This is a genomic window from uncultured Tateyamaria sp. (assembly GCF_947503045.1).
GTDB lineage: Bacteria > Pseudomonadota > Alphaproteobacteria > Rhodobacterales > Rhodobacteraceae > Tateyamaria.
In genome coordinates this window covers 920,111-1,032,591 of sequence record NZ_CANNCF010000002.1, presented here as the reverse complement: position 1 = coordinate 1,032,591, position 112,481 = coordinate 920,111, and the positions used below count along the sequence as shown (strand labels likewise).

General features: G+C 59.8%; 112 protein-coding genes and 1 pseudogene (2 of these 113 running past the window's edge). 50 read left to right on the top strand and 63 right to left on the bottom strand.

The features are described 5' to 3' along the window. The 4 genes in view from polA to Q1A89_RS13460 are tightly spaced (at most 22 nt apart) and all read left to right on the top strand, a layout consistent with a single transcriptional unit that may run on beyond the window. A protein-coding gene (polA, locus tag Q1A89_RS13475; protein ID WP_299728936.1) for a DNA polymerase I crosses the window boundary here: on the top strand, window positions 1–856 show its end. Its footprint begins 1,940 nt before the window's first position; only the last 856 of its 2,796 coding nucleotides appear in the window; its start codon lies off the left edge, out of view; its stop codon occupies window positions 854–856. A gap of 22 nt (window positions 857–878) precedes the next feature. Next, window positions 879–1,301, top strand: coding sequence for a hypothetical protein (locus Q1A89_RS13470; RefSeq protein WP_299728934.1), 423 nt, complete (start codon window positions 879–881; stop codon window positions 1,299–1,301). Continuing rightward, window positions 1,298–1,657 carry an MmcQ/YjbR family DNA-binding protein gene (locus Q1A89_RS13465; RefSeq protein ID WP_299728932.1) on the top strand — a complete coding sequence of 120 codons (360 nt, stop codon included), beginning with the start codon at window positions 1,298–1,300 and terminating at the stop codon, window positions 1,655–1,657. The genes Q1A89_RS13470 and Q1A89_RS13465 overlap by 4 nt, the downstream gene beginning before the upstream one ends. Next, window positions 1,647–2,216, top strand: coding sequence for a YdeI/OmpD-associated family protein (locus Q1A89_RS13460; protein WP_299728930.1), 570 nt, complete (start codon window positions 1,647–1,649; stop codon window positions 2,214–2,216). Before Q1A89_RS13465 ends, Q1A89_RS13460 begins: the two co-directional genes overlap by 11 nt. Here Q1A89_RS13460 and Q1A89_RS13455 read toward each other — a convergent pair. The 4 genes from Q1A89_RS13455 to Q1A89_RS13440 all read right to left on the bottom strand — a co-directional run bounded on the left by Q1A89_RS13455 (window position 2,213) and on the right by Q1A89_RS13440 (window position 4,730). Next, window positions 2,213–2,440 carry a DUF2798 domain-containing protein gene (locus Q1A89_RS13455; protein ID WP_299728928.1) on the bottom strand — a complete coding sequence of 76 codons (228 nt, stop codon included), beginning with the start codon at window positions 2,438–2,440 and terminating at the stop codon, window positions 2,213–2,215. The genes Q1A89_RS13460 and Q1A89_RS13455 overlap by 4 nt on opposite strands. Before the next feature lie 72 nt (window positions 2,441–2,512). After that, window positions 2,513–3,268 carry a TIM barrel protein gene (locus Q1A89_RS13450; protein WP_299728926.1) on the bottom strand — a complete coding sequence of 252 codons (756 nt, stop codon included), beginning with the start codon at window positions 3,266–3,268 and terminating at the stop codon, window positions 2,513–2,515. A gap of 36 nt (window positions 3,269–3,304) precedes the next feature. Next, window positions 3,305–4,006, bottom strand: a complete 702-nt coding sequence (locus tag Q1A89_RS13445) for an SDR family NAD(P)-dependent oxidoreductase (RefSeq protein ID WP_299728924.1) — start codon at window positions 4,004–4,006, stop codon at window positions 3,305–3,307. Window positions 4,007–4,154: 148 nt separating this feature from the next. Beyond that, the gene (locus tag Q1A89_RS13440; RefSeq protein WP_299728922.1) at window positions 4,155–4,730 is read right to left on the bottom strand and encodes a DUF1285 domain-containing protein; all 576 of its coding nucleotides are present in this window, start codon (window positions 4,728–4,730) and stop codon (window positions 4,155–4,157) included. 68 nt (window positions 4,731–4,798) lie between these two features. Here Q1A89_RS13440 and Q1A89_RS13435 point away from each other — a divergent pair, with 68 nt between their 5' ends. From Q1A89_RS13435 to Q1A89_RS13420, 4 genes are read left to right on the top strand one after another with little or no spacing between them, the layout of a single operon-like run. Further along, the gene (locus tag Q1A89_RS13435) at window positions 4,799–5,806 is read left to right on the top strand and encodes a MoxR family ATPase (protein WP_299728919.1); all 1,008 of its coding nucleotides are present in this window, start codon (window positions 4,799–4,801) and stop codon (window positions 5,804–5,806) included. Then, window positions 5,803–6,684, top strand: a complete 882-nt coding sequence (locus Q1A89_RS13430) for a DUF58 domain-containing protein (protein WP_299728916.1) — start codon at window positions 5,803–5,805, stop codon at window positions 6,682–6,684. The genes Q1A89_RS13435 and Q1A89_RS13430 overlap by 4 nt, the downstream gene beginning before the upstream one ends. Further along, on the top strand, window positions 6,681–9,446 hold the full coding sequence (locus Q1A89_RS13425; RefSeq protein WP_299728914.1) for a DUF4159 domain-containing protein: 2,766 nt from the start codon (window positions 6,681–6,683) through the stop codon (window positions 9,444–9,446). Before Q1A89_RS13430 ends, Q1A89_RS13425 begins: the two co-directional genes overlap by 4 nt. Continuing rightward, window positions 9,443–11,488 carry a hypothetical protein gene (locus tag Q1A89_RS13420; protein ID WP_299728911.1) on the top strand — a complete coding sequence of 682 codons (2,046 nt, stop codon included), beginning with the start codon at window positions 9,443–9,445 and terminating at the stop codon, window positions 11,486–11,488. The genes Q1A89_RS13425 and Q1A89_RS13420 overlap by 4 nt, the downstream gene beginning before the upstream one ends. Here the strand turns inward: Q1A89_RS13420 and pbpC are convergent. Both pbpC and Q1A89_RS13410 read right to left on the bottom strand, forming a co-directional pair. Further along, entirely contained in the window at window positions 11,485–13,482 is a 1,998-nt protein-coding gene (gene pbpC / locus Q1A89_RS13415) for a penicillin-binding protein 1C (protein ID WP_299728908.1), read from the bottom strand. The genes Q1A89_RS13420 and pbpC overlap by 4 nt on opposite strands. Continuing rightward, a complete protein-coding gene (locus Q1A89_RS13410) occupies window positions 13,479–18,860 on the bottom strand; it encodes an alpha-2-macroglobulin family protein (protein ID WP_299728905.1) in 5,382 nt (1,793 codons plus the stop codon). The genes pbpC and Q1A89_RS13410 overlap by 4 nt, the downstream gene beginning before the upstream one ends. A gap of 148 nt (window positions 18,861–19,008) precedes the next feature. Between Q1A89_RS13410 and Q1A89_RS13405 the strand changes: the two genes are divergently transcribed. Further along, window positions 19,009–21,192: a response regulator gene (locus tag Q1A89_RS13405; RefSeq protein ID WP_299728902.1), complete on the top strand. Its 2,184-nt coding sequence runs from the start codon at window positions 19,009–19,011 to the stop codon at window positions 21,190–21,192. Here Q1A89_RS13405 and yaaA read toward each other — a convergent pair. From yaaA to Q1A89_RS13390, 3 genes are all read right to left on the bottom strand, one after another. Further along, the gene (gene yaaA, locus Q1A89_RS13400) at window positions 21,180–21,950 is read right to left on the bottom strand and encodes a peroxide stress protein YaaA (RefSeq protein ID WP_299728899.1); all 771 of its coding nucleotides are present in this window, start codon (window positions 21,948–21,950) and stop codon (window positions 21,180–21,182) included. The genes Q1A89_RS13405 and yaaA overlap by 13 nt on opposite strands. 28 nt (window positions 21,951–21,978) lie before the next feature. Next, the gene (recQ, locus tag Q1A89_RS13395; protein ID WP_299728896.1) at window positions 21,979–24,021 is read right to left on the bottom strand and encodes a DNA helicase RecQ; all 2,043 of its coding nucleotides are present in this window, start codon (window positions 24,019–24,021) and stop codon (window positions 21,979–21,981) included. Between the two features lie 83 nt (window positions 24,022–24,104). Next, complete coding sequence (locus Q1A89_RS13390) at window positions 24,105–24,392, bottom strand: YggT family protein (protein WP_299728893.1); 288 nt, start codon at window positions 24,390–24,392, stop codon at window positions 24,105–24,107. Window positions 24,393–24,516: 124 nt separating this feature from the next. Between Q1A89_RS13390 and Q1A89_RS13385 the strand changes: the two genes are divergently transcribed. The 8 genes from Q1A89_RS13385 to arfB all read left to right on the top strand — a co-directional run bounded on the left by Q1A89_RS13385 (window position 24,517) and on the right by arfB (window position 30,525). After that, entirely contained in the window at window positions 24,517–25,086 is a 570-nt protein-coding gene (locus Q1A89_RS13385; RefSeq protein WP_299729187.1) for an acyl-CoA thioesterase, read from the top strand. A 9-nt stretch (window positions 25,087–25,095) separates the two neighbouring features. Then, window positions 25,096–25,608 (top strand): AAA family ATPase, encoded by a 513-nt coding sequence (locus Q1A89_RS13380; RefSeq protein WP_299728890.1) that lies wholly within the window; start codon window positions 25,096–25,098, stop codon window positions 25,606–25,608. A gap of 75 nt (window positions 25,609–25,683) precedes the next feature. Further along, complete coding sequence (locus Q1A89_RS13375; RefSeq protein WP_299728887.1) at window positions 25,684–27,054, top strand: MFS transporter; 1,371 nt, start codon at window positions 25,684–25,686, stop codon at window positions 27,052–27,054. Further along, window positions 27,051–27,992 carry a penicillin-insensitive murein endopeptidase gene (gene mepA / locus Q1A89_RS13370; RefSeq protein WP_299728884.1) on the top strand — a complete coding sequence of 314 codons (942 nt, stop codon included), beginning with the start codon at window positions 27,051–27,053 and terminating at the stop codon, window positions 27,990–27,992. Before Q1A89_RS13375 ends, mepA begins: the two co-directional genes overlap by 4 nt. Then, a complete protein-coding gene (locus Q1A89_RS13365; RefSeq protein WP_299728881.1) occupies window positions 27,965–28,798 on the top strand; it encodes an esterase-like activity of phytase family protein in 834 nt (277 codons plus the stop codon). Before mepA ends, Q1A89_RS13365 begins: the two co-directional genes overlap by 28 nt. A gap of 59 nt (window positions 28,799–28,857) precedes the next feature. Beyond that, window positions 28,858–29,487 carry a queuosine precursor transporter gene (locus Q1A89_RS13360; protein ID WP_299728878.1) on the top strand — a complete coding sequence of 210 codons (630 nt, stop codon included), beginning with the start codon at window positions 28,858–28,860 and terminating at the stop codon, window positions 29,485–29,487. A gap of 199 nt (window positions 29,488–29,686) precedes the next feature. Beyond that, window positions 29,687–30,082 carry a VOC family protein gene (locus Q1A89_RS13355; RefSeq protein WP_366524491.1) on the top strand — a complete coding sequence of 132 codons (396 nt, stop codon included), beginning with the start codon at window positions 29,687–29,689 and terminating at the stop codon, window positions 30,080–30,082. A gap of 20 nt (window positions 30,083–30,102) precedes the next feature. Beyond that, entirely contained in the window at window positions 30,103–30,525 is a 423-nt protein-coding gene (arfB, locus tag Q1A89_RS13350; protein WP_299728875.1) for an alternative ribosome rescue aminoacyl-tRNA hydrolase ArfB, read from the top strand. Here the strand turns inward: arfB and Q1A89_RS13345 are convergent. Then, window positions 30,522–30,701, bottom strand: coding sequence for a hypothetical protein (locus Q1A89_RS13345; protein ID WP_299728872.1), 180 nt, complete (start codon window positions 30,699–30,701; stop codon window positions 30,522–30,524). The genes arfB and Q1A89_RS13345 overlap by 4 nt on opposite strands. A gap of 195 nt (window positions 30,702–30,896) precedes the next feature. Between Q1A89_RS13345 and Q1A89_RS13340 the strand changes: the two genes are divergently transcribed. Further along, window positions 30,897–31,817: a DMT family transporter gene (locus Q1A89_RS13340; protein ID WP_299728869.1), complete on the top strand. Its 921-nt coding sequence runs from the start codon at window positions 30,897–30,899 to the stop codon at window positions 31,815–31,817. Here the strand turns inward: Q1A89_RS13340 and Q1A89_RS13335 are convergent. Together Q1A89_RS13335 and pncB are read right to left on the bottom strand one after the other, a co-directional pair. Then, a complete protein-coding gene (locus Q1A89_RS13335; RefSeq protein ID WP_299728866.1) occupies window positions 31,783–32,541 on the bottom strand; it encodes a hypothetical protein in 759 nt (252 codons plus the stop codon). The two genes, Q1A89_RS13340 and Q1A89_RS13335, sit on opposite strands and share 35 nt — an antisense overlap. Window positions 32,542–32,660: 119 nt before the next feature. Continuing rightward, entirely contained in the window at window positions 32,661–33,953 is a 1,293-nt protein-coding gene (pncB, locus tag Q1A89_RS13330) for a nicotinate phosphoribosyltransferase (RefSeq protein ID WP_299729182.1), read from the bottom strand. A 170-nt stretch (window positions 33,954–34,123) separates the two neighbouring features. Between pncB and Q1A89_RS13325 the strand changes: the two genes are divergently transcribed. Continuing rightward, window positions 34,124–34,747, top strand: coding sequence for a hypothetical protein (locus tag Q1A89_RS13325; RefSeq protein WP_299728863.1), 624 nt, complete (start codon window positions 34,124–34,126; stop codon window positions 34,745–34,747). On the opposite strand, the gene pncA is transcribed toward Q1A89_RS13325, so the two are convergent. Then, on the bottom strand, window positions 34,748–35,344 hold the full coding sequence (gene pncA, locus Q1A89_RS13320; protein ID WP_299728861.1) for a bifunctional nicotinamidase/pyrazinamidase: 597 nt from the start codon (window positions 35,342–35,344) through the stop codon (window positions 34,748–34,750). Between the two features lie 93 nt (window positions 35,345–35,437). Beyond that, entirely contained in the window at window positions 35,438–35,695 is a 258-nt protein-coding gene (locus tag Q1A89_RS13315; RefSeq protein ID WP_299728859.1) for a hypothetical protein, read from the bottom strand. 187 nt (window positions 35,696–35,882) lie between these two features. Between Q1A89_RS13315 and Q1A89_RS13310 the strand changes: the two genes are divergently transcribed. Then, the gene (locus Q1A89_RS13310; RefSeq protein ID WP_299728857.1) at window positions 35,883–36,806 is read left to right on the top strand and encodes a rhodanese-related sulfurtransferase; all 924 of its coding nucleotides are present in this window, start codon (window positions 35,883–35,885) and stop codon (window positions 36,804–36,806) included. A 417-nt stretch (window positions 36,807–37,223) separates the two neighbouring features. On the opposite strand, the gene Q1A89_RS13305 is transcribed toward Q1A89_RS13310, so the two are convergent. Next, window positions 37,224–38,438, bottom strand: a complete 1,215-nt coding sequence (locus tag Q1A89_RS13305; protein ID WP_299728854.1) for an MFS transporter — start codon at window positions 38,436–38,438, stop codon at window positions 37,224–37,226. A 128-nt stretch (window positions 38,439–38,566) separates the two neighbouring features. Here Q1A89_RS13305 and Q1A89_RS13300 point away from each other — a divergent pair, with 128 nt between their 5' ends. The 5 genes from Q1A89_RS13300 to Q1A89_RS13280 all read left to right on the top strand — a co-directional run bounded on the left by Q1A89_RS13300 (window position 38,567) and on the right by Q1A89_RS13280 (window position 44,419). Then, entirely contained in the window at window positions 38,567–39,403 is an 837-nt protein-coding gene (locus Q1A89_RS13300; protein WP_299728851.1) for a flagellar motor protein MotB, read from the top strand. A 107-nt stretch (window positions 39,404–39,510) separates the two neighbouring features. Further along, window positions 39,511–40,812, top strand: coding sequence for a flagellar hook-basal body complex protein (locus tag Q1A89_RS13295; RefSeq protein ID WP_299728848.1), 1,302 nt, complete (start codon window positions 39,511–39,513; stop codon window positions 40,810–40,812). 45 nt (window positions 40,813–40,857) lie between these two features. Further along, on the top strand, window positions 40,858–42,312 hold the full coding sequence (gene flgK / locus Q1A89_RS13290; RefSeq protein ID WP_299728845.1) for a flagellar hook-associated protein FlgK: 1,455 nt from the start codon (window positions 40,858–40,860) through the stop codon (window positions 42,310–42,312). 2 nt (window positions 42,313–42,314) lie between these two features. Further along, window positions 42,315–43,322 carry a flagellin gene (locus Q1A89_RS13285; RefSeq protein ID WP_299728842.1) on the top strand — a complete coding sequence of 336 codons (1,008 nt, stop codon included), beginning with the start codon at window positions 42,315–42,317 and terminating at the stop codon, window positions 43,320–43,322. Next, window positions 43,319–44,419, top strand: a complete 1,101-nt coding sequence (locus Q1A89_RS13280) for a flagellar basal body P-ring protein FlgI (RefSeq protein WP_299728839.1) — start codon at window positions 43,319–43,321, stop codon at window positions 44,417–44,419. Before Q1A89_RS13285 ends, Q1A89_RS13280 begins: the two co-directional genes overlap by 4 nt. A gap of 318 nt (window positions 44,420–44,737) precedes the next feature. Here Q1A89_RS13280 and iolG read toward each other — a convergent pair whose 3' ends face one another. From iolG to iolD, 5 genes are read right to left on the bottom strand one after another with little or no spacing between them, the layout of a single operon-like run. Then, entirely contained in the window at window positions 44,738–45,730 is a 993-nt protein-coding gene (iolG, locus tag Q1A89_RS13275; protein WP_299728836.1) for an inositol 2-dehydrogenase, read from the bottom strand. A 3-nt stretch (window positions 45,731–45,733) separates the two neighbouring features. Beyond that, window positions 45,734–46,561 (bottom strand): class II fructose-bisphosphate aldolase, encoded by an 828-nt coding sequence (locus Q1A89_RS13270; protein ID WP_299728833.1) that lies wholly within the window; start codon window positions 46,559–46,561, stop codon window positions 45,734–45,736. Next, a complete protein-coding gene (locus Q1A89_RS13265; protein ID WP_299728830.1) occupies window positions 46,558–47,400 on the bottom strand; it encodes a 5-deoxy-glucuronate isomerase in 843 nt (280 codons plus the stop codon). The genes Q1A89_RS13270 and Q1A89_RS13265 overlap by 4 nt, the downstream gene beginning before the upstream one ends. Window positions 47,401–47,412: 12 nt before the next feature. Beyond that, window positions 47,413–48,390, bottom strand: coding sequence for a 5-dehydro-2-deoxygluconokinase (gene iolC / locus Q1A89_RS13260; protein ID WP_299728827.1), 978 nt, complete (start codon window positions 48,388–48,390; stop codon window positions 47,413–47,415). A gap of 1 nt (window position 48,391) precedes the next feature. Beyond that, the gene (iolD, locus tag Q1A89_RS13255) at window positions 48,392–50,260 is read right to left on the bottom strand and encodes a 3D-(3,5/4)-trihydroxycyclohexane-1,2-dione acylhydrolase (decyclizing) (RefSeq protein ID WP_299728824.1); all 1,869 of its coding nucleotides are present in this window, start codon (window positions 50,258–50,260) and stop codon (window positions 48,392–48,394) included. A gap of 120 nt (window positions 50,261–50,380) precedes the next feature. On the opposite strand from iolD, the gene Q1A89_RS13250 reads away from it, so the two are divergent. The 3 genes from Q1A89_RS13250 to Q1A89_RS13240 are packed head-to-tail and all read left to right on the top strand — an operon-like array spanning window position 50,381 to window position 53,549. Continuing rightward, window positions 50,381–51,484: a Gfo/Idh/MocA family oxidoreductase gene (locus Q1A89_RS13250; protein WP_299728821.1), complete on the top strand. Its 1,104-nt coding sequence runs from the start codon at window positions 50,381–50,383 to the stop codon at window positions 51,482–51,484. A 12-nt stretch (window positions 51,485–51,496) separates the two neighbouring features. Further along, entirely contained in the window at window positions 51,497–52,393 is an 897-nt protein-coding gene (locus Q1A89_RS13245) for a TIM barrel protein (protein WP_299728819.1), read from the top strand. Between the two features lies 1 nt (window position 52,394). Further along, window positions 52,395–53,549 carry a Gfo/Idh/MocA family oxidoreductase gene (locus tag Q1A89_RS13240; RefSeq protein WP_299728816.1) on the top strand — a complete coding sequence of 385 codons (1,155 nt, stop codon included), beginning with the start codon at window positions 52,395–52,397 and terminating at the stop codon, window positions 53,547–53,549. Here the strand turns inward: Q1A89_RS13240 and Q1A89_RS13235 are convergent. The 14 genes from Q1A89_RS13235 to fliF all read right to left on the bottom strand — a co-directional run bounded on the left by Q1A89_RS13235 (window position 53,546) and on the right by fliF (window position 65,243). Beyond that, window positions 53,546–54,544 carry a LacI family DNA-binding transcriptional regulator gene (locus Q1A89_RS13235; protein WP_299728813.1) on the bottom strand — a complete coding sequence of 333 codons (999 nt, stop codon included), beginning with the start codon at window positions 54,542–54,544 and terminating at the stop codon, window positions 53,546–53,548. The genes Q1A89_RS13240 and Q1A89_RS13235 overlap by 4 nt on opposite strands. An 8-nt stretch (window positions 54,545–54,552) precedes the next feature. Then, window positions 54,553–54,750: a hypothetical protein gene (locus Q1A89_RS13230; protein ID WP_299728810.1), complete on the bottom strand. Its 198-nt coding sequence runs from the start codon at window positions 54,748–54,750 to the stop codon at window positions 54,553–54,555. Further along, on the bottom strand, window positions 54,747–55,520 hold the full coding sequence (locus Q1A89_RS13225; RefSeq protein ID WP_299728807.1) for an ATP-binding cassette domain-containing protein: 774 nt from the start codon (window positions 55,518–55,520) through the stop codon (window positions 54,747–54,749). The genes Q1A89_RS13230 and Q1A89_RS13225 overlap by 4 nt, the downstream gene beginning before the upstream one ends. Window positions 55,521–55,530: 10 nt before the next feature. Beyond that, complete coding sequence (locus tag Q1A89_RS13220; RefSeq protein WP_299728804.1) at window positions 55,531–56,613, bottom strand: ABC transporter permease; 1,083 nt, start codon at window positions 56,611–56,613, stop codon at window positions 55,531–55,533. Between the two features lie 88 nt (window positions 56,614–56,701). Beyond that, window positions 56,702–57,637 carry a sugar ABC transporter substrate-binding protein gene (locus Q1A89_RS13215; protein ID WP_299728802.1) on the bottom strand — a complete coding sequence of 312 codons (936 nt, stop codon included), beginning with the start codon at window positions 57,635–57,637 and terminating at the stop codon, window positions 56,702–56,704. Between the two features lie 58 nt (window positions 57,638–57,695). Next, window positions 57,696–58,511 (bottom strand): TIM barrel protein, encoded by an 816-nt coding sequence (locus tag Q1A89_RS13210; protein WP_299728800.1) that lies wholly within the window; start codon window positions 58,509–58,511, stop codon window positions 57,696–57,698. Between the two features lie 225 nt (window positions 58,512–58,736). Next, window positions 58,737–59,351 carry a protocatechuate 3,4-dioxygenase subunit alpha gene (gene pcaG / locus Q1A89_RS13205; protein ID WP_299728798.1) on the bottom strand — a complete coding sequence of 205 codons (615 nt, stop codon included), beginning with the start codon at window positions 59,349–59,351 and terminating at the stop codon, window positions 58,737–58,739. A 2-nt stretch (window positions 59,352–59,353) separates the two neighbouring features. Continuing rightward, window positions 59,354–60,100, bottom strand: a complete 747-nt coding sequence (gene pcaH / locus Q1A89_RS13200) for a protocatechuate 3,4-dioxygenase subunit beta (protein WP_299728797.1) — start codon at window positions 60,098–60,100, stop codon at window positions 59,354–59,356. Continuing rightward, a complete protein-coding gene (pcaC, locus tag Q1A89_RS13195; protein ID WP_299728794.1) occupies window positions 60,097–60,477 on the bottom strand; it encodes a 4-carboxymuconolactone decarboxylase in 381 nt (126 codons plus the stop codon). Before pcaC ends, pcaH begins: the two co-directional genes overlap by 4 nt. A gap of 75 nt (window positions 60,478–60,552) precedes the next feature. Then, window positions 60,553–61,722, bottom strand: coding sequence for a 4-hydroxybenzoate 3-monooxygenase (gene pobA, locus Q1A89_RS13190; RefSeq protein WP_299728792.1), 1,170 nt, complete (start codon window positions 61,720–61,722; stop codon window positions 60,553–60,555). 262 nt (window positions 61,723–61,984) lie between these two features. Continuing rightward, complete coding sequence (gene fliP, locus Q1A89_RS13185; RefSeq protein WP_299728790.1) at window positions 61,985–62,710, bottom strand: flagellar type III secretion system pore protein FliP; 726 nt, start codon at window positions 62,708–62,710, stop codon at window positions 61,985–61,987. A gap of 4 nt (window positions 62,711–62,714) precedes the next feature. Next, window positions 62,715–63,008 carry a FliM/FliN family flagellar motor C-terminal domain-containing protein gene (locus tag Q1A89_RS13180; RefSeq protein WP_299728787.1) on the bottom strand — a complete coding sequence of 98 codons (294 nt, stop codon included), beginning with the start codon at window positions 63,006–63,008 and terminating at the stop codon, window positions 62,715–62,717. Further along, a complete protein-coding gene (locus Q1A89_RS13175; protein WP_299728784.1) occupies window positions 63,001–63,600 on the bottom strand; it encodes a hypothetical protein in 600 nt (199 codons plus the stop codon). Before Q1A89_RS13175 ends, Q1A89_RS13180 begins: the two co-directional genes overlap by 8 nt. Beyond that, window positions 63,600–65,243, bottom strand: coding sequence for a flagellar basal-body MS-ring/collar protein FliF (gene fliF / locus Q1A89_RS13170; RefSeq protein ID WP_299728781.1), 1,644 nt, complete (start codon window positions 65,241–65,243; stop codon window positions 63,600–63,602). The genes Q1A89_RS13175 and fliF overlap by 1 nt, the downstream gene beginning before the upstream one ends. Before the next feature lie 119 nt (window positions 65,244–65,362). On the opposite strand from fliF, the gene Q1A89_RS13165 reads away from it, so the two are divergent. The 9 genes from Q1A89_RS13165 to Q1A89_RS13125 all read left to right on the top strand — a co-directional run bounded on the left by Q1A89_RS13165 (window position 65,363) and on the right by Q1A89_RS13125 (window position 74,935). Continuing rightward, on the top strand, window positions 65,363–65,851 hold the full coding sequence (locus Q1A89_RS13165; RefSeq protein ID WP_299729179.1) for a flagellar basal body-associated FliL family protein: 489 nt from the start codon (window positions 65,363–65,365) through the stop codon (window positions 65,849–65,851). Between the two features lie 9 nt (window positions 65,852–65,860). Then, on the top strand, window positions 65,861–66,235 hold the full coding sequence (locus Q1A89_RS13160; RefSeq protein ID WP_299728778.1) for a hypothetical protein: 375 nt from the start codon (window positions 65,861–65,863) through the stop codon (window positions 66,233–66,235). Further along, on the top strand, window positions 66,232–66,843 hold the full coding sequence (locus Q1A89_RS13155; RefSeq protein ID WP_299728775.1) for a hypothetical protein: 612 nt from the start codon (window positions 66,232–66,234) through the stop codon (window positions 66,841–66,843). The genes Q1A89_RS13160 and Q1A89_RS13155 overlap by 4 nt, the downstream gene beginning before the upstream one ends. A 68-nt stretch (window positions 66,844–66,911) precedes the next feature. Then, window positions 66,912–67,781 (top strand): flagellar motor stator protein MotA, encoded by an 870-nt coding sequence (gene motA, locus Q1A89_RS13150; protein ID WP_299728772.1) that lies wholly within the window; start codon window positions 66,912–66,914, stop codon window positions 67,779–67,781. Next, window positions 67,778–70,072, top strand: coding sequence for a hypothetical protein (locus tag Q1A89_RS13145; RefSeq protein ID WP_299728769.1), 2,295 nt, complete (start codon window positions 67,778–67,780; stop codon window positions 70,070–70,072). Before motA ends, Q1A89_RS13145 begins: the two co-directional genes overlap by 4 nt. A gap of 558 nt (window positions 70,073–70,630) precedes the next feature. Further along, window positions 70,631–72,673 carry a flagellar biosynthesis protein FlhA gene (gene flhA, locus Q1A89_RS13140; protein ID WP_299729176.1) on the top strand — a complete coding sequence of 681 codons (2,043 nt, stop codon included), beginning with the start codon at window positions 70,631–70,633 and terminating at the stop codon, window positions 72,671–72,673. Beyond that, complete coding sequence (locus tag Q1A89_RS13135) at window positions 72,670–73,440, top strand: flagellar biosynthetic protein FliR (protein ID WP_299728766.1); 771 nt, start codon at window positions 72,670–72,672, stop codon at window positions 73,438–73,440. The genes flhA and Q1A89_RS13135 overlap by 4 nt, the downstream gene beginning before the upstream one ends. Next, window positions 73,437–74,522, top strand: a complete 1,086-nt coding sequence (locus Q1A89_RS13130) for a flagellar type III secretion system protein FlhB (RefSeq protein ID WP_299728763.1) — start codon at window positions 73,437–73,439, stop codon at window positions 74,520–74,522. The genes Q1A89_RS13135 and Q1A89_RS13130 overlap by 4 nt, the downstream gene beginning before the upstream one ends. A gap of 2 nt (window positions 74,523–74,524) precedes the next feature. Then, entirely contained in the window at window positions 74,525–74,935 is a 411-nt protein-coding gene (locus Q1A89_RS13125) for a hypothetical protein (protein ID WP_299728761.1), read from the top strand. Here Q1A89_RS13125 and Q1A89_RS13120 read toward each other — a convergent pair. Genes Q1A89_RS13120 through Q1A89_RS13080 form a run of 9 tightly spaced genes read right to left on the bottom strand, consistent with a single transcriptional unit; the run spans window position 74,932 to window position 79,486 of the window. After that, window positions 74,932–75,417 carry a flagellar basal body-associated FliL family protein gene (locus Q1A89_RS13120; RefSeq protein ID WP_299728758.1) on the bottom strand — a complete coding sequence of 162 codons (486 nt, stop codon included), beginning with the start codon at window positions 75,415–75,417 and terminating at the stop codon, window positions 74,932–74,934. The genes Q1A89_RS13125 and Q1A89_RS13120 overlap by 4 nt on opposite strands. A gap of 8 nt (window positions 75,418–75,425) precedes the next feature. Continuing rightward, window positions 75,426–76,175, bottom strand: coding sequence for a flagellar basal body L-ring protein FlgH (gene flgH, locus Q1A89_RS13115; protein ID WP_299729173.1), 750 nt, complete (start codon window positions 76,173–76,175; stop codon window positions 75,426–75,428). Further along, window positions 76,175–76,579, bottom strand: coding sequence for a flagellar basal body P-ring formation chaperone FlgA (gene flgA / locus Q1A89_RS13110; protein ID WP_299728755.1), 405 nt, complete (start codon window positions 76,577–76,579; stop codon window positions 76,175–76,177). The genes flgH and flgA overlap by 1 nt, the downstream gene beginning before the upstream one ends. Window positions 76,580–76,587: 8 nt before the next feature. Next, window positions 76,588–77,373, bottom strand: coding sequence for a flagellar basal-body rod protein FlgG (gene flgG, locus Q1A89_RS13105; RefSeq protein ID WP_299728751.1), 786 nt, complete (start codon window positions 77,371–77,373; stop codon window positions 76,588–76,590). A gap of 10 nt (window positions 77,374–77,383) precedes the next feature. After that, a complete protein-coding gene (locus Q1A89_RS13100; protein WP_299728748.1) occupies window positions 77,384–78,103 on the bottom strand; it encodes a flagellar hook-basal body complex protein in 720 nt (239 codons plus the stop codon). Window position 78,104: 1 nt separating this feature from the next. After that, window positions 78,105–78,374 carry a flagellar biosynthetic protein FliQ gene (locus tag Q1A89_RS13095; RefSeq protein ID WP_299728745.1) on the bottom strand — a complete coding sequence of 90 codons (270 nt, stop codon included), beginning with the start codon at window positions 78,372–78,374 and terminating at the stop codon, window positions 78,105–78,107. A 1-nt stretch (window position 78,375) separates the two neighbouring features. Then, window positions 78,376–78,660, bottom strand: coding sequence for a flagellar hook-basal body complex protein FliE (gene fliE / locus Q1A89_RS13090; protein ID WP_299728742.1), 285 nt, complete (start codon window positions 78,658–78,660; stop codon window positions 78,376–78,378). 28 nt (window positions 78,661–78,688) lie between these two features. After that, window positions 78,689–79,081 carry a flagellar basal body rod protein FlgC gene (gene flgC, locus Q1A89_RS13085; RefSeq protein ID WP_299728739.1) on the bottom strand — a complete coding sequence of 131 codons (393 nt, stop codon included), beginning with the start codon at window positions 79,079–79,081 and terminating at the stop codon, window positions 78,689–78,691. A 12-nt stretch (window positions 79,082–79,093) separates the two neighbouring features. Next, complete coding sequence (locus Q1A89_RS13080) at window positions 79,094–79,486, bottom strand: FlgB family protein (RefSeq protein ID WP_299728736.1); 393 nt, start codon at window positions 79,484–79,486, stop codon at window positions 79,094–79,096. Between the two features lie 82 nt (window positions 79,487–79,568). Here Q1A89_RS13080 and Q1A89_RS13075 point away from each other — a divergent pair, with 82 nt between their 5' ends. Further along, on the top strand, window positions 79,569–80,897 hold the full coding sequence (locus Q1A89_RS13075) for a FliI/YscN family ATPase (protein WP_299728733.1): 1,329 nt from the start codon (window positions 79,569–79,571) through the stop codon (window positions 80,895–80,897). 231 nt (window positions 80,898–81,128) lie between these two features. Here Q1A89_RS13075 and Q1A89_RS13070 read toward each other — a convergent pair whose 3' ends face one another. The 6 genes from Q1A89_RS13070 to Q1A89_RS13045 all read right to left on the bottom strand — a co-directional run bounded on the left by Q1A89_RS13070 (window position 81,129) and on the right by Q1A89_RS13045 (window position 84,917). Continuing rightward, a complete protein-coding gene (locus Q1A89_RS13070) occupies window positions 81,129–81,917 on the bottom strand; it encodes a DUF1217 domain-containing protein (protein WP_299728730.1) in 789 nt (262 codons plus the stop codon). A 5-nt stretch (window positions 81,918–81,922) separates the two neighbouring features. After that, entirely contained in the window at window positions 81,923–82,324 is a 402-nt protein-coding gene (flbT, locus tag Q1A89_RS13065; RefSeq protein ID WP_299728727.1) for a flagellar biosynthesis repressor FlbT, read from the bottom strand. Continuing rightward, entirely contained in the window at window positions 82,321–82,698 is a 378-nt protein-coding gene (flaF, locus tag Q1A89_RS13060; protein WP_299728724.1) for a flagellar biosynthesis regulator FlaF, read from the bottom strand. The genes flbT and flaF overlap by 4 nt, the downstream gene beginning before the upstream one ends. A gap of 69 nt (window positions 82,699–82,767) precedes the next feature. After that, window positions 82,768–84,081, bottom strand: a complete 1,314-nt coding sequence (locus tag Q1A89_RS13055; RefSeq protein WP_299728721.1) for a flagellin — start codon at window positions 84,079–84,081, stop codon at window positions 82,768–82,770. A gap of 205 nt (window positions 84,082–84,286) precedes the next feature. Beyond that, window positions 84,287–84,643 carry a hypothetical protein gene (locus Q1A89_RS13050; protein WP_299728718.1) on the bottom strand — a complete coding sequence of 119 codons (357 nt, stop codon included), beginning with the start codon at window positions 84,641–84,643 and terminating at the stop codon, window positions 84,287–84,289. Further along, on the bottom strand, window positions 84,636–84,917 hold the full coding sequence (locus Q1A89_RS13045; RefSeq protein ID WP_299728715.1) for a rod-binding protein: 282 nt from the start codon (window positions 84,915–84,917) through the stop codon (window positions 84,636–84,638). Before Q1A89_RS13045 ends, Q1A89_RS13050 begins: the two co-directional genes overlap by 8 nt. Here Q1A89_RS13045 and Q1A89_RS13040 point away from each other — a divergent pair. Together Q1A89_RS13040 and Q1A89_RS13035 are read left to right on the top strand one after the other, a co-directional pair. After that, window positions 84,916–86,700, top strand: a complete 1,785-nt coding sequence (locus Q1A89_RS13040; protein ID WP_299728658.1) for a flagellar hook-length control protein FliK — start codon at window positions 84,916–84,918, stop codon at window positions 86,698–86,700. The two genes, Q1A89_RS13045 and Q1A89_RS13040, sit on opposite strands and share 2 nt — an antisense overlap. Before the next feature lie 5 nt (window positions 86,701–86,705). Beyond that, on the top strand, window positions 86,706–87,365 hold the full coding sequence (locus tag Q1A89_RS13035; protein ID WP_299728655.1) for a flagellar hook capping FlgD N-terminal domain-containing protein: 660 nt from the start codon (window positions 86,706–86,708) through the stop codon (window positions 87,363–87,365). Here Q1A89_RS13035 and Q1A89_RS13030 read toward each other — a convergent pair. The 5 genes from Q1A89_RS13030 to Q1A89_RS13010 all read right to left on the bottom strand — a co-directional run bounded on the left by Q1A89_RS13030 (window position 87,362) and on the right by Q1A89_RS13010 (window position 92,636). Next, complete coding sequence (locus Q1A89_RS13030; RefSeq protein WP_299728652.1) at window positions 87,362–88,681, bottom strand: FAD-binding oxidoreductase; 1,320 nt, start codon at window positions 88,679–88,681, stop codon at window positions 87,362–87,364. The genes Q1A89_RS13035 and Q1A89_RS13030 overlap by 4 nt on opposite strands. Continuing rightward, window positions 88,678–89,496 (bottom strand): ABC transporter permease subunit, encoded by an 819-nt coding sequence (locus Q1A89_RS13025; protein ID WP_299728649.1) that lies wholly within the window; start codon window positions 89,494–89,496, stop codon window positions 88,678–88,680. Before Q1A89_RS13025 ends, Q1A89_RS13030 begins: the two co-directional genes overlap by 4 nt. Then, entirely contained in the window at window positions 89,493–90,368 is an 876-nt protein-coding gene (locus Q1A89_RS13020; protein WP_299728646.1) for an ABC transporter permease subunit, read from the bottom strand. The genes Q1A89_RS13025 and Q1A89_RS13020 overlap by 4 nt, the downstream gene beginning before the upstream one ends. Beyond that, window positions 90,365–91,492 carry an ABC transporter ATP-binding protein gene (locus tag Q1A89_RS13015; protein WP_299728643.1) on the bottom strand — a complete coding sequence of 376 codons (1,128 nt, stop codon included), beginning with the start codon at window positions 91,490–91,492 and terminating at the stop codon, window positions 90,365–90,367. The genes Q1A89_RS13020 and Q1A89_RS13015 overlap by 4 nt, the downstream gene beginning before the upstream one ends. Window positions 91,493–91,553: 61 nt before the next feature. Then, the gene (locus tag Q1A89_RS13010; RefSeq protein ID WP_299728640.1) at window positions 91,554–92,636 is read right to left on the bottom strand and encodes a polyamine ABC transporter substrate-binding protein; all 1,083 of its coding nucleotides are present in this window, start codon (window positions 92,634–92,636) and stop codon (window positions 91,554–91,556) included. Between the two features lie 146 nt (window positions 92,637–92,782). Here Q1A89_RS13010 and Q1A89_RS13005 point away from each other — a divergent pair, with 146 nt between their 5' ends. Further along, window positions 92,783–94,180: an aspartate aminotransferase family protein gene (locus Q1A89_RS13005; protein WP_299729170.1), complete on the top strand. Its 1,398-nt coding sequence runs from the start codon at window positions 92,783–92,785 to the stop codon at window positions 94,178–94,180. Between the two features lie 12 nt (window positions 94,181–94,192). Here Q1A89_RS13005 and Q1A89_RS13000 read toward each other — a convergent pair whose 3' ends face one another. Then, complete coding sequence (locus tag Q1A89_RS13000) at window positions 94,193–95,353, bottom strand: M24 family metallopeptidase (RefSeq protein ID WP_299728637.1); 1,161 nt, start codon at window positions 95,351–95,353, stop codon at window positions 94,193–94,195. A gap of 178 nt (window positions 95,354–95,531) precedes the next feature. Here Q1A89_RS13000 and Q1A89_RS12995 point away from each other — a divergent pair, with 178 nt between their 5' ends. From Q1A89_RS12995 to Q1A89_RS12975, 5 genes and pseudogenes are all read left to right on the top strand, one after another. After that, the gene (locus tag Q1A89_RS12995; RefSeq protein WP_299728634.1) at window positions 95,532–96,632 is read left to right on the top strand and encodes an ABC transporter ATP-binding protein; all 1,101 of its coding nucleotides are present in this window, start codon (window positions 95,532–95,534) and stop codon (window positions 96,630–96,632) included. 81 nt (window positions 96,633–96,713) lie between these two features. Beyond that, window positions 96,714–97,823, top strand: a complete 1,110-nt coding sequence (locus Q1A89_RS12990; protein ID WP_299728631.1) for an extracellular solute-binding protein — start codon at window positions 96,714–96,716, stop codon at window positions 97,821–97,823. A gap of 95 nt (window positions 97,824–97,918) precedes the next feature. Next, window positions 97,919–98,206 carry a DUF1330 domain-containing protein gene (locus Q1A89_RS12985; RefSeq protein ID WP_299728628.1) on the top strand — a complete coding sequence of 96 codons (288 nt, stop codon included), beginning with the start codon at window positions 97,919–97,921 and terminating at the stop codon, window positions 98,204–98,206. Window positions 98,207–98,209: 3 nt separating this feature from the next. Continuing rightward, complete coding sequence (locus Q1A89_RS12980) at window positions 98,210–99,847, top strand: ABC transporter permease (protein WP_299728625.1); 1,638 nt, start codon at window positions 98,210–98,212, stop codon at window positions 99,845–99,847. 11 nt (window positions 99,848–99,858) lie between these two features. Next, window positions 99,859–100,737 (top strand): annotated as a pseudogene (locus tag Q1A89_RS12975) (ABC transporter permease); the annotation flags it as partial. 92 nt (window positions 100,738–100,829) lie between these two features. On the opposite strand, the gene Q1A89_RS12970 reads toward Q1A89_RS12975, so the two are convergent. Continuing rightward, on the bottom strand, window positions 100,830–102,185 hold the full coding sequence (locus Q1A89_RS12970) for a lytic murein transglycosylase (RefSeq protein ID WP_299728622.1): 1,356 nt from the start codon (window positions 102,183–102,185) through the stop codon (window positions 100,830–100,832). Between the two features lie 57 nt (window positions 102,186–102,242). Further along, window positions 102,243–102,974 carry a YafY family protein gene (locus Q1A89_RS12965; RefSeq protein ID WP_299728619.1) on the bottom strand — a complete coding sequence of 244 codons (732 nt, stop codon included), beginning with the start codon at window positions 102,972–102,974 and terminating at the stop codon, window positions 102,243–102,245. Window positions 102,975–103,058: 84 nt separating this feature from the next. On the opposite strand from Q1A89_RS12965, the gene Q1A89_RS12960 reads away from it, so the two are divergent. Then, the gene (locus Q1A89_RS12960) at window positions 103,059–103,751 is read left to right on the top strand and encodes a glutathione S-transferase family protein (RefSeq protein WP_299728616.1); all 693 of its coding nucleotides are present in this window, start codon (window positions 103,059–103,061) and stop codon (window positions 103,749–103,751) included. Here Q1A89_RS12960 and rnr read toward each other — a convergent pair. The 4 genes from rnr to dapE are packed head-to-tail and all read right to left on the bottom strand — an operon-like array spanning window position 103,748 to window position 108,163. Further along, entirely contained in the window at window positions 103,748–106,000 is a 2,253-nt protein-coding gene (gene rnr / locus Q1A89_RS12955) for a ribonuclease R (protein WP_299728613.1), read from the bottom strand. The genes Q1A89_RS12960 and rnr overlap by 4 nt on opposite strands. Window positions 106,001–106,032: 32 nt before the next feature. Further along, window positions 106,033–106,581 (bottom strand): DUF2064 domain-containing protein, encoded by a 549-nt coding sequence (locus Q1A89_RS12950; protein ID WP_366524490.1) that lies wholly within the window; start codon window positions 106,579–106,581, stop codon window positions 106,033–106,035. A gap of 17 nt (window positions 106,582–106,598) precedes the next feature. Beyond that, window positions 106,599–107,021 carry a GNAT family N-acetyltransferase gene (locus tag Q1A89_RS12945; protein WP_299728607.1) on the bottom strand — a complete coding sequence of 141 codons (423 nt, stop codon included), beginning with the start codon at window positions 107,019–107,021 and terminating at the stop codon, window positions 106,599–106,601. Further along, window positions 107,018–108,163 (bottom strand): succinyl-diaminopimelate desuccinylase, encoded by a 1,146-nt coding sequence (dapE, locus tag Q1A89_RS12940; protein ID WP_299728605.1) that lies wholly within the window; start codon window positions 108,161–108,163, stop codon window positions 107,018–107,020. The genes Q1A89_RS12945 and dapE overlap by 4 nt, the downstream gene beginning before the upstream one ends. A 244-nt stretch (window positions 108,164–108,407) precedes the next feature. Here dapE and Q1A89_RS12935 point away from each other — a divergent pair, with 244 nt between their 5' ends. Further along, window positions 108,408–109,991 (top strand): Hint domain-containing protein, encoded by a 1,584-nt coding sequence (locus Q1A89_RS12935; RefSeq protein ID WP_299728602.1) that lies wholly within the window; start codon window positions 108,408–108,410, stop codon window positions 109,989–109,991. Then, on the top strand, window positions 109,988–111,067 hold the full coding sequence (locus Q1A89_RS12930; RefSeq protein WP_299728599.1) for a Hint domain-containing protein: 1,080 nt from the start codon (window positions 109,988–109,990) through the stop codon (window positions 111,065–111,067). The genes Q1A89_RS12935 and Q1A89_RS12930 overlap by 4 nt, the downstream gene beginning before the upstream one ends. Here the strand turns inward: Q1A89_RS12930 and Q1A89_RS12925 are convergent. Together Q1A89_RS12925 and dapD are read right to left on the bottom strand one after the other, a co-directional pair. After that, the gene (locus Q1A89_RS12925; RefSeq protein ID WP_299728597.1) at window positions 111,064–111,429 is read right to left on the bottom strand and encodes a hypothetical protein; all 366 of its coding nucleotides are present in this window, start codon (window positions 111,427–111,429) and stop codon (window positions 111,064–111,066) included. The genes Q1A89_RS12930 and Q1A89_RS12925 overlap by 4 nt on opposite strands. Beyond that, complete coding sequence (gene dapD, locus Q1A89_RS12920) at window positions 111,422–112,249, bottom strand: 2,3,4,5-tetrahydropyridine-2,6-dicarboxylate N-succinyltransferase (protein ID WP_299728594.1); 828 nt, start codon at window positions 112,247–112,249, stop codon at window positions 111,422–111,424. Before dapD ends, Q1A89_RS12925 begins: the two co-directional genes overlap by 8 nt. A gap of 119 nt (window positions 112,250–112,368) precedes the next feature. On the opposite strand from dapD, the gene Q1A89_RS12915 reads away from it, so the two are divergent. Beyond that, a protein-coding gene (locus Q1A89_RS12915; protein ID WP_299728591.1) for an LOG family protein crosses the window boundary here: on the top strand, window positions 112,369–112,481 show its 5' portion. It continues 730 nt past the right edge of the window; the window shows 113 of its 843 coding nt (coding positions 1–113); it begins with the start codon at window positions 112,369–112,371; its stop codon lies beyond the right edge, outside the window.

Sequence of the window (112,481 nt, the reverse complement as noted above, 5' to 3'; positions counted from 1 at the left end):
GGATCACATCAACGCCGATACGGGGCGGGTGCATACCTCCTATTCCATTGCCGGCGCTTCGACAGGCCGCCTCGCCTCGACCGATCCGAACCTGCAGAACATCCCGATCCGCACCGAGGAAGGGCGGCGCATCCGCGAGGCCTTTGTCGCGGAGGAGGGCAAGACGCTGGTGGCGCTCGACTATTCACAGATCGAACTGCGCATTCTGGCCCATATCGCCAAGATTCCAGAGCTCAAGCAGGCCTTTGATGATGGCATCGACATCCACGCGCTGACCGCGTCGGAAATGTTTGACGTCCCGCTGGAAGACATGACGCCCGACATCCGCCGTCAGGCCAAGGCGATCAACTTTGGCGTCATCTACGGCATTTCCGGCTTTGGCCTTGCACGCAACCTGCGCATTCCGCGGGCGGAGGCGCAGGGATTTATCGACCGCTATTTCGAACGCTTCCCCGGCATCCGCACCTATATGGACGACACCAAGGCGTTTGCGAAGGAACATGGCTATGTGCAGACGCTGTTTGGCCGTCGCATCCACACGCCCAATATCGGGGCCAAGGGGCCGCATGCTGGCTTTGCCGCACGGGCCGCGATCAACGCGCCCATTCAGGGCACTGCGGCCGACGTGATCCGCCGCGCCATGATCCGCATGCCGGATGCGATCAGGGACATTCCTGCTGCCATGTTGTTGCAGGTGCATGATGAATTACTGTTTGAAGTGGAGGACGGCGCTGTGGACGATCTGATCGCTGCTGCCCGCGCCGTGATGGAAGGTGCCGCCGACCCGGTGGTGCATCTGGACGTCAATCTGACGGTGGATGCAGGACAAGGGCAGAACTGGGCGGAGGCGCATTAGGACCAAGCCAAGGAGGCCGACGATGACAATGATGCCATCACCTGACGATCTGGATTTCCGAGCCCGTTTTGAGGCCGGAGAGGTTGCCCCGGAGGAGTTCAACCACCGTGCGCACCTGCGCCTTGCCTATGTCTATCTGAGCGAGGCCAGCGTGGATATCGCGATGGACCGGATGCGAACCGCGTTGATGGGGTTCCTGAAACGCAACGGCGTGCCCCCGGGCAAGTATCACGAAACGCTTACCCGGTCGTGGCTGTTGGCCGTGCGCTACTTCATGGACAAGGCGGTGCATGCACAGTCCTTTGACAGTTTTCTGCGCCGGGACGACCGGTTGCTTGATACCCGGATCATGCTGACGCACTACCGCAAGGACACGCTCTTTTCCGACGCGGCGCGCGCCGCCTTTGTCGCGCCGGATTTGCAAGCGATTCCGCCAGTAACATGATTGCCAACTGGCCCGAATTGCGCGCCTTTGCCCTGTCGCTGGGCTTGCCCCGTGTCGAGATCGCCGAAAGCTGGGGCAACGAAATCCTCAAGGCCCATGGCAAGATGTGGACATGGTGGTCGCCTTATGTCGATGCGGCCATCTTCAAAGGCTCCATCGACGAACGCGAGATGCTGATGGCTGCGGACCCGGACACGTTCATCCTGCATCCGCACTATGCCAAATTTGGCAACATTCTTGTTGCCGCCGGGCGGATCGACCCCGGTTGGGCCGAGGCCCGCCTGTGCAACTCATGGCGCAGCATGGCGCCCAAGCGGTTCCTGAAGGAATGGGACGCATCCCAAAATGACGGATGAACAGGTCGAAGTGAAATCCCGCTCCGCATTGCGCGCGTGGCTGGCGGACAATCACGCCACCGCCACCTCGGTCTGGCTGGTGGTCTACAAAAAGTCCTCGCCGCATTACCTGCCCTGGGGCGACGCGATCGAAGAGTTGCTGTGCTGGGGCTGGATCGACAGCGTCACCCGCCGCGTCGATGACGTCCGTTCGTCCTATCGTATTTCGCCGCGCAACCCGAATTCTGCATGGTCCGCCGTCAACAAGGCCAAAGTCAAAGCAGCCCGCGCCTCCGGGGCGATGACCCCGGCAGGCGAGGCGCTGATCGCCGCGGCCAAGGCCAACGGCATGTGGCAGTTTCTCGACGATGTCGAACGGCTTGAGGCACCGCCTGACCTGACGGACGCGCTGGCGGACGCGCAGGTGCAGACGGTCTGGGTCGATTATCCGCGTTCGGTCAAGCGCGGCACACTCGAATGGATCAAGACGGCCAAGACCGCTCCCACACGTGCCAAACGGATCGCCGATGTCGTGAAATCTGCGCAAGACGGCCAGCGCCCGTCGCCCTTCCGCCGCTAATCCTTGATCGTGATCGCGGCCACCATGCGCCGGGCAATCGGGGCGGCAAGTGTCGCCACGGGAAAGGCCACGCACCAACTGGGCAACCAGGCCCCTATCCAGCGAAAGAAGAACCCATCGACCATGCCAACGGCCAGAAAGGTCGACAGCCCCGACACCATAAAGGACATCATCCCGCTCAGAAAAAGGCTGTAAGCGATATGGGCGTAACGTGTCGGGATCATCTGGGCGACCTTGTGCTGAACTGCGGCAGACCTAGCAATAGTGCCAAAATCTGAAAAGTGCGTCACCGCACACTATATTCTCATCCAGTCCAGACCAGTCTCAGTCCGGCCCTGCGGCGTGTATTCCGCGCTGACCCATCCGTCATAACCGCTGGCATCTATGGCCGCGAACAATGCCTTGAAATCGATCTGCCCGGTGCCGGGTGGTGACCGGTCCGGCGCGTCCCCGATCTGGATATGGCGGATCAGAGGGCGCATGGCCTCAAACGTGCCCAGCGCATCGCCGGTGATGACCTGCGCATGATAGCTGTCATATTGCAGCGCTACATTGGGGGCATCCACGGCCGCGATGATCTCGGCGGCGAGGTCAAAACTGGACAGAAAGTACCCGGGTTGCGCCAGTGCGTTCAAAGGTTCGAGTGTCAGGCATAACCCGTCAGGCAGGTTGTCTGCGGCCCGTTTCAGGTTGGCGATCATCGTCTCCTTGGCCATTGGCCCGTCGGCCACGCCGCTCATCGTGTGGATGAACCGGGCCCCCAGCGCCTGTGCATAGCGCACAGCGCGGCGCATGTCGTAATCAAACCGCGCCTCGCCACCGGGGATTGCCGCAAAACCACGCGCCCCGCCCGTATAATTCGGCCCCGGCGCGTTCAGCAGCACCATCTCCAGTCCGTTGCGCTGCAGCGCTTTTTGCGTTTCGGGCGCGGGTGCGTCGTAGGGAAACAGCACTTCGACCGCCTCAAAGCCCGCTTCGGCGGCCGCGTCAAAGCGGTCGAGATAGGGCAGTTCGGCCCAGAGATGGGTCAGGTTGGCGGCGAATTTGGGCATCCGCGTCAGGCTAGCGTGCGCAGCACCGGAGTTCTATCAAAAGGTCTCGACCCACGGGCGCAGCGTCAACTCGTTCGACCAGGCCGACCGGTGCTGGTCGATTAGTTGCACATAGGCCGCCGCGATGGCGTCCGGGTCGAGCATTCTGTCGCTGCCATCATCGGTGCGCTCGGCGCGGGCCGCGTTCGAAATCCCGCCGTCGATATTGACCCAGGCCACATGGATACCCTTGGGATGCAATTCGCGCGCCATGGATTGGGCAAGGCCCCGCTGCGCAAATTTGCCCATGGCAAAGGAGGCCGATTGCGCAAATCCTTTGACCCCCGCAGAAGCGCCGGTGAACAGGATCGTGCCGCGTTTGCCGTCCTGTTCGGTCTGCGCCTGCATCACCCGCGTCGCCGCACGGCCCATCAGGAAGGCCCCGAAGGCCGTGATTTCGATGGCGCGGCGGACCTCTTCGGGGTCCAGCTCGGCCACCGGCCCACGGCTGCGGGCCGAGGGGTTGTAGATCGCCACATCCAACCGACCGTCCAACGTGTCAAACAAGGCATCCATCGCATCCGGATTGCTGCCGTCCAGTGCGACGGTGCGCGCCTCTGTCTCGGCGGCAAGCGCTGCCAGCTTGTCCGTGTTGCGCGCGCCTAAAACGACGCGGTTGCCGCGCGCATGCAGTTGCCGCGCGAGGGATGCGGACAGGCCAGACCCCGCGCCAATGATCAATGCTGTTCCCTTGTCCACCTCATGCCCTCCGGTTCAATGCGTTGTAGGGCGGAGGACACCTCCGCCTCACGGTCAGACTGTGCGCCTCTATGCGGGTTTGCCAAGCTGTGTTCCCGCACAGCCCCCTGTGCGATGGCCCGTAAGGCGGACGTGTCGTGCGCCCGGTTCAGGGCAGTTCGGCTGACGGGATCACGCCAAAGAACCGGCCACCCGACCACACCCCAAACCAGTCGCCCTCATGCACGCACAGATCCACCAGCCGGAAAAAGCTCTTGCGGTCGATCAACGCCTCGAGATCGGCGCGGATCAGGATGTAAGGAGACGGCTCGCCGGTTTCGGGGTCCCGCTCGACCCGTATGGGGTGGTCTGCGCCGGCAACAGCTGTGTCGCCCACATGGGTGGTAAAGGTCAGCACCTGATCCTTGCCCGTCCCATCAGGTTCGAAATCAATCGCCACAAATGGGGCGTCATCCACGGTGATCCCCACCTTCTCGACCGGGGTCACGAGGAAGTATTTCCCGTCTTCCCGCTTGAGAATCGATGAGAATAATTTGACCAAACCGGGCCGCCCGATGGGGGTGCCCTGGTAAAACCACGTCCCGTCCCGCGCGATCCGCATGTCCAGATCACCGCAAAATGGCGGATTCCACAGGTGAACGGGCGGCAAACCGCGTGTTTTTACGGCGGAGATCGACGCAACCAGCCCTTCGGCGTCAGGTGTCACAGTTTTTTGTCCACTCATATCTTTTGCCATTCCATCCCGAGGCAATAGGTTATCTGATAGAGTATATCCCGAATGAAAGAGAAGTCATGACCGCACCCGAAGACCTTGTTGCCGAAATCGAAGCTTTGGGGGGCAAGCTGGCCGCTGCCAAGGCCTCGATCACCAAGCGGTTCATCGGGCAGGAACGGGTTGTCGATCTGACCCTCACGGCCCTGCTGTGTGGTGGGCATGGTCTGCTGATCGGTCTGCCGGGTCTGGGCAAGACGCGGCTTGTGGAGACACTCAGCACGGTCATGGGTCTGGATGGCAGCCGCATCCAGTTCACACCCGACCTGATGCCCGCCGACATTCTGGGCTCCGAAGTGCTCGACACCGATGATGACGGCACGCGCTCGTTCCGCTTTGTGCCGGGGCCGGTGTTTTGCCAGTTGCTGATGGCGGATGAGATCAACCGCGCCTCGCCCCGTACCCAATCCGCCCTGCTGCAGGCGATGCAGGAAAAGACGGTGACCGTCGCCGGGCAGGACCGCCCGCTTGGCGTGCCTTTCCACGTGCTGGCGACACAAAACCCGATCGAACAAGAGGGCACCTACCCGCTGCCCGAGGCGCAGCTGGACCGTTTCCTTGTGCAGATCGACGTCCTCTATCCCGACCGCGCGACCGAGCGGGACATTCTGCTTGCCACCACCGGCACCGAGGATGCGCAATCCGAGCCGGTCTTTTCCGATGGTGAATTGCTGGCCGCCCAGACATTGCTGCGCAGGATGCCCGTAGGCGACAGCGTGGTCGAGATGATCCTCGATCTGGTCCGCGCCTTCCGCCCGGACGAGGCAGACGCCTCGGCCCAGGTTCGCGAAACGGTTGCCTGGGGTCCCGGCCCGCGCGCCGCGCAGGCGCTGATGCTGGCCGTCCGTGCGCGCGCCTTGCTGCAAGGGCGCCTTGCCCCCTCGGCTGAGGATGTGATCGACATGGCCCGGCCCGTGTTGTCCCACCGCATGGCGCTGAATTTTGCCGCCCGCGCGCGCGGCGACAGCCTGTCTGACCTGATCGAGGAAACTGCCGCGACCCTGTCGGCCCGTGAGGCTGCGGCGTGACAATCCCCCTCGCCCTGCGCGAAAAGGCGGAAACGCAAGCCGCCCGCCTGCCTGCCCTTCTGGCGCGGGCAGAACATCTGGCAGGCGCCGTCCTGCTGGGTGATCACGGGCGCCGCCGCGCAGGCATGGGGGATGATTTCTGGCAATACCGCCCCGCTCAGATCGGGGACAGCCGCCGCTTGATCGATCACCGCCGCAGCGCGATGGGCGATGTGCAGTTCGTGCGTGAACGCGAATGGCAAATCGCGCAATCCGTGATGCTCTGGATCGATCAGGGGGCGTCGATGCGCTTTGCCTCGACCAAAGACCTGACCACCAAGGCCGAACGCGCCCGCGTGCTGGGTCTGGCCTGCGCCATTCTGCTGGTGCGCGGCGGCGAACGGGTTGGTCTGACCGGCACGCGACTGCCCCCACGCCGGGGCAACATGCAGATCCTGCGGCTCGCCGAGATGTTTTCCGAGGACGCTGAGGACGACTATGCCCCGCCCGAACACCGGGCCATGGTGCCCCATGCGCGCGCGCTGTTCGTCTCTGACTTTATGGGCGACATCGAGGCGGTGCGCACTGCTTTGACCAAGGCCGCCGACCGCGGCGTGCGGGGCGTGTTGCTGCATGTGCTCGACCCGGCAGAAGAGGCGTTTCCCTTTCGCGGACGCACCGTGTTCGAAAGCATGGGCGGCACGCTTGAACACGAAACCCTCAAGGCCTCGGACCTCAAGGACCGCTATCTGGACCGCCTTGCCGCGCGCAAGGCCGAACTGCAGCACCTCTGTTCCGTTGCGGGCTGGCAATATGGCCTGCACCACACAGACACGTCTGCCCAATCCGGGCTGTTGTGGATTTGGCGAGCGCTGGATGGGGGGCGGGCCCGCACATGACCGTCTTTGGCCCCATCGGATTTCTGGCCCCATGGCTGCTGGTTGCGCTGATCGCCCTGCCGATCCTGTGGCTGATCCTGCGTGCCGTCCCGCCTGCGCCGATCCGCCAACGCTTTCCCGGCGTGGCGCTGTTGCTTGGGTTGCAGGACGACGAATCCGTGTCGGACCGGACCCCGTGGTGGCTGCTCTTGCTGCGCATGCTGGCTGTGGCGGCGATGATCATTGGCCTCGCCGGGCCGGTGCTGAACCCCGAAAATGACGGTCAGGCAGGCGATGGCCCGTTGCTGATTGTCATGGACGGCAGTTGGGCCGGGGCCGCTCAATGGCCCCGCCAGATCGAAGCGGTCGCCAGCGAGTTGCGCCGCGCCGGAGCCGCAGACCGTCAGGTCGCGCTGCTGCACCTGTCCGACCCCGAACCGGCCGTGTTTCAAGCGGCCAACACCGTCACGACGCGCCTGCCCGGCATCGTGCCCGCACCCTGGCAACCGGGTGATATGGCGGGACTGGCCACGCGCCTGCCCGAAGGTGACTTTGAAACCGTCTGGTTCAGCGATGGCGTGACCTATTCCGGGCATGCCGATCTGCTGGAACTGCTCGAGGCCCGTGGCCCGGTCCGCGTGACCCAAGCGGTCACCGTTGTGATCGCGCTGACGCCTGCCACCTACAAGGATGGGTTGATCGAATTGCAGGCCCTGCGCGTCTCTCCGGGCTCTGAACGGGGCGTGACCGTGCTGGCCCAAGGGCGCGATCCGGCGGGCAATGCAGCGACTCTCGCCTCGGCCAACGCCGTCTTCGCCCCCGGTGACACAGTTGCGGAAACGGCGCTGTCCCTGCCTGCCGAGTTGCGCGCACGCGTAACCCGTTTCGAAGTGCAGGGCGCGAAATCCTCCGGCGCGGTCACGCTGGTCGATGACAGCCTGCGCCGCCGAGAAATCGCGCTGATTGCAGGGCGTGAGGGGCGCGAGGGCCTCGAACTGCTTTCGCCGCTGCATTACCTCGAACGTGCGCTTGAACCGACAGCGGACCTGTTGCGCGGCGCGCTCAGCGATGTGTTGCCCGCCAATCCGGATGTGATCGTGCTGGCCGACGTGGCCACCCTGTCTGAGGGCGAGGCCGAGGCGATCTCGGACTGGGTCGAAGCCGGGGGTCTGCTGCTGCGCTTTGCCGGGCCGCGCGTTGCGGCCAGCGACGTTTCCCGCATCGATGAGGACCCGCTGATGCCTGTGCGCCTGCGCTCGGGTGGACGCAGCGTCGGTGGCGCGATGAGCTGGGGTTCCCCCAAGACACTTGCGCCATTCAAAGAGGGCTCGCCCTTCTTTGGCCTGCCGGTGCCCGAAGACGTGGCCATCACCGCGCAGGTCATGGCTCAACCCGATCCCACGCTGGCAGAACGGGTGATTGCAGAACTGTCGGATGGCACGCCACTGGTCACCCGCAAGCGGGCCGGTCAGGGGCAGATCGTGCTGTTCCACGTCACTGCAAATGCCGAATGGTCGTCGCTGCCTTTGTCGGGCCTGTTTGTCGAGATGCTCGAACGATTGGCCGTGTCCTCGACCAGCACCGCCCCAAGTGCCGACGATCTTGAGGGTACAATCTGGACACCGCAGGTGGTCATGGACGGTTTCGGCGCCTTGCGCGATGCGGGCGCGATGCCCGGTGTACCGGGGCCCAAGCTGGTCACCGATCCGGCCGGTCCGAACCTGTTGCCGGGGGTCTATATCTCGGGTGAACGCAGCCTTGCGCGCAATGTGCTGACCGCCGATGCGACGCTGGAACCCACGGAATGGCCCGCGCGGATTGAAGTGTCGGGCCTTGCCATCATCCCCGAACAACCACTTGGCGGCATCCTTCTGGCCGCGGCCATCGGATTGCTACTGGCCGATATCATCGCCTCGCTGGCCCTGTCAGGTCGCCTGACCGGCGGCGTGCGCGCCAGCAGTGCTGCCCTTGTCGGGGCCGTGATGCTTGTCGGCCTATCAGGCAGCCCATCCGACGCCCAGCAAAGCCCCGAAGATGCAATCGCCGCCGCCTCCGAAGTGGTGCTGGCCCATGTCATCACCGGCAACCCGCAGGTGGACGAAGTGGCCGAGGCGGGCCTGCGCGGCCTGTCCGACACGCTGTTCTTCCGCACCTCGGTGGAACCCGCGCCGCCCATCGGCGTGAACCTCGAAACGGACGAGCTGGCGTTCTTCCCCGTCCTTTACTGGCCGGTGACGCCAGATCAGCCCCGCCCCTCACGCGAGGCCTATGCCAAGCTGAACGACTACCTGCGCTCGGGCGGTCTGATCCTGTTTGATACGCGCGACGGCGATATCGCGGGCTTTGGCACCGCCAGCCCGAACGGGCGCAAGCTGCAGGATCTGGCAGCCCCACTCGACATTCCCGCGCTTGAACCCATCCCGCGCGACCACGTGCTGACCCGCACCTTTTACCTGTTGCAGGACTTCCCGGGCCGTCACCTCAACGGTGAGGTCTGGGTCGAGGCCGCCCCACCGGGCGCCGAGCAAGTCGAGGGGATGCCGTTCCGCAACCTCAATGACGGCGTGACGCCGGTGGTGATCGGCGGCAACGACTGGGCTGCCGCCTGGGCCGTGACACCGAATGGTCAGGCCATGCTGCCCGTGGGACGCGGATTTGGCGGGGAGCGGCAGCGCGAGCTTGCCTACCGCTTTGGCGTGAACCTCGTGATGCATGTGCTGACCGGCAACTACAAAAGCGATCAGGTCCATGTACCTGCCCTGTTGGATCGGCTTGGCCAATGACCGGAACTGTTCTGTTTGACCCGCTTCTGCCGTGGCCCGTTCTGGCCATTCTTGGCGCCCTTGTTCTGGGTGGAGTCATCCTCGCCGCGATGCGCGGACTTGGTGGCTGGGCCCTGCGCGGGGCGGCTGGCCTTGTGATCGTCGCCGCCCTGTCCGGCCCCTCGCTGCAGGAAGAAGACCGCGCGCCGCTGAGCGATATCGTCATCCTCGCCGAAGACCAAAGCGCCAGCCAACGCCTGCGCGACCGCCCCGACCAGACGGACAGCGTCGCCGACGCCATCGAGGCGACGCTGAATGCCCGCGAAGGCACCGAAGTCCGCCGCATCACCGTCCCTGATGGCGACGAAGACACCGGCACGCGGCTGATGACCGCCCTGTCCGATGCGCTGGCCGAAGAACCGCGTGCACGCATCGCCGGACTGATCGCCATCAGCGACGGGCAAGTGCATGACGCCGATCTCCCCTTTGATCTGCCAGCACCCCTGCACCTGTTGCTGACGGGCAAGGAAGCCGATTGGGACCGCCGCCTGCTGGTCAAGAATGCGCCTGCCTTCGCCATCATCGGCGAGCCTGTGACACTGACCCTGCGCATCGAGGACAGCGGCGCGGCCCCGCTGGATGCAGGCACAGCGCCGCTCGACATCTCGGTGGACGGGTCCGAGCCGCAGCGCTTTAACGTGCGCATCGGCGAGGATATCGACCTGCCCGTGACCCTGCCTCATGGCGGGCGCAACGTGATCCAGTTTTCGGTTCCCGAAGCGGATGGCGAGTTGACCGACCGCAACAACACCGCCCTGATCCAGATGAACGGCGTGCGGGACCGGCTGCGCGTGCTGCTGGTATCCGGCGAACCGCATGCAGGCGGGCGCACATGGCGCAACCTGCTGAAATCGGACAGTTCGGTTGATCTGGTTCACTTCACTATCCTGCGCCCCCCGGAAAAACAGGACGGCGTGCCCGTGGGCGAACTCAGCCTCATCGCGTTTCCGACGCGCGAGCTGTTTCTGGAAAAGATCGACGATTTCGACCTGATTATCTTTGACCGCTACAAGCGGCGCGGCATCCTGCCCGCGCTCTATCTCGACAACGTGGCGCGTTATATCCGTGATGGTGGCGCGGTGCTGGTCGCGGCTGGCCCGGACTTTGCCGGGGCGGACAGCCTTTATCGCTCGCCCCTTGGCACCGTGATGCCTGCCGAGCCCTCGGCGCGGGTGATCGAAGATTCCTATCGCCCGGTCGTGTCCGACATCGGCAATCGCCATCCAGTCACAACCGCCCTGCCCGGCGCAGGCGACTGGGGCCGCTGGCTGCGCCAGATCGACGTGGCCGCGCGCGAAAACAGCGTTGTGGTGATGGAGGGCGTCGACGAACGCCCACTGCTGGTGCTCGAACGGGTCGAGGAAGGGCGCGTCGCCCTGCTCGCCTCGGATCACGCATGGTTGTGGAATCGCGGCTATGAAGGGGGCGGGCCGCAACTCGAATTGCTGCGCCGTCTTGCGCACTGGATGATGAAAGAACCCGAACTGGAAGAAGAGGCCCTGACCGCCTTTGCCACCGGCCAATCCATGCGCATCCAGCGCCGCACCCTGTCCGACAGCGTGCCCCCTGTGACGATCACCGACCCCAGCGGCACAACCACGGAACTGACGCTTGAAGAAGTCGCGCCGGGCCAATTCGAAACCCGTTTTGATGGCCCCGAGATCGGGCTTTACCGTCTTGAAAATGGTGAGCAGAGCGCGGTGATCGGCCTTGGCCCCGCCGCCCCCAAGGAATTCGAGGCCACCATCGCGACCGCAGATATTCTGGGCGACCGAGTGGCCGCAACGCGTGGCGGTGTGCTGCGGATCGAAGACGGCACACCCCGTATCCGCACGGTGCGCGAGGGGCGTCCCGCCGCCGGTCGCGGCTGGATCGGGATCACCCCACGTGGCGCTTACGAGACGCAGGACGTGCGCCAGATGGCGCTGCTGCCGCCGTGGGTGGTGCTGCTGATGGCCGCGGGTCTGATCACCGGTGCGTGGCTGCGCGAGGGGCGTCGCTAGGGGCGCAACTCAACCGCCACCCGCGCCGAACGGCCCGCGCCGTCGATAACCGTGATGTCGGAAAACCCGACCGAAGGCAGCCCAACGGTGACATGCCGCGCCCGCAGACCCGAGGCAACGGGGGCTCCGTTCAGCAACACGGTCAGGGGCAGCACGCCATCCTCCACCTTGATCATCGTATCCGCAGTTTCCAGAACAGCACCGTCCGGTGGGAAGGCCACCGTTGGTCCGGAAGCCTTGGGCGTGGCAGGCCCAAAACGGCGCAAGGGGGCGGGCAATTCCGCTGTGGTCAGGATCAGGGTATCCGGCGGTGGCGCCGGGGCCGGATCAAAGGCAGGTTTCAGTCGACCAAACGCCTCGAACAGCAAAGGTGCCGCGTGATCGCCGCCAAAGGCCCCGGGCACAGGCGTCCCGTCGGGCCGCCCGATCCACACGCCAATCACATGCCGCCCGTCATAGCCAAAGGCCCACGCATCGCGGTGCCCGTAGGACGTGCCGGTCTTGTAGGCCAAGCCTGAGGGCGCCCCTGCAGGCGGGGCAATGCCGCGCAGGATATCGCCAACCTGCCACGCCGCGCGAGGCGCTATCACGTGGCTGCCCGGCACGGAGTTCATCCTCTGATCGCTGACCGGCACCACACTGCCAAGCTGTGCCAGCCCCGCATAGACACGCGCAAGGTCCTCAAGGCTCAGACCTACTCCACCCAGCGCGACGGCCAGCCCGGCCTGCCCGCCCGGCAGCACAGGATCGGCTCCGAAGGACCGCAAAGCGGCCATCAAGCGCTGCGGCCCAAGGGCGTCGGTCAAAGCGACCGGGGGGATGTTCAGCGACAGCGACAGCGCCGAGCGCGCGGTGACATCGCCGCGAAACTGGCCGTCAAAGTTCTGTGGTGCATAGCGCCCAAACCGGGTGGGCCGGTCGGCAAACACAGTCTCGGGATGGGCAAGGCCACGGTCAAAGGCAAGCGCATAAATCAAAGGCTTGAGCGTCGAACCGGGCGAGCGTTTCGCCCGTGTCATATCGACAAAGCCAAGGCTCCCATCCGCATCCGTATACTCCGGCGCGCCAACCCGTGCGACAACTGCTCCGCTGTGATGGTCCACCGCGATGAGTGCGATGGAAACACCTGCCGCCTGCCCTGCCGCATGGGTTCTGACAAGCGTCTCCATCTTCCTCTGAACCGGCGCGCGCAGGGTCGTGACAAACCGCGTGGCTGACGGGTCTTGCCCCATGAGCGCATCCGCCAAATGCGGCGCGAGCCGGGGCATGGCGCGCATGGTGAGGGGTACATCCGCTGCAGAAGGTGGTGCACCCACGCGCGCAAGAACCATGTCGCGGGCTGCGCGCGCAGCCTCAGGATGGCGATCCGGACGGCGTGTTTCGGGCGATTGCGGCAAGGCAACAAGCAACGCAGCCTCGGACGGGGACAAGCGCGTGGGTTCCTTGCCGAACCAGACATAAGTCGCGCTGCGTACCCCTTCGATGCGCCCGCCATAGGGGGCGTGTTGCAGGTACAGATGCAGGATCTCGTCCTTGGTCAATGTCCGCTCAAGCGCCCAGGCCAGCCGCATCTGGCGCAGCTTGCCCTGCACCGACCCGGTGCCCGAGTTTTCCAGCAACCGCGCCACCTGCATGGTCAGGGTCGACCCACCCGACACAATCCGCCCCGAGGCCACCGCCTGCGCCACAGCGCGCAACATCGCGCGCGCATCCACGCCGTTATGGCGGAAAAACCGCTTGTCTTCATAACGGATCAGCATGTCGGTCAGCGACGGATCGACGGACCCCGGCGCGAGGGCCAGACGGACCCGCCCGTCCTCGACCGCAAAGGCCCGCATCAGCGCGCCGTCCCTGTCCTGCATTTCGACCGAAGTCACGCTGAGGACCGATGGCACATCCGTACGCGCGACCCAGCCGTCCCACATATCGTGCATCAGCCCCACCGCGCTCAGCACACCGGCCAGCAGAAACAGAGGGCGGTGTACGGCTTTCATTCGGTCACCACCGTGCGCCGGGTGTCAGTCACAGCGCGATATTCGGCACGGTACATGTCCTCGACCAAGGCTGCGGGGTGGTGAAATTCTCCCGGGCTCACGGCCCGTGCGATATAGGCAAGCTCAAACGCCTCGCCCCCGCGATGATCAACGGCGGCAAGGAAGCGGTCACTGCGGAATTCGGCATGTTCCGGATTGGCAGGGGTCAGCCAGTCAAGACCACGCACATCTCCTGAACGGAGCAGGTTCGGATTGTCGATCTCGATCCCCGCAGGCAGCGGGTCGTCGATCATGAGGCGCGCACCAACCTCTTCGAACGGCACTACGCGCAGCACAACCACGCGCCGCTCGCCAACGCGCCACGGGCCATCAACCAGCGTGCCCTCCAGATCATAGGTGCTGCGGGTGATGCTGTAGCCATAGCCACCCGCCGCAACCGGGGTTAGCGGCACGCCATAGGTGGTCAGCGTCACGTCCTGCGCCACGCCCGAGATATTGCGGATGGTCGATGGGGCCTCACCCGACGCACGCGTCTGGACAAGCGGACCGGACACGGGGACATCATTTACACTCATCACCGCGGGGCCTGCTTCACTGCGCAAGGCCTGTGCCGCCATCAACAGTTGCGCGGCCTCTTGCGTCGAATAACGCCCTCCTTGCGAGGTGATGCCTGCGGCCAGTTGCGCCTGATCGACCGCCCGGCTGCCTGCCTCAACGGCCAGATGCAGCAGACCCGCCGCGTCGCGCAATGGCGTGCCGTAGTCATCGCGCCAGCCGGAGGTCGCACCCGCACTGCGCAATATCAAATCCTGTGCCAGCCCGAACATCCGGTCTGCGCGCGTCTGCTCTCCGTAACTCGCCAGGGCCGCTCCCAATTGCGCGCGCGCCAGGGGCGTCGCAAAGGCGTCGGCCTTGGTGTCGGCGTAGTATCGCAGATCGCCAATCGAAGCCGCACCGTTTCGGGCCAGCACCATCAGCGCATAGGCGATATCCTCGCCCCCGCTGTCGAAATCGGGCGCATAGTTGATCCGGTTGCGCAGGTTGTCCAAGGCCGAGCGGATTGCCGCCTCCGGAATGTCATAGCCTTCGGTCCGCGCCCGCGTGAGGAAGTCTGTGACATAGGCGTCCAGCCAGAAATCACCCGATTGCGCCCGCCAAAGACCAAATGCGCCGTTGCTGGTTTGCCGTGTCAGAACCTGCGTGATCGCCGCCTCGATCCGCGTCTTGACGCTGTCGATGCCAGCAGCGGACGCAGTTTGCGGCACATAGAGCAGGGGCAGCGCGGCAGAGGTGATCTGCTCGGTACAGCCATAGGGATATCGATCAAGCTGGCGCAACAGGCCCGGCATATCAAAACGCGCCAGTGGCCCGGCGGCCAGCGTTGCGCGGGCGGTGTCCGGGCGCAGATCGGCAAAGACATTGTCATCAAAGGTCAGCACCTCACCTGCGCCCAGTTCAAAGCGGCGTGTGGTGGCGGTGACCGGATCGTTCGCGCGTACCCCAAGGGTCAGCGTCTTGCGCAGCGCGGTCCCGTCTGGCGTGGTCAGCGCCACGTCGATGCGATGATCCCCGACGGTGTTGGCGCGGATCGGAAGGGAGACGCGAACGGTTGCCCCATCGCCGATATCGAGTTGTGCAGGAGCCGCATCGACATCCACGCCATTCGCACTGACGGACAGGTCCATCGACCCGGCAGACCCGGCGGCATGGACGAATTCCAGCATCACGCGGCTATTGTCACCGGGGGCGAGAAATCGCGGCACTGCGGCTGAGATCACCACCGGATCGCGCGCCAGCATGTCTTGTGTGGCTTGCCCAACGCCCCTGTCGGACCACGCCACTGCCATCAACCGGATCGACCCGTTGAAGTTTGGACGTGGAATAGTCAATGTCGCCGCCCCGTCGGGACCGACCTCAACCGGGCCGGAAAAGGCGGCCATCACCGCTTCGGTCGGCGGCGGGCCTGCCCGCTCCATCCCGCGCGCGGCGTCCCCGCCCGAACGCACGATGCCCATCGCCCCATTGCTGACATCGATCAGTCGCCCGTACATGTCACGCATTTCCACGCCAAGACGGCGCTGGCCAAAGTAGTGCACTTGCGGGTCAGGGGCCGCGAACCGGGTCAGGTTCAGGATGCCGACATCGACTGCGGCAAGTGTCACAAAGCCCGGGCTATCACCCAGACCGTCCACGCGCACGGTGACGTCCGTGCTACCGGCTTGCCCGTCTACGGCCCCGGGCGCGTCGATGCTGACCTGCAGGGCTTTGTTGCCGGGATCGACACTGGCATGAGCCAGACCCAGAACGCGCGAGGGCCCTCTGTCCGCTTCACCGCTACGCAGAACGGAAGCGACAACATACGCATCCGTACCCCACGCCTCATCAACCCGCAAAGGCACAACGTTTTCACCTTCGACAACGGGCACGACCTGCCGGGCAATCACACCGCTCGACAGCACCGACACGAGGGCAACGCCATCATGAGGCGAGACAAGGCGCAATTGCGCGGCATCGCCTATGTTGTAGCTTTCTGCATCCAGCGACACGGCCAGACGGTCCGGCGTCGCACTGCTGTCCACGCCGCCATACCAACCGGCAGAAAAGCCAACCGAGCTCGCCGTGTAGGCCCCGCTCTGCGTCTCAACCACCAACTCGTAATCTCCCCATTCGGTCGCGACCTCCAGCGGTTGCGGGGCCTCGCCGAGCACCACCTCGCCGCGGGCAATGCGGATGCGCCGCGTCACCGGCTCCCAATTCCAGTTGCCCTGCAACTGATACCATTGATAGCGGGTCTCGACCCGGTTCACGGTCCACTGCGCAGGCAAAGAGGCAGCCCCCACAGCCACCAGATCGAAGGTTGCGGTGCCGCCTTCGGGCAGCACTTCGTCAAAACCTGCCTTGATCCCGATGACAGCACCTTCGGGGGCCACGGGCCTCGTAACAGACCGCTCCACCGGGCGACCGCCGCTGTCGGACACGCGCAGGGTGGCCACCGCCTCCAGCAGCACACCCTCGGCGTCGACTTCGGGCAGGGTGAGTGGCACGCGCATCTTGCCATCCGCATCCGTACGTCCACCATCGAAATAGCGTCGCTGCGCAGAAAACAACGCGTCATGGCGACCAAAGCGATAGCCATCCCAGCCCGCGACACTGTTGCGGCGCTGCAGGCGCACGTCGCCCTCAACCACCAGATCAGCGCCAGGCGCGCCAAAGAGATATTGCGCATCCACCTCCACAAAGGCGGTTGCATTGGGTGACAGTGGGGCCTCATCCATCTCCAGAGTGACCGCAATCCGGTCCGGGATGAAATCCTCGACCAGCACGGTGGTTGTGGCAAGCGGTGGCGCCTCCAGATCGCCCATCACGGCGATCCGCCAGGTGCCGCGCGGAGCGCTGCTGGCAAGGGGCATTGCCAGAACGTGACCGCCGGCTTTGTCCTGCGTGCTGATGATGCGGCTGTACTCGACGCCGTCCGGGCGGCTCAGGATCGCTGTGAGGGGCAGGCCCTCCACCGCGCGGGTGCGCGCATCGCGGGCCAGCGCGGTGGCATAGATGGTTGCACCGGGGCGGTAGGCGCCGCGATCCGTGGTCAGAAAGACGTCAATCGGTGGGGCCGCAGGCCGTCCCTCGACCCCGCGATCGGACAGATCAAAGGCCGGGTCAGTCAGCGGCAGGAACACGAAATCATCGCCCGCCGCCACCTGCACCAATGCCGGGGCGGCGGCGCCACGCCCACGTGTCAGACCGGCATCGAAACGGACAAACCCCTCGGCGTCGGTCAGTGCAGTGCCGAGCACCGCATTGGCGTTCGAAATCAGGCGCACCTCGGCACCCGCTACGGCACCCGCATCGCTTAACGCCCGCACGGCTGCGGTCAGCCCGTCGGTGCCCTGCCACGTGCTGACACCCAGATCGGACAGCACAAACCATTGCGAAGCGGTCAGCACCTGATATCGGTCACTGCCCGGCTCCCGCGCGCTGAGGACATAGATGCCGGTGGGTTGATCCTTCAGCACATCACCCAGCGGCAGGCGCGTGACCACTTCGGCATTCAGCGTCGACTGCACATCACCCGTGCCCCGCCACACCTCTTGCGCGATCTCTTCGTTGAACTGATCCTGTTGCCAGCTCGACAATGGCCGACCAAAGAAACCGCCCTTGAGCGATTGCACCAGATTGCGATCACTCACCCGGCTCAGCACCAGATCGACGGTGTCTAGGTTCACCGTCTCGACCGGGATGCTCGCGCCGGCATTGCGTGGCAACACATAGGCGCGGCCCGGAAAGCGGACCAGCGGCGCGCGGTCGCGCACATATAGGGTCAGCGCTACGTCCTTGTGCAGCACTTCTCCGCTCGCCCCCGGCAGGCCAGAGCGCAGGGTCAGGCGGTATCGCGCACCGTGCTCGACACCATCCAGACACAGATCACGGTCACTGACCTGCACCACCAAACCCTCTGCCTCGCTGCGCACAAAGGGGTCGTAATCGACCCCGGCCTGTACCAATGGCTCAGAGAAGGTGGCGCAGATGCGCGGCTGGGCCGAGTCGCTGTCAACGCGGGTGTCGACCACGCGAAACCCGTATTTGGCCACCGCATCTTCGAGGGCAGCCGCAATGTCGTCGCGGGGTTGCAGTGATTGGGCCAGGCGCAGCGCAGGCACCATGTCGCGGCCCCGCCTGTTGGCCTCGAGCGCTTCGGCGAGGCCCTGAAGGGCGCTGGCCTGCGCGCCGGAGCTGGCGCTGCGCAGATAAGCGTTGAGGGCAGCAGGCACCGCGTCCCGGCGCGCGCGATTGCGCAGGTTTGATCCGACATTGTCCCCCAGACGCAGCGCGATATAGGCATAACGCGACCACAGGTCAGGTGCATCGCTGAGGGCCACCGCAGCCCCGGTCCAATTGAGCGCCGCCGCCCGGTCACCGCGATCCCAGGCCGCGCGCGATGCGGCCAAAAGGGCATCGACCGGCTGGCCATTTACCGCATGGCGCGATCCGACGACCTGGGCCAACGCGCGCGCCGCCGCGGCGTCCGCCTCAGCCACATCAAGGGCAGCCGCCCGGTCAGCGGCACGGCGCTGCACCGCGGGATCAACCGCCAGCCGCTGCGCCGAAATCGCACCGACATAGGATTGCTGATCGGTGATCGCCGATTTCGGAAAACACGCGTTCGAGCGGCTGTTATAGGTAAAGGCAACACATTGCCCATCCGCACTGCACGCCCGCTGGCAGGCCTCGAAACTGGTGTCAAACAACGCCGTGCGATCCGCCCCAAAGAAATCGACATCCTGCGTCAGAACATAGCGATGATCGGGCACAATCTCTTGTGCAGAGGCCACGCCAGCCCAAAAAAGGGCAAGGAAAATGACGAAAAATCGACGCATGGCGGCACTCCGGACAACATGAACAGCTATGGTGGCAGCCTGCCATGCGCGGCGGGGGCCTGCAAATGTTTCGACAGGCGCGGTTAAGTCGATCTTCACCATCATGGTGACATAAGCGCAGGCACAAAGATGTTGGCGGAGCACTGAGATGAGCCTGGCGAATAAGCTGGCGCTAGAACGGCGCGGGCGGCTGGCAGCCGAACGGCTGTTGGAGCTCAAGCAGGCCGAATTGTCGGCCGCCAATCGCAAGCTTGGGCGCCATGCCGCGGCACTTCAGGGCGAAATCGTGGAAACACGCGCCGAAGTGGCCAACGTCAAAACCGAAAACGAACGGGTCAAGACCGAACTGGGGCAAGCCAACCAGAAGGTCGAAATCGCAGAGCGACGGCTGTGGCACTCGGTCCAGACAATCACCGACGGCTTTGCCTTTTTCAACTCGGACAACCGGATGATTGCCGCAAACAGCAGTTATCTGGCCATTTTCGACAAACTCGAAATCATCCGCCCCGGTGTGCATTACGTCACCATTCTGCAGGTGCTGACCGACGAGGGGATCGTCAACACCGGCAAACTCGCGGCACAAGACTGGCGCGAGATGATGACGGACCGCTGGATGCAGCCCCAGCCCGAACCGATCACGATCCGGCTTTGGAATGGTCAGTACATCAAGCTGGTCGACCGGCGGGGTCAGGGCGGAGACATCGTCTCGCTCGGGCTGAACATCACTGAATCCGTCGAGTATGAAAAACAACTCAAAACCGCCCGCGCCGAGGCCGAGGCCGCCAGCCGCGCCAAATCCGCCTTTCTCGCCAACATGAGCCACGAGATCAGGACCCCGATGAATGGCGTTGTGGGCATGGCCGAACTGCTGGGCGACACCGCCCTGACCGAAGAACAGCGGCTTTATGTCGACACCATCAAGAACTCGGGCGAGGCGCTGCTGGTCATCATCAACGACGTGCTCGACTATTCCAAGATCGAGGCGAAAAAGCTGCAGTTGCACCCCGAACCGTTCGATCTGGAACGCTGCATTCACGAGGTGATCATGCTGTTGCAGCCCTCCGCACGGGACAAGGGCCTGACCTTGCTGGTGGATTACGACCTGTTCCTGCCCACCGTCTATGTCGGCGACCCCGGGCGCGTGCGGCAGGTCCTGACCAACCTGATGGGCAACGCGGTCAAATTCACCTCTGAGGGGCACGTGCTGGTGCGTGTCACCGGTGTGCCGGATATTGAAAGCGGGCAGGCCACCGTCAATATCGCCATCGAGGACACCGGCATCGGCATCCCCGAGGACAAGATCCAACACATCTTTGGCGAGTTCAATCAGGTTGAAAACGAACGCAACCGCCAATTCGACGGCACCGGGCTGGGGCTGGCGATTTCGCAGCGTCTGGTCGAACTGATGCAGGGCGAGATGTGGGTCACAAGCGAGGATGGCGTGGGCTCGTGCTTTGGCTTCAAGATTCCGCTGGAACTGGGCAATGCCGAATTGCCGGCCCATCCGCCCGTGCCCGCCGGGTTGCGCCGCGTTCTGGTGGTCGATGATGTCGAAGCCAACCGCACCATCCTGCGCCGCCAGCTGGAGCAGATCGGCATGGGCGTCGTGACTTGCGCCAGCGGGGCTGAGGCGTTGAAAAAGCTCGACAATATCGACCTCGTCCTCACCGATCACAACATGCCGGGCATGGATGGTCTTGAATTGGCCGAAGCCATTCGAAACGAGGGCTGCGAGACCCCCATCATCCTGCTGAGCTCAAACACCAGCTTTGCGGCCAACGATCCCGGCGCGTCACACCTGCACGCGATCCTGCAAAAGCCCTTGCCGCGCGCCGATCTGTTCAAACAGTTGCAGTCTGTTGGTCCCCTGATCACCCGCAAGGAAGAGCCTGAGCCGCCAAAGGTGCGCAAAATGCGCGTGCTGGCGGCAGAGGACAACAAGACCAATCAACTGGTCTTTCGCAAGATGGTGAAGGACGCCGATATCGACCTCAAATTCGCCGCCAACGGGATTGAGGCGGTCGAGTTGTTCCAAAGCTTTGTACCCGACATGATCTTTATGGATATTTCGATGCCCAAGATGGACGGCAAAGAGGCGACCATGAAAATTCGCGAGATCGAAGAAGGCAGCGGCGGCCACATTCCCATCGTCGCCCTCACCGCGCACGCGATGGATGGTGACGATCAGGGCATTCTGGCCAGCGGCATCGATCACTACCTCACCAAACCCCTGCGCAAACCCGAAATTCACGGCATGCTGCGCGATCTGTGTCCACCCGACGCGCCGCCACCGCTTCCTGACGACGATGACGCTGCCCTTCAGGCCGGATAGGGCCGGACAAAGACCAGCTTCTGATCATCCGAGGCGTCGGGCTGATACCGGTAACCGTCGCTGTCAAAGGCGCGCAGCCCATCCAGATCACGCACCCGGTTCTGCACCATATGCCGCGCCATCGCCCCCCGCGCCCGCTTGGCGAAAAAGCTGACGATCTTGGGTCCGGTCCCTTTTTCTTCCATAAAGACCGGAGTGATCACGCGTGGTTTCAGCGGCTTCAGCGGCACTGCGCCGAAGTATTCCTGGCTGGCGCAGTTCACCACCATGTCCGCGCCCACCGCCTCGGCCTGCGCGTTCAGCGCCTTGGCAATGTCATTGCGCCAATACTCATACAGCGTCGCGCCCCGCCGTGTTTTCAACCGGCTGCCCATCTCCAGCCGGTAGGGCTGGATCGCGTCCAAAGGGCGCAACAGACCATACAGGCCGGACAAAATGCGCAGGTGATCTTGGGCATAAGCCGTCTCTTCGCTCGTGAGGCTTGCCGCCTCCAGCCCCTGATAGGTGTCCCCGGCAAAGGCCAGCATCGCAGGGCGCGTCACCTCGGCCTTCGGCGCATCCTCGAACGCCTGAAACCGGTCGCGGTTCAGGCGCGCCAGATCGTCGCTCAGGTCCATCAGCCCCTTGAGCTTGCCCAATGTGAGGTTGCGCGCCGTCCGCGCCAGCCGCATCGCATCCGCCTGCATCGCAGGCGCGGTCGTCGCCACATCCCGTTCCGCCCAGTCCAGCCGTTTGGCCGGAGAAATCACCACCAACATCCGCTCACCCCATCTGATTGAGCCTGATCTAGCCCGCGTCGCGCAGCACGTCCAGAAAGGCCGGGCCAAATCGTTCCGCCTTGCGATCCCCAAGCAGCCGTTCCAGCGCGGCATCATCCCCGCCGCGCAGTTGCGCCACCTTGGCCAATTGCGTGGCCGAACAGCTCAGCGGCTTGTCCGTGCCGTCCGATCCGCGCGCCAATTCCGCCTGCACCGCCAACAACTGGTCATAGATCGCGCCCGCATCCTTGCCTGCCAGCCTGCGCCGGGTCGGGTGCAGGGCGGCGGCCTCGCCATTGATCACCTCAAGGAACGCATCCCCGAACTTGTCCAGTTTCTTGGCACCGACGCCGCTGATCTGCGCCATCTGATCCAGGTTGTTGGGCCGTTTCTCGGCCATTTCGATCAGCGTCCGGTCCGGGAAAATCACATAGGCCGGCACCCGCGCCGCCTCGGCCAGCCCGCGCCGCTTGGCCTTGAGCGCAGAGAGCAGCGGCGCGTTTTCCTCCGACACCATTTCCTTGACCGCCGGGCGACGCTCAACAGCGGCAGCGATGGTGTCCCGGCGCAGCGTGATCCGCGCCTCGTCCCGCAGGATCGGCAGGGCCGCGTCCGTCATGCGCAGCGCGCCATGCCGGTCCGGGTCCGGGCGCACCAGATCATGCCCCATCATCTGACGAAACACCGCCTGCCACTGACCCTTGGAATACTCCTTGCCCACCCCATAGGTCGGCAATCGGTCATGCCCGCGCTGTTTGATCTTGTCGGTTTTGGCCCCCAGCAGAATGTCGATCAGGTGGCCTGCGCCAAACCACTCATCCGTGCGCAGCATCGCCGACAGCGCCTTGCGCACCGCCGTTGTGCCGTCAAACACCTCGGCGGGCGCATCACACAGATCGCAGGTGCCGCAACTCACTTCGGTCTCACCGAAATAGCCCAGCAGCGTCTTGCGCCGACATTCCAGCGCCTCGGCCAGACCAAGCAGCGCGTTCAGACGCGCGTGATCGGCCATGCGCCGTTCGGGCGGTGCCAGCCCTTCGTCGATCTGGCTACGCCGTAGCTTGATGTCTTCGGGGCCGAACAGGGTCAGCGTTTCGGCAGGGGCCCCGTCGCGGCCCGCACGCCCGATCTCCTGGTAATAGGCCTCAATGCTTTTGGGCAGGTCCGCATGGGCCACCCAGCGGATGTCGGGCTTGTCCACGCCCATACCAAAGGCGACGGTGGCGGCGACGATCAGCCCGTCTTCCTGCTGGAACCGGCGCTCTGCGATGCGCCGGTCCTCGGCCTCCATGCCACCGTGATAGTGGATCGCGCTGTGCCCCGCCTCGCGCAGCGCATGGGCCAGCGTTTCGGTCTTGGCCCGCGTGCCGCAATAGACGATGCCCGACTGTCCCTTGCGCGCGGCGGCAAAGTTCAAAACCTGCGCCCGTGGCCCGTTCTTGGCGGCAAAGGCAAGGTGGATGTTGGGCCGGTCAAAGCCACGCAGAAAGCTGCGCGGCGCCACCCCATCAAACAGCTTTTGGATGATCTCGACTTGCGTTTCCGCATCTGCCGTCGCGGTAAAGGCGGCCAGCGGCACATCCAACGCGCGGCGCAATTCGCCGATCCGCAGGTAGTCGGGGCGGAAATCATGGCCCCATTGGCTCACGCAATGGGCCTCGTCCACGGCAATCAGATTCACGCCGATGCGGCGCAGCATGCCAATGGCCGACCCCGCGCCAAGGCGTTCGGGCGCCATGTAGAGCAGTTTCAACTCGCCCCGTTCCAGCGCCGTCCAGACTGCATCCGTCTCTTCAGGCGTGTTGCCGGAGGTCAGTGCGCCTGCGTTCACGCCCGCCTCCTGCAGCGCGCGCACCTGGTCGCGCATCAGGGCGATCAGCGGCGAAATCACCACCGTCACCCCATCGCGCATCAGCGCAGGCAATTGAAAACAAAGGGACTTACCGCCACCCGTCGGCATGATGGCCAGGGTGTTTTCACCCGCCACCACGGCGTCCACGATCTCTTCCTGACCGGGGCGGAAATCGTCAAACCCGAATACGTCCCGCAACAGCGTGGCAGCGCTGATCATGTCTCAAAACCCTGTCAATTTTTATGCAGTCTGCTCTTTGGGTACAGACTCACATTTTAACAGGCGGTGAACAAGACCTCAGATCAGCGTAAACCAAACACGGCGGGCAGAATGATCGAGCGCACTGCGATCAGCCCGACAAAGGCCACCAGCGGTGCCAGATCAAGCGGATGGGTGTCGGGCAGGATACGTCGGATCGGGCGATAGATCGGCTCCAGAAGCTTGTTCAGGCCCATCCAGATCTGCCCGACAATCGGCTGATGCAGGTTCAGCACCTGAAAGCTGATCAGCCAGCTCATGATGATGTGGACGATCATGATCATGTAGACCACGCCCAGGATCAGTTGAAGCAATTCGTATATGGCGAACATCGCGGCGTCCCTTTTCGATTTCACCAGACCTAGGGCGCAGCGCGATGCGGCGCAAGGTCACATCACCCCACCCATTGAAGTTTCGCCGCCCAAACGCATGTATGAAACAAAGGAGTTGGACGCGATGTTTCCTTTCATTCGACTTGTCAAAGACATGCTGATCGCCAGCCGCCAGCCAGCGCTGGGGTTGACGGATATGCACGTGTCCCGGCACCGGGTGTGGCCATGGGATCTGGATGGTATTCTCGAGCTGAACAATGGCCGCGCGCTGACACTCTATGATCTCGGCCGTCTCGGCATGGGCCTGCGCGCCGGGTTGATGGGGACGCTCAGGGCGCAGCGTTGGGGGCTGACCATGGCGGGTTCGTCGGTGCGCTATCGCCGTCGTCTGCATGCCTTTGAACGCTTCGAGATGCGCAGCCGCGCGGTGTGCTGGGATGACAAGTTCGTCTACATTGAACAGTCGATGTGGCAGACGAACGGGGAATGCGCCAGTCACGTTCTCTATCGCGCCGCCGTGACCGATCAGAACGGCATCGTGCCACCCGACCGTGTCCTGCGCGAGATGGGGCAGACGGCGACCTCGCCGGAAACACCCGACTGGATTGCCGCATGGATCAAGGCCGAGGCCCAGCGCCCATGGCCACCCATGCAGGACGAGGCCCCAGCGCCAATCCTGAAATCCGTCGCGTAACCCAACGGCATGACAGGCCGCTACCTCATCACCGGATGTTCGGGCGGCGGCAAATCCACGCTGCTCGATGCACTTGCTGCGCGCGGCTATGCTACCGTGTCCGAACCCGGTCGTCGTATCGTCGCCGAGGGGCGTGCGCTGCCCTGGGTCGATCCCGCTGGTTTTGCACGGCGCGCGGTCGAACTGTCCCGCGCCGATCTGGCAGCGACCAGAACTTCCCCCACCTTTTTCGACCGCGGGCTGATCGACGCCGCCGTGGCCCTCGCCCATCATGGCGGCCCAGCGCTGGACCAGACGCTCGGCGACACGCGGCACTATGACAAAGCGGTTTTCCTCGCCCCGCCCTGGCCCGAAATCTATCAACAGGACGCAGGCCGCCGCCACGACCTGAGCGCCGCGACCGAGGAATACACCCGCCTCGCCCACGCCCTCGACACCCTTGGCTATGACGCCATCCCACTGCCCAAAGCACCGGTGGCAGAGCGCGTTGCCTTTGTCCTCGCCCACCTGCCCCAAGGCTGAGCCGTCAAAGCTTTTCTTGCCACGCCGCCTGCAGCCTGCTTTTGTCCCTGCAACAAAAAGAATGTGGGGACGGGCATGGCCGAAATCAGTCTGAAAAAGCGTATCTGGGGCTGGTTCTTTTTCGACTGGGCCAGCCAGCCGTACCATACTGTCCTGCTGACCTTCATCTTTGGTCCGTTCTTTGTCTCGCTGGCCAGCGAGAACTTTCTGTCCCAGGGGGTGGAAACCGAACTGGCCAAGGCCAATGCGCAGGCGATGTGGTCGTTCACGCTGACCATCACCGGACTGATCATCGGCTTTGGCGCGCCGCTGCTCGGGGCGATGGCCGACACGGGCGGGCGGCGCATTCCGTGGATCATCGGGTTTTCCCTGATGCTGGTCGCGGGGGCCGGTGGGCTGTGGTTCACCGCACCGGATGGCGGCAACCTGATGTGGATGCTCATGGCCTTTGCCTTTGGCTTCATCGGGGCCGAATACGCGCTGATTTTCATCAATGCGCAGCTCCCCTCGCTTGGGACCGAAGAAGAGATCGGGCAAATCTCCGGCTCCGCCTTCAGCTTTGGCTATGCGGGCGGGGTGCTGTCGCTGTTCCTGATCCTGCTGCTCTTTGCCGAACAGCCCAACGGCAAAACGCTACTTGGGCTTGATCCGGGGTTTGGCCTGCTCGACGCGGAAACACGGCAGGGCACGCGGTTCACGGGGCCATTTGTGGCACTGTGGTTCATGATCTTCATGATCCCCTACTTCCTCTGGGTGCGCGAGGTGCGCCCGACCGGAACACGCACTTCTGTCGGGGCTGCACTCTCGCGCCTGTGGTCCACGGTGCGCGCGCTGCCAGCCAAACGCAGCCTGTTCGCCTATCTCGGATCGTCCATGCTCTATCGCGACGCGCTGAACGGGCTTTACAGCTTTGGCGGCACATTCGCGCTGCTGGTGCTGGATTTCAGCGTCGTGCAGGTGGGCGTATTCGGGATCATCGCGGCCATCGGGGCGTCAGTGTTCAGCTATCTCGGCGGGCACGCGGACAAACGCTTTGGCCCCAAACCGGTGGTCATCACCACCATCCTCGTCCTGATGGGGGTCTGCTTCATGCTGGTGAACCTGTCGCGCGACGCCATGTTCGGCATTCCACTGGCCGAGGGGTCAATGGCGCCGGACATCATCTTTTACATCTGTGGCGTGTTGATCGGTGGCATGGGCGGCGTCATGCAATCGGCCAGCCGCACGTTGATGGTGCGCCACTGCGATCCCGCCGCCCCAACCGAAAGCTTTGGGCTCTATGGGCTGACCGGGCGGGCCACCGCCTTTATCGCGCCGTTCCTGATCGGGGTGGCGACGGCGGTGACGGGCAGCACGCAATTGGGCGTTTCTCCGCTATTGGGTCTCTTCCTTTTGGGGCTGATCATGTTACGCTGGGTGCATCCTAAAGGTGAGCTTGCCCCATGATGCAAATCCGTAGGTCCACAGCCCTGATCGCTGGCTTTGTTGCCGCCCTCTTCATTGTCGCCTGCGCCAGCACCGCCGAGGTCGACATCGACGGCACAGTGCGGCCAGACGTTGACCCCGCCACCCTGCAAAACATCGCCAAGGGGCAATTCGGCGGCAAACGCCGCGCCTCCGTGCAGAACCCGGCACCCTTTGGCGGCTATGCCCGCGGATGTCTGGCCGGGGCGCAGCAACTGGCCGAAACAGGGCCGACATGGCAGGCCATGCGGCTCAGCCGCAACCGCAACTGGGGCCATCCCGAGCTTGTGGACTTTGTACAGAAACTCTCTCGCACCGCCGCACAGCAACCCGGCTGGAACGGCCTTTATGTGGGCGACATGAGCCAGCCGCGCGGCGGGCCAATGCTGACCGGGCATCGCAGCCACCAGATCGGGCTTGATGCCGACATCTGGATGCTGCCCGCCAGCAACCTCAACCTTTCGGTGACGGATCGCGAGAACATCAGCTCGATCTCGACCCGTCGGGCCAAGGGTGCCTTTACCAACTCAAGCTGGACCCGCGCTCATCACGAGATCATCAAGGCCGCTGCCAGCGACAAGCGCACGGCGCGGATTTTCGTCTTTCCCGGCGCCAAGGTGCAGATGTGCAAGGACGAAAAAGGCGACCGAGCGTGGCTGAACAAGGTGCGCCCCTGGTACGGGCATCACTATCATTTCCACGTGCGGCTAACCTGCCCCAAGGGCGCGAGGGGTTGCACAAATCAGGCCCCGCCCCCACCCGGAGACGGATGCGCGGATGCGCAGCAATGGGTGAACGACATCCTCAATCCGCCCCCGCCCAAGCCGCGCGATCCCAATGCACCGGCCGCCAAGCCACGCCGCGAATTGCGCGTCGGTGACCTGCCCCAACAATGCGCTGGCGTCTTAGCCTCGCGCTGATCGCCTCCGCCACTGCCTCACCGGCTGACCCCCTGACCCACCTGCGGAACATTCCGCTGACGGGTCTGGGCGGCATTTCGGCGATCGAGGTTGAGGCGGATGGCGCAGCGGCCCTCGTCCTGTCGGATCGGGGCACGGGGCACCGCTTTGCCATTTCGCGCAACGAGTCGTCAGGGCGGATCAGCGATATCCGTGCTATCCGCCTGCCTTTCCCCGACCGCGACACCGAAGGGCTGGCGATCAGCGGCGCGGATGTATTCATCAGCTACGAAGATCCCGGCAATATCTCGACGCTGAACGGTGACATCCTGCCCAGCCCGCGTGAATTCAACGCCCTGCCCCGAAACGGCGCGCTTGAGGCACTGGCCGCGACGCCAGATGGGGTGATCTACACGATCCCAGAAAACCCCCGCACCAGGGGCGGGCCTATCCCGATCTACCGCTTTGCTGGTGACAGGTGGAGCGTCGCCGCCGCCCTGCCCCGCGCGGAGGGGTTCCGACCCACAGGCGCGGATTTCGGGCCCGACGGCCTGCTCTATGTGCTGGAGCGCAGCTTTTCTCCGCTCGGCTTTCGTACCCGCATCCGGCGCATCGATCTGCAGGCAGACCCGCCGGTCGCAGAGACGTTGCTCAAAACCTCCCTCGGCACCCACGACAACCTCGAGGGGATCTCCGTCTGGCGCTCGAATAGCGGTGCGACCTGCCTGAGCATGGTGTCGGACAACAACTTTCTCTCCGTGCAGGCCAGCGAACTGATAGAATACGCCCTGACGGAAACGCTTGCGGGCGGGGCACGCTGCGACTAAGAGGCCCGAGTTCACCTTCGAACCAAGTCGCCGCTACCTTGCAAAAACGGGCATATATTATGACACGCGCACATCTTCCCGGCATCATCGCCATGGCCGCCATCGTGGTGGCCTCCAACATTCTCGTCCAATACCTGTTCGGCAACTGGCTGACATGGGGGGCGTTCACCTATCCGCTCGCCTTTCTGGTGACGGATATCATGAACCGGGTCTATGGCGCAGGTCCGGCGCGCACGGTGGTCTTTGCAGGCTTTGTCGTGGGGGTCATCTGCTCGCTCATCGGCACGCAGATCATGGGCGAATTTGGCCCGCTGGTCACGCTGCGCATCGCCATCGGCTCGGGCCTCGCGTTCCTCACCGCACAGCTGCTAGACGTTGGGATCTTTGCCGCCCTGCGCAAAGGGGTGTGGTGGAAGGCGCCGCTGGTCTCGACCCTGATCGGCAGCACCGTGGACACCGCCCTGTTCTTTACCATCGCCTTCTCGGCCAGCCTGACTTTTATCGAGCCTGCCAATGACGTGGCCTGGGCCGGTGAAATCCTGCCGATCCTCGGGGTTGGCCCGCTGGCTCCGCTCTGGGTGTCGCTGGCCATCGCCGACTGGGCGGTCAAACTGACGCTTGCGCTCATTGCTTTGGCACCATTTCGCGCGATCACGGCACGCATGGCCACACCTGCCGAAATTCGTTGACTTTTGACTCGGCTGTGCAAAGCTGGGGATGAGTTCAACAAATGTAAAGGAGGTGATCCAGTGTCAAGAAAGGTATTGGAGAGAGGTGTCGGAACAACTTGGGAGGTCGCCTGCTAGGGCAGCCCCGCGCGGTGAGGACCGCCAAGTTGGTCGGTTGACCTAACCGACACAACCTCCGAAACATTTCGAGAAGGGCCGCCTGAATGGGTGGCCCTTTTTCGATCAAGGAGACCACGAGATTTCTCCGCCACTCAGCAGCCTCGTTCTTTACACATCACGCATCGACGAGATGGCCGCGTTCTACACCCACCATTTCGGCTACGCAGTGCACATTGAAGAAGGGGACCGGATCGTCGAATTGCGTCCACCCGGCCCGGGCGTGACCCTGCTGTTGCGCCAGATGGGCAAGGGGCGCAAACAGGGCCAGACGCTGGTCAAACTGGTGTTCGCCATTCAGCATGTCGCCGCGTTTTGCGATATGGCACGTGCCAAAGGGCTTGAGTTCGGCCCCCTGCACACGGCAGATGGCTATGTGTTTGCCAACGCCAAGGATCCCGCCGGCAATTCGGTCAGCGTGTCCGGCAGACTAGCCTGAACTGAAGAACCCCGATTGCCATGCTGCGGATCAACGACACCATCACAATCGAAGACTGGGAATTGAGCGAGCAATTCGTGCGCGCCTCAGGCCCGGGTGGTCAGAACGTGAACAAGGTCGCCACGGCGGTCGAGTTGCGCTTTGAGGCGGCGCGCTCCCCGAACCTGCCCGGTCCGGTCAAGACCCGTCTCAAGCGGCTGGCAGGACGCCGCTGGACACAAGAGGGCGCGCTGATCATCCAATGTGATGAAACCCGCAGTCAGGCGCGCAATCGCGACATCGCACGCAAACGTCTGGCGGAACTGATCGAAAAAGCGTTGGTGGCGCCCAAGCGGCGCATTGCGACCCGGCCCACGCTGGGGTCCAAGAAACGCAGGCTCAAGGCCAAAAAGGTGCGCGGAGAGGTCAAGGCTATGCGCGGTCGCGTGAATCCGACGGATTAGGTCAGGGACAACAGATCGATCGAGGATCGGGTCGACGTGGCACCGCTGTGATCGGGTTTGATCCCGAAGATACCGAGGGGGGCCGCCTCGGATCGGGTGACCTCATCTGTCGTTGTGCCGCAACCGGCAACGCCCATCAGCGCAGCAAGCGTGGCGAAAGCAATGATACGTTTCACTTTTCTGTCCAATATGTCTGCTTCTTCATTATTGGTTCCAGTTTACCCCCCAAATGTGGCACAGATTGGGCAAATACACGCTATGCGGGTATCTTATTTCCTGACACCCCAAAAAGTTCCGATTTCCTGACGTGACATGGCGCGCAAAGCGCGTAACGTCGCCCTCAACCACCCTCAATCAGACCGAGTTCTCCCTTGCGCCCCACCGACCGCACTGGCCTGGCCATTTTTCTCAGCCTTGTGGCCCTGACCCTGTTTGACGCGATGGGGCTGGTGATCAAGCATTTGTCGGGGACCTACACGGCCGCCGAACTCTCCGCATGGCGCAATCTGTTCGGGATCATTCCGGGCGTTGTCGCGCTTGGCCTGTCGCGGCAATGGCACAAGGACGGGCGGCGATTGCGCATCCGCCAGTGGAAACTGGCGCTGGCGCGCGGCGGGATTGTCACCTTTGCCCAGCTTTTCTTCTATATCGCGCTGGGGCAGATGGCCTTTGCCACCGCTTCGACCATCACCTACGCCAATGCGCTGTTCATGACCGCACTCGCCGTGCCCCTGCTGGGGGAAAAGGTTGGATGGGTGCGCTGGGGCGCGGTTCTGATCGGCTTTGTCGGCGTTGTGCTGGTGATGCAACCGGGCTCCGACACGTTCACGCCCATTGCGCTGCTGCCGCTGGGCGCGGCGGCGTTTTACGCGCTGGTCGGGGTCACCGCGCGGATGATGGATGACGATGTGCCCAGCCCGCTGGTCAATCTCTATTCCTCCGTGGCCGCACTGGTCGGCGCCTTTCTGATCGCGATGTCCTTTGGCGGCTTCACTCCGATCCAAAGCGCCACCGATCTGGCATGGATCGTCGCAATGGGGGGCTTTGGCGGCACGGCGGTCCTCTTCCTCGTGGTCAGCTACCGCATGACCGAACAAAGCAACCTCGCCCCGTTCAGCTATTTCGGCATCCCGCTCGCCTTTGTGATGGGCTGGCTGTTCTTTGACGAAGCACCATGGGACGCGCTGTTTCCCGGCGCGCTGCTGATTGCCGCCGGGGGGCTGTTGATCATCTGGCGCGAAAGACAGCGGGGTAGGGTCAGCGCAACTCGCCCGACCGGGGCCGATGTGTGATCGGGCTTGCGGCGGCGAACACCGGCACGTTTGAGGCCACATAATCGCCCGAGACCGGCACAGGCGCATCCAGCAGCCCCAGTTGGGCGCGGGCGCCGTTGACGTCGCGGGCCAGTTGCGCCGTGGCGTTCAGGTGCCAACCCAACCCGACCTGACCGCGCGCACTGGCCGTCTGCATGTTGGACTGGGCGCGTTCAGCCTGCGCGGCGGTCAATGCCAGCGACTCGGCGATGCGGGTGCGGGTGCGATTGATGGCGGCCACTTCTTCGTCGTACTGGGCCTCGGACACGGCCCCGGCGATGCGACGCGCCTCAAGGTCGGCAAGGCGGGCATCCTGGGCTGCGATCATGTCCGGCAGGCCAACCTCAAGCGTGTCCATCTGGCCGTGCATGTCCTGAATGTTGTCGACAAGGGCAACCGCAGGGACCAGTTCGACCGAGCCGCTGTTGCGACCGCAAACGGGGCGCTTGCCCGGCGTCAGGATGGCAAGGCCGCAATCGACAAGCGCGCTGTTGAACGATCCGCGCACCTTGGAATCCAGCACCAGCTGATCGGCCATGTGGTTCAGCGCATCCGCCTGCACTTCGACCACGCTCATCGATGGCCCTTGGCGAAAGCTCAGCGGATCCTGCGCGGCACGGGTTGTAATCTCGTTGGCCGGACCGCACGCGCCCACCACAGCAACGACGGATAGCGACGAAAGGAGTATGGAAATTCGCTTCATTTTGCCTGCCTCAGATGTTTTTTTGTTTTGTTTACCGAGGGAGGTAAAAAGCAATTGTGACCACTTTGAGGCAAATGGCCCAGATTTCGCCACAATTGCCTTGTTTCAGAAAAGTGTGTTCAAACGACCACAGCCTGCGGGTCTTGCGCGCCAACCTTGAACACGCGTTTGTAGCGTTCGATTTCGGTCGCCGGGCCCATCGCCTTGTTGGGATTGTCCGACAGTTTGACGGTGGGCTGCCCGTTGGCCGACACGGCCTTGCACACCAATGAAAACGGCGCGAGACGGTCATCCTTGGTCAAGCCTTTGAAATCATTTGTCAACATCGTACCCCACCCAAAGGACACCCGGACCCGATCCACAAATTGGGCCTGCAGTTCAATGATCTTGTCCACATCCAACCCGTCTGAAAAAATCACCAACTTATCGCGCGGATCTTCGCCGCGCTGCTTCCACCAGTTGATCGCCGTTTCGGCCCCCGTGGCCGGGTCGCCGCTGTCGATGCGGATACCGGTCCAGCCCGCCAGCCAGTCCGGCGCGTTATCAAGGAAGCCCTTGGTGCCGTAGGTGTCGGGCAGAATGATGCGCAGGTTGCCGTCATGTTCGTCGTGCCAGTCGCTCAGCACCTCGTACGGGGCCTTGGCAAGGGCCGCATCATCCGTGGCCAGCGCGGAATAGACCATGGGCAACTCATGGGCATTGGTGCCGATGGCTTCCAGATCGCGGTTCTTGGCGATCAGGCAGTTCGACGTGCCTGCAAAGGCCCCCGCCAGCCCCTCGCCCATCGCCTGCACGCACCAGTCCTGCCACAGGAAACTGTGCCGCCGCCGCGTGCCGAAATCAGCCACCCGCAGATCATCCAGCTCGCGCAGCCGTTCGATCTTTTCCCACAGCTTGGTCATCGCGCGGGCATAAAGGACCTGCAATTCGAACCGGCCCATGCTGTTCAGCACCGCGCGGCCGCGCAGTTCCATCAGCACAGCCAGGGCGGGGATTTCCCACAGCATCACCTCGGGCCAGGACCCTTCAAAGGTCAGCTCGTACTGATCGCCACGGCGCTCCAGATGGTAGGGCGGCAGGCGCAGCGCCTCGAACCAGTCCATGAACTCGGGCGTGAACATTTGCCGCTTGCCGTAAAACGTGTTGCCGCGCATCCACGTGCTTTCGCCGCGGCTGAGGGACAGCGAGCGGATGTGATCCAGCTGCTCGCGCAACTCGCCCTCGTCGATCAGATGGGCCAGCGGCACATGGGTCGACCGGTTGATCAGGCTGAACCGGACCTGCGTGTCCGGCTTGTTGCGGAACACCGACTGGCACATGAGCAGCTTGTAGAAGTCCGTGTCGATCAGCGACCGCACGATGGGATCGATCTTCCACTTGTGGTTCCAGACGCGGGTGGCAATGTCGACCATGGGGGCACTTTCCAGATGCAGGCGCACCCGTTGTGCCAAGTCGCGCGCGCCGGGGCAAGGGCAGGCCCACCCATCGGCGAAACTTGCAAAAAAACCCGATTTGCGGCACCGTGGCCCTGCGTACATTGGTTCGCGTGTATTTTGACAAAACAATTTTGGACGAAATTCTCATGGCACAGGCACAACCCGACAATCCCCTCATCCCCATTCAGGACAAAGTTGTCCGGATTCACTCACGGCTCCTCGAATTCTTCCGCAACGTTCTGGTCAAGATGAAACCGATGATCGTGTCGTTGCAGGGGTTTCTGGTGAACGTCAAAAAGGCGGCCAAGGAGATTGCAAAGACAGTTGGCAAATCCGCCGTTGAAAGCGTCATCAAGATGGGCACCAGACTGGTTCAGGTGGTGGCCTCTGTCGAAAAGCTGGTCATCGAGGGGATCAAGTTCGCCTCCAAGATCCTCGCCGTGATCCGCAAGGCCGCCAAGGTACCGCAAAAGGCGTTCAAGGTGGTCAAGGCGATGGTCGCCCGTCTGGCCAAGATGTTCCGCACCATCCTGTCCAAAGTGATGGAGGTCATGGTTGTCATCAACCCGATTGAAATCGTGCTCAAGGTCATCGACACGATGAAGATGATGCTGCAGCTCGTGTTTGGCTGGATCACGCAGGTCGGATCCATCACCTCCGGCGTGAAAAAGGCCAAGTCGCTGATCAAGAAGTCCGTCAAAATGCTCAAGGCCGAGGCCAAGCAGGTGACCGAGATGGTCAAGGACGCCAACAAGCTCAAGCCCGCCTGATCAGGTCACGCTCACACCCGCGCCCGTCATCCCGTCCATCGCCGCCGCCAGCGATCCGTCCAGATCAATGGCGCGGCACAAATCGGTGCGCACGGTGACATCAAAGCCCAGCCTGGCCGCATCCACGGCGGAAAAGTTCACGCAGAAATCCGTGGCCAGCCCCACCAGCGTCAAGCTCTCGATGCCGCGCGTGCGCAGATAGCCCTCAAGCCCCGTGGGCGTCGTGTGATCATTCTCGAACAGTGCCGAATAGCTGTCGATGGCCGGACGGTACCCTTTGCGCACGATCATGTCGGCGCGGTCCACGTTCAAATCCTTATGAAAGGCCGCGCCATCTGTGCCCTGAATACAGTGATCCGGCCACAGCACCTGCGGCCCATAAGGCATGTCGATCATCTCGTAGGGGCTGGCCCCCGCATGACTGCTGGCAAAGGATGAATGCCCGCCCGGATGCCAGTCCTGCGTCAGGATCACCGCCTCGGCCTCATTCATCAGCGCATTGATGCCGGGCAAAATCACGTCCCCCTCTGGCACCGCCAGCGCGCCGCCGGGGCAAAAATCGTTCTGGACGTCGATCACGATCAGCGCATGGGTCATGTGGGGCTCCGTTTCAGACTGTTACCCCAGACTAGACCCGCTTTATGCCAAACGAAATGCCGATAACACGTCAGCTTCCGGATCAGCGGCCATTCACATCCCCAAAACGCAGAACGGACATACGGCGATGATGACCGCAACGCCCAAGACACCGCCCGCGACCTCGCCTGCGCTCGCAGTGCCGTCCTCGTTCATATCAAACACTTTCGTGCTTTTCGGCTCTGGTTCCGTCGACTCCGCTGGCAGCAGCGAAGGTGGGGGAACAATCTGGGTGTCATCCGGGGACGGCGCACAGGCGCCCAGGGGCAAGCCGATGGCCGCGAGAAGAAGTAGGGTTTTTGAATCAATCACTTATATATGCCTTCCTTGAATGATCCGACGATCACAGGTCCGGCAAAGTAAACATAGTCTGGAATACCCGTCCTTTGCGGCAGACGGCGGCGGGTCGCGCCATCCACTGTGCAAACAGGCGGGGTCCGGGATCGGGGCGCACGGCCAAGGCTTGCAGGACAGTGCCCGCAGGCGTATCTGAGCGCGCATGTTCACCATCGCCGCCCTCTATCACTTCACGCGCTTTTCCGATCCAGCCGCGCTGAAACCGCCGCTGCTTGCGTTGTGTCAGGCGCAGGACGTGACCGGCTCGCTCTTGCTGGCACCTGAGGGGATCAACGGCACCATCGCTGGCCCGCGCGCCGGCATCGACGCCGTGCTCGCCCATATCCGCGCCCTGCCCGGATGCGCCGCACTTGAACATAAGGAAAGCCACAGCCCCACGCCGCCCTTCGGCAAGATGAAGGTGCGGCTCAAGCGCGAGATCGTCACCATGGGTCAGCCGGACGTGGACCCGGTCGCGCGCACCGGCCACTATGTCGAGGCCGCCGACTGGAACGATCTGATCACCCAGCCGGACGTCGCCGTGATCGACACCCGCAACGACTACGAGGTCGCCATCGGCACTTTTGACGGCGCGGTGGACCCCAAAACCGCCAGTTTCGGTGAGTTCCCCGCATGGTGGGAGGCCAACAAGCACCAGTTTCACAACAAGAAAATCGCGATGTTCTGCACCGGCGGCATTCGCTGCGAAAAATCCACCAACTACCTTCTCGGCCAGGGGGTCGAGGACGTCTATCACCTCAAGGGCGGCATCCTGAAATACCTTGAGGAGGTGCCCCAGGACGACAGCACATGGCAGGGCGAGTGCTTTGTCTTTGACGGGCGTGTCAGCGTTGGGCACGGCCTCGAAATCGGCCCGCACCTGCTCTGCCACGCCTGCCGTCGCCCGGTGCTGCCCGAGGATCGAGACCGCCCCGAATATGAACAGGGCGTGGCCTGCCATCACTGCGCGCATGAAACCTCGGACGATGACAAGGCCCGGTTCCGCGAACGGCAAAAACAGGTCGCCTTGGCCAAGGCGCGCGGGACGGATCACCTCACGGGCAAGATGGTGCCCGACAAAGGCTGAGAACACGCCGGTCCAGCGCCGTTCCGCGGGGGGCCGCTCCGACCTCTCTGCACATTGATTTATGGTGATCGTTCGCCTTTGCGGACCTGATATCGCGACATCATCGACATAGCGGCCGCCCCGGTGGGCGGGCAGCCGCTGGCCCGGCGGCCTTGCGGCCTTGATTCCGGTCCGATTGCTTAACCCGTAAGGAGGAGGTGTCCTCCGCCCACCCGGCATTAACCCTTCCTCAACACTCAGCACCGTGCGCCGCGTTAACCCGCCCATTTAGCCAAATCGTATGCCAAACGGTGCACAGGGTGTGCACGCCCTGTGCACGGGTTGTGACTCGCGCAAACCCCTTGTTTTCCTGGCCTTAACGATTTGATTCGCGCAAATGCATTGATGCGCCAACCACCCGTTGCGCGCACGCTGCTCTCAGGCCGGTTGCAGCACCCGGCGCGGACGGCTCCGGCTCAGCAGCCAGACCATGATCGCGATGTTCATCCCGTTCCACGCAATGCCGTTCCAGAACGCCGCCTGATAGCTGCCGGTCACGTCATAGATCCACCCCGACATCCACCCGCCCAGCGCCATGCCCATGATGGTCGCCATCAGAACGAAACCGACCCGCGCCCCGGCTTCGCGGGCAGGCATGTATTCCCGCACGATCAACGCATAGCTCGGCACGATCCCACCCTGGCTGAGACCAAAGATCAGGCTGACCACATAGAGCGATATCAGCGCGTCTGACGGCAGGTAGAGCACCAGCGCAAACGCCTGCAGAACCGAGCCCAGCAGCAGCGTGCGCACCCCGCCCAGACGGTCCGCCAGCAGCCCCGACACAAGGCGCGAGCCGACACCGCCCAGCAGCATCAGCGACAGCATCTCCGCCCCCACCGCAGGTCCATAGCCAAGGTCGACACAGTAACTCACAATATGGACCTGCGGCATCGACATCGCCACGCAACACCCCACCCCCGCAAGGCCCAGCAACCACGCCAGTGCGCGCGGCGACAGACCCGAGGAATGGGCATTCGCGACCGAGGCCGCCTCGGCCACTTCATGTGCACTTTCAGGCACTTGGCGGCGCAGCGCAAAGGCGAGCGGGATCACGATGACAAGGGTTGCAATGGCCAGCACCGCATAGGCCGTGCGCCAGCCGCTTTCGGCCAGAATGCCTGCCAGCAGGATCGGCCATATCGCGCCGGACAGGTAGTTGCCGCTGGCCACAATCGCGACCGCAATCCCGCGCCGCTTCATGAACCAATGCGAGATATCCGCGATCAGCGGACCAAAGCCTACAGAGGTGCCAAATCCGACGATCAGCTGCGCCATCGACAGGGCAAGGATCGACCCGCTCGCCATCGCCAACCCGTACCCGGCAGCGATGCCAAAGGCGCAGAGAAGCAGCACCCGCGTGACCCCCCAGACATCGACCGCGCGCCCGACGGCAAAGTTGCCCACCGCAAAGCCGATCATCGTCAGGGTATAGGGCAGGCTGGCCTCGGCGCGGCTCACGCCGAACTCGGCTTCGACCGCAGGCATGATCACGATGATCGCCCACATGCCGACATTGGCAACCATAGCGATCCCAAGGGTCAGCCCCAGCCGAAGCCAGGAATAGGCACTGTCATGCGCGGTTGAGGTCATGCGCTCATCTGCGCGCGTTCCCGCAGCCAGCGCAAGGGGCAAGCGTAAATCCTGAAAATTGTATCTGTTAAGGGTGATGAAACGCCCGGCGGGTATACCCTTCTGCGGGTGACCAAGAGGTGTGGGATATGAGCGTGCAAGCCAATGCGCGGCCAATCATTATCAAGCGGAAAAAGGTCGTGGGCGGCGGTGGCCACCACGGCGGAGCTTGGAAAGTGGCCTATGCGGATTTCGTAACCGCGATGATGGCATTCTTCATGTTGATGTGGCTGCTGAATGCAACGACAGAACAACAGCGCAAGGGTCTGTCTGACTACTTTTCGCCGTCGATTCCGATCAGCCGGACGTCTGGCGGCGGTGACGGCAATTTTGGCGGCAGCTCGGTGTTTTCCGAAGAAACCTTGCCGCAAAACGGCATCGGGGCCTCGGCTCAGCACACCACAGAATCCCAGCAGGCCCGCGGCGAATCCGGCATGTCGGACGAAGGCGCCGGTGCAGCACAGGACGAAGTGTTTGAATCGCTTGAGGCTTTGCTGGTCGGTCATGGCGGCGAATCCACAGTGATGGAAAACGAACTGCGCCACATCAACACGAGGCTGACCGACGAAGGGTTGGTGATCGAAGTATTCGCCACCGAAGATGCGCGTTTGTTCCATCCGGGCACCAACACGCCAACAGCGCTGTTGCGCAGCCTCGCCGGTCTGATTGCCGACACGTCCCGGACAGTGTCCAACGGCATCGCAGTCGAGGGACATGTGGCCGCGGAACCGATTGTTCTGGCGAACAATCTCACGTGGGATCGCTCTGCAGAACAGGCCAGTATCATGCGCGTGATGCTCGAAGAGTCCGGCGTCTCATCGGCCCGCATCAAACGCGTCACGGGCCATGCTGATCGCCAACCCGCGGCAGAGCGGAATCCAATGGCTATCCGCAACAACCGGCTTGAGATCATTTTGCTGAGATAGTGGCAAACGCAAGGCGAATAGATTGAATTGTATCTGTTAGCCTGACGTTAAGTGACGTTCCCTATCTGTGAGTCAACTCAGGTTGATACAGCAGAAAGGCGTGTCTCATGACCATCTCTTCGTCGCTTAACGCAGGTGTTGCGGGCCTCCAATCGAACGCAACGCGACTTGCGTCCATTTCGGACAACATCGCGAACTCGTCCACGTTTGGCTATAAACGGGTGCAGACCGATTTCCATTCACTGGTGATCTCGTCCAACGGCGGCACCTATTCCGCCGGTGGCGTGCGGGCCACAACCTCGCGCCTGATCGATCAGAGCGGATCGCTGGTTTCGACTTCCAATGCAACAGACCTTGCCGTGCGCGGTCGCGGCATGCTGCCCGTCGCAAAGGAAAGCGAAATTGGAGTCTCCAATGGCGACCCGCTGATGCATTTGACGACAACCGGGTCCTTCCGCACCGATGCCGAAGGGTTCCTGCGGTCCGATTCCGGTCTTGTGCTCCTTGGCTGGCCCGCCCTTCCGGACGGTACGGTTCCGACCTTCCCGCGCGATACGTCCGACGGGCTCGAGCCTGTGCAGATCAACGTCAACCAGTTCTCGGGTGAGCCCACGACAAAACTGGCGCTGGGTGTGAACCTGCCTGCGACGGATACCGATGCAGGGTCCGCCGGTGAGATCCAGTATCTATCAGTCGAATATTTCGACAACCTCGGCACATCCGAAAACATCAATATCAGCTTTACCCCCACCGTCCCCGCGACAGGGTCCTCGAACGAGTGGACCATCCAGATGACGGATTCGGCGCTGAACAACGCCGTCGTCGGGGAGTACGTGCTGACATTCGACAACAGCCGTACTTCCGGCGGCACCTTGGCAAGCGTCGCGACGGTGAGTGGCGGCGCCTATGATCCTGTCACCGGCAACCTGATCATCGCAGCCGAAGGGGGGCCGCTGGAAATCAACATCGGCACGCTTGGGGACAATGACGGAATCACGCAGTTGTCTGACAGCTTTGCCCCCGTCTCCATTTCCAAGGACGGATCACCCGTCGGCAACATGACCAATGTCGAAGTGGACGCGAATGGCTTTGTGACGGCGTTCTTTGACACCGGCATCAACCGCACGATCTACCAGATTCCCCTCGTCGACCTGCCGAACCCCAACGGCATGGTGGCGCTGGACCAGCAAACATACCTACCCTCCCCGGAAAGCGGCAGCTTCTTTCTTTGGGACGCGGGTGATGGCCCGACTGGCGACATCGTGTCTTACGCACGTGAGGAATCCGCGGTTGATGTGGCGGGCGAACTGACGGCGATGATCCAGACCCAGCGCGCGTATTCGTCCAATGCCAAGGTCATTCAGACCGTCGACGAAATGTTGCAGGAAACCACCAATATCAAACGATAAACCTGACCCGGGCCAAGGCCCGGGCCTCCGTCGAAAGGCCGGCACATGACCATATCAAGCGCTCTCAATTCTGCCATGTCCGGCCTGCATGCCGCCAGTCGCGCTTCAGGGCTGGTGTCGAGCAACATCGCAAATGCTTTGACCCCGGGCTATGCGCGCAGGACGCTTTCGATCAGTTCTGCATCCATCGGCAACACCGGCGGCGTTCAGATCAATGGCATAAACCGCCAGATCGACCTTCAGGTCATCGCGGACCGTCGCCTCGCCGGGTCCGAGTTCGGGTATCGTGCAGCAACCTCTGACTACCTGAACCGTATCGAGAATCTGATCGGCACCCCGGACCAACTGGATTCACTTTCCGGTCGCCTCGCCAGTTTTGAAAACAACCTTATTCTGGCGAGCAGCAGACCCGACGCAACTGAACGTCTGGATAGTGCCGCACTTGGCGCGCGTGACCTCGCGCGGTCGATCAATTCGATCGCCGATGGCATCCAGTCGGCCCGGACCAATGCTGACCGTAGCATTGCTGATCAGGTCACACGGCTCAATGATGCGTTGCAGGGTGTGCAAAAACTCAACGCACGCATCACCGCAGCCAGCGGCCGTCAGAACGACACATCAGGTCTGCAGGATCAGCGGCAGGTTCTGATCGACCAGATCAGCGAAATGGTTCCCGTTCGGATGTTGGACCGCGATCATGGGGCGGTGGCGCTGTATTCAACTGGCGGTGCAATCTTGCTGGACGGGCGGGCCGCCGAAATCGGGTTTGAACCGTCAAATGTCGTCACGCCGTTCATGTCGATCACCGACGGCACGCTCTCGGGTTTGACCATCAACGGATACGCGGTCAACACGACCTCCACCACGGGTCGCTTGCATGGCGGCACTCTCGGCGCGCAATTCGAGATTCGCGACGAACTGGCACCGCAAGCACAGGTGCAGATCGATGCGGTGGCCCGCGACATGATCGAGCGGTTCGAATCCAGCGCGGTTGATCCGACCCTTGCGGTCGGACAGGCGGGCCTTTTCACAGATTCCGGGGCAGCTCTGGATCCCGCATTCGAGCTTGGCCTCGCAAACCGAATTGCGCTGAATGAATTGGTGGATCCCGCGCAAGGCGGTCAGACGTGGCGTATGCGCGATGGGCTGGGCGCTGTTGCACCCGGCCTATCCGGCGACGCCACACTCTTGAACGCCCTGTCAGAAGCACTGACCGACGCACGCATAACGTCGTCCGGTTCGTTTGGGTCCGCCGCACTTTCGGCAACTGGCGTCATGGCCGGATTTGCATCGCAAATCGGGGCAACGAGACTGAGAGAAGACCAACAGCTGAGTTTTGCCTCTGCCCAGTTTTATGAACTGACCGAACTGGAACTGGCCAATGGTGTAGACACCGATGTCGAACTGCAGAACCTGATGGTCATCGAGCAGGCCTATGCGGCGAACGCACGCGTCATTGAAACCGTCGACCAAATGTTCGACGAACTTCTGAGGATCTGAGGATGAACAGCTTTTCTCTTGGCGATCTCGCACAAACCTTCATGCTTCAAAGACGCGGCGCGGCTCTGAAAGCTGATTTGGGCCGCATTACAGAAGAGCTGTCCACGGGTCAGGTCAGTGACGTGAAATCTGTCCTGGCAGGAAATACCAGCTATCTCTCCGACCTCGAAAGCGATTTGCAAACGCTGGCTGGTTATCGCGTTGCGACGGTGGAAGCCGGGCAATTTGCCGACGCAACGCAATCGGCGCTCGAGCGTGTGAATGCAAGTGTCGAAAGCCTGAGCGCCAAATACCTTGCAATGTCCCCCCACGCCAACGGCCCGGTTCTGGATCAATTCACGGCCGAGGCAGAGGCGGAGTTGGCGACGATTGTCGATGCTCTGAACACGTCGTCTGGCGGGCGCAGTCTTTTTTCGGGACGGGCCACGGATCAACCGGCATTGCAGGGGATGGAAACCCTGCTCGCCGAATTGCGCGCTGCGACCGTGGGCGCGACAAGCACTACAGATCTAAAACTGGCTGCTGAAACCTGGTTCAACGATCCCAGCGGTTTCGCCGCACTTGTCTACAACGGTACGGACGAAACACTGGCCCCTTTTCGATTGGGAGGCGACGAAACCGTCGGACTGAACCTGACGGCGAACAGCCAGGCACTTCGCGATGTTCTGATGCATGTGTCCATTGCCGCGATCAGCGGCGACATCAGTTACGGCCTCAGTTCGGACAATAGGCAGGCCTTGTTGCAGGAAACCGGGCAGACCTTGTTTCAGGCGCAATCCGCACTGACGTCGACACGCGCATCCGTTGGGTCATCCCAAGCCCAAATCGAAGTCGTTGCGGCACGAAATTCTGCTGAGGAGTTTTCGCTCCTGAGTGCAAAAAGCGCGTTGCTTCAGGTCGATCCATATGAAGCTGCAACAGAATTGGAGGCCGTTCAATTTCAACTGCAAAGCCTGTACACCATCACCGCGCGCATGTCCGACATGTCATTTGTGAACTACATCCGATGAGGTGGTTGATTGTCATTTCTCTGATCGCAATCTGGATCCAGGCAGCGGTCGCTGGACCGGTTCGGATCAAGGATCTGGTCGAGTTCGACGGCGTGCGTGGCAACGATCTGGTTGGATATGGTCTTGTCGTTGGTCTGGACGGAACCGGGGACGGCTTGCGCAACGCGCCCTTCACCGAAGACATCATGACCAATATCCTGGAACGGCTTGGAGTGAATGTGACCGGCGAACAGTTCCGCCCCAAGAACGTCGCCGCGGTGTTTGTCACCGCGACTCTGCCACAGTTTGCGCGCAGCGGATCGCAGATTGATGTGACCGTTTCTGCGATCGGTGATGCCAAAAGCCTTTTGGGTGGGACGTTGATAATGACCCCAATGAATGCGGCTGACGGCCAAATCTACGCTGTTGCGCAGGGCACCATTATTGCTGGCGGGGCCGTCGCAGAAGGTGACGGAGCGCGGGTCACACAGGGTGTGCCAACGGCCGGCGTGATTCCTTCGGGTGCTCGGGTAGAGCGCGAAATCGATTTCGAACTCAGCAGCTTGACGGATGTACGCCTCGCGTTGCGCAATGCCGATTTTACAACAGCGACACGTATTGAAGAGGCGATCAATGCCGATTTTGGCCGCCCCATCGCAACGATGCTCGATTCTGGCACTGTCAGCATGAATGTCGCGGCATCGCGCATGCGTTCTGTTGCCCATGCCATCGGAAGGGTCGAGAACATCACGGTTGAACCGGAACGCAAAGCCAGAGTGGTGGTCGATCAAAGATCCGGAACCATTGTGATGGGCGATGACGTACGCATTTCGCGCGTCGCTGTCTCGCAGGGCAACCTGACCTTGCGCATTCAGGAACAGCCATTGGCCGTGCAACCCAATCCGTTTTCGGAAGGCGCAACCGTTGTCGTACCGCGCACGACCGCAGACATTCAGGATGATGAAGGGATCGGGCTTGCTGAGATTCCCGAAGGCGCATCCCTGTCCGAAGTCATTGCGGGCTTGAACGCCTTGGGAGTGGCCCCTCGCGACATGATCGACATTCTGAAGAGCATCAAGGCGGCGGGTGCGCTGCATGCCGAATTCGTAGTGCGCTAGTTTGATCGCGGTTCGACAGTCTCAAGACAGGTATGTAGACATATGAAACGCACGAAGGCGAGTGCTGGCATCTGGAACTGCACATCTTGCCATTCGCCTGAAAGAAGCTGGTTCGAGAACGGCGTATCCCGATTCTTTTAGCGGCGATTTGTGATCCGGAGGCCAGTGGTTGTCCGTGGATCCTCCTTTCCTGAAATGTAGCAATATCAGGCGCGTGTTCCATGTTTTTCGGTGGAGGATGAAACCATGTTCGTCTCACCGTCTCGCACACCGAACGAGAGGCTAAAAAAACCGGCTACTAGACCGTCGACATTGCCATCAAAGGGACAAGGTTCTGATCTTCCCGTCTCGCGCGCAGGCGTCTGCGGCGTCCGCCAGAATTTGTGCCTTCAGACCGTCCATGCCTGATGGAGTCATTTGCTTGCCATTCGCGATCACGTCAACGAAATGCTGCATCTCTGCCCGATAGGCCGCAGCATAGCGCTCCAGAAAAAAGGGTTGTGTTGCCGCCTTGCGAAAGCCGCGCTCATTTGACACTTCGACCGTGTTTTCCAGAACATTGTCTGCGCGCAACATCCCTTTGCTGCCGTGCACTTCGATCCGCTGGTCATAGCCATAAGTGGCCCGCCGCGAGTTGGAAATCTGGCAGATACGCCCTTTTGCAGTTTTCAAGGTAACGGCAGCCGTATCAAAATCGCCTGCCTCGCCAATCTCCGGATCCACGAGGCACGATCCTGCGGCCGAGATCTCAACCGGATCTTCGCCCAACAAAAAGCGGGCCATGTCCAGATCGTGGATCATCATGTCACGGAAGATCCCGCCCGACGTCTTGATGTAGCCGATCGGCGGCGGTGACGGATCGCGCGACAGGATAGTGACGATTTCGACATTGCCGATCACTTGATCCGCAATCTGTTTTTGCAGAAGTGCAAAGCTGGGATCGAAGCGGCGGTTGAAAGCCGTCATGAATGGCACGCCCGCTTTTTCGACCACGGCAAGGCATTCTCGGATGCGCTCGACCGACAGGTCCACCGGCTTTTCGCAAAATATTGCTTTGCCCGCCGCCGCTGCCTGATGAATCAGATCGTAATGGGTCGTGGTCGGCGTGCCGATGATGACGGCGTCAATTGACGGGTCTGCGATGATCTCTTCGGTGCTCATCGCCTTGGCGTCGATTTTTGTGGCCAGCGCCTCGGCGGCTTCGGGCAGGAAATCCGATACCGCCACTGCTTGTGCTTCGCTCATGACGGCGAGTGTCGCGCTGTGAACCTGACCGATCCGTCCGCTGCCCAGAATTCCGATGTTCAGCATGCTCTATCCTTTCAAGGCCGCCAGCACGCGGCGTGTTGCCACAACCATCGGATCATGCGTTTCTTTCAGGATCTCCACCCGGTCAAAACGCGCGGGGTCGGCATTCACCGCCGCGCGCATGGCGGCGCCAAAAGCCATACGTAATTCCGTCCCGATGTTGAACTTGCAGATGTTGGAGGCGCGGGCGAGCGATGTGCGCTGCGCCACCGGCACGCCAGAGCCGCCGTGGATCACCAACGGCACACCAGTCACGGCCTGAATGGCAGTGATGCGCGCCTCATCCAGACCGCCCTCTTGATCTTGCTGCAAGTGGACATTCCCACACGAGATTGCCATGGCATCTACGCCAGTCTCTTCCGCGAACAGCGCGGCCTCGTCCGGGTCCGTGCCTGCCGAATTCTCGCCATTTGCATAGCCGACAAAACCGATCTCACCTTCGCAGGAAACACCCGCAGCGTGCGCCATTTCGACGATGGCCCGGGTTTCGGCAACGTTGTCCTTGAGCGGTTTGCGCGATCCGTCGAACATCAGTGAAGTGAAACCACAATCAAGCGCCTCGGCGCATTCATCATAGGTATAGCCGTGATCCAGATGGGCCACGACCGGTACAGATGCGCCCTCTGCCAGGTGCCGGAACATCTTGCCCAGGATCGGCAGCGGCGTATGCGCGCGACATCCGGGCCCGGCCTGCAGAATGAGGGGGCAGTTTTCAGCCTCGGCTGCCGCAACAAAGGCGCGCATGTCTTCCCAGCCGAGCGTCACCACACCCGCCACTGCATAGCCGTCCTGAAGGGCGGGTTGCAGCACCTCTGACAGGGTCGCAAGTGTCATTTGAACTTGGCAATCATGTCTTTGATGCCCGGGATCGTTTCGATCTGGTAGGCATGTGAGGGTTGAAAGTATTGCACGAGTGATCGCTGAGACAAGCCGCCCAGAATGGTGAAATAGTACATCTGGTAGCCAGGCAGCACGCAGCAGGGGTGGTATCCGTTGTCGAGGCAAATGGTTGAACCGTCGACGAGGTGATAGGCATCCCCCGGCTTGCCATCTTCGCGCTGCAGCATTTGCACGCCCGATCCGTGCTTGGGCTTGAAGCGGAAATTGTAGGTCTCGTCGTGGCGCGTTTCGATGGGCAGACGGTCGGTGTCATGCTTGTGCGAGGGAAAGCCGGACCAACCGCCCTCGCCCACGGTGAACAGTTCAGACACCAGAAGACGGCCCACTTTGTCGTGGTATTTGGTGCCGAGGATGTGCTTGATCTTGCGGTGCGTTTTCGTCTCGTCCGAGCCGTATTGCACCATGTCCAACTCGTCATTGCGCACTGCAAAGGCCTCGAGCACCTCGTCATAGCGCGCCCCGGCGACAAAGATTTCGGCCTCGTCAGAGATACACACCATCTCGGCCTTGGCCGCGGTGGGCACATAGACCCCCTCGGGTTCGCCGTCCCAGACATCTTCGACGCGACCGCCCACGGCGTCGGCCTTGAACCCTTCGACATTCACATCGACCGTGCCGGTGGCAGGCACGATGCAGGTCTCGTAGCCGGGCGTGGCATATTCGAACGCCTCGCCTTTCTTGAGCTTCACGACGTTGAAGTAGTTCAGCGGAACCGTGCTGTCATCGAGGTCGACGATCGGTTTGTTCTGGTTGTCGAAGGGCGCGATATGCATGGACGGGTTCCTTTATGCGGATGTCGGGCCGGAATGGTCGGCCAGAAATGTTTCCAGTGTTTCGCTATCTGCCATAGCAGGCGCACAGCCCGGACGCGAGACGGTGACCGAGGCGCAGGCTGACCCGCGCAGGATCGCGGTTTTGAGGTCATGCCCACCGGCAATCGACGTCAGCATGCCCGCCATGAAACTGTCGCCCGCCCCTGTGGGTTTCAGCGCCTCAACCGGGTAGATTCCGGTACGGATTTCCTCGCCATTTGCAAACGTGATCGCGCCGTCCTGCCCCATCTTGTAGATTACGATGGCGGCTGAGGTTTCAGACAGTGCGCGCGCCTTGGCCAACCCCTTGTCGATGGAGCCTGCCATGAAGCCGAACTCTTCGTCATTTCCCACGATCATGTCGGATTCGGCCGCCGCCCGGCTGAGCACGTCAGAGGCGACCTGCGGCGAAGGCCATGAATAGGGGCGGTAATCGACGTCAAATATGATCGGCACGCCTGCCTTTTTGGCCAGCGCAAAGGCATGGAACGAGGCGCTGCGTGAAGGCTCGGCGGCAAAGACTGTTCCGGCGGTGATGAGTGCGCCGTATTTGGCGTAATCGACCGCGTCGACATCTGCCTTGTCCATTTGGAAATCGGCGGCCCCATTGCGATAGATTACCGATTGGTGCCCTTCGACGCGGGATTCGTAGACGGCGAGCGAGTTGCGGAACTCGCCGCCAATCGGAGTCACATGGGTGGCGTCCACGCCGTAGCGTTTCAACTGGTTCACGCAGTAGCGCCCGATGCTGTCATCCGAGACTCGCGTGACGAGGGCGGCGGCCCCTCCAAGTTTGCAGATACCTGCCGCGATGTTGGCCGACGAGCCGCCAAGGCCTGCGGTCATCACGTCCGCCTCTTCGGTCGCGCCGCCTGCGGGAGTAAAGAAATCCATCCCTGCGCGGCCAACCACGACAAAATTGTTCGCCTTGATCCCTTCGATCAGGTCCATATCAGACGCCCTTGCGCTGGCGTGCGCGCGCGCTTTCAACGTCTTTGTGGGCCGCAGTCACGCTGGCGCTGTTCGAAATGTGTGGCGTGCCGACCTCCCACCACGTGTGTCCTTCGGTCGTCCAGCCGTTATAGGCGTCAACCTTGGCGCAGATCACATAGGTCTTGTCGCTGGCCTTGGCCCGCTCGAACGCGGCACCCAGATTGGCCATCTCGACGGTTTCGGCCTTGGCCCCCATGGCGCGCGCGTGCGCCTCGAAATCGACAGCGAAGGGTTCGGGCACGGTGGGTGTGTCAGTGATCAGGTTGTTGAAACTTTCGTGCCCGGTGTTGTTCTGCAATTTGTTGATCACCGCAAAACCACCATTGTCCAGCACGACAACGATCAGTTTCTTGCGGGTCAGGACTGAAGAGTAGATGTCCGAATTCATCAGCAAATAAGATCCGTCGCCGGTGAAGACGATGGTGTCGCTGTCGGGTTCATCCTCGGACTGCGCAATGCGCGCACCCCAGCCACCGGCGATTTCATAACCCATGCAGGAAAAGCCGAACTCGACGTCGACCGTGCCGATGTCCAGCGTTTTCCAATTGGCGGTGACTTCGGCAGGCAAGCCGCCTGCAGCCGCCACAACACGGTCGCGCGGGCTGCACAGATCGTTGACAGTCCCGATGGCCTGAGCGTACGAGGCGGGCCCGTTTCCGACCCGGGTGTTTTCGACGACATAGGCCGTCCATTTGGCGCGTTCGCTTTGCGCTTTCTGCGTCCAGTCTTGTGGCGTGGTGTAGTCGGCCAGGGCGTCGTCCAGAGCGGGTACCGTCAGCTTGGCGTCGCCCACCACGGTCATTGACATGTGCTTGGCCGCGTCATGGCGACCCACATTCATTCCGATGATCCGCGCATTCTTGGCAAAGGCAGTCCATGAGCCGGTGGTGAAATCCTGCAACCTTGTGCCGATGGCGAGGATCACATCGGCCTCTTCGGCGATGGTGTTGGCGGACTCCGAGCCCGTGACACCGATCGGGCCGATGTTCAACGGATGGTCGTTTTTCAGGTTCGCCCGTCCTGCAATCGTTTCGACCACGGGAATGCTACGGGCCTCGGCGAAGGCGGTCAGTTCGGTCACCGCGCCTGCATATTGCACGCCGCCCCCTGCGATGATCATGGGGCGCTTTGCGGATGTCAGCAGTGCCGCGGCCTCTGCGATTTCGGCGTCATCTGCAGGCTGGCTCCGGATGCGGTGCACCCGCTCTTCGAAGAAGGAGACCGGATAGTCGTAAGTCCACCCCTGCACATCCTGCGGCAGACCCAAAAAAGCCGGACCGCAATCAGCCGGATCCAGCATCGTGTTGAGGGCCGCAGGCAGCGACTGGATGATCTGCGCGGGGTGCGTGATGCGATCCCAATAGCGCGAGACAGCCTTGAACGCGTCGTTCACGCCAAAGGTTGGATTGTTGAAGTGTTCCAACTGTTGCAGCACCGGGTCGGGCAACCGCGTCAGGAACGCGTCCCCGCACAACAACAGCATGGGCAGGCGGTTGGCATGGGCCAATGCGGCTGAAGTCAGCAGGTTGGCCGTGCCCGGCCCGGCCGACGCGGTGCAGAACATGAAGCGACGACGCAGCTTGTGCTTGGCATAGGCGGCAGCCGCGAATCCCATCCCTTGTTCGTTTTGTCCCCGATAGAGCGGCAGTTCGTCGCGATGAGCATAAAGCGCCTCGCCCAGACAGGTGACGTTGCCATGCCCGAAAATGCCGAACCCGCCACCGCAAACACGGGTTTTCACGCCGTCGATCTCGATATATTGCGCCGCAAGGTAGCGAATGATGGCCTGCGCAGTTGTCAGGGTAATGGTGTCGCTGCCCTGTCCCATGACGTACCTCCGGTCTGGTAACTATTTCTTGCCGGATAACATTGGTGTTGACCAGCGGCTACAAACAAGGATACGCATTTTGCAACCGGTTGCAACGAGTTTCTGGAAGGCATGTCAGCGATGACCGAGATCAGAATTGGAATTGTCGGTGGTGGCTACATGGGCAAGGCCCACGCGGCAGCATATGCGGCTGTCGGCACAGTGTTTGAGACAAACCTGCGCCCGGTGCTCGAGATGGTTTGCGCCACGTCCGAGCCATCCGCACAGCGCTACAAACAGAAATTCGGGTTCAACCGATGCACCACGGATTGGCACGACTTGGTCAACGACCCGGCCATCGACGCGGTTGTCATTGCCTCGCCGCAAGGCACGCACCGTGCCATTGCGGAGGCCGCATTTGCGCGGGGTCTGCCGGTGTTCTGCGAAAAACCGCTGGGGGCTACGCTCGAAGACAGTCGTGCCATGCTGGACGCAGCTGAAGCAGGCGGCGCCATCCACATGAGCGGGTTCAACTACATCCGCACGCCTGCATCGCAATATGCCTATCAACTGGTCCAGCAGGGGCGCATCGGTGATCTCACCTATTTCCGCGGCGAGCATACCGAGGATTTCTCAGCCGATCCCGACGCGCCCTACACATGGCGCTGTGAAGGGATGGCAAACGGCTGCATGGGTGATCTGGCCCCCCACATGATCAACGGCGCGCGTCGCCTCATGGGTCCGATTGCGCGGTTGAGTGCGGTTGTCGAGACCGTACACAAGACCCGCGACGGCAAACCTGTGACCAACGACGATCAGGCCCAGATGATGGTTGAATTTGAAAGCGGTGTGCAGGGCCACATCCATGTCAGCCGCGTCGCGACCGGGCGCAAGATGGGTTACAGCTATGAGATCCACGGGACCAAGGGCATGATCATTTTTGATGGCGAGGACCAGAACGCCCTGAACCTGTACCTGCGCGAAGGGTCCGAGGCGGAACAGGGCTTTCGCAAGATCCTGACTGGCCCTGCGCATCCCGACTATGCGGCCTTCTGTCAGGGGCCGGGGCATGGCACCGGCTATCAGGATCAAATCATCATCGAGGCCAAGGATTTCCTGACCGCCATCGAGACCAAGACCAACATCTGGCCGACCTTTGCCGAGGGCATGGAGGTCAACCGCGTTGTCAAAGCAGCTATCGATTCCAGCGCCAAGCGGGCCTGGGTCGACCTTGCAGATTACTAAAGGAATACAAAGATGATCAAAATCGGAAATGCGCCCTGTTCATGGGGCGTGGAGTTCGCAGATGATCCGCGCAACCCCGGCTGGCGCAAGGTGCTGCACGAAAACGCCGAAGCCGGCTATACTGGGATCGAGCTGGGCCCTGTCGGTTTCATGCCCGAATACCCGGCGATCCTTGGGGACGCTCTGGAAGAGTTCAATCAAGAACTGGTTGGCGGCGTGGTCTTTCGCCCGTTCCACGACCCTGAGGCCTGGGACGACGTGATGGACGGCGCGGTGCGCACCTGCAAGGCGCTCAAGGCGCATGGCGCGCAGCATCTGGTTTTGATCGACAGCATCTCGCCCCGTCGTGCGCCCACTGCGGGTCGTGCCGACGAGGCCGAACAGATGGACAAGGCCGAATGGGCCGCATACCGCGACAAGATCGCGACCGTGGCCAAGATGGGCACCGAAGAGTACGGCTTGACCGTGGGCATCCATGCCCACGCGGCTGGCTTCATGGACTTTGAACCCGAGCTTGAGCGCCTGCTGAGCGAAGTGGACGAAAGCATCCTCAAGATCTGCTTTGACACCGGCCATCATTCCTATGCCGGTTTTGATCCCGTGGCCTTCATGAAAAAGCACATTTCGCGCATCAGCTATATGCACTTCAAGGACATTGATCCCAAGGTGAAGGAAGACGTCGTCGCCAAGCGTACCGGGTTCTATGACGCCTGTGCCCAGGGCATCTTTTGCAATCTCGGCGACGGTGATGTGGATTTTCCGGCCGTGCGCCGTGTGCTGGAAGAGAACGGCTTTGAGGGTTGGTGCACGGTCGAGCAGGATTGCGACCCGCAGGGCGACACCTCTCCCATCGACGATGCCAAGCTGAACCGGGCCTACCTGCAATCCATCGGTTTTGAAGGAGCCTGATATGACGAAACTCAAATGGGGCATGATCGGCGGCGGCGAAGGCAGCCAGATTGGACCAGCCCACCGTCTTGGAGCCGGGCTTGACGGGTTGTTCGAATTCAGCGCCGGTGCGCTTGATCACCGGGCTGATGAGGGCATCGACTATGGCCACCGACTTGGTCTGGGCGACAGGGCCTATGGGTCGTGGCAAGACATGCTGGAAGGCGAGAGCAACCGCGATGACCGCGTCGATCTGGTAACGGTGGCCACGCCAAATTCGACCCATTACGAGATCACCAAGGCGTTCCTCGAGGCCGGGTTTCACGTGCTGTGTGAAAAGCCGATGACCATGACCGTTGATGAAGGCGAAGATATCGTCAACACGGCCAGGGCAACGGACCGGATATGCGCAGTGAACTACGGCTATTCGGGCTATTCGTTGGTGCGGCACATGAAGGCCATGATCGCGCGCGGCGACATCGGCAAGGTACGTGTCGTCAACGCCGAATTCGCCCATGGCCACCACGCCGATGCGGCAGATGCGGACAATCCGCGCGTGCGCTGGCGCTATAATCCTGCACAGGCGGGTGTGTCGGCGCAGTTTGCGGATTGCGGTATTCACGCGATGCACATGGCGTCCTTTGTGACCGGGCAGGAAGTGACCAAGCTATCCGCCGATTGCGTGTCCTGCATTGAGGTGCGCACGCTCGAAGATGACGCGATGGTGAATTTTCGCATGAATGGCGGTGCCGTCGGGCGGCTGTGGACCTCGTCCATCGCCATCGGTCGTCAACACGGGCTGGGCATTCAGGTCTTTGGCGAAACCGGCGGTCTGCGTTGGAGCCAGGAACAACCCAACCAGCTATACTACATGCCTCTGGGCGAACGGTTGCAAATAATTGAACGTGGCGAAGCAAATCTGTCACCTGAGGCGGATCGCACCACCCGTGTCACCATCGGCCATGCCGAGGGGATGCCGCTTGCCTTTGCCAACATCTACAAGGACCTCGCCGAAGCCATCAATGCGCGCAAGGACGGTCGAACCATGGATCCGGCGGCAAACCTCTATCCCCGCGCCGAGGACGGATTGCGGTCGATGGCGGCAGTTGTTGCTGTCGCGCAATCAGGCAAGCAAGACGGGGCGTGGCTGGACGCGCGGCCACCGATGTTCCGCTAGGTTAGGTGGCTGAGCGTCCCGCGCTCGACCACGCAGCATTCGAACAGACGCGCCTCGGGCGGGCAGCTGTTGTCTTCGACCCGTGCGCAAATCATGTCGATCGACGCGGCAATGATATCCTTGATCGGGTTGCGGATCGTGGTCAGGTTGATGTTTTCCCACCCCGCCATCTGCATGTCGTTGAGGCCGATGATCCCAACGTCATTCGGCACGCCGAGACCAGCAGATTGCAGCGCGGACAGCACCCCGATGGACAGCACGTCATCGCCGCAGAAGTAGGCCTGCGCGAGGGGGGCCTCAAGCAGGCGCTGCATTTCGGCGCGCCCTGCTTCGAACGAGTATTCCGCCGCAAAACTGGTGGTTGCCTCGACGTGCTTGTGGCGCGCGACTTCGCCCAGAAATCCGGATTGCCGGTCCTGGGTTGAGGTCGCACCGCGCGGCCCGCCGAGGAATCCGATCCGGGTGTATCCATGGGCGATCAGCGTTTGCGCTGCCAGCCGTCCCGCCGCGATATTGTCAATGCCAAGCACACTGACATCGGGATTGTCCATCAGACGGCCAAAGGACTGCACCACCGGCACACCTGCAACACGAAAAGCGTCGGCGAAACTGGGCGGCAGGGTCGACGAGGCCACGATCACGCCATCCACCGAATACTGGCGCAGCATCCTGACGGATTGCGCGGCGTCGGTTTCGTTGGTGAGATTGACCAAAAGCGGACGTAGACCCCGGTCCTGCAAGCCCTTGGTGAACAGATCAAAGACTTCGAGAAAGATCGGGTTGTGAAAGTTGTTCGACACCAACCCAATCATCTTGGTGCGGCCGGTGGTCAGCGACGAGGCAAGAGCATTGGGGCTATAGCCCAGATCTTCTGCGGCCTTGCGGACCTTTTCGCGGGTCTTGGCGGAGACCGACGCACCTTCGGTATAGGTGCGCGACACGGCAGAGCGTGACACACCCGCCAGTTCCGCCACATCTTTAAGAGTTACGGCCAATGCGCGCCCTACCCGTCCGTATCGCGGTCATAGTCGTTGACGCAGAACCGCCAGCCCGACAACGCGCCCATCCCGAAAAAGACAACTGCCCAGACGACCTGTCCGGTGGCCAATTCAAACAGGCCCCAAAGGACGCAGACAGCCACGACACAAACCCTGATCCAGACAGGTGCAAAGAACGGGTCTGTAAAGTCGAAGAATTTCACGCTGCGCCTTCATACTCCGCACCGGTTTTTGCACCGGTAATGTAGGACACCACATCGTTGCCGTCCGTGTCTTCTTTGTTCAGGTTCGCCACGATCCGACCGCGCCGGAAGACAATGATACGATCTACCAGATCGAACACCTGCCGCATGTTGTGGCTGACCAGAATGAGTGGTTCACCCTGTTCTTTCAACGTGCGGATGATGTTTTCAACCTGCGCCGTTTCCTGAACGCCCAAAGCTGCCGTGGGTTCGTCCATGATGGTCAATTTTGAGGCAAAGGTTGCCGTGCGGGCGATGGCCACACATTGGCGCTGACCGCCTGACATGTTGGCGATCGTGTTGCGGATGTTAGGGATTTTCACCCCCGTTCGCTCGAGCCCTTCGATGGTTTCGCGCCGCATGGCCTTGTAGTCGAGAAAGCGGAATGGGCCGAGCCAGTTCAGCTTGGTCTTTTCACGGCCCAGAAACAGGTTGTCGGGCACGTCCAGATCATCGGCCAGTGCAAGTGTCTGGAACACGGTTTCAATGCCCGCCTCACGTGCATCGATGGGGCCAGAAAAGTGGACCTCATTCCCATCGAATGTGATCTTGCCGCTCGTGCGCTGTTCGACCCCGGTGATCTGGCGCACAAATGTGGATTTGCCCGCGCCGTTGTCACCCATGATCGCCACGTGCTCTCCCTTTTTTAGGGTAAAGTCGGCGTCGTTCAGCGCGTGCACGCCACCGTAGTGTTTGGTGAGGCCTTCGGTTTGTAGAATAATGTCGCTCATGACGTGCCCCCTAGCTGCGTAACAACGCGCGTTCTTGGCGCATTTTGTCCAAGACCACCGCACTGATGATAATTCCGCCCATCGCCATCAACTGATAGAACGCGTCGAGCTTGATGTAGGTGAAACCGGATTGGATAACACCAAAGACCATGGCCCCCAGCACGGTCCCGACGATCGATCCGCGCCCACCTGTGAGGCTGACGCCACCGATCACGGCCATCGCAATTGCGTAAAGTTCGTAAAAGATCCCCATGCCGGATTGGGCCGTGAGGTTTTTCGAACTCAGGATCACAGCCGCAAAAGCCGCCAGCATCGAGGCGATCATGTAGACCAGCACCTTGTGGCGTTGCACGTTGATGCCGGACATGCGCGCGGCATCCTCGTTGGAGCCGATGGCGTAGGTGTGCTTGCCGTAAAGCGTGTAGCGCAGCAAAACGTGACACAAGATCGCCAGAGCCAGAAACCAGAAGACCGGCATCATCCCTTTGCCGAGAGCGGCGTAGCCCTCGGTCGGGAAGGACACGGGCTTGCCCCGCGTCCAGGCCTGCGCGATGCCGCGGCAGATCAGGAACATGCCCAGTGTCGCGATGAAGGGCGGGATGCGCGTGTATGCGATGAGCGATCCGTTGATCGCCCCTATGAAGGCCCCAAAGGCGAGCCCGACAATGACCGGTATCAACACCGGCAAATCAAAAGCCCATGTTCCCAGAACCGGGTTGGGGTTCAGGTTTCCGTTGACCAGTTCGGTCTGTGCAAAGGACATCACGATCATCGCCGTCGCACCCACCAAAGGGCCCGATGACAGATCGATGCCTGCAGTGATGATGACCTGCGTCACGCCCAGCGCGATGATCCCGATGATCGAAACCTGCAGAATGATGATGCGCAGCCGGGCTTCGTTAAAGATGGTGTCGAAGCGATCACGCGTGTCGAACAGAAAGCTCTGATCGTTCATGTAAGGCAGCGTCTGCCCGAGAATTTCAAAGATCACCACGATGATGATCAGTGCGAAAAAGATATTCAGCTCATTGGGCCAAGATCTCTTTTTGGAATCGAAGGCGAGCCCACCGGTTCCTTGTGATGTATCGGACATCCTATTCCCTCTTTGGCCCAATTCGGGCTGCCCTGATGGGCGTTAGAAATATGGGCGGCACTGCAAGCGCCGCCCACGTTATTTTAGTCTACTGGAAGTCAGCCAGGTTTTCAGGCGTCACCAGCTTGAAGGGGATGAAGACTGTCTTGTCGACATCCTCGCCACGTGCCAGCTTGAGCGCTGTGTCGATGGAACCGGCACCTTGACCTGCAAGGTCCTGGAACACGGTCACGTCCATGTCGCCTGCGGCCATCGCAACCAGTGCGTCCGGTGTGGCGTCCACACCGCCCACAACCACATCGTCCATGGACATGCCTGCGGACTTCATCGCCTGAATGGCGCCGATGGCCATTTCGTCGTTGTTGCCGAAGACTGCGTCAAACGGCTCGCCCGAAGAAATCCAGTTGGTCATCAAATCCTGCGCTTCGTCACGGGACCAGTTGGCCGTCTGCTCGTCGATCAGCTCGATGAAGTTGCACATGTCCATGCCGATCACGTCGTGGAAGTCCTTGGAACGTTGGACTGCGGCCTGGTTGGATAGCTGACCCATCAGCATATACGCCTTGGCGCCGCCGGACTTACCCTGCGCGCGCAGATCCTGGCACATGCGGAATGCTGCGAGTGTGCCGGATTCGATTTCGTTGGAGGCCACGAACGCCTGACCTTCTGGCAACGTGTCCATGTTGATCGGCTGGCGGTTTACGTAGACCAGCGGAACACCGGCAGAGGCGGCGGCGTTCGACATCGCTTCGGTCGCGTTTGTATCAACCGCGTTCACGATGATGGCGTCAACGCCGGACGCGATGAAGTTGTTGATCTGGTCAAGCTGGCGTGCCACATCGTCCTGTGCATCTTCGACCTGCAGGTCCACGCCGTCCAGCGTATCGGCGTGCGATGTCATGCCGTTGCGCATGATGGTCAGGCCGTTGTCGTCAAAACGTGCAACAGACACGCCGATGGTTTCAGCCATCGCGGTTGTCGCCATCAGTGCCGTTATACCGGCGGCCAATAGAAATTTGTTCATGTTCTTCTCCCTAGGTTCGTGCCCGGCACACGATTGATTAAGCCGGGTTGGCTCATTTTCAGAGCGTTTCGGTTGCGCGCACCCGCCCTGCATTTTCGGCAAGGCTGTGCGCAATATGATCAATGGACCCGGCCAATGCGGCGGACGGGTCGGTGAGGTTGTGAATGTCGGGTGCAAAGGCCTCGAACGAGATCGGACCGTCATAGCCATTGTCAGCAAGCGCCTTGATTTGCGCCACTGATCCGAGACGGTCTCGGGGACCGACCAGAACCCGGTGTTTGTCCTCCAATTCGTCCACTTGTGGCGCTGGATCATCGACACCGGAGATATGCATCAGCATCGTCAGGTCAGCCTGCAGCGTGTCCGATTCCGCAAGGCAGTGATGGAAAGTGTCGTGGATGATCCCAAAGCATGCGGGGCGGCCTATAGCGTGCAGCACATCGGCCACATCTTGTTTGAAACGCAGGGTGCTGGTGCCAAAGCCAATCGGCTCGATCAGCCCAACCTGCTGATGTTCTTCAAGCAACGGGCGCAGGCGTGTCAGGCTGGTTCTCAACATTTCTCTTTGCACGTCGCGCGCGGTTTCATGGGTCAGCACGGCAGGGATCAGGGCGACGCCCAACGCGCCACAGGCCTGTGCCTGACGGATCAGCGCCTTTGCTTTTTGCATGTCCACATCGGGGCTGTTGAACGCCTTGATCTCTGCGACGGCCAGAATTTTCAAACCACGTTCTGACGCCTGCTGACCGACATCCTGAGGTGAGTGGCCGCCAAAAATGTCGCGGCCTAGATCGTTTCGCAGCTCAACGCCAAACGCGCCAAGCCTGGCGGCAAGGTCCAGCAGCGCGTCCACCGAACGGTTCGGCGTAGTCATATGATTTATGCCAATCGGCTGCATAAGGGGCGACGATTCTCCACTCGGAATGCGCCCACCTTATCGTCATTGATTTATTTTGCAACCGGTTGCATTATTGACCGCATGCCGAATGAACCCGAGATTTGAACTGCCCGGAGCGCAGAGATCAACCTGCACGCTCACGTTTTTCTGTCACGTATTTGGTAAGTCCAGCTCGTACATACGGGTGCGAATGTCGGGTTCTCACATATCGAAAAAGATGGTCTCGAGCGGACCTTGCAGATGAATGTCGAACCGGTAGCTCCCAACACCTTCCGGTTTGGCCAGCAGGGTCGGAATACGGTTTTGATGCTCGATTCGGGTCAGGATTGGATCGGTTACATTGGCCTCCGCTTCATCCTCGAAATAGATGCGGGTGTGCAAACCGACATTGATGCCGCGCGCTACGATCCATGCGTTAATATGAGGGGCCTGCATGCGTCCGTCCGGGAAAGGGACGGCACCCGGCTTGACAGTTTCGAACGTGAATTCACCGGTTTCCATATCGCCCGGAGACCGCCCCCAACCGGTAAAGTGGGGGTCTGCCGTTCCGCGCGTTTCATTGGCAGAGGGAAACAGACCTGCCGCGTCTGGTTGCCAGATTTCGATCATTGCGTCGCGCAACGGGGTTCCGGTCCCATCAAAGACTGTGCCCTTGATGCTAATTTCCGTGCCTTGAACCGGCCCTGTTTTCATCGACGTGCCAAGGTCTCCGCCATACATGCCGATCCCTGTGAAATTGGGAGTGCAGCCAATATGCACATAAGGCCCGCCAGTCTGGCTTGGACTTTCACGCAAGTAATTCAATTTTTGCGCCATGATCAAAGACCTTCCGGGCGATTTTCAAAGTAGGACTGGCGTCGTCCGCGCAGCACGATATCAAACTTAAACGCACGGCTGTCCATCGGGACCGTGCGGTTCATGTCCAGTGGTGCTGTCAACGCATCGACTGCATCCTGGGATTTCAGGACGCCGACGATGGGACACAGTTTGATATGCGGATCACCCTCGAAATACATCTGGGTGATCAAACGCTGCGCAAAGCTGTGGCCAAATATGGAAAAGTGAATGTGCGCAGGTCGCCAATCGTTCGGGCCATTGGGCCAAGGATATGGACCGGGCTGAATGGTGGCGAGCTCATAGCTGCCGTCCTCACCTGTGATCGCGCGTCCGCAACCACCAAAATTCGGGTCCAGAGGCGCCAGATAACTCTCCTTCTTGTGGCGATAACGCCCCCCGGCATTGGCCTGCCAAACCTCCAGCAGGGCATCTGGGACACCGCGACCGTTCTCATCCAGAACGCGTCCATGCACGATGATACGCGGACCTATCGCGCTTTCACCAGCCTTTGCAAAGTTGTGGATCAGGTCGTTGTCCAGCTTGCCAAGCAGGCCATGCCCAAACAGGGGCGCCGTTTCCTCGCTGAGGGTGGTCGGGAAAGACAGCAAAGCAGCCTGAGGGCTTCGTTTGACGCTCGTCTTGTATGATGGTGTCAGCGCATCGGGTTGCCAGGTCCGGTCACGCGGAAAAAAACCACCCTGCCTTGTCGGTGTGTTTTGGGCGCTCATAAAGTGACTCCCATCTCGGCATAAGTCTGTTTGGCCAGTTTGATCGCATGGTTCGCCTTGGGCACCCCCGCATAAACGGCCACGTGCAAAAATGCTTGCATAACATCCTCGGGGCTGGCGCCCGTGTTGGCGGTTGCCCGGATATGCATTGGGATTTCCTCGAAATTCCCTGTCGCCGCCAACAGGGAAAGCGTCAGCATCGAACGTTCCCGTTTGCTGATGGTATCATCCGACCACAACGTGCCCCAAGCGCCCTCGGTGATCAGCGTCTGAAACGGGACGTCAAAGGATGACTGGTCGGCCTCGGCCCGGTCGACATGCATGTCGCCCAGAACAGAACGACGCGTGGCCTGGCCCACCTTGAAACGATCAGACATGGCATTGTCCTTCTGACAGAGATTTTGATTGGCCGGAAAAGCCGCCACCGTATGGATGTAAGAGGATGTTAACCATCAATAAGGCAGGCCCACATAGTTTTCCGCCATCGCCTGCTGCGCTGCGGTGTTGGTTCGGAGGAAATCAATTTCAGCCTGCTGCATTTTCAAATCAAATCCTGACTGGTCCGGATATGTGTGCATCAAGGACGAGAACCACCAGCTGAACCGTTCTGCTTTCCAAACGCGGGCCAGGGCTTTTTCCGAATAGCTGTCGATCCCGGCAGTGCTGTCATTCTCATAGAAGTCGCGCAGGCCATTGTAGAGGTAGTGGACATCCGAGGCGGCCGTGTTCAACCCCTTGGCCCCGGTCGGGGGCACAATGTGGGCCGCGTCGCCACACAAGAACAACCGACCCCAGCGCATCGGTTCGGTCACAAAAGACCGCAGTGGCGCAATGGATTTCTCGATACTTGGGCCTGTGACCAATTTTGCTGCAACTTCTGCCGGAATCCGGCATTTGAGTTCGTCCCAAAACGCCTCGTCCGACCAGTCTTCGGGTGTGTCGTCGAGGGAGCACTGAATATAGTATCGGCTCAGGTTTTCGTTGCGCATCGAACACAACGCAAATCCACGTGGCGAATTGGCGTAGATCAGTTCACGATTGACGGGTGGAGTTTCGGAAAGGATGCCCAACCAACCGAAAGGGTACAGTTTTTCATACTCTTTGCGTACGTCCGCCGGGATCGTTTGGCGGCTGACCCCATGAAAACCATCACAGCCCACGACGAAATCGCAATCAATGCGACGCGCGACACCATCCACGGTGTATGTGACATGTGGGGCGTCACCGTCCGCACCGTGGATGACAACATTTTCGACCGTAAATTCAATGTGCCCGCCAACCTCTTCGCGGGCTTGATACAAGTCACGCGTCACCTCAGTCTGCCCATAGACCATCACTGGCGAGCCGGTGTGGCGCGTGAAATCCACGCGAAATATCTCTTCCCCATATGATATCAAAGTGCCGTTGTGAGGGATCCCTTCGGCATGCAGACGGTCGGCACATCCCGCTTCTTCCATCAGACTGACAAATCCCTGTTCGAGAACGCCCGCGCGTATGCGACCCAACACATATTCTTTTGTTTTGCGTTCCAGCACGACGCTTTCGATCCCGCGGGCAAACAAAAGCTGCGCCAGCAAAAGCCCCGATGGCCCGCCTCCAATAATCGCAACCTGAGTCCTCATGACGCTCTCCCGGGCTTATCGATTGAACCTCTCACGCTTGGATGGATACATGAATTGAGAAATTGGGGAAGTGAATAGCCGATAAAGAGCGCGGAACATACGTCTGCGACTGCACACTATCGTGGTGTCAATGCATCATCGGCGAGAAGCGACCGGAACATGAATTCGGAACGATCACCGATCCGCTTTCTGCGTTGTGTAAAAAATGCATGCAACGGAGCGTCGGCCCATCGGTTTCGCAGTTTTTTATCTACGACCGGTTTTAAAAGTAGCTTCTCACGAGGCTTCCGGCGATCAGACTCCAACCATCTGCGACAACAAAGAAGGCCAGTTTGAAGGGAAGCGACACGATGGCTGGTGGCACCATCATCATCCCCATGCTCATCAGAACTGCCGCAGCAACCAAATCGATGATGAGGAATGGCAGGAAAATCAAAAAGCCAATCTGAAATGCGCGCGAGATTTCCGACAACAGAAAGCTTGGGATGAGAACCGAAAGGGGCGCGTCCTCACTCAACTCCAGACCTTGTGTGTCTGGACGCAGATCAGCCATGGCACCAAACGTATCCGCATCCAGCCGAGCGGCCATGAACACCCGAAACGGTTCAAGCGTTCGGATGAATGCCGTCTCTGCGTCAATCAGGTCATTGGTGAGCGGCTGCAGGCCTTGAGTCCAGGCCTCGGTGAACACGGGCTCCATCACGAAATACGTCAAGAAAAGAGCAAGACTCACGATCAGCATGTTGGGCGGAGACTGCTGCAAACCAATCGCTTGGCGCAATATCGAGAGCACGGTCACCAAAAACGGAAAACAGGTCACCATGATTGCAAGCCCGGGCGCGAGGCTGAGGACAGTAACAAGTGCAATCAATTGAAATGTGCGTGCGCTCAGCGAACCTTCATCGCCAAAAGAGATGGCAATGTCCTGTGCCAGCGCCGGAAAGGGCGCGCAGCATATCAAGAACAGAAAGAGGAGCCGGATGGGCACGGATTCAGATGCCAGGCCCGAGGTCGATAATCTCGGTCAATCGGACAACCAACTGACCGTCCTCGCTGTCTTCAGCCTCTTCGAGCATGCCGCGGGCAATTAGCTTGTCGCCAACGAACAGATCCACAGGGTCGTCAACGCGCTTGTCCAGCGTCAGCACCGCATTGGACCCCAGCATGACCAAATCGCGCACCAATGGACGTGCGCGCCCAACTGAGACCGTGATTTCTATGGGAACCGCAGTAAACGGGTTGTGTGTGTCAGACGCTAAGGTCTGTGTGTCAGGCAATTCAGCCATCTTTCACCTCTGATTTCCGGGTTTCGAAAAAGTTGGTCACCGCCGTTGCGATTTCGGCCACCGTCTTGTCCAGGTTTAGTTCCGCCTCTTTCGCGCCAACACGCAAAATGGCTTGATTTGGGGACATCATCTGATCGACGACCACTTCGAATGGTTCTGGCAATTCGGCCGACAGGACCTGGCGCACAGCCTCGTCGCGACCGGGTGCCACAGCAATTTCGATCGTCCGATCCAGTGCGTCCAATGATGTGGATCCGATAAGGTCACAGATGTGCCTGCCGAGGCTCGCATGAGCAGCCAGTGGCAAAATCGTTTCGACGACTTCGCTCAGAATGCTCTGAACAGATTCGTGCAATGTCCTGCGCAATTCATGATACTCGAAGGACGCATTTTGGAGACTGGCCGCCAGCCCCGAAGACACATGCGTCATCGTTTCCGACTGCGCCTTGACCGCCTCATCCCAACCGGCCTGAAACCCGCCTTCAAACGCTTGAAGCTTGAGGTCTTCGATTTCCTCCGCATTCAACGATTTCTTACCGACACTTGCCGGTTTTAACGTTCCGAAGTCCTGGAAAAGATGGCTCAGTGACATCAGGCCCTCTCTTCGCTGTCTTCAAGCCAGGTTCTCAAAATCTCTACGGTTTCTTCCTGCCTGTCGCCGATCATGGCCCGCAAACGATCAACCGGATCAGACGGAGCGGCTGCGACACTATCAGATGCCGAGGCGAAATTCATCGCTGGCAGGTTGTCGAACCCTCCGCCATCATCATTCAATTGGATGTCAGGAAAATCGTCCGGCAAATCGCTTACCTCGCCGGTAAGTGCTGCGGTCGATGACGCGGATTGTGCAGAGGATTCGATAGCTGGTGCGCTTGCGGGCAAGGCTGCCGACGCACTTTGGCGCGACAAGATAGGGCGTACCACAAAAAGACCGAGGACGAGAGCGACAATGGCGAGAATCACCATCTGGATCGCAGACATTACGTCGACTTTGAACATATCGAGCAGTGACGTCTGAGCTTCTGTTCCCTGCGGCGCAATGGATTGGAGCGCCATCGACTTGATGGTGATGATGTCGCCGCGATTTTTGTCAAACCCTACGGCCGACGCCACAAGCTCGCGCAGCGCATCCAACTCCTCCTGGGGTCGCTCCGCGGGCTCACCCGACGCTTGCGCCGTTGGGTTGGTATCCTGGTTAACAAGGACGGCCACAGATAGTCTTTTGACAGCCCCTGCAACCCGCGTCACCGCGCGCTCTGTCTCCGATACTTCATAGTTAATGCGTTCGCGTGTTTCGGAGTTTTGCGATGATGCGGTGTCTCCTGCTGCGCCGTCGCCATCCGGAAGATTTGACGCGACCGTCACGTCGCCATTGCCTGCTTCGTTTGAGTTGCTGCTGCGCTCTTCGGTGTCAGTGCTGATTACGACGCGCGCTTCAGGATCAAAACGACGTTCGCGAATCTCTTCGGTTTCAGTCTCCGTATCGACGCTCACCTCCACGATTGCGTTTCCAACTCCGACTCGCGCTTCGAGCAATCGCTCCACGCGCTTGCGCAGAATTTGTGCTTTGTCTTCCGCTCCGGCCGTAGGTACCGCCTCTTCGGCCATGGCGATCATCGCACCGTTGGCACCAATCACCGCCACGTCGTCTGCGGACAGACCCGCCACTGCCGATGCAACAAGGAAGCGGATTGCTTTGCCCTGTTGCGCGGACAATTCTCCGCCAATCGGCGTCACCATGACGGACGCCGTCGGCGTGACACTGCGTTGAAACGGATTGGACCCAGTCGATGCAATATGAACGCGTGCCGTTCCAACGTGTGGGCTGGACACAATTGTGCGCGCAAGTTCACCTTCTTTCGCACGCCAATACGCGGCATCGAACATCTGCGACGTTGTTCCAAATCCGGACAGGGTATCCAACAGCTCGTAGCCGCTGTTGCTATTTGCCGGCAGTCCCTCACTTGCCAAAGTCAACCGCAGCTCATCACGGCTGTTGTTATCGACAAAGATGGACCCACCGCGCACCTCATAGGGCACGCCACGTTGTTCCAGAGCACGCACGACATCCCCGGCAGCGCCGTTTTCCAGACCTGCATACAAGAGCGTCATCGACGGAGACGTCGCGATCCTGGACATCGCCAAAACCGCCAAAAAGACGGCGACCGTCGCCACAACGACCGTTACTTGCCGCCGGATATCCAAACCCATCCAGACATTCACCAACTGCTGCACAATCGCCTCCGTCCTGCCGCGCGTTCTGCCCGGCGTTGTGCAAGCAATGACCGATCAGCCTTAACAATCGGTTAGTTGATCTGTGGCAATAGTCACTTTGACACCAATGGATGGATGAAATGACAGACGCCGCGGCAGAAGCCCCGCCAGAAGCAAAGAAATCGTCAAAGCTGCCGTTAATCTTTGGCATGGTTGCCGCACTTTTGGGCGGTGGCGGTGGATTCTATGCGACGTTCTCCGGCCTGATTCTGGCACCGGAAACTGCAGAACATAATACTGAGGCAGAGACACAGCCAGGCGCGATGCCGGACATCGCCTTTGTGGAAGTCGAACCAATGACCATTTCCATCAGCCCGGCGTCGCAGGGCCGTCACCTCAGGTTCCGCGCTCAGTTGGAAGTGCCATCTCAACACGCGGCCGACGTGCGGAGCCTTCTGCCCCGCGTGGTGGATGTCATGAACGGATATCTTCGGGCCGTTGAAGTTCGTGACATTGAAAGCGCAGCCGCGTTGACCCGCTTGCGCGCTCAACTTCTTCGCCGTGTGCAGATTGTTGCGGGACCCGATCGGGTCAATGATCTGCTGATTATGGAATTTGTGCTGAACTGAGGGCCATAAATGGACTTGATTGCTGATATTCTCTTGGCCGCCGGCGCACTGGGTGCTGGTTTTTACTGCTTCATTCTCGGGCGGCGGCTAAATCGATTCAACAACCTCGAAAAGGGAGTCGGCGGAGCAGTTGCTGTGTTATCCGCGCAGGTTGATGATCTGACAAAAACTCTGGCCGCTGCTCAGAAAACAGCGGCGATCTCGACCGAGACCCTCACAGAGCTGACGGAACGCGCCGAACAAACGTCGCGACGAATCGAACTTCAGATCGCCTCAATTCACGATATTCCAGAGGCCCCTGTGGCCGAAAAATCAACACCAAAATCGGCATCGCAAAGCCCCGGGGAGCCAATGTTCACCCGCCGCGCTGCAGGAGCGAAATGATGGCAGGAAGTCGAAAGAAAAAGCGGAGTTCCACTGGCAAAGGTTCAATCCTTCTGATCTCTTCTCTTCTGGTCGGATCCGCCGCGCTGCGTCTTGGGGTGGGTGCAGGCACCGCCGTTGCAGAAGGTGACCTTGCCAACCAGCTTCTCCTTCCCAAAGCGATGAGTGAGACCGAAGATGCACCTCAGCCCGCACAAAAGGTCGAAGTGGGATCCCTTCTTGATGCCTTGATCGCGCGGGAAAACCGTATTGCTGAGAAAGAAAAGAAATTGAAAGTGCGGGCTAAAGCATTGGATGTTGCCCAGGTCGAGATAGAACGTCGATTGGATGCATTGAAACAGGCCGAAGAGCGCCTTGGCGCCACTTTGGCACGCGCAGAAACCGCTGCAGAAGACGATTTGGCGCGGCTGACCACCGTCTACGAGAACATGAAGCCGAAGGATGCCGCAGCACTTTTTGAGACCATGGAGCCAGAGTTTGCGGCAGGTTTCCTTGCGCGGATGCGCCCTGACGTCGCAGCCAAAATCATGTCCGGTCTCGATCCACAGGTTGCCTATTCAATCAGTGCTATTTTTGCTGGCCGGAATGCGTTGGCGCCAAAAAGCTGAACCGCAAACAGTCTTTGTTAACCGCTATCTGCGAATGTGACGTCGACGCTGTTTAGGGAGTTGTTTTGATGGTCGGCATCATCGGGATCATTACCATCTTTGTGATGGTTTTTGGCGGATATCTTGCCGCGGGCGGCAAGATGGGGATCATCCTCAAAGCTCTGCCATTCGAAATGACAATGATCATGGGCGCTGCCGTCGGCGCGTTTCTGATCAGCAATTCCGTCGCCGAAATCAAACACACCGTCAAGGATCTCGGCAAGGTCTTCAAGGGGCCAAAATGGTCCGACGAAGACTACAAAGACTTGTTGTGCATGCTGTTTGAATTGATTCGACTGGCGCGCCAAAATCCCGTTGCCATCGAAGAGCATATTGAAGATCCCGATAACTCCACCATCTTTTCGCGCTACCCCAAAATCCAGGCAGACAAGGAAACGACTGCCTTGATCTGTGATACGATGCGTTCCGCTTCGATGAACTACGACGACCCACACCAGGTTGAAGAGGTACTCGAGAAACGCATGGAAGCAAACATGCACCATGCGATGCACTCCAGTCATGCACTGCAGACCGTTGCGGATGGTCTTCCTGCGTTGGGAATTGTGGCTGCTGTTCTCGGCGTGATCAAAACGATGGCGTCGATCGATCAACCGCCAGAGGTGTTGGGAAAGCTGATCGGCGGCGCGCTTGTTGGCACATTCCTTGGAGTGTTTCTTGCCTACGGCCTCGTCGGTCCGTTCGCAGCAAAAGTCAAAGCCGTCGTCGAACAGGATGCGCACTTTTATCAACTCATCCGCGAGGTGCTCGTGGCAAACCTTCACGAACACGCAACAAATATCTGCATCGAGGTCGGACGGCAGAATACCCCATCACATTGCCGCCCTTCGTTTTCTGACCTGGAAGAGGCTCTGAAGGCTGCCAAGCAGAACGCGGCATGATCAGGTGCATTCTTTTGCTTTACTTGGTTGTGATCGGCCCAGCGGTGGCGCAACAAGTGACGGTACGTTCAGGCGCGCATGAAGATTTTGCGCGTCTGGTGCTCAATGTCCCCCAAAGAATGACGTGGAGCATAGAACAAGACGAGCGCGGCGCTCTATTGGCCCTTGATGGCCACGACGACGGCTTTGATACGTCGTCTGTTTTTGATCGCATCAGACGCACCTTTATCTCCGACGTAAGTTCCGACGGCTCAAGTATCCGTATCGATTTTGCGTGCGAGTGCAGCGCAACGGTCTTCAACGAAGGTTCCAGCATGATCGTGGTGGACGTTGCGGAGGCTTCTACTCCCCAATCAACTGACTTGGCCATCAGGCCACCGCTTGATTTCGTCGGAACACGTCCGCTGAGGTTCGATGGACACCAAAGCGAGACACCCATAAATCGGCAACAGACAGTTCGGCCCTTCCCAAATGGAATCTCTGAGCGGCGCAGCAACACTCAAGTTCGCGCTCTAGAAGATCTCTTACCTGTTGAACAAAACTCCATTCCGAATGCCGCGCGACTGGAGCAAACAAGGAACAAAATTGCTCGACAGATCGGGAGCGCTGCGACACGCGGTATTCTGTCCCCTGTCGGACCGGAAATTGACTTGTTGGCTGCTCCAGCCAAACCACAGATTGACACAGGCATTTTCGATTCCTCTGCGACTTTTGAACCTGATCCATCACTGGCAAGAGGAACAAACACCAACCTGAGAATAACGAGCAGCAGTGACGTTCAGTCCTCTGTTGATCAGGAAAGTTTTGCGTCGCTGGCGAATGGCCTTTCTTGCATCGAACCCAAGCGTGTGGCCATTCAAAACTGGGCAACCGACATGGATCCGTCCGTGCAGATTGCTGATCTGCGCAGCCAACTGTATGGTGAATTTGATCAGCTCAACCAGAAAATCGCGGTAGAGCTCGCCAAAACATACCTGCACTTTGGTTTTGGAGCTGAAGCTCGTCAGACGCTGTTTTTGCACGAGGACGTCTTCACTCAACATCCAGAGCTCGTCATCATGGCGGACATTCTGGAGTATGGGCACAGCCGCGATTCCGACTACCTCTCTGGCTACATGGAATGCGATAGCGAAATCGCGCTGTGGGCAATTCTAGCTACGGAAAGTATTAGACCGACGGTTTCCGTAAACGCCAATGCAGCCCTACGCGCGGTAAGTGCCCTACCCATGCATTTGCGGATATTCCTTGCGCCGAAACTCAGCAGGCGATTGCTGGCTTATGGCGACTCAAGTTCGGCCGCAGCTGCCTTGCGCAGCCTGGAACGGACGGGGCAACCATTAAACCCGAATGCCAACCTTGCAAAGGCCGATCTTGAGTTAGCGCAGAAAGACGTTGAGCAAGCGCAAGAGCGACTTGCCGAAGTTGTGACGTCAAACACGGAACAATCCGCCGAGGCACTCATTAAGTTCGTCGACTCACATCTGGCGGAGGACGCTGAGATTGATGAAAATGTTGCCACGCTGGTCGAAGCCTATGCGCTGGAAATGCGGGACGATCCCATCGAAACGGACTTGCGGCGGACGCATGTGTTGGCCTTAGGAAAATCTGGTCAGTTCACGAAAGCATTTGATGCACTTTCTCGCATTCGTGCGCGAAATTCCGAGTCCGGAGAAGATGTTCTGAGATCTTCAGTTCTGGATTTGTTGGCGCGCAATGCAGACGACGTTGAGTTTTTGGAGCATACCTTTGTCCAAATTGGGGTTGATCCGGAAACACTGACTCCTCAGGCTCGGTTACAGCTTGCTGACCGCTTGACCCAACTTGGATTTGCCAAGCAGGCCGAAACCGTTCTGAATGCCGGTCAGGGATACAAGAACAGCGGAAAGGTTGCTCTTCTCAAAGCAGAGATATCAATGGCTTTGAACCGCCCTTACGAAGCTTTGGCGCATCTTTTCGGACAAGAGTCCGACGCAGCAACTCTGCTGCGTGCACGTGCTGAATCACTTGCCGGTGACTTCTCTGGAGCGCACTCAATTTACTCCGCATTGGAAGACACGCAAAGCGCGCAACAGACTGCCTGGCTGTCGGAAGACTGGTCCGTTCTGGTCGAAGACGCCACTCCGGTGTTCGGTCCCATGGTCTCGGTCGCTCAGAGTACCATCGAGGATGAGCCGCAAAAGGACGGTATGCTCGAACGTGCAGCAGCGGCCATTTCAGAGAGCCAAAATGCTCGGCTCGCGATAGAAGACTTGCTTACGGCAGACGAATTGCGTGTTCCCGTCGGCGAATAAAACCGGGATCGCAATCTTGGTTACCAAATCTAAATCGTCTCGATCGTATCGTTGTTCCATCGCAGAACGCGAATAAGGAACACGTGACCTTGTCCCAGTCGATGCAGCAGAGGCTTGGCAGATTTCTTCTGGCAGGCAACACGGCCGATAGTATGGTCAAACACGGGAATGCGTGTGCCAACGCAATTTGGCAAAGCGGCTCAAGTCTCGCGATCATCCGACCTGTTCTTTCCAGCCTCCGGGATGCTTTGGGCCGATCCCAAATCGGAATAATAGACCTAGCGGTTCTTGTCCGTGCGGTCATGGCACCAGATGCTTTTTCAGTGGCTACCTTTCTCAGCATTCGAAAAAGCATCTTTTTGATGATGCCTGTGATGCGGGTGACCGTTTGCAATGTCCGGAAAAGTATCGAAACAAAATCGATCCTGAATCCACTCAGGCCTTTTCAAATAATGGCCCCACAGCCAATGCAATCCTCGGTGCCACCGAACCAGGGAGTACATCTTGGATAAACCTGGCTTCAACCTCTCCTCAATCACGTTATTCAATCCGACCGTGATGCTTGCCGTAGCGCTCATGGCAGTCATTGTCATGATGATCTTACCCATGCCAGCATGGGTGCTTGACGTTGGTCTTGCAGCTTCCTTTGCGCTCGCCATTCTGATTTTTACTATCACCCTGTTCATTGAACGACCACTCGATTTTTCAGCATTCCCCACGATACTGCTGGCCTCACTGATGCTGCGCCTTTCGCTGAACGTTTCATCCACCAAGTTGATCATCGGACAGGGCCACACCGGCACCCAGGCCGCAGGCGAAGTGATCCAGGGTTTTGCGCAATTTGTCATGGGCGGCAGCGTCTTCCTGGGTCTCGTCGTGTTTTGCGTCCTATTGATCGTGAATTTCATGGTGATCACCAAGGGTGCGACACGCATGGCGGAAGTTGGCGCGCGTTTCGCTTTGGACGGAATGCCCGGAAAGCAACTTGCGATCGACAGTGATATGTCTGCCGGAGCGATCACACATCAGGAAGCCAAGGCGCGGCGGGAACAGGAACAAGCTGAAACTACTTTTTTCGGATCGCTGGATGGCGCGTCCAAGTTCGTCAAAGGAGACGCAGTCGCGGGGCTATTGATCACACTTCTGAATCTGGTGGCTGGCCTGATCATGGGCGTGGTGGTTCACGGCATGCCATTGGGCAGTGCCTTTGAAACATACGCAATTTTGACCGTAGGCGACGGGCTCGTATCGCAAATCCCTGCCGTCGTGATTTCGATAGCGTCCGCGTTGCTGTTGGCACGCGGCGGCGCGAAGGGGGCAACGGACCTTGCCGTTTTCAGTCAACTCGGCAAACACCCGGCCGCTTTGACCACCGTGGCCGTACTCATGGCCATGTTTGGCCTTGTACCCGGCTTGCCCCTCGCACCTTTCATGATGGGCGCAATCGGCCTTGCCGCGGCGTCGTTTTTCATAAGCAAACAGTTGCGAGAGCGGATTGAGGGAGACATCGAGCAAGAGGAAACACCGGTCGCATCGCCCGAAAAATCATTGGGAGACGTCCTGGAATTGGATGACATCCATGTGGAATTCGCAACGGATCTGGTCAACATGGTGCTGGATCCTGGCACCGGTCTGGATGCGCGCATTGCCAATATGCGGACCCACGTCGCTTCGCACTTTGGTCTGATTCTTCCAGAGATCAGACTGACCGATGATCCTGGCCTGAAAAGCGGCGTGTATGTCCTGCGCATCCAGGGTGTCGAACAGGCACGAGGGATGCTGCACTCAAATGACATTCTGGCATTGACGCCTGACGACACCAGCAAATTGCCTGGCGGGCGGGATACGACAGAACCGGTTTATGGTGCACCTGCCCGATGGATTTCGCAAAAAGACCAAGAGAATGCGGTCCTCGCCGGCGTCACCATTGTCACCCCGACAGAAATCCTCGCCACGCATCTTTTGGAAGTGGTCAAGAACAACTTCAGCCGCTTGCTTACCCTCAAGTCTTTGCGTCGGTTGCTCACAGAAATGACCAATATTTCAGACCCGGCAAGGGCAGAAGCCAATCGAAAATTGCTGGATGAAATGATACCCGACAAAGTTCCGATCGATGTCCTGCACACAGTATTGCGCCTGCTGCTGGACGAGCAGGTCTCGATCCGAAATCTGCCTCTGATCCTCGAAGCCACAGCCGAAGCGCGCGGGCGAAATGCTCAGCCGGAGGCGATATGCGAACTGGTCCGCCAGCGTCTTGGTTTTCAACTTGTTGCCGAGTTGCGGCGTGCGGATGGCAGCCTTCCCCTCGTGCAGCTTGCACCGGAATGGGAGGACACATTCGCAAACTATCAGGTGGATGCCGAACGGGGATTGGACGTGGCATTGCCTCCGGACCTGTTCAACAGGTTGGCCGCAAACATGACGGAAAAACTGCAGGACATCAGCGAACAAGGCATTGCCGCTGCAGTCGTCACAAATACGCGGCGGCGCCGATTTGTAAAAACTCTGATGCGTGCCAAGGGCATCTCAAACCCGGTATTGTCGTTCGAAGAAATTGGCGTCGACGCCCAACCAGCCCTTGTCGGTGTTGTTGCGGCATGACTGTCATCCAGGATTTTCTCTCGATAACGCAGTCTCAACTCTGGCTCGGGTTTGTGGTATTTCTAAGGGTCGCGGCAACCGTTTCATTGCTTCCGGGGTTCGGAGAGCAATCCGTACCAATGCGCATCAAACTCGCCATCGCGGTGGCATTTACCGTGATCGTGGCTGCATCCTTGTCCGTGTCGCCGCCGATCTTTTCGGTCGGATCACTGGCTGTGCTTGCCGCGACAGAAACGCTCGCCGGCGTGATGATCGGCCTTGGTGTTCGGCTGTTCATCCTGGCGCTACAGACAGCTGGCGCGATCGCAGCACAATCCACATCTCTGTCCCAGATCCTCGGGGGCGCAGCGATCGAACCACTCCCCGCTATGGGATACGTACTTACGGTCGGAGCAATTGCCCTCGCCGTCATGGCAGGATTGCACATCAAGGCAGCTCAACTGCTGATCCACTCTTACGTTTTGCTGCCAATGGGCTTGTTTTCCGGCGGCAGCGATGTGGCCGATTGGGGTCTCGCGCAGGTTGCGCGCGCCTTTGAGTTGGCCTTCGTATTGGCCGCTCCGTTTGTTTTAATGTCCGTCCTCTACAATTTGGCTCTTGGGGTGATCAACAAGGCGATGCCCCAACTTATGGTCGCTTTCGTCGGGGCCCCGGTCATCACGCTGGGCGGGCTGTTTCTGCTCTTTCTTGCTGCGCCGACAATTCTGGGTGTCTGGCTCTCAGCGCTTGATCATTTCATGGCCAATCCATTCGGAGCCAGGTCATGAGCGGTCAGGAAGATGACAGTGACAAGTCTTTTGATCCAACCCCGCAAAAACTGCTGGATGCGCGAAAAAAGGGGGAAATTGCGAAGTCCGTAGAGCTGCAGACTGCTGCAGGTTACGCCGGGCTCACATTGGCATTCTTGGCTCTCGGCGCGCAAACCGTCATCGGGTTTGGCGGTCAAATGCAAGTTCTTTTGGATCAGGCGGCCGAGATGTCTGAAGTCATATTCGCTGGCGGTCCAACAGCTCTGATGGGTGGCATTTTGTGGAACGTCACCGTGATCATTGTCCCCATTTTCCTGCTGCCCGCTCTGGCTGTTCTCGGAGCAATATTGGCGCAACGTGCGTTTGTCGTGGCACCCACCAAGCTGCAACCGAAGATGTCGCGCATCTCGCTGCTGCAGAATGCCAAACAGAAATTTGGACGGAACGGGTTCTTTGAATTCGGCAAGAGCTTTGTCAAATTGACCATATACTCGGCGTGCCTCGCAGTTTTTCTGAATACGAGACTGCCCGAGATGATTGCCGTTGTGCACAGCGCCCCGGGTGTTGTCGTGATCATGCTGGCTGAGCTATGCGTCGCGTTTTTGTTGATCGTTGTCCTCATCTCTGCCGCCCTCGGTGCGATCGACGCGATATGGCAGCATCATGAGCACATCCGCAAAAACCGAATGTCCCGCAAGGAAATCATGGATGAGACGAAGAACTCAGAAGGTGACCCGCATCTCAAGCAGGAAAGACGCGCGCGCGCGCAGGTGATCGCTGGCCAGCAAATGATCGCAGATGTCCCGACCGCCGACGTCATCATCGTGAACCCAACCCACTATGCTGTCGCGCTTAAATGGACACGGGCTCCGGGGACAGCCCCCATTTGTGTCGCAAAAGGCGTGGACGAAATTGCCTTGCGCATCCGCGAGGTCGCCATGGAAGCCGCTGTCCCGATCCATAGCAATCCGCCGACAGCGCGCGCACTGCATGCTGTGACCAAGGTTGGAGACGAAGTTGCACCCGAGCATTACCAGGCCGTCGCTGCAGCAATAAGGTTCGCCGACGAAATGCGTGTACGAGCACGAAAAGGCATTTGACGATGGACCTAGAGCAACTCAAGACCCTTTCCGCGTTGAAGTATCAGCACAGTCAGCAAGCCCTCTCCGGCCTGATAAAGCGCGAAAATGAATTGCGGGCAGAATTGGAACGGATGCGCGCATTTGCCAGAACGACCCAAGCGCAAGAGCCCGAGCATGCGCAGATGCGGGCCATTGGTGCGGATGTGATCTGGCTTGGTTGGGTGGGCAAGGCGCAGCGAGAACTGAACATCGCATTGGCAAATGTACTGGCCCAGAAAGAAGCGTTGATGGCGCAGCACCGTCGCGCGAATGGTCGCAAAATCGTTGCCGAAAAACTTGCTGACCAAGAGGCGAGCGCGGTTCGAAAATCGAAAGCAGCCGTCCGCATGCAGTCCGCAATAGACTCAACGGTGTTTGGCAGCGCGGACTAATAGTCCTGGCGCGCAATCTCCACGATGAGCACATCCGAAATCTGTTCACCCATAACCTTTTGGGCAGCCTCGCGGAGTGCATTGCGCAAAACATCCAGATTGTTCGCATTGGTGAATGCGCCGTCAAATCCGCCAACATTGGAGTGGTCAAACATCACTTGCAAAAATGAATCGCGCAATTTCGGTTCGCGGGAATAGATTGCATCTTTTTGGCCCGCAGGGACTTCGAGACTGAGTGACATAACAACCAGCGCCTGCACACTATCCCCCTTGACTACGGGCACAACAAACTGATTATTCATCTTTACGTATTCACGCACCAACTCCGGTGCCACGTCCGGTTCCTTGGATTGAATTGAAATCTTTTCAGAACTCTCTTCCATAGGTTCAGGCTTTTCCTCGGGCCTGAGAAAGACGCCCGCACCGACACCAGCGCCAACACCGATAAGTAGCAGTACAATTGGAAGGATCTTGCTGAGCATGGGATTTCCTAGAATGGCAAGACAGCGTCGAGGACTTGCTGACCCACACGTGGTTGTTGGACGTCGGTAATTTGGCCCCGTCCTCCGTAAGAAACACGCGCCGACGCGATCTTGTCGTATGTAATCTCGTTTTGGCGGGAAATGTCTTCGGGGCGGACGTATCCAGACACAAGCAATTCGCGCAATTCGAAGTTGACCCGCAGCTCTTGAGACCCCGCGATGGACAGCACGCCGTTGGGTAAGACATCGACTACGGTTGCGGCGACCCTGAGCGTCAGTTTCTCATTCCGTTTGACAGAGCCGTCGCCGCTGGAATTGCTGTTGGAATTGATCGAAACCAATTCCGAGCTGGAGGCTCCTTCAGGCAGGCTTTGATCAAGGCGTTGAGGAAGGCCACCAAGTTGCGGAATCCCCAGGCTTTCCGATCCGCTGCGGGAACGCTCGGTTTCGTTTGATATCTCAGCGCGTTCGTCAATTTCAATGACAACAGTCATGATGTCACCGCGCTGTACTGCGCGTCGATCTCCCAAGAGCGACCCGCGCTGGCGGCTCCAAAGGGACGCCTGATCCAATGCCGTCGTCTCCTCGATCACCTTGGGCAGGCTGGCAGTGATCATCGCGGAATGTTCCTGGGTCGCGAGCGGATTTGAAAAAGACGGCTCCTTGCCCAAATGATCTCCGCGCCCACAGGCTGCAACGGCCAAAATCGCAACTCCAACCAACCAGCGCGTGGGTTTTCCTTGGCCCGATACAAACATCATTGTGTTACCTTTATTGATCCGTCTGGCTGCACAAAGCCGAAGAGGGTTGCCCGCGAACTCAGATTCATGATGCGGACGCGATCGCCAACTCCGCCGCGTTCCAGCGCCCGCCCTTCCGTGCTGATCGACAGGCCACCTGCTCGAAAGTGCAGCACGACGATCTCGTTCCGGTTGATCAAAGCCGGTGGACCAATCGCTTCGAAAGGAATGGGGCGCCCAGCGTAAAGTGCAATGCGCGCCTCCTGGCCAGCGACATCTTCGATCCTGTCAAACATGCCCGTGCGATCAACGTCTTGAACGGTCAGATCGGCATGCGTGATCAGCGTACCAGGCCGCAGTGTCCGCGTGGGTGTCACCACATCGGAGGCGCTGGACGAAGCAGCAAGGAGAAAGACGATCAAAAAACGTATCATCGGATTTGCGTCATTGCGCCCATCATCTGGTCAGCCGCAGAAATGACCTTTGAATTCATCTCGTAGCCTCGCTGTGCAGCGATCAATTCGGTTATTTCTCGCACCGCGTCCACCGAGCTTTCCTCGAGGTATCCTTGGCGGAGCGTGCCCAAACCATCCAGACCCGGTGTCGTTGTGATGGGTGGACCGGAGGCTTCCGTCTCGGCAAAGAGGTTGCTTCCCAGGGCCTCAAGCCCCTTGGCATTGGTGAACCCTGTCAGGTTGAATTGGCCGATCAACTGCCCTTCAGCGGTGTCGACGAAATAGGCGTACACTTCGCCATCTCCGTTGATCGATATGCTGCGGGCATCGGCCGGTATCACGACTTCTGGCGCCACCGGGTAACCGTCCGAGGTGACGATGACCCCCTCGCCCGTGCGTTTCAATCCGCCATCACGCGTGTACGCCGTCTGGCCGGATGGAAGCGTGACTTCGAGGAACCCTTTTCCTTCGATGGCGACGTCCAGATCGCCGCCCGTCGCGGCCAGCGATCCTTGCGCGAGTTGCATTGAAACAGCCGCCGGTCGCACACCAAGACCGAGCTGTACGCCAGTTGGCACGACCGTTCCGTCCGACGCATTGATCGATCCTGGCCGCGTCATTTGCTGATAGTGCAGGTCCGCAAATTCTGCGCGACGGGCGTTGTAGCCGGTCGTGCTCATATTGGCGAGGTTGTTCGAAATCGTTTCGACCCGCATCTGTTGGGCCAGCATGCCTGTCGCAGCAATTTTCAGGGCGCGCATCTGCGTCTCCTCAGTTGGATTTCATCATTGCGTCCATCGCTCGGCGGACGCGTTCATCTTCGGAATCGAGAAAACTCTGACCCATCTCGTAAGCGCGCTGAACCTCGATCATCCGCGCCAACTGGCTGATTGGGTCGACGTTGGATTCCTCGACAAACCCCTGCATCATTCGCGCGTTTTCCGAAGGTTCAAAGCCTTCATCTGCGCTGAACAGTACACCGCTCTCGCGGATCATTCCCCCCGGGTTGGTTGGTGTAACCAAACCGATCTGGCCCACGAGCGTCCCATCAGCACTGATTGTTCCATCAGGTGAAACGGCGATCGTGCGTGCGTCAGGCGGGACAAAAACTGGTGCCCCGCCGGCATCCAGAACGGGATGCCCGTCATGCGTGACAAGGTCGCCGGCGCCGTTCGGCGTAAAACTACCGGCACGCGTCAAACGTTCACCATTGGGTGTCTGGATCAGGAAATAGCCGTCGCCCTCGACGGCAAAATCAAATGTCCCACCCGTCTGTGTGAGGTTGCCCTGCACAAACGAACTGTGACGCCCGTTTCCGTGCCCCATCGACAGGGAGGCCCCGCCTTGAATCCCGCGGACGTATTCGGAAAACACCATACCTTCCTGGCGGAATCCGGTGGTTGCCGCGTTCGCGATGTTGTTGGCAACGACCTGCATCTCTCGCATCAGGCCGGACTGTCGTGTCAACGTGATATAACCGGTGCTGTCCATGTTAACCTCCAATGATCAAGGGAATGATCCAGCCTTGAAAAAACGACACCATCGTCTCCGTCATGAAGCCCATGGACATCCAGAATACGATCATGATTGCGGCCAGTTTCGGCACAAAGGTCAGCGTCATTTCCTGGATAGATGTCAGAGCCTGAACCAATCCGATAGAAACGCCAGCGACCAGCGCCACCGTCAAAATCGGGACCGAAACGATGACAGCGATCCATAATCCTTGGCGCATCGTGTCGAAAAAGATGACCTCGTTGAGCATCTTAGACGGGCATCCGTAGAATTTCCTGATAGGCTTCGACCACCTTGTTGCGGACGGTGACTGCCGTTTCGACGGCAAGTTCAGTCTGCGCCAGCGCCTGAACAAGAGAATGCGGGTCTGCATCTCCTGTCATGGCCTGCTGCGCCACCTGTTCGCCCTGCGCTAGCGTCTGGGCGAAATCCATGGCCATTCGGCCAAACATGCTCTCGCCAGAGGCCTTGCCGGGTTGCGTTGCTGCCCGCGACGCCGAGTAGTTTTGAACTGCGGAAAGTGCTGCTGAATCCATTCTGGATCTCCATTGTTGTCTGCGTCGTTTAACGGCGCAGCAGTTGCATCAGGCCAGACGACATTTGCCGGGCCTGTTCGAACATCTTGAGGTTTGCCTCGTAACTGCGTTGCGCCTCGCGCGCATCGGCGAGCTCGATCAGAAGATCGACATTTGAACCGTCGAAATGCCCTGATTCATCGGCCATCGGATGCGACGGATCGAAAATCCGTTCCAACTCACGGTCATCAAGTGACACGCGACCCACTTCGACCTTGGCCACACCGTTCCCACCATCAAATTCTGTGCGGAAGGGAACCGTCTTGCGCCGGTAACCGGGTGTGTCAGCGTTGGAAATGTTCTCGGACAGGTGGCGCAGACGGGCCGCCTGTGCCTGTAGGCCACTTGCCGAAACACCCAACGCTTTGGAAAATTCGCTCATCGCAGGTCCTCCTTATTGGCGCCCAAGACTGGATCGCAGAATATTCAGGGCAGATTTGTAGATGGCCAGGGAACGATCGTGCTGCCGTTTCGCATCCGTTGCGCGCAACATCTCTGTCTCCAGCGAAATTGTGTTGCCATCCGGAGAGGCGAAGGACCGGTCCTCTCGCATCAGTCCGGTCATGTCGGGTGTGGTTGAACCATTCAGATGCCCCGCCCGCGTCGCACGCTGTGTCGTCATAGTGTTTTGATGCGGAGAATAGATGTCTTGGAACGATGGCAAATCACGACCAACAAATCCCGGCGTATCGGCATTTGCCACATTCTGGGCAATCACAGCCTGACGCTGTCCAGCGTGGACTGCCATCGCGTGTGCCGTTTCGAAAACGGTCAGGTTCTGGAACATCGGGGCTTCTCCCTCGTGTAATTTCAACCAAGGCTTAACTGTGATTCCTTTAAAAACTGTTTGCAGCCACCATGAGGGTCCAATGCAGCAAGCAGCTCGGTTGAAGTCTTTCCACGCACATCTTTCGCAAATCAAAACCGCACGCACCCTCGGTCGTGTCACCGGCGTCAAAGCCGGAATGATCACCGCCAGCGGGTTGGACGGAGACGCGCGAATCGGCGACCGGGTCGAAGTGAGACGCCGCGATGGCACCATTCTGCGCGGCGAAGTTGTGCAATTGGCCTCGGAAGGCGTTGTTTTGCTGCCGGATGGTTCTGTCAGTGGCGTGGCGCAGGCCGACACTGTTGTGCTGGATCGCAGCAGCAGAATAGCGCCAGACACCTCCTGGATCGGTCGAATCATCGACCCGGATGGCAACCCGCTTGATGGACAACCATTGGTTCCGGGACTAACGCCGCGGCCACTGCATGCCAGCCCACCAGCTGCCGCGACCCGGCGCCCCTTGGGCCCAAGGTTGGACACCGGATATCTTGTTCTAGATACGATGTTGCCGATTGTGAGGGGTCAGAGAGTCGGGCTGTTCGCCGGATCCGGCGTCGGAAAATCCAGCATGATGGGACAATTGGCGAAAGTGATGTCGGCAGATATTGTCGTCATCGCCCTGATTGGTGAACGTGGACGCGAAGTACTGCACTTCTTCGATACTGTTCTAGGCGAAGAAGGCAGGGCGCGGACCATCGTGATCGCAGCCACATCTGACCAGGCAGCATTGGTGCGGCGCAGATGCGCGTGGACCGCCATGACCGTGGCTGAGCATTTTCGGGATCTTGGCTTGTCTGTCTTGTTGATCTCCGATTCCATAACACGCTTTGCCGAAGCCCATCGCGAAGTTGCGGTCGCCGCCGGAGAGGCTCCGGTGCTTCGTGGATTTCCGCCGTCTACCTCGCACTTGATCATGTCCTTGTGCGAACGTGCCGGACCAGGGGCGGAGGATCAGGGCGACATCACTGCCGTCTTCAGCGTTCTGGTGGCAGGATCTGACATGGATGAGCCCATTGCGGACATTCTACGCGGCGTACTGGATGGTCACATCGTTCTGGATAGGATGATCGCGGAACGTGGGAGATTTCCGGCCGTCGACGTGTTGAGATCCGTTTCTCGAAGCCTGCCAGACGCAGCAACACCAGAGGAAAACGACGTCATTCGCCAGGTGAGAAAGCACTTCAGCGTCTACGCGCAGAATCAGATGATGATCACTGCCGGCCTCTACACACAAGGCACGGACCCGGAAATCGATGCAGCAATGCAAGTTTGGTCGTCTCTTGATGAAAGCATGGCGCTGCAGCACAGTCAGGGACAAGAGCACAGTTTCGATCAACTGAAATTGGTGCTGCGTCGGGCGGGAAGATAGTGGCGTCAATTATACGTCAACGGCCAAAAAAGAAGAAAATTGGTCGACCAAAACAATCAGCGGGTCGCTTCCCATTTCCCGAAAGTTTCTGAAGACAGATTCCAAACTACCCACGGTTGTCGGACACGAAACGCACACCGCTCCGCTGTTTCCGCGATCATTCGATAACGCACTCGGACCGTTTCTTATTGGGGACCATATTTCCTAAAGGGATTCGGTCGACGGCCTAGCTCATGACTGCAGCAACGTCAGTGCAATCGCTGCAGATGACGAACCGGCGCCACCAGCTTCGAGTTGGGATCTTGCCAAGAATGAGCTCACCACTCGATCCAGTATTTCTGGCTCAGCAATCTGGGAAGGATCGGTTATGCCAAACAGACGGGACGCCCGATCCTGGAAAACCCCCAACTGAAAATCGATGTCGGCCTGACCAAATGCATCGGGGAGACCAAATGCGGTTTCGAACAGGTTTCTCAATGGCGGTTGACCCATTATTGAGAACCACTTCGAAGCGCTGCTTCCGTCGCCACTGACAACGTCCGCCAAAACACGTTCAGCGTAGAGAGCAACCCTCATTGTATCGTCTTGGTTTCCGGTTGCGATTTCGAAACTGCTCGCTTGGAATTTTGCGATGATCTCGTCGGCAAATCCGGACCGCAAAGCGCCTGGAATTTCGCCCGGCCCAAGGCCAAAAGCAGCCGAGAAATCGCGGTATCTGGAGTCGGTAAACCGATTGGCGAGCGCATCATTGGCCGTTGTGCCGTCACTCAGCATTTTTTCAATGAAAAACCGATTGTTGATGTCGTCCTGCAGCCCAAATGCGCCCAGCGCAACCGTCAACAAACGTCGATCAGACACCAACTCTTCAGCGGAGCGCACATTACCGATGTTCTCGGCGAAGTAATCCGTGTCGCGCTTCAATTCTGCTGATTGACTGAACGCGGAAAACTGTTGATCGTATGTCCGTTGGAGAAACTGCCATCCGACCAGGCCGGATGAAACGATGACTGGTTGATACATGGCGCTTAGCTTCCGGCTGCGAGTAGACGCTCTTCGCGCGGCAACAGCGCACGCAATGCCTTGAGACAACGATAGTGGTCATCTGCAACAAGGGCGGAGGATGCTATGTCGAGATGCTTTCGACTATCATCGTCGACAAATACCTGACTGAGCTCCTCTACTCCACGCAACAATTGTTTGCGCGCGCTGTCCTTGTCGGTATCGCCCGACAACACCAATTGCACAGCATAACAAACGCGGCGCACAGGCGTCTTTGCATCTTCGGGATGTATGGCGTCGCGGAGGCGCAGAATATGTACATCAGGGGTCATGACCGCCAGTCGACTGCGACGATCACCGTTTTCAATAACGGCTCCGTTTATTAGGATTCTCTCTTTTGGGCTAAGCTTGAGGATGAGACCGCTCATGATACTGGCCCTTCTTTTTTGAGGCCCCGCAAGACCGCCATGTTGATTTCCAAGAGTGGCAAAATGGACGCTTTCTTTTGCAGAACTTGCCGCGTGTGGTGATCGGTAAATTCGGCGAGATAGACGATACGCGCCTTCAATTCCTTTGGAAGCGGATTTTCGGGATCGACAACATCCACAACCAACGCAGTCCAAAGCCGCTGGTTGTTATGCAACGCTTGGACAAAAGCCGGAAAATGAGATTTTTTCTTGACGGCACGGTCACGCAATTCATGAGTCACACGCGCGATGACCTCGTATTCAGCGCGACGATCACTGCGCGTTGACGCAGCATTATTTGCGTAGCCACGCAATGCTTGGGTAGTCGCACTCACACTATCACCTAAATGTATTGAGGTTGGTAGGTGACGAGGCGCCGATTGTCAGCGCCTCGTCTATTTGTCTTAACGGAACAGCGACAAGATGGCCTGCGGCGCCTGGTTCGCAATCGAAAGGGACTGCACACCAAGCTGCTGCTGCGTTTGCAATGCCTGCAGTCGCGCCGAGACTTCTTCCATGTTCGCATCCACCAACGAACCGATGCCGGATTTGAACGAGTCGGTCAGATTGCTGACAAACTCGGACTGTGTTTCGATCCGGTTTTGCACGGTACCAAAGGCCGCAGCCGCGCTGATCGATTGCCCGATCAGAGCGTCGATCGCCGTCAATGCCGACGTCGCATCGGTGGTCACATCAATGTTCGCCAATGCGCCCAGACCGCCGGAGGACGCAGTGGATCCCGGCGTACCACCATTTTGGAAGACAGCACCAACGTCCACGTCGCCCGCTGTTGCACCCGTCGTGAATGTCAGCGTACCGGCAGAGATATCAACGGAGACTGCATAACCATCCGCCGAGTTGGTTGCCGCCCCAAAGAAGGCGCTCAACTGATTGGCCAGTCCATTGATGACATCGGCTTGGCCATCTTCGGCACTTGCCACAAACTGAAAGTCGCGACGACCAACGGCCGAGCTACCATCCGCGGTGTTGATCGACAGGCCATCCAGTGTCAGTTGGTAGCTGTTGCCAGCCGAAACGGCACCAAAGGAAACCGTGGTGCTGCCACCACCGGTTACCGTGACAGAAGAAACGGGATCAGTGGCTGCCGCGGCAAAACCTGTGTTGGCAGCGCCCACCTGAACCGCTTCGTTGGCGAGCGGCTGTGTGGACACACCAGCGCCAAAGGCTTGCGCGGTGACCGGAGTGGTTGTGGACAGGTTTTGACGCACGACGTCAATCTGACCTGCGGTCACACCACCACTGCTGTCGCGGTTAAGCGATGACAGAATTTGCACGTTGTCGGTGCTGGTGCCGTCAATCAGGTTCAAACCGTTGAACTGTGCAGCGGCAACAACCGAACCAATCTGTTCGGTGAGGGCCGTGATGTCCTGTTGGATAGAGTCGCGGTCGACGTTTTCTTCCTGAGCCGCAACGATGCGGCCTTTGACGTCATTCAGCAGGTCAGTGATAGTTTCCGACGCGTTGGCAGCCACAGCAACAGTACTGTTGCCCAGTGCGAGGCTCTCGGAAACTGCCTTAAAGCCTTTGACGTCCGATTCCATGACCTTCGAAATGGCCCAGACGGCAGAGTTGTCCTTGGCGCTTGCAACAGATTTACCCGTCGAAATCTCGCTTTGTGTCATTGCGAGGTTTTTGTTGATCGACTTCAGTGTTTGCAGCGCAACCATTGCGCCGTTGTTTGTAAGAATGCTCGACATGTATATGTCCTTTTGTCACGGCGCTTTGCGCCTAGGGTTATAATCGGACCCGCCTGGGTCGATCCAAATGCCGTTCTGACAAGTGCAGCCCCCCACTCGGGGTAGTGCGCCACCCGCTTCGAGTGCTCCGGGACCATGCCGTCGATTTAGCTAATGTAACCCTAACCAGACCGCGCCAAATGACTCGGATTTGACTCAATCTCGTTCAAGCACGCTTTTCCAGCGATCCGCCCGGACGCACATCGACCGTTTTCTTCCGACCCAGAGAATCGTAGGTGTCCAGCGACTTGCGCACCTGCCGGATCGCCGACAAGCGCCGCGCGACTGATCGAATGCCATGCAGGGCACTGTCCAGAAGCGCCTGATTGCGCTCAACCTTGTGATAAAGGGTTTCGAACGCAGCCCGGTTCTCACTCGCATGATCGGTCAGGGCCGCAATCAAACCTTCTTTTTGAGCATGCAAGCGCGACACGTCATCCAGCTTGCCCACCAGCAAGGCCGCCCTTTCCGCATCCAGCAGATCTTCGAGAGCATCCATGGCGGCCTGTATCTCTTCATCCATCGACCTGGCGCTCCTTCAATGCCTCAAAAAGAGCTTCGGCCAGACCAAGTCCGCCCGCTTCGACCATCTTTTCAGCCTGTGCCTGAACCAGAAATGAAGAAAACTGATCCTCCTCCGTTCCTCCGCCAAAAGCATCGCGGGTTTCCCCCATGCCCGCGGATTTCAGCATTTCTGCCAGAAACGTAGCCTCCAGTTTTTGCGCGGCCGCGCGCAGTGCCATGTCACGCTGATCGGTTTTGGCCGGTGCACTGGTATCTATCGGGGTCAACTGCATGTCGACTTCCTTTCAATTGGATCGATTTTTTCCAGCATGCCCAGCAAGCGGTAAAGAACCGGTAACCATCACTGCGCATAGTACGACCCAAGTGGAAGAAATCCCGGAGACGCCCATGGACATGAATGTCTTGTCGAAACTGTCCTCCAAGACAGACATAGGTCAGACCCCGTCTGAACAGACTTCGCCAGATGAAGGGTTTGCAGTCGTATTCAAGGCGTCAGATCCAACTGAGCCCCCAACGGTATCTGCCGAATCGAAGGCGAACCATAGTGTCCTGACCGAGGCTGAGCAGGCCGAGACGCAAACACATTCTGTCCAAAACGCTGACACCATTGTAACGGGTGATGCTGCAACACCAGCGCCTGCGAAGGGTCAAGGTACTGCTGCCAAGCCTGAATTAATCACCAACGCCGCGGCAAAAGGATTTGAGAACGAGCGCCAAGCAACAAACTTTGAGAAGGGGACCAACGCTTCAAGAGTCGAGACACCGGTTCGAGCGGGGTCGCTTTCGGAGCTGGCGCCTCCTGCTGGCGTGTTGGCCGATCGGAGCAGCGGGGCAAGCAACGTCAGCACTGCAATTGATGCGCGTCGGTCAGTCTCGGATAGCAGCACAGGCCATCATATGGGTGACCAATCCGGCACCATTCCAGGGCACACGATGCGCACGGCGAATAGCCTGCAGCACAACACCCATCAGGGAACTGAAACAGTGCGAAATCCTGGAGGCGCCAACAGTGACAAAGCCCCGGTTCTGCAAGCCGTGGAAAAAAGCATCAAAGCTGTGCAACAGTCCGGCGACAAAATAACCCCGCCAGTGGCTGAGACGTTGTCTGGTGTCCGTTCTCAATCCATTCCTTCGACCGGCATGGCCGTATCGATTTCGCAGGCCCCAAATTCGGCGCTCGTGACGTGTCACGAGACAAAAGTGATTCCGACACCTGCCAGCGGTCTGGCGAAAATCACCCAGGAAGTGACGGCAACGCCGAATACGTCAATTCATCCATCAATGACATTGGTCGAGCGTCATTTGGGTGGCCACGCTGTGCGGCTGGTGCCTCAACACGCCGACGCATCGGTTGCGCACAAGGACATCAGGGCCGCCGTTTGGTCTGAGGCGGACATGCGCACTACCACTGCGAATATGATGACATCGCCGCCAACCCCGGTCATCCCGGGTCTTGGTCGGCAACTCACACACGGTCTGGCCAATACTGTACCATCGAAAGATGCTCGCGCAGTTTCACCGTCATTCATTACAACCGAATTCACCCCGCAACTACATCAAGGTGACGTTCCGCACGAAGCTGTTTGGGATGTTCGTTCAAGTGCAACCACACCAGGTACCGCCGCTGCAGCGGCGGCACCACGCACTGAACTGGCAGCAAGCGTGTCACAGCAAATCGTCGATGCGATGCGAAAAAGTACCGATAAATCGGTTGAGATCGCGCTCAATCCGGTCGAACTGGGCCGCGTGCGGATGATCCTTAGCCCATCAGATGCGGGGGTCACGATGAATATCCTTGCAGATCGGCCTGATACGCTCGAACTGATGCGCCGCAATATCGATGACCTCACCAAGTCCCTCGCGGAGCTGGGCTACGAAAACATCTCCTTTTCCTTTGGTCACAGCGATCAGGCAAGCGACGGTTCAGCACATCATCAACAAGATCAGAACGAACACAGCGCAGTTCAGACTATAGTGCCCGATGCACCCCTGAGTGCGACTGAAACAACGCCCCATCTGGCGATTGCGCCTGACGGCATAGACATGAGGCTTTGACAGATATGGATATTCTTCCCACGCCCGCCGCAGCGGCCACCGCTACAGCCGCCATTGCGCCCAGCAGCGCAGTGTTAAGTTCAGATTTCGAAGTTTTTCTGCAAATGCTGACGGCCCAGGCCGAGTATCAGGACCCGCTGGAACCCATTGATTCTTCGGAATATGCCTCGCAACTCGCACAGTTCTCGATGGTCGAACAACAGGTCACAACCAACGATCTGATGGAACAGATTTTGTCGGCCCTTGGTGCAAACGACATGGCCAGCGCCGCCAACTGGATCGGGATGGAGGCGTTGGTGCAGGGGCCCGCCAAGTTTGAGGGAACGCCTGTCACAATTGCGCCCAACCCGCCGATCACCGCAGACGAAGTGACGCTGATTGTGACAAACGCACAAGGCACCGAGGTGCAAAGGCAAGCGATGCCTTTGGGGGCCGAACCTTATCTCTGGGATGGGCGCAAAGCGGATGGATCATCCTTTGCGCACGGCGAATATAGCTTTCAGATCGAAAGCAAGTCCAACGGTGAGGTTCTCCTGACAGAACCTGCCTTGGCCTACACCCGTGTGACCGAGGCCCGCGTGGACAATGGATCGACATTGCTGGTTTTGGGCAGCGGATACCTGATCGACGCCGCTAATGTACTTGGCTTGCGTGAACCGGCCTAGGGTCTCAGGTCATCGATTTGATATGCGGCGTAGAGCGGCGGCATGATCGCGCGACGCAGTGCTCCAAACGGGAAGGGACAGGCCGGATCCTGCATGACCCGTGGGTAAAGATCTGGCGTATCACCCAGTGCCAACGTCGCCAAGAGCTTGCCGGTATAGGTCCCCATGGCGACCCCATTGCCGTGATAGGCAAAACCGGCAAGAACGCCAGGCGCATCCGCAATTGGTCCAGCAAAAGGCGCCATTCCGCGCGCAAGGCACACCATGCCCGACCATGAATAGGGAATATCAACCTGCGCCCACGCTGGAAACATCTTGCGGAAGTCCTTTGTGACACGCGCGCGAGACCGTGCCTCGGCCCGGGCTGATGACAAAACGCCCCCGCGCATGCCAAATAAAAACCGGCGATCCGGCATCAGCCGAAAGTAATGGAGCAGATGCCGGCTGTCATAGGCCATTTGATCGCTCGTCCATCCTTGTGCGGACATTTCCTTATCGCTCAGTGGCCGGGTCACGATCACCGTAGACTGCGCGGGCATGTAGCGCCCGGCCATCCACGACGGGACATCTTCGCTGGAATAACCATTGGTGGCGAGAATCACGCGCTCGGCCGCGACGCGACCCATAGCTGTCGAAACACCCCGTTTGTCTAATTCAGTAACCGAGCTCTGATCAAAGAACCTGGCCCCACCCGACCGTGCCGCTGCGTAAAGACCCGCCAAAAGTTTCCGCGGATTGAGCCCAAAACCGACCGGAACGGTCATGGCGCCGTGAAAGGGCCCGGACATACCAGCGGATGACAGCTGCGCGCGGGTTAGAACTTCCGGCGCGACGCCATAATTCTCAACTATGCTCTCCGCCTCAGCAGCAAACCCTCGCGCGTCCCTTGGCCGATGCGCCAGACAGGTTTCGCCCGCAGAATGACGATCGACATCCAAATCCAGTTCGGACACCAGCGACTCCACCAGTTCGACGGCTGCTTTTTCAGCAGCTCGCCATTCCAGACGCGCATCGCGACCAACCCGGCGATCCAGTGCTGCATCCGACGCCTTGCCCCCACCCAAACAGCAAAAACCACCGTTGCGCCCTGACGCGCCCCAGCCAACTGAGTTTGCGTCGACCACAACAACCGAGGCACCGGCACGGGCCAGATGGTACGCCGCGGACAGGCCCGTGAACCCGGCGCCGATGATCACAACGTCGCAAGATATGTCCCCCTGCAGCACCGGGTTTTGCGCAATTTCGACCGTATTGTCCCACCAGCATCCGGACCGCGGTCCGTCGCCATAGGCATAGTCCGAAAAGATGCGGGTCATTGCGCTCGCGCTGCGGCCTGCTCGTCACGCTTGGCCCGCAATGCGGATTGCTTGCTGGCGATGGACGCCGCAATAACCCCAATGGTCACCAGACCGATCAGGATCGTGCTGAGCGCATTGATTTCGGGGCTGACCCCGAGGCGCACAGAAGACCAGATCTTCATCGGCAAGGTCGTTGCGGACGGGCCCGAAGTGAAGGACGCGATCACCAGATCATCGAGGCTGAGCGTGAAAGCAAGTAACCACCCCGAGATCACCGCCGGTGCGATAATCGGCAATGTGATCAAGCGGAATGCCTCGAAAGGAGACGCGCCAAGATCGAGTGCCGCCTCTTCCAATGACTGATCAAAAGTCATCAAACGGGACGATACGACAACAGATACGAAACACATCGAAAAGGTCGTGTGAGCCAGAACGATGGTCAGCACACCCCGATCCATGCCGATGCCGATAAACAGCAAAAGCAGCGACAGGCCAGTGATCACTTCGGGCATGACAAGCGGTGCATATATCATACCGGAAAACAGTGTGCGCCCGTAGAATCGCCCACCCCGCACCAGCACATAAGCGGCCATCGTGCCCAGAACGGTGGCGAAGGTCGACGAGATGACGGCGACACGGAGCGTCACCCAGGCCGCGTCCAGAAACGCGTCATTGGACAGCAATTCTCCGTACCATTTGGTTGAGAATCCGGCCCAGACAGTCACCAGCTTTGAGGCGTTGAAACTGTAGATCACGAGGATCAGCATCGGCAGATACAGGAACACGAACCCAAAGGTCAGCGACACAACGTTGAAGGGACTAAGCCGCGTCATTTGCCTGCCTCAGCCTGTCGCTGTTCGTTACGCTGGAACAGCACAATCGGGATGATCAGGATCAGCAGCAGAATGACCGCCACCGCGGACGCCACCGGCCAGTCGCGGTTGGAAAAGAACTCTTCAAACAATACCTTACCGATCATCAGCGTGCCGGACCCTCCGAGCAACGAGGGAATCACAAATTCACCCAAGGCTGGGATGAACACAAGGAAACAGCCCGCGATGATGCCGTTTTTGGACAGCGGAATCGTGACCAGCCAGAACGCTTTCAGCCGCGAACAGCCTAGGTCTTCGGCTGCCTCGATCAGCGAGCCGTCAAGGCGATCAAGGGCCGAATAGATCGGCAGGATCATGAATGGCAGATAGGTGTAGACGATGCCGATATAGACGGCAGTGTTCGTGTTGAGGATCGTCAGCGGCGCTGAGATCACACCGATCCACAGCAGGAATTGGTTCAAAAACCCTTCGCCCGACAGGATGCCGACCCACGCATAGACGCGGATCAGGAACGAGGTCCAGAACGGCAGGATCACCAGCATCAGCAATGTGGCGCGCCACTGCTCGGGCGCGCGCGCCATCGCATAGGCCATCGGGTATCCGACGCATAACGTTAGAAAGGTCGAGAAAAAAGCGATCTGGAGCGAGCTGAGGTAGGCTTTCCAATAGAGATCATCCTCGGTCAGAAAGACGAAGTTCTCGAAATCCAACCCGCTCAGCATCGTCCAGAGGCCGTCCTTGGCTGTTGGCGTGTAAGGCGGAATCGCCAGCGCGATATCGGACAGGGAAATCTTGAACACGACGGCAAAGGGGATCAGGAACAGTGCCAAAAGCCACAGATAGGGCACCGCTATGAGAATGACGCGTCTCATCTGTCCAAAAGCACCCCGGCGGTTTTGGTCCAGCTGATCCACACCGGGTCTTCCCATGTGATCGACCGGCGCGACAATCGGCGTGTGTTGGCGGTTTGCGCTTTGATCACCTGCCCGCCTGGCAGTTCGACATGATAGGTCGACAGATTGCCCAGATAGGCGATGTCCAGCACCTTGCCCTGCAACAGGTTGTCAGAGGCGTCCGGTTGTTCCGTATGGATGGAAACCTTTTCCGGCCGGACAGCGAGATGAGCGTTTTGACCGTCGTAAAAGGGCGTCTCGGATGCGGCAAGCACAGGTGGTTGCCCGTCCGCAAAACTCAGTTGGAACAGGCCGTCACTCGCGGCTTTGACCTGACCTTCTATGATATTCACGTCACCGATAAAGTCGGCCACGTAGACCGACTCCGGTGCCTCGTAGATCCGGTCGGGCGTGGCCACCTGCATGATCCGCCCCTCGTCCATCACGGCGATGCGGCTGGCGACGGTCATCGCCTCTTCCTGATCGTGGGTGACGATGACAAAGGTCGTGCCGGTCTTTTCCTGAATATCCATCAACTCGAACTGCGTGGCCTCACGCAGCTTTGCATCGAGCGCCCCCAGCGGTTCATCCAGCAGCAATAGTTTCGGCGCTTTGGCCAGTGAGCGGGCCAGGGCCACCCGCTGGCGTTGACCGCCGGAAATCTGGTGCGGTTTGCGCCGGGCGAATTTTTCCAGCCGGGTCAGCTTCAGCATCTCTTCGACGCGTTTGGCAATCGCGTCCTTGTCACTGCTTTCGCGCCGCAGGCCAAAGGCGATGTTGTCCCATACAGACAGGTGCGGGAACAGCGCATAGGACTGGAACATCATGTTCACCGCCCGCTTGTTGGGCGGCACCGATGCAATGTCGCTGCCTGCCAGTTCGATGGAGCCCGAGGTCGGGTGTTCAAATCCGGCCAGCATCCGCATCATCGTCGTCTTGCCACAGCCCGAAGGGCCCAGCAGCGCAAAGAATTCCTGCGCGAAAATGTCGAGAGTCAGATCGTCGATGGCCGTGAAATCGCCAAAGCGCTTGGTGACATTGCGAAACCGGATCAGCGGCTTCTCATCCGGGTCGTCCCAGGGGGCGAAAACTGTCTCTGCCAAGGGAATTCCGATCAAAAAAGATATGGGCGCGGAAGCAATCCCCGCGCCCGTGCACTCAGGCTCAGGTGCCCGATTTCACCTTGGTCCACAGCCGTGTCACCGTCCGCTGCACGCGGGCAGGATAGGGCGTGGTGGTATAGAGGTTTTCCAGCGTTGCCTCGTCCGGGTAGATCGCCGGATCACCGATCACATCCTCGATCAGGAACTCCTTGGAGGCGGCGTTGCCGTTGGCGTAGTACACATAGTTCGACGCCTGCGCCATGTTCTGCGCATCCATGATGAAGTTCAGGAATTTGTGCGCACCTTCAGGGTTCGGCGCATCCGCAGGAATCGCCATTTGGTCGAACCACATCAACGCCCCTTCGCTTGGCGCGTTGTACGCGATCTCAACACCGTTATCCGCCTCGGCCGCCCGGTCGCGCGCTTGCAGAATGTCGCCGGACCAGCCGAATGCGACACAGATGTCACCATTGGCAAGCGCATTGATATATTCAGAGCTGTGGAACTTCTGGATATAGGGTCGCACGCCCATCAGAACCGGTTCCGCTTTGGCAATCACGTCCGGGTCATGGCTGTCCGGATCTTCGCCGATGAACTTCAAGGCCGCGGGAATCATCTCGGCTGGCGCATCCAGGAAATGCACACCGCAGGCCTGTAGTTTCTCCATGTTTGCAGGATTGAACAGCAGCTCAAGCGAGCCTATCGGAGCGTCTTCGCCCAGGATTTCCTGTACTTTTCCGACGTTCACACCGATACCGGTGGTGCCCCACATGTAGTTGATCGAGTAAGCGTTGTCGGGATCGTATTGCGCGGTGCGCGCTTCGACCACGTCCCACAGATTTGCCGAGTTGGGCAGTTTGGACGTGTCCAGCTTCTGGAACGCACCCGCCGCAATCTGGCGCTGCAAGAAGGTCCCCGACGGCACCACAACATCGTAGCCCGACGATCCGGCCAGCATCTTGGTTTCCAGAACCTCGTTGCTGTCAAACACGTCGTAGATCAATTCGAGCCCGGTTTCTTCCTCGAACTTGGTCAGCAATTCTTCGTCGATATAGTCTGACCAGTTGTATACGCGGACTTCTTCGGCCCACGCGGCCCCTGCCAGGGCGACGACAGCAGCCGTGCTCAGCATCATATTCTTCATGGTTAACTCCCCTAAATCGCCCGTTTGCCGGGTCGAAGTTCATGAAACCAACTTTTGCAGGACTCGTCCAGCTTGATTGCACATGCCACATTGACGGCGCGCGCAATGCCCATATTCTCCGCACGTTCCTGACCTCAGAGGTAATCATGCCCGCCATCACCAATCACCTGCCCACCGCCGAACTGCAGGCGCTGGATGCAGCCCATCACATGCACCCCTTCACGACCAACAAGGACCTTGCCGAAAAGGGCGCGCGCATCATCACCCGCGCCAAGGGCGTGTACCTGCACGACAGCGACGGGAACGAGATTCTGGACGGCATGGCAGGTCTGTGGTGCGTCAACATCGGCTACGGTCGCGAGGAAATGGCAGAGGTCGCAGCCCGTCAAATGCGCGAATTGCCTTTCTACAACACGTTTTTCATGACGACCCATGTGCCAGCGATCGCGCTGGCCTCCAAGATCGCGGAACTGGCGCCCGGTGACCTCAATCACGTATTCTTTGCCAGCTCCGGGTCCGAAGCCAATGACACCAACATTCGCATGGTCCGCACCTATTGGGCGATGAAGGGCAAGCCGACCAAAACCATTATCATCAGCCGCAAGAACGCCTATCACGGCTCATCTGTCGGGTCGGGCAGTCTGGGCGGCATGACCCCGATGCACGAACAGGGCGGTCTGCCGATCCCGGACGTCCATCACATCAACCAACCCAACTGGTGGGCCGAAGGTGCGGGTATGGATCGCGACGCCTTTGGTCTGGCCCGCGCGCAAGAACTGGAACAGGCGATTCTGGACCATGGCGAGGACCGCATTGCCGCCTTTATCGCCGAACCGATCCAGGGGGCAGGCGGCGTGATCATTCCGCCCGACACCTATTGGCCCGAAATCCAGCGGATCTGCGACAAGTACGAGATTTTGCTGATCGCCGACGAGGTTATCTGCGGCTTTGGTCGCACGGGCAACTGGTTTGGCAGCCAGACGTTGGGCATCAAACCGCATATCATGACCATCGCCAAGGGGCTCAGTTCTGGCTACCAGCCCATTGGCGGTTCAGTTGTGTGTGACGAGGTGGCAGAGGTTATCGGGTCAGGCGAGTTCAACCACGGCTACACCTATTCCGGCCACCCGGTGGCAAGTGCTGTCGCGCTGGAAAATCTGCGCATTCTCGAAGAAGAAGACGTGCTGGGCCATGTCCGCGATGTGGCTGGCCCCGCTCTGCACGAGATGTGGCATGGCCTGTCCGATCATCCGCTTGTGGGCGAGACAACCATTGTGGGCATGATGGGATCCCTCGCGCTGACGCCGGACAAGGAAAACCGCGCCAAATTCGCGATGGAGGCCGGGACCGCAGGGTTCATGTGCCGCGAACGCTGTTTTGCCAACAACCTGGTGATGCGCCACGTCTATGACCGCATGGTGATTTCGCCACCCCTCATCATCACCCCTGAAGAGGTGGCAGAGTTCGGGCGTCGCGCGCGCAAGGCGCTCGACGAATGCTATGCGCAACTGAAAGAACAGGACATGCTGAAACCTGCCGCTTAAGGCACGCGAGTTTCACGGCTTGACGATCATCTCACGCGGGCGGTCGCAGAAACACTCCGCCGGGCCATTTTCGGTGATCCGGATGCTTTCGGTGATCGCAAGGCCCCAACCGTCCATCCAAAGGCCGGGCATGAAATGGAATGTCATGTTGGGTTGCAGGACAGTGTCGTCCTCTGCACGGAATGACATGGTCCGCTCACCCCAATCGGGTGGATAGCTGAGGCCGATGGGGTACCCACAGCGCGCCGTGCGCTCGATCCCGACCTTGTTCAGGGAGCGGTTCAATGCAGCGGCCACGTCGCGGGTCTGGTTGCCTGCGCGTGCCACGTCAAGCCCGTCCTCCAACCCTTCGATCAAGGCGGCCTCGGCCCGCTTCATCTCGTCCGGCGGATCGCCCAAAAAGACCGAGCGGCAGAGAGGGACGTGATAGCGCCGGTGACATCCAGCGATTTCGATGGTTGTCGCCTCGCCGCGCTCAAACGGGCGGCCATCCCATGTCAGGTGCGGCGCGGCCGCATCCGCACCTGACGGGACAAGCGGGACAATGGCCGGATAATCGCCCCAGGCTTCGCCCACTCCGTTGATCGCGTCGCGAAAGGCTTCGGCGATCACTATGTTCTTGGGCACACCCGGTTCAATCCGGGCAGCCATTCCGTCGACCACCGCCTCGGATATCCGCGCCGCCTTGCGCATCAATCCAATCTCAGCCTCGGATTTGACGGCACGACACCAGTTCACAAGGCCGGTTGCATCGACCAGATCAAACCCAGCCTGCCCCAGCACAGCATGGGCCTTGGCCGAATAGTAGTAATTGTCCATTTCGACGCCAACGCGGCCCGATAGATGATGGATCAAATCCTCCATCGGGTGACGATCCGGCGTCTGGATATAGTGTTCTTCGTAGCCGACCGCGCGGTCTGGCCCCATCCAAGCCGTGCGCACAGCGCCTGCTACATCCTGGGCCCGACCCCACCACAACGGGTCCGCGTCATGGGTCACGATCACCCCCTGATGGACATAAAAGGACCACCCGTCATAGCCAGTGAGCCAGCACATATTGGACGGGTCGGTGATCAGTAGGCAGGTCAGGTCCGCCTTGTTCATGGCCACCCGCACGTGCGCCAAACGCTGGCGATACTCCGACACTTCAAATGCCGAATCTCTGATTCCCATGACGTCCTCCGCTCAATCTGACGGTACAATTGCCCAAAAGAGCCCGGTATTGCAGTTAAATCGACCAGATTCCGCGCGAACGTCTCATTTTGCCACCTTGATGGTTGCAACAAGACAAAGGTCCAGTTTTACATGTGACAAAAGGCGGACAACGCCGACACATAACGGGGAGCCGGACTTGGCCGATACTGCAACCGACCAGGCGTTTGTTGAATTTGAACGCGTGCAGAAGAGTTATGATGGCGAAAACCTCGTCGTCAAAGATCTGAACCTGTCGATGCCAAAGGGTGAGTTTCTGACGATGCTCGGGCCATCCGGCTCTGGCAAGACAACGTGCCTGATGATGCTGGCCGGGTTCGAAACGGCCACTCACGGGGACATCCGCCTTGATGGTGTGTCGATCAACAACATCCCGCCGCACAAGCGCGGGATCGGCATGGTGTTCCAGAACTATGCCCTCTTTCCGCACATGACCGTTGCCGAAAACCTCAGCTTTCCACTTGAGGTGCGCAAGATCGGCAAATCCGAGCGCGAGGAAAAAGTGATGCGCGCGCTGGGCATGGTGCAGATGCAGGATTTTGCCGGTCGTCGCCCTGCGCAGCTTTCGGGGGGGCAGCAACAGCGGATCGCCCTGTCCCGCGCGCTTGTGTTCGAACCGGAGCTTGTTCTGATGGACGAACCCCTTGGCGCCCTCGACAAACAATTGCGCGAAACGCTGCAATTCGAAATCACGCGTCTGGCCCATGATTTGGGGATCACCACGGTCTATGTCACGCACGACCAGACCGAAGCGTTGACGATGTCCGACCGAGTTGCCGTGTTCGACGACGGGCGCATCCAGCAACTCGCCCCGCCGGACACCTTGTATGAAGAGCCGCAAAACAGCTTTGTGGCGCAGTTCATCGGCGAGAATAACACGCTGATGGGCAGCATCGAGGAAATCAAAGGCGACACCTGCCTTGTCCGCCTTGATGACGGCAGCCTGATTGACGCCAAGCCAATCAATGTAACGGAAAAGGGCCAACGCACCCGTGTGTCGATCCGCCCGGAACGGGTCGAGATAGACAAGGGCCGCCTGAACCCGGACGCGCACACGCTAAAAGCCGAAGTGCTGGAATTTATCTACATGGGAGATATCTTTCGCACACGGCTGCGCGTGGCAGGCAGCGATGATTTCGTCATCAAGACACGCAACGCACCCGACCAGATCCGCCTGACCCCAGGCGCACAAATCGACATCGGGTGGATGCCACAGGATTGCCGGGCGCTCGACGCCTGAGCACGACAAGAGGACCGTGGACGCTGCCCGACGCTCGGTCTTCCACACTCAAATTCGGGCTTAAACAGTGGGAGTAATATAATGAAACTCGCAAAAACCCTTATGGCAACGACGGCACTCACCGTCGCCTCGGGAACTGCATTCGCGGATGGCCACATGGCCAGCGAAATGACACTTGTCAGCTGGGGCGGTGCCTACCAGTCCAGCCAGCAAAACGCCTATGTCGCGCCATACATCGAAAACAATCCCGGCGTCTCTGCCGTCTGGGACGAAAGCTCGGCCGAAGCTGTGGCCAAGCTGCGCGCCATGAACGAGGCGGGCAACGTCACATGGGACGTCGTTGACGTTGTGGCCGCAGACGCGATCCGTCTGTGCGACGAAGGCCTTGCGCTGGAAATCGATGCCGACGAACAACTTGCGGCGGCCCCCGATGGCACATCCGCGTCGGACGACTTTGGTGACTTGCTGGTCAGCGACTGCTTTATCCCTCAGATCGTTTATTCGACGACCTTTGGCTATCGCACCGATCTCGTTGGCGACACACCTCCAACATCCGTCTGCGCCGTGTTCGACACAGACGCCTATCCCGGCAAGCGTTCGCTGGAAAAGCGTCCCATCAACAACATGGAATGGGCACTGCTGTGTGACGGCGTGGCCAAGGATGACGTCTATGACGTTCTGGCCACATCCGAAGGTCAGGATCAGGCATTGGCCAAACTGGGCACCATCAAGGACGATGTGATCTGGTGGTCTGCCGGTGCGGATACGCCCCAATTGCTCGCCGATGGCGAAATCGTCATGGGTTCCACCTATAACGGTCGTCTGTTCGCAGCAATCGAAGAGCAGAACCAACCCATCGGCATGCTCTGGGACGCGCAGGTGTTCGACCTTGACGGTTGGATCATCCCAACCGGTCTGAGCCCCGAGCGTGAAGCCCGTGCACTGGACTTCATCAAGTTCGCCACGGACACGCAGCGTCTTGCGGATCAAGCCAAGTACATCAGCTACGGCCCCGCACGTGCCTCTTCGGCGCCACTGGTCGGTCAGCACGCGGAACTGGGCATCGATATGGCGCCACATATGCCAACCGATCCAGAGAACGCCAAGAACACGTTCCTCTACAACTACGAGTTCTGGGCTGATTACCGTGACGACATCGACGCCAAATTCCAGGCGTGGCTGGCACAGTAAGCCCGTAGGGCGGGTTTAACCCCGCCTTACAACACAACAAAACGGGCAAGGCGGCACAACCGTCGCCTTGCCACCCCAACTCTGCGGAGACGTCGATGCCCAAAGGTTACATCATAGGCCACATCACAGTGAATGATCCTGAGGCGTACAAAGAGTACATCGAAAAGGACACGCCGATCCTGCTGGCCTTGGGCGCCATACCCATCGTGCGCGGCGGACAAGCGCAGGTGATGGAAGGAGAAACCCAGAACCGGCACGTCGTCTTTGAATTTCCATCATACGAGGCTGCTTTGACGGCCTTCAACGATCCCGAATATCAGGAAGTGGCCAAGATCCGGCACCGTTCCGCAACCAGCACCATCATTGTGGTCGAAGGAGTCTGAGCCATGGCCGAAGCGATGCTGGCCGCCGACGGCACCCCTCTCAAACGCAGCCTCGCCCGTGCCTTGCGCCGCCAGAAACTGCGCGCCCTCGGGCTGATCGCGCCGCTGTTGCTGTTCGTGCTGATCACCTTCATCGTGCCCATCGCCTCAATGCTGTTTCGCTCGGTCGAGAACGAGATTGTCAGCAACACCCTGCCCTACACGGTTGAATCGCTGGCGAGCTGGGACGCAGATCAAGACACGCTTCCGTCCGAAGACACGTATCAAGCGATGTTCTTTGACATGTTCGTCGCAGCCGAGGCCAAGCGGCATACGCGCCTTGGCACGCGGTTGAACTACGAGACCACTGGCCTGTCATCCCTGTTCCGCCAGTCCGGGCGCAAGCTCGATGACATCGCCGACATCTCTTACAAACCGCTCGAAGATCTGGACGGTGCCTGGGACGAAGGCGAAACGTGGTACGCGCTGATGAATGCGCGCGACGGCGCTGATACTGCCCTCATGGCGACACAGCGCGCCCGTATCGCCAGACTGACCGACACCGAAACCAATGGCGTCGTGAACTTTGCCCCGGACGCCGAAGTGGCCGCACTGTTGCCACTGGCCGCGCGGGAATACACTGCGTGGGCCATTTTTGTGGCCACTCAAGACGGTCGTGATCCAGCGACCCGCGACCCGTGGGAGGCTGTCGCTCCGGCCCTCCTGATTGACCTGCAATCGGCCGACCTCGGCGGGTATGATGGCCCGCATGCCGACCTGTTGCGCGCTGCACAGGCTGCGAACCTGCCTGTTCCGAACTTTACAGACGCATTTGCAGACGTGGACAAGGATTGGGGCAATCCCGAACCTTGGGCGACCATCCAGACCCATTCTGGCAAATATACTGGGGGCTATTTCCTGAACGCTGTAGATGCCCAAAAGACGGCGGATGGCATGGCATGGCAGCCCGAAAACAAGCAGATCCTCATCACCCTGTTTGGCCGGACCATCTGGATGTCCGTGCTGATCATGTGTTCCTGCATCCTGCTGGGCTATCCCATCGCATGGCTGCTTGCCAATCTGCCGATGCGACAGGCCAACCTGCTGCTGATACTCGTTTTGCTGCCATTCTGGACATCGCTTCTGGTGCGCACATCGGCGTGGAAAGTGATGTTACAACAGCAAGGTGTGATCAACGACGTGCTGGTCTGGATCGGTCTGGTGGCCGATGACAACCGTCTGATCATCATCAACAACCAGTTCGGCACCATCGTGTCGATGACGCACATCCTGCTGCCGTTCATGATCCTGCCTATGTATTCTGTGATGCAGACGATCCAGCCCAGTTATCTGCGGGCGGCAAAATCGCTTGGGGCGACAAACTGGACAGCCTTCTGGCGTGTCTATTTCCCGCAATCGATTCCGGGCATCGGGGCGGGCAGCATCCTCGTCTTCATCCTCGCCATCGGCTACTACATCACGCCGGAAATCGTCGGCGGGACCAAGGGCGTCTTCATCTCGAACCGGATCGCCTATCACATCTCGTCATCGCTCAACTGGGGCCTTGCGGCAGCGTTGGGGACGATCCTGCTGGCGGCGGTGCTGATCCTCTACTGGGCCTATGACAAGATCGTGGGCATCGACAACGTGAAGCTGGGGTAAAGAACATGGGACTTCCACCATACGCCACGCTGGGTCAGCGGATCTGGTATTACAGCTTTCGGGTGATCTGCGGGCTGATCTTCTTCTTCCTGATCGCGCCCATCGTTGTGGTCATGCCGCTCAGTTTCAACGCGCAGGATTTCTTTACCTTCACACCGGAAATGCTGCGGCTCGATCCCGCAGGCTACTCGCTCAAACACTACGAAGACTTCTTTACCAACCCACAATGGCAATTGGCGATGAAAAATTCGCTGATCATCGCGCCGATTGCGACGATCATCTCGGTGTCGCTTGGCACACTCGCCGCCATTGGCCTGTCCCAAAGCCACGTGCCGTTCAAGGGAACGATCATGGCCATCCTCATCTCGCCGATGATCGTCCCGTTGATCATCTCGGCCACGGGCATGTTTTTCTTCTACTCGTCCCTGGGCAACTGGATGGAAGGCACGCTGGGCCTCGACAAGGGGTTCGTAGGCTACGTCAAGGTCATCCTCGCCCACGCCGTCCTCGGCATCCCCTTCGTGATCATCACGGTGACAGCCACACTTGTAGGCTTTGATCGCTCCCTCACCCGGGCCGCAGCCAACATGGGCGCGGGGCCGGTCACCACTTTCTTTCGCGTGCAGATGCCGCTGATCCTGCCAGGTGTAATCTCGGGCGGCCTGTTCGCCTTCATCACGTCATTCGATGAGGTGGTCGTGGTTCTGTTCGTCGGATCGGCCAGCCAGAAAACCCTACCCTGGCAAATGTTCATCGGCCTGCGCGAACAGATCAGCCCGACAATCCTCGCCGTAGCTACAATCCTCGTTGTGATCTCAATCTGCCTGCTGACCACCGTCGAGTTGCTGCGCCGTCGCTCTGAACGGTTGCGCGGCATGTCGCCGGGCTAACCCTTCTTCTGACCTCAAATACCATGGGGGGCGGCCGCAAAGCCGGGGGGCAAAGCCCCCCTAAAACATGTCGTGGCGCAGCCTCGTTTGGATCACTGCAACGCCTTGAGCAGACCAAGTGACGCATACCCGTCCGGTGTTAGCCCGCGGGCGCGCTGGAATCCACGCACGGCCTCCAGCGTCTTGGGCCCGATCTTGCCATCGACCCCTTGCGTGTTGAACCCCGCCGCCGTCAGCAGGCGCTGCATCTCCTGGCGTTCGTCAAAGGTCAGCGCGCGGTCGCCACGGGGCCAGCTGGCCGCGAATTTGGGACCGTCGCCAATCCGGTCACTCAAATGCCCGACACCAATCACATAGGCGTCCGCGGCATTATACCGCTCGATCACGCTGAAATTCTTGAACACCATAAACGCCACACCCTGACTGCCCGCCGGCAACAGGATCGACGCGGCACCATGGTTCGGCACCGTCTTGCCATTGACACCCTTGACGCCAAGGCGCGCCCATTCGGCAGGGGTTCGCGTCACCTTGCGACTGGCCGACGCGTAGTCGAAATTGCGGGGCAAGGTCACTTCAACGCCCCAGGGCTGACCCTTCACCCAGCCAAATTTCGCCAGATAGGCCGCGGTCGAAGCCAGCGCATCCGTTGGGTCGTCCGACCAGATATCGCGCTTGCCGTCGCCCGTGAAATCCACCGCATAGTCGAGATACGAGGTCGGAATGAACTGCGTGTGCCCCATCGCCCCGGCCCAGGACCCGGTCATACTACGCGGATCAGTATCCCCGCTGTGCAGGATCTTCAGCGCGGCCATCAGCTGCTGTTCAAAGAACGCGCCACGCCGCCCGTCATAGGCAAGGGTGGCGAGACTCTGGACCACATCGCTCTTGCCGCGAAAGGTACCATAGTTGCTTTCCAGCCCCCAAACGGCCACCACAACCTCTTTCTCGACACCATAGCGCGCCTCGATCGCCTCGAGCGTGCGGCGATGTTTGGTCAAGGCGGCTCGTCCATTCTCAACCCGTGTGTCCGAAGCGGCACTGTCGAGATAGTCCCAAATCGTCTTGGTGAATTCGGACTGATTGCGGTCGCGCTTGATCACATCCGGATCGTAACGCACTCCACGAAAGGCGCGATCAAAGGTGGCAGCGTCGATACCTTGGCCTACAGCGCGCGCCTTCAGCCCACCCAGCCACTCTTGAAATCCCGCATCCTTGGCGGATGCCTCAACAGGTGGTGGAGTAGGTTGCGCTGCTGGCCCGGGGCGCAGTTTCGGGCGGGCCACCGAAGACCCCGTTACCACCAATATCGGCGCCGCTTCGGCGCGGGATACCACGTCGCTGACGGGTCGCATCTCGGGCCTCAGCGACCCCGCGATTGTCTGACCCATTGCCATATGACCAAAGAACAGGGCGCCGCCAACGGCCCCAAAGGTGACTGCCCACCGCATTTTTTGCCTCATGCTCGCTTGTTTCGCGTTGACCCAAGCCTACCGAAAATGGCGCAATCACGAAAGACTTTGATCACCGGAAGTGGAAACCTTGGCCCGGTGGGCATCTTCTGAGCGTAAACGCGCCAAGTGATCGCGCAGCAGGGACACGCGATGCGGGCGGAAACTGTCATCGGTCACCTGCAACTCGTCCATGCGATCCAGACGGAAAACACGGAAATCCTGCCGCAAATGGCACCACGCCATCAGCATGTTGGTGTCGTCGAAATAGACGATGCCCAGCGGTTTGACTGCGCGGGTTGTCGGCACATCATTGGCATCACGATAGGCAAAGCGCACGCTGACCTCGTCCCATGCGGCCTGTCGCAGGGCGGCGACATCTATGCGGATCGGCAATCGCTTGCGGAACCTCCGTGCATCCAGAACAGCGTGTTTCAGACGGTGCGCTTGTTTCGGCGGCACCCGCGCCTGAATCTTGGCAAGCGCAGAGGTCGCGGCCTGAACAAGGGCGGGATCGGCAATCGCTGCCACATCGCGCAGACCCAGAACGAGGGCTTCCAGCTCGTCATCCTCGAACCCGAGCGGCGGCAGGGTCGCGTCTTCGATCAGGGTAAAGCCAAACCCGGCCTCGCCATCGATCACGGCGCCCAGCCCGCGCAATTCATCGATGTCGCGGTAGATCGTGCGCAGCGACACGTCCATCTCGTAGGCCAGCGACTGCGCCGTGATCGGCGGTGTCATGCGGCGCAAGGTCTGCATCAATTGGAAAAGGCGGTGTGTGCGGGTCATGACCCTACCCTATCACACATCCTGCCAGTTTCTGTCAGCATCGCGCCTTAGATCGCATCTCATGGCAAAATTCGTGAGGACACCATGCTGACCCTGATCACCTATCCCCCGGCCTTTGACCAACTCAGCGCCAGCCCGTTTTGCGTCAAGGCGATGTACCTGCTGAACCTGTCGGGCATGTCATGGCAACGCGACGATACGCCTGACCCCCGGAACTGGCCCAAAGGCAAGCTGCCCGCCTTGTGGGTCAAGGATGAAATCATTGGTGACAGCGAAAATATCCGGGCGTGGCTGGAACGGAACGGCGCAGAATTTGACAAGGGTCTGAGCGATCTCGACCGCGCCGCATCCCGCGCCTTTATCCGCATGGCCGAAGAGCATCTGTACTTCCATATTCTACTGGACAGGTGGGGTGATGATCGGGTTTGGTCTATTGTTAGAGACACATATTTCGCCGCAATACCCACACTCCTCCGCAAGATCATCACGCGCCCGATGCGCCGCGCGGTCCTGCACGGCATGCACAGTCAGGGCCTTGGGCGGTTGACGGAAGCAGAACGATTGGACCGGGTCGAGCCTGACTTGCAGGCCATCACCGATCGGCTTTGGCAGGGTCCGTTCCTGTTCGGAAACCAGCCGACAGCCGCAGATGCCAGCGTTGCTCCGATGCTGGCCGCGATGGCCGCCACACCTTGCGACACGGCACTGTCCATGCGCATGCGCAGCGATGAAATTCTCACGAACTATGTACAACGCGTGGCCGAGGCTTTGGGCTAGCGCTTGCGGCTCACCTTGCGCTTGACCTTGTCACCGCGTCGCTTGGATTTCACGGGCTTGCGGCGTGGGCTGCGACCAGCCGGGCTCGAACGGCCCTTGGGCAGGGATTTCCCATCCAGCGCCAACAGATCAAGCGCGATCCCACCGGTCACAGGCACGGCTTCGGCCAGCCTGACCGTCGCGCGCTGCCCAACGCTGATCACAAGTCCGGTGTCCGATCCCATCAGCGTGCCTGCGTCACGATCAAAGTGGAAATACTCCGCACCAATGGCCCGCATTGGCACCAGCCCATCCGCCCCACTCTCATCCAGCTTGACGAAAATGCCGAACTTGGCGATCCCGGCTACGCGGCCCTCCATCTCGTCCCCGACGCGCTCACTCAGATAAGCGGCGAGATACCGATCGGTGGTGTCGCGCTCTGCAGCCATCGACCGACGCTCGGTGTCAGAGATATGAGTGCCGGTCTTTTCCAAACCTTCGACATCCTCGGGGCGCAATCCGTCGTCACCCCAGCCATGCGCCGAAATCAGCGCGCGGTGCACGATCAGATCAGCGTAGCGCCGGATGGGCGACGTGAAATGGGCATAGTTCTTGAGCGCCAAGCCAAAATGCCCGAAATTCACCGGCCCGTAATAGGCTTGCGTCATGGACCGCAAAGTGGACAGGTTGATCAACTCAGCATCATCCGTGTCGCGCGCCTGATTGAGCAGACGATTCAGATGCGCGGTTTGCAGCACCTGCCCCTTTGCCAGGTTGAGCCCGGCGGCCTGCGCCGTCTCACGCAGGGCCTCCAGTTTTTCCGGTGCCGGTTCTTCGTGATTGCGGAACAGCAGTGCAGATTTTTTGGCGTTGAGTGTTTCGGCGGCGGCAACATTGGCCAGCACCATGAATTCTTCGATCAGCCGGTGTGCGTCCAGCCGGTCTTTGAAATTGACCGACGACACAGTGCCGTCGTCTTCCAATACAATCTGGCGTTCAGGCAGATCGAGTTCCAACGGTTGGCGCCGGTGTCGGGCCTTCAGCAGCGCATCGTAGGCAGCGTAGAGTGGACGTAAAACAGGCTCTAACAAAGTCAAAACACGCTCATTCGGAGCACCATCAATGGCCGCCTGAACTTCCTCGTAGTTCAGCGAAGCAGGTGAGCGCATCAACCCACGGACAAACTCGTGCCCGATCTTTTCGCCCTGCGCGTCAATTTGCATACGGACAGCGATACAAGCGCGAGGCACCCCTTCGTGCAGGGAACACAGATCGCCTGACAACCGGTCCGGCAACATCGGAACGACGCGGTCGGGGAAATAGGTTGAGTTGCCCCGCTTTCGGGCCTCTCGATCCAGTGCAGAGGCGGGCGTGACATAGGCCGCCACATCCGCAATCGCGACCCAGATGACATGGCCGCCTTCATTCTTGGGGTCATCATCGGCATGCGCATAGCAGGCATCGTCATGATCCCGCGCATCCCACGGATCGATGGTGATCAGGGGCATGTCACGCAGATCGGTGCGGCCTTTCAGTCCCTTGGGCTTTTGCGCATCCGCCTCAGCCACGACCTCATCGGGGAACGAGTCGGGGATTCCATGTTCATGAATCGCGATCAACGACACCGCCTTGGGCGCGCTTGGGTCGCCCAGCCGTTCCACAACACGCGCGCGCTGTAAACCAATCCGCGACTTTGGCCCGGCCTGCTCGGCCTCGACCAATTCGCCATCCTTGGCACCCCCTGTCGCGTCGGCCGCAACAGACCATTCATTGCTGCTGCCCTTGTTGACCGGCACGATGCGCCCGCCTTCGGCACCTTTGCGAAAAACGCCCAGCACGCGGGCCGGGTTGGTGCCGATCCGCCGGATCAGACGGGCCTCGTAATGGTAATCATCGGCCTGAACCAGTGTCAGTCGCGCCAGAATGCGGTCGCCTTCGCCCAAGGCCGGGTCAGAGGCGCGCGGAATCACCAGCACCTTGGGTTCAACCCCGGTGCCATGCCACTCCATCGGCCGTGCAAACAGATCCCCGTCATCATCAGGCGCCGAGACCAGCAGCACGCTCACCGGCGGCAGGCGATCCGGGTCCTGATAGGTCTTTTTGCGCTTTTCGATATGCCCTTCTTCGGCCAGCTCCTTGAGCAGGCGTTTGAGGTCGATCCGCGCAGCCCCTTTGATCCCAAAGGCTTTGGCGATGTCACGTTTGGCGGTGAGGGTCGGGTTGGCGGCAATCCAATCGAGGATTTCAGCCTTGGTGGGAATACGGCTCATGCCGCATCAGGTAGCACGCACACCATATGGCGTCATGGCAAATCGTCAGCCCGATCCACATCGGCCAGAGTGCGGATCAAAGCGATGCGTTTCCCGGCAAAGGCCGCGCGGCTGTCCGCCAGTGCATGGACCGAAGACCAGCGTACATTGTCCAGCACGTTTTGGCGCAAAACAGACCCTAACCTGGCACCAATCAGCCAATATCCCCCATCAGGCGCGGGGCCGAACACCACGTCGTTGCGGCCCAGTGTGGCAAACCCTTCGGCGATATGCGCACGGGTGATGCCGGGAATATCCGCTCCAATCACACAGACAGGCCCACGCGCGCGGCGCATCATACGGACCATCCGATCCCCCAGATCGCCACCGCCTTGTGGCCAACGCGCAAATTCGGCATCCCAACAGCGGCTCATCATACCCTCGATGTCAGGTGCAACGGCAAGGACAACGTCCCATCGCGGATCACGGATCTGGCGCAGCAATCGCCGCACCTGATGGCGAAACCACCATGCGGCGGGCACCATTCCGATATCCCGGCCCAGCCGCGTTTTGACCCGTCCCGCACGCGGCACCTTCAGCATGATCACGAGGGTCGGCCTCAAAGAGCCCGTTCCATATCGCGGTGTGGAATGCCTGCGTCGTCATAGATCGGGCCAAACGCCGCGAAGCCCAGTTTTTCATAAAAGGACAGCGCGTGCGTTTGGGCCCCCAGTTTGGCGCGCGTCACACCGGGTTGCGCTCGCGCGACGTCCAGACATCCGACGATGATGGCCGCCCCCAACCCGGTGCCGCGCGCTTCCTTAAGCACGCAAACCCGGCCAATCTTGGCCGTATCGCCCGACACCAGAATCCGTGCACAGCCCAGCGCTTTGCCGTCCAATATTGCCAACACATGCAGCGCATCTCCGTCGCGCCCATCAACTTCGTCCGCTTCGCTCACCCCTTGTTCCTCGATGAACACGGTGCGGCGCAGGGCGTGACATGTGGTCAGGTCCTCAGTTTGCGAAATCACCCAATTCATTCGAAATAGTCTCGCAAAATGCGGCCATAGATCGCTTTGAGTTGGTGGATATGGTCGACGCGTACGTGTTCATCCACCTTGTGCATTGACTGCCCGACAAGACCGAATTCGACAACCGGGCAGTGATCTTTGACAAAGCGGGCATCGGACGTGCCGCCACTGGTGCTCAGCACCGGGGTCACGCCAGTTTCGGCCTTAACAGCCTTGGCCACGAGGTCGGACAGCGGGCCGGGCGGGGTGAGAAAACTCTCGCCCGAGATTTTGATCCGCACATCAATCTCAACTCCGTAAGTCGTCGCAACCGCGTCGGCCTGCGCACGCAACCAAGCCGACAGGCTGCCACCACTATGGATGTCATTGAACCGGATGTTGACGGTGCCACGCGCCTGCGCGGGGATCACATTTGTGGCCGGGTTGCCCGAATCCACGGTCACGATCGCTAGGGTGGAGGCATCAAAGTGGTCGGTCCCCTTGTCCAACTCGTGTGTCGCCAACTGATCCATCAGCCGCATCAACGGCGGCAAAGGGTTGTTGGCGCGGTGGGGATAGGCCGAATGGCCCTGAGTGCCGGTCACGGTGAACCACGCCGTCATCGACCCACGCCGCCCAATCTTCATCATCTCGCCCATGGTCTCGGGGCAGGTCGGCTCGCCCACCAGACAGACGCTCATCGCTTCGCCTGTCTTCTTCATATGATCCAGCAGCGCCGTGGTGCCGTCGGCTGCGTCGCCTTCCTCATCGCCGGTGATCGCGAGGATCACGGCCCCGTCGGGGGGCGTGGCGCGCACGAAATCCACGGCGGCGGCAGCAAAGGCTGCGACACCGGATTTCATGTCCGTCGTTCCGCGCCCGTACATGATGCCATCGCTCACCTCTGCGCCAAACGGGGGCATCGACCACGCCGCCGCATCCCCGACCGGAACGACATCAGTATGACCGTTAAAGCCAAAGCTGCGCGCATGGCCCTTGGGGCCCCAGCGGGCGAACAGATTGCGGACCCCGCCACGGTCCGCCCAAGCGCAATCAAACCCTTCGCCCGACAACAGATCGTGCAGAACATCCAGGGCACCACCATCAGCCGGCGTCACGGATTCGCAACGGACCAAGTCTGCAGTCAACGCAACGGGATCAATGGGAGTCATGGAAGTTCCTACTGCAAGTTGTGGCGAAAAGGTCGCGATTTCGGCACGTTGGCACAACAAGAGAGTTAACAGGAGGTTAATTTTTGTGCTAGAGTTAACGGATAATAATACAGCCCGAGGCAGGGCATCAGCAGTCCGGTCGCCAACGTGTGACCACATATGTGCGAAAATCAGCACGATCTGACACGCGATCAAACCGCGTGCGCTGCGCCTGTTCTGTCGTCGGCCCTGAGGTGGGCAGAACATGGTTACAGCGTCGGAAATTCCGATCAAAACGGTGCGCGAAGGCACCGACGCCACAGAAATGGCAAGCACCATTTTCGGCAATGGAGTCGAGGTCGTCTCGGCATCGTACACGGGCGATATCGACAGCGCCGGCATCTTTGAAGTCGACAGGAACTCGTCACTCGGATCGACGCCCGGCAAACGCGGGGTCATCCTCTCCACGGGCGAGGCCGAGGACTACACCAACTCGTCCGGCGAGGCGAACCAATCCACCAGCACCTCGACCAACACACTTGGCGAAAACAACAACAGCGACTTCAACGAAGCCGCGGGAACGCGCACCTTTGATGCGTCCTATCTGGATGTCGATTTCATCCCCGACAACGACCTGATGACGATGCAATTCGTGTTCAGTTCCGAAGAATACCCGGAATTCCAGAACTCGATCTTTCAGGACTTTGTCGGCGTTTGGGTCAATGGTCAGCTGGTCGAGATGGAAGTCGGCAACGGCGATATCGATCCGGGCAACGTCAACGAGACCAACAACACCAACCTGTTCGTCGACAACACCGGCGACGATTTCAACACCGAGATGGACGGGTTCACTGTGACGTTGACCCTGACGATGAAGGTGAATCCCAATGAAGTGAGCTCGATCCGCATCGGGATTGCGGATGTCAGCGACAGTACCTTTGATTCCAACCTGATGATCGCCGCCAATTCGGTCCAGACCGAGCTTATCGCGATCACGGACAATATCATCGTGAACCCGAACGGGTCCGAGACAGTCAACGTCCTCGACAACGATGTCAGCCCGTCCAATTCGACGCTGACTGTGACCCATATCAACGGTCAGGCTGTGACTGTCGGCAGCACGATCACCCTACCTACCGGGCAGACCGTGACACTGGGCGCCGGTGGCGAGTTCACCGTGACCGGGGACGGCGACGAAGAAGACTTCAACTTTACTTACGCCATCACCGACGGGGTCAACACTGACACTGGTTTCGTGAATGCCACCTCCATTCCGTGTTTTGTCGCCGGGACAAAGATTGCGACACCCAACGGGGATATCGAGGTGCAGAACCTCGCCCCCGGTGATCTGGTTCTGACGCAAGATGACGGACCGCAGGAACTGCGCTGGGTGGGCACCCGCGAGGTTGCGGCCGAAGGCGCATTTGCCCCGATTCTCATTCGCGCAGGCACGTTTGGTGCGCGCCACGACGTTCAGGTCTCGCCGCTCCATCGCGTGCTGATCCGCGACAGTCTCGCCGAGCTTTTGTTTGGCGAGGCCGAGGTTCTTGTCGCCGCCAAGGATCTGGTCAACGACCACTCCGTTACGCGCGTCACGGGCGGCGCGGTCACCTATGTCCACCTTCTGTTCGACAGACATCAGGTGGTGTTTTCGGAAGGGCTGGCCACCGAAAGCTTCTTGCCCGGACCACAAATCGTCAACAGCCTCGAATCGCAGGTGGTCGACGAGATTTGCGCCATTTTCCCTGAATTAGACCCGCAAACGGGTAAAGGCTACAGCCCGGCTGCGCGTCGCATGCTCAAAGGGTACGAAGCGACCTTATGGCGGACGGCACGGGCCGCTGCATGAGCTGGATTGGACTGACGGACCATCAGGAAGGGCGCTTTGCCCCGTCCGGGCTGAACGGTGATCGCACCAAGATGCCGCTGCCCAAACTGCTCCACCGCGGTACGGTGATGCTTGAAACACGTGTTCCGGGGCAGATCCGTCCGCATGACCTTTTGGGCATATCGCACCAGTTTCCGTGGCCACGCGACCTTGTGTTTCGCGCCATTCCCGGCGGTGGCATTGCCATGGTGCACCGCCACAACGAAGACGTCATTCATACAGCCCGGCAATGGTCCGGCGACGGGCGCGCGCACTCGCTGCGGGTCACCTATGCCTGGGACATCCCGACCGGCTGGGCGCGTCTGGCGCTTGAGCAGCCCGAGGGCGGGCAAACCCTGACCGCGATGGTCGATGCGCCGCGCCCACTGATTGCCAATGACATGCGCGACCTGATGCTGGGGAGCGAATGCCGGTCGCTGTCCAAGGACGTGCTGTTTGGCGCACTGTCCACTGACATTGCCCCCGTGGGCCCGATGCCAACCCTGCATCCCGCCACTCCCATCGCGACGCCCGACGGCTATCGCAACGCAGGTGATTTACAGCGCGGAGACACGGTGCTGACCGATTGCGACACCATTGTTCCAGTCCTGAACGTGGTGCGCACGCGCGTGCCGGCCCGCGGCAGCTTTGCCCCCGTGCGTCTGCGCGCCCCCTATTTCGGCCTCACCCGGGACATCATCGTCGCCCCGGAGCAGCGGCTGGTGCTACAGGGGTCCGAGGTGGAATACAACTTTGGTCAAGAGGCCGTACTGGTGCCCGCCCGCCACGTGGTGAATGGCGCGGCTGCCACGTGGGCCGCGTCCTGCGCGACGGTCGAATATGTGCAGGTGGTCTTGCCCGGTCACGAAGTTCTAATTGCTGCCGGATGCGCGGTGGAAAGTCTCTATATCGGTCGGATTCGCCGTGATGAGGTTCGGTTGGCCGCCAGTGTCCTGTCGGATGTGCCCAGCCGCCTGCTGCCCGAACACGCCAAACCCTTTCATCAGGTGCTGCGCCCGTTCGAGGCGATCACCCTGCTGGACCAGCGCGCCGCCTAGGCGTCGTCTGCCTCGTCTTCGTCACCAAAGAACGGGGTCATCTGGGCAACAATCACCGAGTTTTCATCAAGCGCCCGCTGCATCAGTTCGCGTTCATCATCGCCAATCTCGTGCCCTTCAGCCTCGCGATCGGCAACAGTGCCATAGCCCGTCACATCCAATGGGGCCGTGTCCGCCTGTTTCAGCAAGGCGACGGTTTCGCGCACCGCCTCGGCCTCGTCCACACCGCTGGCATAGCACATCAGTGCCGCACCGGTTGCATCCATGGGCAGCCCATCACCCGTCTTGCGGCCAATCTGCACCACAAGGGTAAAGACCTGTTGCCGCGACGGTTTCTTTGGCTTTTTGCCCGTATCAGTCACGCAACAGCTCGTTGATCGATGTCTTGGACCGTGTCCGTGCATCGACCTTTTTCACGATCACAGCGCAATAGAGGTTCACCCCGTTCTTGGACGGCATCGACCCGGCAACCACAACCGAACCGGCGGGCACTTCGCCATAGGTGAACTCGCCCGTTTCGCGATCCACGATCTTGGTCGACTGACCGATGAACACGCCCATGCCCAGAACGGACCCTTCGCGGACGATGCAGCCTTCGACCACTTCGGACCGCGCCCCGATGAAACAGTCATCTTCGATGATAGTGGGCCCCGCCTGCATGGGCTCAAGCACGCCGCCGATCCCGACGCCGCCGGACAGGTGCACGTTCTTGCCGATTTGCGCGCAGGAGCCGACAGTCGCCCACGTGTCGACCATGGTGCCGGAATCCACATAAGCGCCGAGGTTTACAAAGGACGGCATCAAAACCACGCCGGGGGCAATGTAGGCCGACTTGCGCACCACACAGTTGGGCACAGCGCGGAACCCGGCATCCTGCCACTGGCTGTCGCCCCAGCCTTTGAACTTGGAATCGACCTTGTCCCACCAGCCGCCACCCTGTGGGCCACCCTGCTGATGTTCCATGTCCTTGATGCGAAAACCCAGCAACACAGCCTTTTTCGCCCACTGGTTCACATGCCAGTCGCCGCTGTCCCGCTTTTCCGCCACGCGCAGCGAGCCACTGTCGAGCGCGTGCAGCGTCTCTTCGATGGCGTCGCGGGTTTCGCCGGTGGTGGCGGACGTGATGGCGTCACGGGCCTCCCAGGCGGCTTCGACGGCGGTTTCAAGCTGTGCGTTGGACATCGGCAATCTCCCCAATTGATCGCGGCGCTTAGACAACAATCCGTGGCCCGGTGCAATCACATCTGGGCAAGCCTGCCTGCGCGCGCTACCCCTTGGGACAGCCAAAGGAGCATCGCCGCATGAAAGACGACCGCCACAGCCCGTTTCGAGACGCCCATACCGACCGCAAGGCGGCCGAAGGGGTGCCCGACACGCCACAGACCCGGTCGCCGTCCTATCCGTTGGCGTTTGC

What these genes read in the sequence shown, in the direction of transcription:
- Q1A89_RS13360 (WP_299728878.1), top strand. Translation starts at nt 28,858, where the DNA reads ATGACACGCGCACATCTTCCCGGCATCATCGCCATGGCCGCCATCGTG.
- Q1A89_RS13325 (WP_299728863.1), top strand. Translation starts at nt 34,124, where the DNA reads ATGGCACAGGCACAACCCGACAATCCCCTCATCCCCATTCAGGACAAA.
- Q1A89_RS13070 (WP_299728730.1), bottom strand. Translation starts at nt 81,917, where the DNA reads ATGTATCAACCAGTCATCGTTTCATCCGGCCTGGTCGGATGGCAGTTT.
- Q1A89_RS13410 (WP_299728905.1), bottom strand. Translation starts at nt 18,860, where the DNA reads ATGCGTCGATTTTTCGTCATTTTCCTTGCCCTTTTTTGGGCTGGCGTG.
- Q1A89_RS13460 (WP_299728930.1), top strand. Translation starts at nt 1,647, where the DNA reads ATGACGGATGAACAGGTCGAAGTGAAATCCCGCTCCGCATTGCGCGCG.
- Q1A89_RS13300 (WP_299728851.1), top strand. Translation starts at nt 38,567, where the DNA reads ATGAGCGTGCAAGCCAATGCGCGGCCAATCATTATCAAGCGGAAAAAG.
- pcaC (WP_299728794.1), bottom strand. Translation starts at nt 60,477, where the DNA reads ATGTCTGATCGTTTCAAGGTGGGCCAGGCCACGCGTCGTTCTGTTCTG.
- Q1A89_RS12945 (WP_299728607.1), bottom strand. Translation starts at nt 107,021, where the DNA reads ATGAATTGGGTGATTTCGCAAACTGAGGACCTGACCACATGTCACGCC.
- Q1A89_RS13220 (WP_299728804.1), bottom strand. Translation starts at nt 56,613, where the DNA reads ATGTCCGATACATCACAAGGAACCGGTGGGCTCGCCTTCGATTCCAAA.
- Q1A89_RS13280 (WP_299728839.1), top strand. Translation starts at nt 43,319, where the DNA reads ATGAGGTGGTTGATTGTCATTTCTCTGATCGCAATCTGGATCCAGGCA.
- rnr (WP_299728613.1), bottom strand. Translation starts at nt 106,000, where the DNA reads ATGAGCCGTATTCCCACCAAGGCTGAAATCCTCGATTGGATTGCCGCC.
- Q1A89_RS12935 (WP_299728602.1), top strand. Translation starts at nt 108,408, where the DNA reads ATGGTTACAGCGTCGGAAATTCCGATCAAAACGGTGCGCGAAGGCACC.
- Q1A89_RS12970 (WP_299728622.1), bottom strand. Translation starts at nt 102,185, where the DNA reads ATGCGGTGGGCAGTCACCTTTGGGGCCGTTGGCGGCGCCCTGTTCTTT.
- iolC (WP_299728827.1), bottom strand. Translation starts at nt 48,390, where the DNA reads ATGGACCTGATCGAAGGGATCAAGGCGAACAATTTTGTCGTGGTTGGC.
- Q1A89_RS13245 (WP_299728819.1), top strand. Translation starts at nt 51,497, where the DNA reads ATGATCAAAATCGGAAATGCGCCCTGTTCATGGGGCGTGGAGTTCGCA.
- pcaG (WP_299728798.1), bottom strand. Translation starts at nt 59,351, where the DNA reads ATGGCGCAAAAATTGAATTACTTGCGTGAAAGTCCAAGCCAGACTGGC.
- Q1A89_RS13180 (WP_299728787.1), bottom strand. Translation starts at nt 63,008, where the DNA reads ATGGCTGAATTGCCTGACACACAGACCTTAGCGTCTGACACACACAAC.
- Q1A89_RS12950 (WP_366524490.1), bottom strand. Translation starts at nt 106,581, where the DNA reads ATGCTGAAGGTGCCGCGTGCGGGACGGGTCAAAACGCGGCTGGGCCGG.
- Q1A89_RS13375 (WP_299728887.1), top strand. Translation starts at nt 25,684, where the DNA reads ATGGCCGAAATCAGTCTGAAAAAGCGTATCTGGGGCTGGTTCTTTTTC.
- pncB (WP_299729182.1), bottom strand. Translation starts at nt 33,953, where the DNA reads ATGGTCGACATTGCCACCCGCGTCTGGAACCACAAGTGGAAGATCGAT.
- flgK (WP_299728845.1), top strand. Translation starts at nt 40,858, where the DNA reads ATGACCATATCAAGCGCTCTCAATTCTGCCATGTCCGGCCTGCATGCC.
- Q1A89_RS13435 (WP_299728919.1), top strand. Translation starts at nt 4,799, where the DNA reads ATGACCGCACCCGAAGACCTTGTTGCCGAAATCGAAGCTTTGGGGGGC.
- Q1A89_RS13135 (WP_299728766.1), top strand. Translation starts at nt 72,670, where the DNA reads ATGACTGTCATCCAGGATTTTCTCTCGATAACGCAGTCTCAACTCTGG.
- Q1A89_RS13025 (WP_299728649.1), bottom strand. Translation starts at nt 89,496, where the DNA reads ATGACGCGGCTTAGTCCCTTCAACGTTGTGTCGCTGACCTTTGGGTTC.
- Q1A89_RS13045 (WP_299728715.1), bottom strand. Translation starts at nt 84,917, where the DNA reads ATGCAGTTGACCCCGATAGATACCAGTGCACCGGCCAAAACCGATCAG.
- Q1A89_RS13390 (WP_299728893.1), bottom strand. Translation starts at nt 24,392, where the DNA reads ATGTTCGCCATATACGAATTGCTTCAACTGATCCTGGGCGTGGTCTAC.
- flgC (WP_299728739.1), bottom strand. Translation starts at nt 79,081, where the DNA reads ATGAGCGAATTTTCCAAAGCGTTGGGTGTTTCGGCAAGTGGCCTACAG.
- Q1A89_RS13470 (WP_299728934.1), top strand. Translation starts at nt 879, where the DNA reads ATGACAATGATGCCATCACCTGACGATCTGGATTTCCGAGCCCGTTTT.
- yaaA (WP_299728899.1), bottom strand. Translation starts at nt 21,950, where the DNA reads ATGTTGGTGGTGATTTCTCCGGCCAAACGGCTGGACTGGGCGGAACGG.
- Q1A89_RS13380 (WP_299728890.1), top strand. Translation starts at nt 25,096, where the DNA reads ATGACAGGCCGCTACCTCATCACCGGATGTTCGGGCGGCGGCAAATCC.
- motA (WP_299728772.1), top strand. Translation starts at nt 66,912, where the DNA reads ATGGTCGGCATCATCGGGATCATTACCATCTTTGTGATGGTTTTTGGC.
- Q1A89_RS13020 (WP_299728646.1), bottom strand. Translation starts at nt 90,368, where the DNA reads ATGAGACGCGTCATTCTCATAGCGGTGCCCTATCTGTGGCTTTTGGCA.
- Q1A89_RS13175 (WP_299728784.1), bottom strand. Translation starts at nt 63,600, where the DNA reads ATGTCACTGAGCCATCTTTTCCAGGACTTCGGAACGTTAAAACCGGCA.
- flhA (WP_299729176.1), top strand. Translation starts at nt 70,631, where the DNA reads ATGCTTGCCGTAGCGCTCATGGCAGTCATTGTCATGATGATCTTACCC.
- Q1A89_RS13455 (WP_299728928.1), bottom strand. Translation starts at nt 2,440, where the DNA reads ATGATCCCGACACGTTACGCCCATATCGCTTACAGCCTTTTTCTGAGC.
- flgG (WP_299728751.1), bottom strand. Translation starts at nt 77,373, where the DNA reads ATGCGCGCCCTGAAAATTGCTGCGACAGGCATGCTGGCCCAACAGATG.
- Q1A89_RS13155 (WP_299728775.1), top strand. Translation starts at nt 66,232, where the DNA reads ATGATGGCAGGAAGTCGAAAGAAAAAGCGGAGTTCCACTGGCAAAGGT.
- recQ (WP_299728896.1), bottom strand. Translation starts at nt 24,021, where the DNA reads ATGATCAGCGCTGCCACGCTGTTGCGGGACGTATTCGGGTTTGACGAT.
- pbpC (WP_299728908.1), bottom strand. Translation starts at nt 13,482, where the DNA reads ATGAAAGCCGTACACCGCCCTCTGTTTCTGCTGGCCGGTGTGCTGAGC.
- Q1A89_RS13030 (WP_299728652.1), bottom strand. Translation starts at nt 88,681, where the DNA reads ATGACCCGCATCTTTTCGGACTATGCCTATGGCGACGGACCGCGGTCC.
- Q1A89_RS13000 (WP_299728637.1), bottom strand. Translation starts at nt 95,353, where the DNA reads ATGGGAATCAGAGATTCGGCATTTGAAGTGTCGGAGTATCGCCAGCGT.
- Q1A89_RS13440 (WP_299728922.1), bottom strand. Translation starts at nt 4,730, where the DNA reads ATGAGTGGACAAAAAACTGTGACACCTGACGCCGAAGGGCTGGTTGCG.
- Q1A89_RS13465 (WP_299728932.1), top strand. Translation starts at nt 1,298, where the DNA reads ATGATTGCCAACTGGCCCGAATTGCGCGCCTTTGCCCTGTCGCTGGGC.
- Q1A89_RS13405 (WP_299728902.1), top strand. Translation starts at nt 19,009, where the DNA reads ATGAGCCTGGCGAATAAGCTGGCGCTAGAACGGCGCGGGCGGCTGGCA.
- Q1A89_RS13160 (WP_299728778.1), top strand. Translation starts at nt 65,861, where the DNA reads ATGGACTTGATTGCTGATATTCTCTTGGCCGCCGGCGCACTGGGTGCT.
- Q1A89_RS13215 (WP_299728802.1), bottom strand. Translation starts at nt 57,637, where the DNA reads ATGAACAAATTTCTATTGGCCGCCGGTATAACGGCACTGATGGCGACA.
- Q1A89_RS13130 (WP_299728763.1), top strand. Translation starts at nt 73,437, where the DNA reads ATGAGCGGTCAGGAAGATGACAGTGACAAGTCTTTTGATCCAACCCCG.
- Q1A89_RS13210 (WP_299728800.1), bottom strand. Translation starts at nt 58,511, where the DNA reads ATGACTACGCCGAACCGTTCGGTGGACGCGCTGCTGGACCTTGCCGCC.
- Q1A89_RS12980 (WP_299728625.1), top strand. Translation starts at nt 98,210, where the DNA reads ATGGCCGAAGCGATGCTGGCCGCCGACGGCACCCCTCTCAAACGCAGC.
- Q1A89_RS13270 (WP_299728833.1), bottom strand. Translation starts at nt 46,561, where the DNA reads ATGACACTTGCGACCCTGTCAGAGGTGCTGCAACCCGCCCTTCAGGAC.
- Q1A89_RS12985 (WP_299728628.1), top strand. Translation starts at nt 97,919, where the DNA reads ATGCCCAAAGGTTACATCATAGGCCACATCACAGTGAATGATCCTGAG.
- pobA (WP_299728792.1), bottom strand. Translation starts at nt 61,722, where the DNA reads ATGAGGACTCAGGTTGCGATTATTGGAGGCGGGCCATCGGGGCTTTTG.
- Q1A89_RS13420 (WP_299728911.1), top strand. Translation starts at nt 9,443, where the DNA reads ATGACCGGAACTGTTCTGTTTGACCCGCTTCTGCCGTGGCCCGTTCTG.
- Q1A89_RS13050 (WP_299728718.1), bottom strand. Translation starts at nt 84,643, where the DNA reads ATGGATGAAGAGATACAGGCCGCCATGGATGCTCTCGAAGATCTGCTG.
- Q1A89_RS12960 (WP_299728616.1), top strand. Translation starts at nt 103,059, where the DNA reads ATGCTGACCCTGATCACCTATCCCCCGGCCTTTGACCAACTCAGCGCC.
- Q1A89_RS13075 (WP_299728733.1), top strand. Translation starts at nt 79,569, where the DNA reads ATGCAGCAAGCAGCTCGGTTGAAGTCTTTCCACGCACATCTTTCGCAA.
- Q1A89_RS13055 (WP_299728721.1), bottom strand. Translation starts at nt 84,081, where the DNA reads ATGTCGAGCATTCTTACAAACAACGGCGCAATGGTTGCGCTGCAAACA.
- pcaH (WP_299728797.1), bottom strand. Translation starts at nt 60,100, where the DNA reads ATGAGCGCCCAAAACACACCGACAAGGCAGGGTGGTTTTTTTCCGCGT.
- Q1A89_RS13145 (WP_299728769.1), top strand. Translation starts at nt 67,778, where the DNA reads ATGATCAGGTGCATTCTTTTGCTTTACTTGGTTGTGATCGGCCCAGCG.
- Q1A89_RS13305 (WP_299728854.1), bottom strand. Translation starts at nt 38,438, where the DNA reads ATGACCTCAACCGCGCATGACAGTGCCTATTCCTGGCTTCGGCTGGGG.
- Q1A89_RS13225 (WP_299728807.1), bottom strand. Translation starts at nt 55,520, where the DNA reads ATGAGCGACATTATTCTACAAACCGAAGGCCTCACCAAACACTACGGT.
- Q1A89_RS13450 (WP_299728926.1), bottom strand. Translation starts at nt 3,268, where the DNA reads ATGCCCAAATTCGCCGCCAACCTGACCCATCTCTGGGCCGAACTGCCC.
- Q1A89_RS13365 (WP_299728881.1), top strand. Translation starts at nt 27,965, where the DNA reads ATGCGCTGGCGTCTTAGCCTCGCGCTGATCGCCTCCGCCACTGCCTCA.
- Q1A89_RS13010 (WP_299728640.1), bottom strand. Translation starts at nt 92,636, where the DNA reads ATGAAGAATATGATGCTGAGCACGGCTGCTGTCGTCGCCCTGGCAGGG.
- fliE (WP_299728742.1), bottom strand. Translation starts at nt 78,660, where the DNA reads ATGGATTCAGCAGCACTTTCCGCAGTTCAAAACTACTCGGCGTCGCGG.
- flgH (WP_299729173.1), bottom strand. Translation starts at nt 76,175, where the DNA reads ATGTTTGTATCGGGCCAAGGAAAACCCACGCGCTGGTTGGTTGGAGTT.
- Q1A89_RS13125 (WP_299728761.1), top strand. Translation starts at nt 74,525, where the DNA reads ATGGACCTAGAGCAACTCAAGACCCTTTCCGCGTTGAAGTATCAGCAC.
- arfB (WP_299728875.1), top strand. Translation starts at nt 30,103, where the DNA reads ATGCTGCGGATCAACGACACCATCACAATCGAAGACTGGGAATTGAGC.
- Q1A89_RS12990 (WP_299728631.1), top strand. Translation starts at nt 96,714, where the DNA reads ATGAAACTCGCAAAAACCCTTATGGCAACGACGGCACTCACCGTCGCC.
- Q1A89_RS13080 (WP_299728736.1), bottom strand. Translation starts at nt 79,486, where the DNA reads ATGTTCCAGAACCTGACCGTTTTCGAAACGGCACACGCGATGGCAGTC.
- Q1A89_RS13095 (WP_299728745.1), bottom strand. Translation starts at nt 78,374, where the DNA reads ATGCTCAACGAGGTCATCTTTTTCGACACGATGCGCCAAGGATTATGG.
- Q1A89_RS13310 (WP_299728857.1), top strand. Translation starts at nt 35,883, where the DNA reads ATGTTCACCATCGCCGCCCTCTATCACTTCACGCGCTTTTCCGATCCA.
- dapE (WP_299728605.1), bottom strand. Translation starts at nt 108,163, where the DNA reads ATGACTCCCATTGATCCCGTTGCGTTGACTGCAGACTTGGTCCGTTGC.
- Q1A89_RS13240 (WP_299728816.1), top strand. Translation starts at nt 52,395, where the DNA reads ATGACGAAACTCAAATGGGGCATGATCGGCGGCGGCGAAGGCAGCCAG.
- Q1A89_RS13040 (WP_299728658.1), top strand. Translation starts at nt 84,916, where the DNA reads ATGTCGACTTCCTTTCAATTGGATCGATTTTTTCCAGCATGCCCAGCA.
- Q1A89_RS13335 (WP_299728866.1), bottom strand. Translation starts at nt 32,541, where the DNA reads ATGAAGCGAATTTCCATACTCCTTTCGTCGCTATCCGTCGTTGCTGTG.
- Q1A89_RS13265 (WP_299728830.1), bottom strand. Translation starts at nt 47,400, where the DNA reads ATGCATATCGCGCCCTTCGACAACCAGAACAAACCGATCGTCGACCTC.
- Q1A89_RS13035 (WP_299728655.1), top strand. Translation starts at nt 86,706, where the DNA reads ATGGATATTCTTCCCACGCCCGCCGCAGCGGCCACCGCTACAGCCGCC.
- Q1A89_RS13425 (WP_299728914.1), top strand. Translation starts at nt 6,681, where the DNA reads ATGACCGTCTTTGGCCCCATCGGATTTCTGGCCCCATGGCTGCTGGTT.
- Q1A89_RS13120 (WP_299728758.1), bottom strand. Translation starts at nt 75,417, where the DNA reads ATGCTCAGCAAGATCCTTCCAATTGTACTGCTACTTATCGGTGTTGGC.
- iolD (WP_299728824.1), bottom strand. Translation starts at nt 50,260, where the DNA reads ATGGGACAGGGCAGCGACACCATTACCCTGACAACTGCGCAGGCCATC.
- Q1A89_RS12965 (WP_299728619.1), bottom strand. Translation starts at nt 102,974, where the DNA reads ATGACCCGCACACACCGCCTTTTCCAATTGATGCAGACCTTGCGCCGC.
- Q1A89_RS13250 (WP_299728821.1), top strand. Translation starts at nt 50,381, where the DNA reads ATGACCGAGATCAGAATTGGAATTGTCGGTGGTGGCTACATGGGCAAG.
- pncA (WP_299728861.1), bottom strand. Translation starts at nt 35,344, where the DNA reads ATGACCCATGCGCTGATCGTGATCGACGTCCAGAACGATTTTTGCCCC.
- Q1A89_RS13385 (WP_299729187.1), top strand. Translation starts at nt 24,517, where the DNA reads ATGTTTCCTTTCATTCGACTTGTCAAAGACATGCTGATCGCCAGCCGC.
- Q1A89_RS13100 (WP_299728748.1), bottom strand. Translation starts at nt 78,103, where the DNA reads ATGGACAGCACCGGTTATATCACGTTGACACGACAGTCCGGCCTGATG.
- Q1A89_RS13165 (WP_299729179.1), top strand. Translation starts at nt 65,363, where the DNA reads ATGACAGACGCCGCGGCAGAAGCCCCGCCAGAAGCAAAGAAATCGTCA.
- mepA (WP_299728884.1), top strand. Translation starts at nt 27,051, where the DNA reads ATGATGCAAATCCGTAGGTCCACAGCCCTGATCGCTGGCTTTGTTGCC.
- dapD (WP_299728594.1), bottom strand. Translation starts at nt 112,249, where the DNA reads ATGTCCAACGCACAGCTTGAAACCGCCGTCGAAGCCGCCTGGGAGGCC.
- Q1A89_RS13285 (WP_299728842.1), top strand. Translation starts at nt 42,315, where the DNA reads ATGAACAGCTTTTCTCTTGGCGATCTCGCACAAACCTTCATGCTTCAA.
- Q1A89_RS13295 (WP_299728848.1), top strand. Translation starts at nt 39,511, where the DNA reads ATGACCATCTCTTCGTCGCTTAACGCAGGTGTTGCGGGCCTCCAATCG.
- iolG (WP_299728836.1), bottom strand. Translation starts at nt 45,730, where the DNA reads ATGCTGAACATCGGAATTCTGGGCAGCGGACGGATCGGTCAGGTTCAC.
- Q1A89_RS12930 (WP_299728599.1), top strand. Translation starts at nt 109,988, where the DNA reads ATGAGCTGGATTGGACTGACGGACCATCAGGAAGGGCGCTTTGCCCCG.
- Q1A89_RS13005 (WP_299729170.1), top strand. Translation starts at nt 92,783, where the DNA reads ATGCCCGCCATCACCAATCACCTGCCCACCGCCGAACTGCAGGCGCTG.
- flbT (WP_299728727.1), bottom strand. Translation starts at nt 82,324, where the DNA reads ATGAGCGGTCTCATCCTCAAGCTTAGCCCAAAAGAGAGAATCCTAATA.